Annotated in this window: 99 protein-coding genes, 1 tRNA gene and 1 riboswitch; of the genes, 54 read left to right on the top strand and 46 right to left on the bottom strand. The window is 54.9% G+C overall.

The features are described 5' to 3' along the window. Positions 1 to 147: 147 nt before the first annotated feature. The 3 genes from irrA to AUQ43_RS15855 all read left to right on the top strand — a co-directional run bounded on the left by irrA (position 148) and on the right by AUQ43_RS15855 (position 1621). Positions 148 to 588: an iron response transcriptional regulator IrrA gene (irrA, locus tag AUQ43_RS15845; protein ID WP_062957146.1), complete on the top strand. Its 441-nt coding sequence runs from the start codon at positions 148 to 150 to the stop codon at positions 586 to 588. 218 nt (positions 589 to 806) lie between these two features. Then, entirely contained in the window at positions 807 to 1241 is a 435-nt protein-coding gene (locus AUQ43_RS15850; protein ID WP_062957375.1) for a rubrerythrin family protein, read from the top strand. 95 nt (positions 1242 to 1336) lie between these two features. Then, positions 1337 to 1621 (top strand): YciI family protein, encoded by a 285-nt coding sequence (locus AUQ43_RS15855; RefSeq protein ID WP_062957147.1) that lies wholly within the window; start codon positions 1337 to 1339, stop codon positions 1619 to 1621. A 44-nt stretch (positions 1622 to 1665) separates the two neighbouring features. On the opposite strand, the gene eutC is transcribed toward AUQ43_RS15855, so the two are convergent. The 5 genes from eutC to AUQ43_RS15880 all read right to left on the bottom strand — a co-directional run bounded on the left by eutC (position 1666) and on the right by AUQ43_RS15880 (position 7009). Then, positions 1666 to 2439, bottom strand: a complete 774-nt coding sequence (gene eutC / locus AUQ43_RS15860) for an ethanolamine ammonia-lyase subunit EutC (RefSeq protein ID WP_062957148.1) — start codon at positions 2437 to 2439, stop codon at positions 1666 to 1668. Then, positions 2440 to 3831, bottom strand: coding sequence for an ethanolamine ammonia-lyase subunit EutB (locus AUQ43_RS15865; protein ID WP_062957149.1), 1392 nt, complete (start codon positions 3829 to 3831; stop codon positions 2440 to 2442). Positions 3832 to 3999: 168 nt separating this feature from the next. Beyond that, complete coding sequence (locus AUQ43_RS15870) at positions 4000 to 4824, bottom strand: ABC transporter ATP-binding protein (RefSeq protein ID WP_062957150.1); 825 nt, start codon at positions 4822 to 4824, stop codon at positions 4000 to 4002. After that, positions 4818 to 5879: an iron ABC transporter permease gene (locus tag AUQ43_RS15875; protein WP_062957151.1), complete on the bottom strand. Its 1062-nt coding sequence runs from the start codon at positions 5877 to 5879 to the stop codon at positions 4818 to 4820. Before AUQ43_RS15875 ends, AUQ43_RS15870 begins: the two co-directional genes overlap by 7 nt. After that, positions 5879 to 7009 carry an ABC transporter substrate-binding protein gene (locus tag AUQ43_RS15880; protein ID WP_062957152.1) on the bottom strand — a complete coding sequence of 377 codons (1131 nt, stop codon included), beginning with the start codon at positions 7007 to 7009 and terminating at the stop codon, positions 5879 to 5881. The genes AUQ43_RS15875 and AUQ43_RS15880 overlap by 1 nt, the downstream gene beginning before the upstream one ends. A 178-nt stretch (positions 7010 to 7187) precedes the next feature. On the opposite strand from AUQ43_RS15880, the gene AUQ43_RS15885 reads away from it, so the two are divergent. Then, positions 7188 to 7982 (top strand): class I SAM-dependent methyltransferase, encoded by a 795-nt coding sequence (locus tag AUQ43_RS15885; RefSeq protein ID WP_062957376.1) that lies wholly within the window; start codon positions 7188 to 7190, stop codon positions 7980 to 7982. A 3-nt stretch (positions 7983 to 7985) separates the two neighbouring features. Here the strand turns inward: AUQ43_RS15885 and AUQ43_RS15890 are convergent, their stop codons facing one another. From AUQ43_RS15890 to AUQ43_RS15900, 3 genes are all read right to left on the bottom strand, one after another. Beyond that, positions 7986 to 8444: an OsmC family protein gene (locus AUQ43_RS15890; protein WP_062957153.1), complete on the bottom strand. Its 459-nt coding sequence runs from the start codon at positions 8442 to 8444 to the stop codon at positions 7986 to 7988. Continuing rightward, positions 8441 to 9070, bottom strand: a complete 630-nt coding sequence (locus AUQ43_RS15895) for a GntR family transcriptional regulator (protein WP_232310700.1) — start codon at positions 9068 to 9070, stop codon at positions 8441 to 8443. Before AUQ43_RS15895 ends, AUQ43_RS15890 begins: the two co-directional genes overlap by 4 nt. A 119-nt stretch (positions 9071 to 9189) precedes the next feature. Then, on the bottom strand, positions 9190 to 11541 hold the full coding sequence (locus AUQ43_RS15900) for a carboxylesterase (protein WP_062957155.1): 2352 nt from the start codon (positions 11539 to 11541) through the stop codon (positions 9190 to 9192). Positions 11542 to 11852: 311 nt separating this feature from the next. Here AUQ43_RS15900 and AUQ43_RS15905 point away from each other — a divergent pair, with 311 nt between their 5' ends. After that, the gene (locus tag AUQ43_RS15905; RefSeq protein ID WP_232310701.1) at positions 11853 to 13145 is read left to right on the top strand and encodes an MFS transporter; all 1293 of its coding nucleotides are present in this window, start codon (positions 11853 to 11855) and stop codon (positions 13143 to 13145) included. Positions 13146 to 13204: 59 nt separating this feature from the next. Then, positions 13205 to 13774 carry a CHAP domain-containing protein gene (locus AUQ43_RS15910; RefSeq protein WP_062957157.1) on the top strand — a complete coding sequence of 190 codons (570 nt, stop codon included), beginning with the start codon at positions 13205 to 13207 and terminating at the stop codon, positions 13772 to 13774. A gap of 546 nt (positions 13775 to 14320) precedes the next feature. On the opposite strand, the gene AUQ43_RS15915 is transcribed toward AUQ43_RS15910, so the two are convergent. Continuing rightward, positions 14321 to 14950 carry a GntR family transcriptional regulator gene (locus AUQ43_RS15915; protein ID WP_062957158.1) on the bottom strand — a complete coding sequence of 210 codons (630 nt, stop codon included), beginning with the start codon at positions 14948 to 14950 and terminating at the stop codon, positions 14321 to 14323. Between the two features lie 127 nt (positions 14951 to 15077). Here AUQ43_RS15915 and AUQ43_RS15920 point away from each other — a divergent pair, with 127 nt between their 5' ends. Then, positions 15078 to 17564, top strand: a complete 2487-nt coding sequence (locus AUQ43_RS15920; protein ID WP_232310702.1) for a plasma-membrane proton-efflux P-type ATPase — start codon at positions 15078 to 15080, stop codon at positions 17562 to 17564. Between the two features lie 66 nt (positions 17565 to 17630). Here AUQ43_RS15920 and AUQ43_RS15925 read toward each other — a convergent pair whose 3' ends face one another. From AUQ43_RS15925 to AUQ43_RS15970, 10 genes are all read right to left on the bottom strand, one after another. After that, a complete protein-coding gene (locus AUQ43_RS15925; protein WP_062957159.1) occupies positions 17631 to 18380 on the bottom strand; it encodes a hypothetical protein in 750 nt (249 codons plus the stop codon). Between the two features lie 15 nt (positions 18381 to 18395). Further along, entirely contained in the window at positions 18396 to 19214 is an 819-nt protein-coding gene (locus AUQ43_RS15930) for a transglutaminase family protein (RefSeq protein WP_062957160.1), read from the bottom strand. Between the two features lies 1 nt (position 19215). Beyond that, positions 19216 to 20163, bottom strand: coding sequence for an alpha-E domain-containing protein (locus AUQ43_RS15935; RefSeq protein ID WP_062957161.1), 948 nt, complete (start codon positions 20161 to 20163; stop codon positions 19216 to 19218). Between the two features lie 16 nt (positions 20164 to 20179). Continuing rightward, on the bottom strand, positions 20180 to 21583 hold the full coding sequence (locus tag AUQ43_RS15940; RefSeq protein WP_062957162.1) for a circularly permuted type 2 ATP-grasp protein: 1404 nt from the start codon (positions 21581 to 21583) through the stop codon (positions 20180 to 20182). Positions 21584 to 21758: 175 nt separating this feature from the next. Continuing rightward, complete coding sequence (gene cobM / locus AUQ43_RS15945; RefSeq protein WP_062957163.1) at positions 21759 to 22520, bottom strand: precorrin-4 C(11)-methyltransferase; 762 nt, start codon at positions 22518 to 22520, stop codon at positions 21759 to 21761. Then, positions 22520 to 24469 carry a precorrin-3B C(17)-methyltransferase gene (cobJ, locus tag AUQ43_RS15950; RefSeq protein WP_309471150.1) on the bottom strand — a complete coding sequence of 650 codons (1950 nt, stop codon included), beginning with the start codon at positions 24467 to 24469 and terminating at the stop codon, positions 22520 to 22522. The genes cobM and cobJ overlap by 1 nt, the downstream gene beginning before the upstream one ends. After that, on the bottom strand, positions 24466 to 25203 hold the full coding sequence (cobI, locus tag AUQ43_RS15955; RefSeq protein WP_062957165.1) for a precorrin-2 C(20)-methyltransferase: 738 nt from the start codon (positions 25201 to 25203) through the stop codon (positions 24466 to 24468). Before cobI ends, cobJ begins: the two co-directional genes overlap by 4 nt. Then, positions 25200 to 26453 carry a bifunctional cobalt-precorrin-7 (C(5))-methyltransferase/cobalt-precorrin-6B (C(15))-methyltransferase gene (locus AUQ43_RS15960; RefSeq protein WP_062957166.1) on the bottom strand — a complete coding sequence of 418 codons (1254 nt, stop codon included), beginning with the start codon at positions 26451 to 26453 and terminating at the stop codon, positions 25200 to 25202. The genes cobI and AUQ43_RS15960 overlap by 4 nt, the downstream gene beginning before the upstream one ends. Beyond that, a complete protein-coding gene (locus tag AUQ43_RS15965; RefSeq protein ID WP_062957167.1) occupies positions 26450 to 27133 on the bottom strand; it encodes a precorrin-8X methylmutase in 684 nt (227 codons plus the stop codon). Before AUQ43_RS15965 ends, AUQ43_RS15960 begins: the two co-directional genes overlap by 4 nt. Before the next feature lie 33 nt (positions 27134 to 27166). Continuing rightward, positions 27167 to 28183 carry a sirohydrochlorin chelatase gene (locus AUQ43_RS15970; RefSeq protein ID WP_062957168.1) on the bottom strand — a complete coding sequence of 339 codons (1017 nt, stop codon included), beginning with the start codon at positions 28181 to 28183 and terminating at the stop codon, positions 27167 to 27169. 454 nt (positions 28184 to 28637) lie between these two features. On the opposite strand from AUQ43_RS15970, the gene cbiB reads away from it, so the two are divergent. The 3 genes from cbiB to AUQ43_RS15980 are packed head-to-tail and all read left to right on the top strand — an operon-like array spanning position 28638 to position 30285. Next, positions 28638 to 29654, top strand: coding sequence for an adenosylcobinamide-phosphate synthase CbiB (gene cbiB, locus AUQ43_RS15975; RefSeq protein ID WP_232310703.1), 1017 nt, complete (start codon positions 28638 to 28640; stop codon positions 29652 to 29654). Then, on the top strand, positions 29651 to 29809 hold the full coding sequence (locus AUQ43_RS20590; RefSeq protein ID WP_232310704.1) for a hypothetical protein: 159 nt from the start codon (positions 29651 to 29653) through the stop codon (positions 29807 to 29809). The genes cbiB and AUQ43_RS20590 overlap by 4 nt, the downstream gene beginning before the upstream one ends. Continuing rightward, complete coding sequence (locus AUQ43_RS15980) at positions 29773 to 30285, top strand: nucleotidyltransferase family protein (RefSeq protein ID WP_232310705.1); 513 nt, start codon at positions 29773 to 29775, stop codon at positions 30283 to 30285. The genes AUQ43_RS20590 and AUQ43_RS15980 overlap by 37 nt, the downstream gene beginning before the upstream one ends. On the opposite strand, the gene rfaE1 is transcribed toward AUQ43_RS15980, so the two are convergent. The 3 genes from rfaE1 to AUQ43_RS15995 are packed head-to-tail and all read right to left on the bottom strand — an operon-like array spanning position 30282 to position 33381. Continuing rightward, positions 30282 to 31754, bottom strand: coding sequence for a D-glycero-beta-D-manno-heptose-7-phosphate kinase (gene rfaE1 / locus AUQ43_RS15985; RefSeq protein WP_062957169.1), 1473 nt, complete (start codon positions 31752 to 31754; stop codon positions 30282 to 30284). The two genes, AUQ43_RS15980 and rfaE1, sit on opposite strands and share 4 nt — an antisense overlap. Positions 31755 to 31808: 54 nt before the next feature. After that, on the bottom strand, positions 31809 to 32393 hold the full coding sequence (locus AUQ43_RS15990) for a D-sedoheptulose 7-phosphate isomerase (protein WP_062957170.1): 585 nt from the start codon (positions 32391 to 32393) through the stop codon (positions 31809 to 31811). Positions 32394 to 32424: 31 nt separating this feature from the next. Next, on the bottom strand, positions 32425 to 33381 hold the full coding sequence (locus tag AUQ43_RS15995) for a UDP-glucuronic acid decarboxylase family protein (RefSeq protein ID WP_062957171.1): 957 nt from the start codon (positions 33379 to 33381) through the stop codon (positions 32425 to 32427). Between the two features lie 233 nt (positions 33382 to 33614). Between AUQ43_RS15995 and AUQ43_RS16000 the strand changes: the two genes are divergently transcribed. Further along, positions 33615 to 34844, top strand: coding sequence for a hypothetical protein (locus AUQ43_RS16000; protein WP_062957172.1), 1230 nt, complete (start codon positions 33615 to 33617; stop codon positions 34842 to 34844). A 47-nt stretch (positions 34845 to 34891) separates the two neighbouring features. Here the strand turns inward: AUQ43_RS16000 and cobT are convergent, their stop codons facing one another. Further along, complete coding sequence (gene cobT / locus AUQ43_RS16005) at positions 34892 to 35926, bottom strand: nicotinate-nucleotide--dimethylbenzimidazole phosphoribosyltransferase (RefSeq protein ID WP_062957173.1); 1035 nt, start codon at positions 35924 to 35926, stop codon at positions 34892 to 34894. Positions 35927 to 36134: 208 nt separating this feature from the next. Here cobT and cobS point away from each other — a divergent pair, with 208 nt between their 5' ends. Together cobS and AUQ43_RS16015 are read left to right on the top strand one after the other, a co-directional pair. Next, positions 36135 to 36947, top strand: coding sequence for an adenosylcobinamide-GDP ribazoletransferase (gene cobS, locus AUQ43_RS16010; RefSeq protein WP_232310706.1), 813 nt, complete (start codon positions 36135 to 36137; stop codon positions 36945 to 36947). A gap of 32 nt (positions 36948 to 36979) precedes the next feature. Beyond that, positions 36980 to 37582, top strand: coding sequence for a histidine phosphatase family protein (locus AUQ43_RS16015; RefSeq protein WP_084272124.1), 603 nt, complete (start codon positions 36980 to 36982; stop codon positions 37580 to 37582). A 10-nt stretch (positions 37583 to 37592) separates the two neighbouring features. Here AUQ43_RS16015 and AUQ43_RS16020 read toward each other — a convergent pair whose 3' ends face one another. Continuing rightward, positions 37593 to 38267 (bottom strand): hypothetical protein, encoded by a 675-nt coding sequence (locus AUQ43_RS16020; RefSeq protein WP_062957175.1) that lies wholly within the window; start codon positions 38265 to 38267, stop codon positions 37593 to 37595. Between the two features lie 254 nt (positions 38268 to 38521). Next, positions 38522 to 38712, top strand: a riboswitch (cobalamin riboswitch). A 57-nt stretch (positions 38713 to 38769) separates the two neighbouring features. Between AUQ43_RS16020 and cobU the strand changes: the two genes are divergently transcribed. The 9 genes from cobU (at position 38770) to AUQ43_RS16065 (ending at position 50041) form a co-directional block, all read left to right on the top strand. After that, positions 38770 to 39309, top strand: coding sequence for a bifunctional adenosylcobinamide kinase/adenosylcobinamide-phosphate guanylyltransferase (gene cobU / locus AUQ43_RS16025; protein ID WP_062957176.1), 540 nt, complete (start codon positions 38770 to 38772; stop codon positions 39307 to 39309). A gap of 34 nt (positions 39310 to 39343) precedes the next feature. Next, positions 39344 to 40384 (top strand): cobalamin biosynthesis protein CobW, encoded by a 1041-nt coding sequence (gene cobW, locus AUQ43_RS16030; protein WP_062957177.1) that lies wholly within the window; start codon positions 39344 to 39346, stop codon positions 40382 to 40384. A 100-nt stretch (positions 40385 to 40484) separates the two neighbouring features. Next, positions 40485 to 44249 carry a cobaltochelatase subunit CobN gene (cobN, locus tag AUQ43_RS16035; RefSeq protein ID WP_062957178.1) on the top strand — a complete coding sequence of 1255 codons (3765 nt, stop codon included), beginning with the start codon at positions 40485 to 40487 and terminating at the stop codon, positions 44247 to 44249. Positions 44250 to 44435: 186 nt separating this feature from the next. Beyond that, positions 44436 to 45137, top strand: coding sequence for a hypothetical protein (locus AUQ43_RS16040; protein ID WP_062957179.1), 702 nt, complete (start codon positions 44436 to 44438; stop codon positions 45135 to 45137). A gap of 142 nt (positions 45138 to 45279) precedes the next feature. Beyond that, positions 45280 to 46110 carry an endo alpha-1,4 polygalactosaminidase gene (locus AUQ43_RS16045; protein ID WP_232310707.1) on the top strand — a complete coding sequence of 277 codons (831 nt, stop codon included), beginning with the start codon at positions 45280 to 45282 and terminating at the stop codon, positions 46108 to 46110. Between the two features lie 52 nt (positions 46111 to 46162). Next, positions 46163 to 46789 (top strand): cob(I)yrinic acid a,c-diamide adenosyltransferase, encoded by a 627-nt coding sequence (cobO, locus tag AUQ43_RS16050; protein ID WP_062957381.1) that lies wholly within the window; start codon positions 46163 to 46165, stop codon positions 46787 to 46789. Positions 46790 to 46827: 38 nt separating this feature from the next. Next, on the top strand, positions 46828 to 48351 hold the full coding sequence (locus AUQ43_RS16055) for a cobyric acid synthase (protein ID WP_062957180.1): 1524 nt from the start codon (positions 46828 to 46830) through the stop codon (positions 48349 to 48351). A 206-nt stretch (positions 48352 to 48557) separates the two neighbouring features. Then, a complete protein-coding gene (locus tag AUQ43_RS16060) occupies positions 48558 to 49232 on the top strand; it encodes a glutathione S-transferase family protein (protein ID WP_062957181.1) in 675 nt (224 codons plus the stop codon). Beyond that, a complete protein-coding gene (locus AUQ43_RS16065) occupies positions 49229 to 50041 on the top strand; it encodes a trans-aconitate 2-methyltransferase (protein WP_062957182.1) in 813 nt (270 codons plus the stop codon). The genes AUQ43_RS16060 and AUQ43_RS16065 overlap by 4 nt, the downstream gene beginning before the upstream one ends. 47 nt (positions 50042 to 50088) lie before the next feature. Here the strand turns inward: AUQ43_RS16065 and AUQ43_RS16070 are convergent, their stop codons facing one another. Together AUQ43_RS16070 and AUQ43_RS16075 are read right to left on the bottom strand one after the other, a co-directional pair. Further along, positions 50089 to 51117, bottom strand: a complete 1029-nt coding sequence (locus tag AUQ43_RS16070; protein ID WP_062957382.1) for a substrate-binding domain-containing protein — start codon at positions 51115 to 51117, stop codon at positions 50089 to 50091. Positions 51118 to 51241: 124 nt separating this feature from the next. Further along, a complete protein-coding gene (locus AUQ43_RS16075; RefSeq protein WP_062957383.1) occupies positions 51242 to 52060 on the bottom strand; it encodes a tetratricopeptide repeat protein in 819 nt (272 codons plus the stop codon). A 268-nt stretch (positions 52061 to 52328) separates the two neighbouring features. On the opposite strand from AUQ43_RS16075, the gene AUQ43_RS16080 reads away from it, so the two are divergent. Together AUQ43_RS16080 and AUQ43_RS16085 are read left to right on the top strand one after the other, a co-directional pair. Next, on the top strand, positions 52329 to 53231 hold the full coding sequence (locus tag AUQ43_RS16080) for an SDR family oxidoreductase (RefSeq protein WP_062957183.1): 903 nt from the start codon (positions 52329 to 52331) through the stop codon (positions 53229 to 53231). A 209-nt stretch (positions 53232 to 53440) separates the two neighbouring features. Then, on the top strand, positions 53441 to 54448 hold the full coding sequence (locus tag AUQ43_RS16085) for a complex I NDUFA9 subunit family protein (RefSeq protein ID WP_062957184.1): 1008 nt from the start codon (positions 53441 to 53443) through the stop codon (positions 54446 to 54448). Between the two features lie 76 nt (positions 54449 to 54524). On the opposite strand, the gene AUQ43_RS16090 is transcribed toward AUQ43_RS16085, so the two are convergent. From AUQ43_RS16090 to AUQ43_RS16100, 3 genes are all read right to left on the bottom strand, one after another. Continuing rightward, positions 54525 to 56672, bottom strand: coding sequence for a methyl-accepting chemotaxis protein (locus AUQ43_RS16090; RefSeq protein WP_084272126.1), 2148 nt, complete (start codon positions 56670 to 56672; stop codon positions 54525 to 54527). Between the two features lie 330 nt (positions 56673 to 57002). Continuing rightward, positions 57003 to 57788, bottom strand: a complete 786-nt coding sequence (locus AUQ43_RS16095; protein WP_062957186.1) for a cobalt-precorrin-6A reductase — start codon at positions 57786 to 57788, stop codon at positions 57003 to 57005. Positions 57789 to 57880: 92 nt separating this feature from the next. Then, positions 57881 to 58999: a cobalt-precorrin-5B (C(1))-methyltransferase gene (locus tag AUQ43_RS16100; protein ID WP_062957187.1), complete on the bottom strand. Its 1119-nt coding sequence runs from the start codon at positions 58997 to 58999 to the stop codon at positions 57881 to 57883. Between the two features lie 222 nt (positions 59000 to 59221). On the opposite strand from AUQ43_RS16100, the gene cobA reads away from it, so the two are divergent. The 7 genes from cobA to AUQ43_RS16135 all read left to right on the top strand — a co-directional run bounded on the left by cobA (position 59222) and on the right by AUQ43_RS16135 (position 66915). Next, positions 59222 to 60085: a uroporphyrinogen-III C-methyltransferase gene (gene cobA / locus AUQ43_RS16105; RefSeq protein WP_062957188.1), complete on the top strand. Its 864-nt coding sequence runs from the start codon at positions 59222 to 59224 to the stop codon at positions 60083 to 60085. 104 nt (positions 60086 to 60189) lie between these two features. Further along, entirely contained in the window at positions 60190 to 60966 is a 777-nt protein-coding gene (locus AUQ43_RS16110) for a sulfite exporter TauE/SafE family protein (RefSeq protein WP_062957384.1), read from the top strand. Positions 60967 to 61146: 180 nt separating this feature from the next. Beyond that, complete coding sequence (locus AUQ43_RS16115) at positions 61147 to 61761, top strand: SCO family protein (protein ID WP_062957189.1); 615 nt, start codon at positions 61147 to 61149, stop codon at positions 61759 to 61761. Between the two features lie 104 nt (positions 61762 to 61865). Beyond that, positions 61866 to 63191, top strand: a complete 1326-nt coding sequence (locus AUQ43_RS16120; RefSeq protein WP_062957190.1) for a cobyrinate a,c-diamide synthase — start codon at positions 61866 to 61868, stop codon at positions 63189 to 63191. Positions 63192 to 63293: 102 nt separating this feature from the next. Then, positions 63294 to 63758 (top strand): YcgN family cysteine cluster protein, encoded by a 465-nt coding sequence (locus AUQ43_RS16125; RefSeq protein WP_062957191.1) that lies wholly within the window; start codon positions 63294 to 63296, stop codon positions 63756 to 63758. Between the two features lie 704 nt (positions 63759 to 64462). After that, positions 64463 to 65953 carry a PAS domain-containing methyl-accepting chemotaxis protein gene (locus AUQ43_RS16130; RefSeq protein ID WP_062957192.1) on the top strand — a complete coding sequence of 497 codons (1491 nt, stop codon included), beginning with the start codon at positions 64463 to 64465 and terminating at the stop codon, positions 65951 to 65953. Positions 65954 to 66162: 209 nt separating this feature from the next. Continuing rightward, on the top strand, positions 66163 to 66915 hold the full coding sequence (locus AUQ43_RS16135; protein ID WP_062957193.1) for an MBL fold metallo-hydrolase: 753 nt from the start codon (positions 66163 to 66165) through the stop codon (positions 66913 to 66915). A gap of 22 nt (positions 66916 to 66937) precedes the next feature. On the opposite strand, the gene AUQ43_RS16140 is transcribed toward AUQ43_RS16135, so the two are convergent. The 7 genes from AUQ43_RS16140 to AUQ43_RS16170 all read right to left on the bottom strand — a co-directional run bounded on the left by AUQ43_RS16140 (position 66938) and on the right by AUQ43_RS16170 (position 72520). Beyond that, on the bottom strand, positions 66938 to 67774 hold the full coding sequence (locus AUQ43_RS16140) for an alpha/beta fold hydrolase (protein WP_147250443.1): 837 nt from the start codon (positions 67772 to 67774) through the stop codon (positions 66938 to 66940). A gap of 80 nt (positions 67775 to 67854) precedes the next feature. Further along, entirely contained in the window at positions 67855 to 68121 is a 267-nt protein-coding gene (locus tag AUQ43_RS16145; protein ID WP_062957195.1) for a DUF1150 family protein, read from the bottom strand. A gap of 16 nt (positions 68122 to 68137) precedes the next feature. Continuing rightward, positions 68138 to 68635 (bottom strand): Hsp20 family protein, encoded by a 498-nt coding sequence (locus AUQ43_RS16150; protein ID WP_062957196.1) that lies wholly within the window; start codon positions 68633 to 68635, stop codon positions 68138 to 68140. A 192-nt stretch (positions 68636 to 68827) separates the two neighbouring features. Next, positions 68828 to 70498 carry an adenylate/guanylate cyclase domain-containing protein gene (locus AUQ43_RS16155; RefSeq protein ID WP_062957197.1) on the bottom strand — a complete coding sequence of 557 codons (1671 nt, stop codon included), beginning with the start codon at positions 70496 to 70498 and terminating at the stop codon, positions 68828 to 68830. A 238-nt stretch (positions 70499 to 70736) separates the two neighbouring features. Beyond that, complete coding sequence (locus AUQ43_RS16160) at positions 70737 to 71462, bottom strand: gamma-glutamyl-gamma-aminobutyrate hydrolase family protein (protein WP_062957198.1); 726 nt, start codon at positions 71460 to 71462, stop codon at positions 70737 to 70739. A gap of 198 nt (positions 71463 to 71660) precedes the next feature. Further along, positions 71661 to 72086 (bottom strand): DUF6691 family protein, encoded by a 426-nt coding sequence (locus AUQ43_RS16165; RefSeq protein ID WP_062957199.1) that lies wholly within the window; start codon positions 72084 to 72086, stop codon positions 71661 to 71663. Further along, positions 72086 to 72520, bottom strand: coding sequence for a YeeE/YedE family protein (locus AUQ43_RS16170; RefSeq protein ID WP_084272145.1), 435 nt, complete (start codon positions 72518 to 72520; stop codon positions 72086 to 72088). Before AUQ43_RS16170 ends, AUQ43_RS16165 begins: the two co-directional genes overlap by 1 nt. Before the next feature lie 324 nt (positions 72521 to 72844). Between AUQ43_RS16170 and AUQ43_RS16175 the strand changes: the two genes are divergently transcribed. Next, positions 72845 to 73819 carry a class I SAM-dependent methyltransferase gene (locus AUQ43_RS16175; protein ID WP_062957201.1) on the top strand — a complete coding sequence of 325 codons (975 nt, stop codon included), beginning with the start codon at positions 72845 to 72847 and terminating at the stop codon, positions 73817 to 73819. A 99-nt stretch (positions 73820 to 73918) separates the two neighbouring features. On the opposite strand, the gene AUQ43_RS16180 is transcribed toward AUQ43_RS16175, so the two are convergent. The 3 genes from AUQ43_RS16180 to AUQ43_RS16190 all read right to left on the bottom strand — a co-directional run bounded on the left by AUQ43_RS16180 (position 73919) and on the right by AUQ43_RS16190 (position 76716). Next, positions 73919 to 74833 (bottom strand): 50S ribosomal protein L11 methyltransferase, encoded by a 915-nt coding sequence (locus AUQ43_RS16180; RefSeq protein ID WP_062957385.1) that lies wholly within the window; start codon positions 74831 to 74833, stop codon positions 73919 to 73921. Between the two features lie 269 nt (positions 74834 to 75102). Then, positions 75103 to 75321 (bottom strand): hypothetical protein, encoded by a 219-nt coding sequence (locus tag AUQ43_RS20355; protein WP_114129812.1) that lies wholly within the window; start codon positions 75319 to 75321, stop codon positions 75103 to 75105. A gap of 606 nt (positions 75322 to 75927) precedes the next feature. Beyond that, complete coding sequence (locus AUQ43_RS16190) at positions 75928 to 76716, bottom strand: class II aldolase/adducin family protein (RefSeq protein ID WP_232310708.1); 789 nt, start codon at positions 76714 to 76716, stop codon at positions 75928 to 75930. Positions 76717 to 76879: 163 nt separating this feature from the next. On the opposite strand from AUQ43_RS16190, the gene AUQ43_RS16195 reads away from it, so the two are divergent. The 3 genes from AUQ43_RS16195 to AUQ43_RS16205 all read left to right on the top strand — a co-directional run bounded on the left by AUQ43_RS16195 (position 76880) and on the right by AUQ43_RS16205 (position 79830). Beyond that, entirely contained in the window at positions 76880 to 77836 is a 957-nt protein-coding gene (locus tag AUQ43_RS16195) for an NAD(P)-dependent oxidoreductase (protein WP_062957203.1), read from the top strand. Positions 77837 to 77962: 126 nt separating this feature from the next. Beyond that, entirely contained in the window at positions 77963 to 78652 is a 690-nt protein-coding gene (locus AUQ43_RS16200) for a TetR/AcrR family transcriptional regulator (protein WP_062957204.1), read from the top strand. Beyond that, on the top strand, positions 78649 to 79830 hold the full coding sequence (locus AUQ43_RS16205; RefSeq protein ID WP_062957205.1) for a pyridoxal phosphate-dependent aminotransferase: 1182 nt from the start codon (positions 78649 to 78651) through the stop codon (positions 79828 to 79830). The genes AUQ43_RS16200 and AUQ43_RS16205 overlap by 4 nt, the downstream gene beginning before the upstream one ends. On the opposite strand, the gene AUQ43_RS16210 is transcribed toward AUQ43_RS16205, so the two are convergent. Further along, positions 79823 to 80845 carry a GlxA family transcriptional regulator gene (locus tag AUQ43_RS16210; protein ID WP_198157174.1) on the bottom strand — a complete coding sequence of 341 codons (1023 nt, stop codon included), beginning with the start codon at positions 80843 to 80845 and terminating at the stop codon, positions 79823 to 79825. The two genes, AUQ43_RS16205 and AUQ43_RS16210, sit on opposite strands and share 8 nt — an antisense overlap. A 131-nt stretch (positions 80846 to 80976) precedes the next feature. Between AUQ43_RS16210 and AUQ43_RS16215 the strand changes: the two genes are divergently transcribed. Together AUQ43_RS16215 and AUQ43_RS16220 are read left to right on the top strand one after the other, a co-directional pair. Then, the gene (locus AUQ43_RS16215) at positions 80977 to 82059 is read left to right on the top strand and encodes a methyltransferase domain-containing protein (protein ID WP_062957206.1); all 1083 of its coding nucleotides are present in this window, start codon (positions 80977 to 80979) and stop codon (positions 82057 to 82059) included. A 155-nt stretch (positions 82060 to 82214) separates the two neighbouring features. Further along, positions 82215 to 83423 carry an NAD(P)/FAD-dependent oxidoreductase gene (locus AUQ43_RS16220; RefSeq protein ID WP_062957207.1) on the top strand — a complete coding sequence of 403 codons (1209 nt, stop codon included), beginning with the start codon at positions 82215 to 82217 and terminating at the stop codon, positions 83421 to 83423. A 67-nt stretch (positions 83424 to 83490) separates the two neighbouring features. Here the strand turns inward: AUQ43_RS16220 and AUQ43_RS16225 are convergent, their stop codons facing one another. Further along, complete coding sequence (locus tag AUQ43_RS16225) at positions 83491 to 83955, bottom strand: YtoQ family protein (RefSeq protein WP_062957208.1); 465 nt, start codon at positions 83953 to 83955, stop codon at positions 83491 to 83493. Between the two features lie 242 nt (positions 83956 to 84197). On the opposite strand from AUQ43_RS16225, the gene AUQ43_RS16230 reads away from it, so the two are divergent. Continuing rightward, positions 84198 to 84383, top strand: a complete 186-nt coding sequence (locus tag AUQ43_RS16230) for a hypothetical protein (RefSeq protein WP_147250442.1) — start codon at positions 84198 to 84200, stop codon at positions 84381 to 84383. 313 nt (positions 84384 to 84696) lie between these two features. Here AUQ43_RS16230 and AUQ43_RS16240 read toward each other — a convergent pair. Then, positions 84697 to 84772: transfer RNA gene (locus tag AUQ43_RS16240), tRNA-Ala, on the bottom strand. A gap of 97 nt (positions 84773 to 84869) precedes the next feature. Beyond that, a complete protein-coding gene (locus AUQ43_RS16245; protein ID WP_062957211.1) occupies positions 84870 to 85175 on the bottom strand; it encodes an FYDLN acid domain-containing protein in 306 nt (101 codons plus the stop codon). 361 nt (positions 85176 to 85536) lie between these two features. Here AUQ43_RS16245 and aroA point away from each other — a divergent pair, with 361 nt between their 5' ends. The 8 genes from aroA (at position 85537) to AUQ43_RS16290 (ending at position 94103) form a co-directional block, all read left to right on the top strand. Then, positions 85537 to 86880 (top strand): 3-phosphoshikimate 1-carboxyvinyltransferase, encoded by a 1344-nt coding sequence (aroA, locus tag AUQ43_RS16250; RefSeq protein WP_062957212.1) that lies wholly within the window; start codon positions 85537 to 85539, stop codon positions 86878 to 86880. 75 nt (positions 86881 to 86955) lie between these two features. Continuing rightward, on the top strand, positions 86956 to 87600 hold the full coding sequence (gene cmk, locus AUQ43_RS16255; RefSeq protein WP_062957213.1) for a (d)CMP kinase: 645 nt from the start codon (positions 86956 to 86958) through the stop codon (positions 87598 to 87600). 232 nt (positions 87601 to 87832) lie between these two features. Next, positions 87833 to 89536 carry a 30S ribosomal protein S1 gene (gene rpsA, locus AUQ43_RS16260; protein ID WP_062957214.1) on the top strand — a complete coding sequence of 568 codons (1704 nt, stop codon included), beginning with the start codon at positions 87833 to 87835 and terminating at the stop codon, positions 89534 to 89536. A 357-nt stretch (positions 89537 to 89893) separates the two neighbouring features. Beyond that, entirely contained in the window at positions 89894 to 90817 is a 924-nt protein-coding gene (sppA, locus tag AUQ43_RS16270) for a signal peptide peptidase SppA (RefSeq protein ID WP_062957216.1), read from the top strand. A 71-nt stretch (positions 90818 to 90888) separates the two neighbouring features. Next, positions 90889 to 91164, top strand: a complete 276-nt coding sequence (gene ihfB, locus AUQ43_RS16275) for an integration host factor subunit beta (protein WP_062957217.1) — start codon at positions 90889 to 90891, stop codon at positions 91162 to 91164. A 230-nt stretch (positions 91165 to 91394) separates the two neighbouring features. Further along, complete coding sequence (locus AUQ43_RS16280) at positions 91395 to 91703, top strand: lipopolysaccharide assembly LapA domain-containing protein (RefSeq protein WP_062957218.1); 309 nt, start codon at positions 91395 to 91397, stop codon at positions 91701 to 91703. 245 nt (positions 91704 to 91948) lie between these two features. Then, on the top strand, positions 91949 to 92671 hold the full coding sequence (pyrF, locus tag AUQ43_RS16285) for an orotidine-5'-phosphate decarboxylase (protein ID WP_062957388.1): 723 nt from the start codon (positions 91949 to 91951) through the stop codon (positions 92669 to 92671). Between the two features lie 223 nt (positions 92672 to 92894). Then, positions 92895 to 94103 carry an MFS transporter gene (locus tag AUQ43_RS16290; RefSeq protein ID WP_062957219.1) on the top strand — a complete coding sequence of 403 codons (1209 nt, stop codon included), beginning with the start codon at positions 92895 to 92897 and terminating at the stop codon, positions 94101 to 94103. Between the two features lie 87 nt (positions 94104 to 94190). Here the strand turns inward: AUQ43_RS16290 and AUQ43_RS16295 are convergent, their stop codons facing one another. After that, the gene (locus AUQ43_RS16295; RefSeq protein ID WP_062957220.1) at positions 94191 to 94994 is read right to left on the bottom strand and encodes a TSUP family transporter; all 804 of its coding nucleotides are present in this window, start codon (positions 94992 to 94994) and stop codon (positions 94191 to 94193) included. A gap of 174 nt (positions 94995 to 95168) precedes the next feature. On the opposite strand from AUQ43_RS16295, the gene mutM reads away from it, so the two are divergent. From mutM to gyrB, 7 genes are all read left to right on the top strand, one after another. Further along, positions 95169 to 96008, top strand: coding sequence for a bifunctional DNA-formamidopyrimidine glycosylase/DNA-(apurinic or apyrimidinic site) lyase (gene mutM, locus AUQ43_RS16300; protein ID WP_062957221.1), 840 nt, complete (start codon positions 95169 to 95171; stop codon positions 96006 to 96008). 265 nt (positions 96009 to 96273) lie between these two features. Beyond that, the gene (locus AUQ43_RS16305; protein WP_062957222.1) at positions 96274 to 97050 is read left to right on the top strand and encodes an enoyl-CoA hydratase; all 777 of its coding nucleotides are present in this window, start codon (positions 96274 to 96276) and stop codon (positions 97048 to 97050) included. Between the two features lie 185 nt (positions 97051 to 97235). Further along, positions 97236 to 97496 (top strand): 30S ribosomal protein S20, encoded by a 261-nt coding sequence (gene rpsT, locus AUQ43_RS16310; RefSeq protein WP_062957223.1) that lies wholly within the window; start codon positions 97236 to 97238, stop codon positions 97494 to 97496. 446 nt (positions 97497 to 97942) lie between these two features. Next, the gene (dnaA, locus tag AUQ43_RS16315) at positions 97943 to 99424 is read left to right on the top strand and encodes a chromosomal replication initiator protein DnaA (protein ID WP_062957389.1); all 1482 of its coding nucleotides are present in this window, start codon (positions 97943 to 97945) and stop codon (positions 99422 to 99424) included. Positions 99425 to 99755: 331 nt separating this feature from the next. Then, a complete protein-coding gene (dnaN, locus tag AUQ43_RS16320; RefSeq protein WP_062957224.1) occupies positions 99756 to 100874 on the top strand; it encodes a DNA polymerase III subunit beta in 1119 nt (372 codons plus the stop codon). Positions 100875 to 100937: 63 nt separating this feature from the next. Then, entirely contained in the window at positions 100938 to 102098 is a 1161-nt protein-coding gene (recF, locus tag AUQ43_RS16325) for a DNA replication/repair protein RecF (RefSeq protein ID WP_062957390.1), read from the top strand. Positions 102099 to 102117: 19 nt separating this feature from the next. After that, complete coding sequence (gene gyrB, locus AUQ43_RS16330) at positions 102118 to 104574, top strand: DNA topoisomerase (ATP-hydrolyzing) subunit B (protein ID WP_062957225.1); 2457 nt, start codon at positions 102118 to 102120, stop codon at positions 104572 to 104574. Between the two features lie 368 nt (positions 104575 to 104942). On the opposite strand, the gene AUQ43_RS20595 is transcribed toward gyrB, so the two are convergent. Beyond that, complete coding sequence (locus AUQ43_RS20595; protein ID WP_232310714.1) at positions 104943 to 105131, bottom strand: hypothetical protein; 189 nt, start codon at positions 105129 to 105131, stop codon at positions 104943 to 104945. Here AUQ43_RS20595 and AUQ43_RS16335 point away from each other — a divergent pair. Then, the gene (locus AUQ43_RS16335; protein ID WP_232310713.1) at positions 105084 to 109679 is read left to right on the top strand and encodes a CHASE domain-containing protein; all 4596 of its coding nucleotides are present in this window, start codon (positions 105084 to 105086) and stop codon (positions 109677 to 109679) included. The genes AUQ43_RS20595 and AUQ43_RS16335 overlap by 48 nt on opposite strands. A gap of 25 nt (positions 109680 to 109704) precedes the next feature. On the opposite strand, the gene AUQ43_RS16340 is transcribed toward AUQ43_RS16335, so the two are convergent. Further along, complete coding sequence (locus AUQ43_RS16340) at positions 109705 to 112308, bottom strand: hybrid sensor histidine kinase/response regulator (RefSeq protein WP_062957227.1); 2604 nt, start codon at positions 112306 to 112308, stop codon at positions 109705 to 109707. Positions 112309 to 112638: the final 330 nt, after the last annotated feature.

A 112638-nucleotide genomic window follows, 5' to 3' on the forward strand; every position in this document is an offset into this window, starting at 1 on the left:
TTTTTTGTTTGTATTTTGCAATATTACGTCCCGCGATTGTAGTTGATCAAAATCAAAGAATAACGCGTTCGGGTTCTCTAGGCTTGTTCCAAGCATTCATTAGGGCCATCACGATTCTGGCCTGGTCACGAACAAAGGGGCAAAGCTATGGGACATACCTCGCGTCCATACACCAATGCGCTTAATCGGCTCAAAGATGCCAGTCTGCGTCCAACACGTCAGCGTCTGGCATTGGCACGTCTGCTGTTTGATGACGGTCATCGTCACGTCACGGCAGAGCAACTGCATTCCGAAGCCATGAGCAACAACATCAAAGTGTCACTGGCGACTGTGTACAACACCCTGCACCAGTTCACCGATGCGCAGCTTCTCAATGAAATCGTGATTGATTCGGGTCGTTCCTACTTCGATACCAACACCGAACCGCATTACCATTTCTATTGCGAAGAAGACGGAATGCTGTCTGACATCCCGGCAGGTGACGTCAAGATCGCAAACATCCCGAACATGCCAAGCGGCACGGAACTGGCATCGGTTGACCTGGTCTTCCGACTGCGACGCAATCGGGCGGAACAGGACGCGGCGTAATCATTCTTGCCGTCGTTTTGCGCGAACTTGCGCAGGTGACAGGCATGTGAAATCTGGCTGCGCCAATGGGCTATTGCCCCTGCCCCGCTTGACGATGACAGATTTTACGACAAATAAATGGCGGCAGAACCACCCGGTTCTGCCGCCTTATTTTTTACGACATTTGCCCATACACAAATGGCTGTATGAGGTCGATCAATAACAAGGAAACGGCGCACATGCCGATCAAGGGAACACGTACCGAGGCAAACCTGCGCAAGGCCTTTGCCGCCGAGGCGCAAACCAACCGTCGCTATCTTTACTTTGCCCAGCAGGCCGATATCGAAGGGCAGTCCGAAGCCGCCGAATTGTTTCGCACCGCCGCCGAAGCAGAAACCGGGCATGCATTTGGCCATTTGGAGTTTCTGGAATCTGCAGGTGATCCGCTGACAGGTCGGGAACTGGGTACGACGCGGCGTAACCTTGAAGCGGCACTTTCCCACGAGCAGCAAGAAGCCGAAGCGGATTATCCGGAAATGGCGCGCATTGCCCGCGAAGAGGGCCTTGAAGATGTCGCTGCGTGGTTTGAAAGTCTTGCGCGGGTCGAGAGTGCGCATGCAGAGCGGATCGAATATCTTCTTACCCGGATGGGAAGCAAAACGGACGGTGCATAAAGCTGCCTGATCGCCAAAATGTGATTTGTGATCAGTGTCGAAACACCGGATTGTGCGCAATCCCAACCCTCAGACTCCAACAGGGAAAATCAGCAATGTTTGTTGTCTCGCTGAACTACAAGGTTCCGCTTGAACAGGTCGATGCGCATATCGAAGACCATATCGCGTGGCTGAAGCAGGCTTATGCCAAGGGCATGTTTTTGGCATCCGGTCGCAAGGTGCCGCGCGATGGCGGCGTGATTCTTGCCAAGGGTGATCGGGCCGCACTGGAAGATGAACTGACGCGCGATCCGTTTCATCAGCATGATCTGGCCGATTACCATATTACCGAGTTTGATCCGGTGATGGTGGCAGACGGTCTGGAGGCGCTTCAGGGCTGAGGGCAAACAAGGGCGCCGTCTTCGCGCCCCGCCGCCACGCGTGCCTAGCCTTCAATCAGATCCGGATTGGATGAATTGTCCTTGAGCGCAACACCCGACAGACCCATCTTGCGCGATTCGACCATCAAATAGGCGATCTTTTTCGCGGCCTTTTCCGGGGTCAGGCCGGCCGGGCGGATGTTTGAAACGCAGTTGCGATCCGCGTTCGAGCGCCCGCGCTTTGGCCCCCATGTCAGATAGCAGCCAAGCGAATCCGCGCTCGACAGGCCCGGACGTTCGCCGATCAGCATCACGGTCAGCTTCGCCCCCAATGCCGCACCGATTTCATCACCCAATCCGACGCGTGACTGGGTGGCGAGTGTGATCGGGGCGACAGACCAGCTTTGCCCCAAGTGATCAAGGATCAGCTTCAAGGTATTGGCAGCGTGGTCATGGCTCGCACGGGCCGATAGCCCATCAGCGAGAATGAACGCAACGTCATAATCCCCGGTGTGTTTGCCAAGCGCAGCAGCAGAATCTTCGTCCAACAACCGGCCAAGGTCGGGACGCTGTAGATAGGTCGGTCGATCCGGCGCGGCGGAATGGACATCAAGGATCGTGTGATCAAGCCCGTCAAGCTGGTCACGAACCGCGCTGGCATCAAAGGCCATATGTACAGAATCCCGCGCACGCGCATGCGCCATCTGAAATTCCAGCAGCCGTTCGGTCGGCAAGCCGTCGCCGACCCGGCCAAGGCCTATACGAGCATCGGTATGGGCACGAAGCGTATTCCACGGATCAAGGCCGCTTGGGATTTTCTTGTTGGTCAGATTGCTCATTTAAGCGGCCCCCGACCATGCCAAAAGGTTCTGGGCTGCCTGCCCGTCAAGTTGCGGGCGGGTGCGGCCGTTCTGATCAAGGATCTCCATCTTGCGCAACCAGGCGGCAAATTCCGGTGCCGGTTGCAGACCCAGCACAGAGCGTAGATACATCGCATCATGGAAACTCGTGCTTTGGTAATTGAGCATGATGTCATCCGCACCCGGAACACCGATGACAAAGTTACAGCCGGCAACACCCAGAAGGGTCAGCAGGTTGTCCATGTCATCCTGATCAGCTTCGGCATGGTTGGTATAGCAAACATCACAGCCCATCGGCACGCCAAGCAACTTACCACAAAAATGGTCTTCAAGCCCCGCACGGGTGATTTGCTTGCCATCAAACAGATATTCCGGCCCGATAAAGCCGACAACCGTATTGACCAGAAGTGGCGAATACTTGCGCGCAACCGTATAGGCGCGCGCCTCGACAGTTTGCTGATCAATGCCTTCGTGGGCGTCGGCTGAAAGGGCGGCTCCCTGACCGGTTTCGAAATACATCACATTGTTGCCGACTGTGCCGCGTTTAAGCCCCTTGGCGGCGTCTTCGGCCTCGGCCAGCATGGCCTGGGTGATGCCAAAGCTTTCATTGGCCTTTTGCGTGCCGGCAATAGACTGGAACACTAGATCAACCGGCGCATTGCGCGCCATCACGTCAATGGCCGTGGTGACGTGGGCCAAAACGCATGACTGGGTCGGGATATCGATCCGTTCACGAACCTCGTCGATGAGTTTAAGAAGCTCGATCATGGCTTCGGGGCTGTCAGTGGCCGGATTGATGCCAATCACCGCGTCCCCACTGCCATGCATCAGACCATCAAGGATCGAGGCCGCAACACCGGCAGGATCATCGGTTGGATGATTGGGTTGCAGGCGCACCGAAAGATGGCCGGGCAGGCCAACTGTATTACGAAAGGCCGTGACCACGTGGCATTTCTTGGCTACCGCAATCAGGTCCTGATTGCGCATCAGTTTTGATACCGCAGCGACCATTTCGGGCGTCAGGCCAGGGGCCAGATGCCTGAGCGCTTCGGGGGTGGCATCATCGGTCAGAAGCCAGTTGCGAAAATCGCCAACGGTCATCGAGGATACCGGCGCAAAGGCATCTGCATCATGGTCATCAATGATCATGCGCGTGACATCATCGTCTTCGTAGGGTACGAGTGCCTCGCTTAAAAACCGTTTGAGCGGTACATCGGCAAGCGCAAAGCGCGCCGCCACCCGCTCCTCATCCGAACTTGCCGCCAGTCCGGCCAGCACATCGCCGGAACGAAGCGGGCTTGCCTTTGCCAACAGGGTTTTTAGGTCGGGAAAGGTAAAGCGTTCAAAACTGAATGGCGCGCCGGTCTGCAAGTTCTGCCTCCTGAAGCATGAAAGACATCGCCAAGGGTTTCTGCCCCTGTTCACAAAGGAAAACAGCGCCAAACATGACGCTGTTGCGATGCATGATCATCATCTTCCCATGGAAGCAGAAAATGCCTCAAATGCAAAGTTTTTAATCACAAGGAAAACAGCGCCTTTCTATTGGGCAGCCATTGCAGACTTTGGCATGTCATTGTGGCCGACGGCGGTATTGTGCCGGCTGTTGGTTTCATCGCTTGGCCCGCGCAGTACGATATGCGGATGACCCATTGAATTGAGTTCGACATGGCCATCAACCTGATAGACATCACGCAGAAGGTCGCTGTCGATCACATCCGAACACGGGCCAAATGCCACCATGCGGCCATCACGAATCGCCATGGCCTGATCGCAATATTGCAGGGCATGGTTCAGATCATGAATGGCGATCAGGACGATGATGTTCTGACCCTTGGCGACGTCACGCATGAAGGACAGAACCTCCATCTGGCGATGCAGATCAAGGGCGGAGGTCGGCTCATCCATCAAAAGGACTTTCGGATCGCGTACCAGTGTCTGGGCAATGGCGACCAGTTGTCGCTGGCCGCCGCTAAGTTCGCCCAGGTTACGCCCGGCCAAATCGCCAATTCGCAAGGCGGCCAGAATGTCATCAATCCGGGCCAGTTCCTCGGTGCGGACGCGCAGGCTTGAACCCTGTTTGGCAGCAAGAATAACCGATTCATAGACCGACAGAACTGCGGTTGAACCGGTATCCTGTGGCATATAACAGATCGTGTTGCGATCTGGTCTATGCGACCCCAGATCCACAACACCGTCGCCCTGTGCAAGGCCGGCCACACGGCGAAACAGGCTTGATTTCCCTGCCGCGTTCGGCCCGATGACGGCGGTTACGGTGCCGGGCTGGATGGTCGGGGTGGTGACACCTGAAACCACCTGCACCTTGCCATAGCGGGTTCCGATATCTTCGAGACGCAGGGTTACCATGATTTCCTCCGACTTGCGAAAATCAGCGAGAAGAAGAAGGGCACACCAACAAGGGCTGTAATTACCCCGATCGGCAGGATTGCACCCGGGATCAGCAATTTCGAAAGCACCGAGGTCGCTGACAGAATCAACGCCCCGCACAGAACCGATGCCGGCAGAAAGAAGCGTTGATCTTCACCAACCAGCATGCGGGCAATATGCGGCCCGACGAGTCCGATAAAGCCAATCGTGCCGACGAAAGAAACGGGAATGGCGGCCAGAAGGCTGACGATCAGCATGGTGCGCAGGCGAAGCCCCTGTACATTCACACCAAAGCTTTCCGCCTTGGCATCGCCCAGACGAAGGGCGGTCAATGCCCATGCCTGACGGGTAAAGAGCGGAATGGCGATCACGACCGCAACGGCGGTCACGGCCACCTTGGTCCAGGTCGCCTTGACCAGCGATCCCATGGTCCAGAACACAACCGCGGCAAGGGCCTGTTCACTTGCCAGATACTGCAAAAGTGCCAGAAGCGCGTTGAAGGTAAAGACCAGTGCGATACCGAGCAAAACGATGGTTTCGACCGTTACACCGCGCAGGCGGCTGAAGAAATGAATGATCAATGCCGTGCCCATCGCCATGACGAACGCATTGAGCGGAATGATGAAATCAACAAAGGCCGGCAGCAGTGCCACACCGAGTACCAAGGCCAGTGCCGCACCAAACCCGGCGGCGGCCGAAATGCCCAGCGTAAACGGGCTGGCCAGCGGGTTGGCAAGGATGGTTTGCATCTGTGCGCCTGCGGTCGAAAGGGCCGCACCCACCGTGAGCGCCATCAGCGCGATCGGCATGCGGATATCCCAGATCACTACGCGCAACTGATCTGTGGCCGACCATGGATCAAGCAGGGTGGCGATCACGTCTGATAACGGATAGTTCGCCGGGCCCGTTGCCAGATCGATGGCAAACGAAAGAAACAATGCCCCGCCCATTGTGAGCAGGAGCAGAAAACGCTGCAGGGAGCGTGCCTTGTAATGCACGCTCCCGGCTTCGACGTTGAGTTGTTTGGTCGTCATCAGTTTGTGGCTGTATCGCTGCTTGAGATGAAGTAGCCCGGCTTGTAATCGAGCGGCAGGAAGCGATCATGAAGCTCTTTGAACGTTGCTTCCGGGTCGATATCGGCAAACAGGTCCGGGTGGAACCATTTTGCCATCTGTTCGATCACCACGAACTGATACGGACTGTTATAGAACTGGTGCCAGACCACATGAATGTTGCCATTCTTGGTGGCATCAATGCCGGTAAAGGCAGGGCGTTCCATCAGGCCATCAAGCTTGCGCTTGGCTTCGGTCATATCAGCACCAGGTCCAACCGGAACCCATCCCATGCCTGGTGCATAGGCTTCCCAGTCACCGCCTGTGCCGACGAACTGGTCCGGGTTGGATGCAATCACCTGTTCGGGGTTGATGGTGCCAAATGTGCCCGGAATAATCGGGGCTGCAATGTTCACGCCGCCTGCCATCTCGACCATTTTTCCGAAGTTTTCATTGCCAAACGACATGCAGCATTCCTCGGAATAGCCTGCTGCGCGTTCGATAAAGACATCCGGCTTTTCGGGGTTCGCTTCACGAAGACGTTTTTCAACTTCGTTGATGTGGTCAGAACGGAATTTGATGAATTCTGCTGCACGATCTTCCTTGCCGGTCAGCTGACCGAGGATTTTCATGCTTGTTTCGGTGTTTTTGATCGGGGCTTCGCGGAAGTCGATATAAACCAGCGGAATGCCGACGGCGGCGAGTTTTTCATCAAAACCGCCTTCTTCGGTGGCACCCTTGGCTTCAAGGTTCATGATGACAACGTCCGGATTCAGCGAGATCGCCTGTTCGATATTAAAGGTACCGTCCTTGATACCGCCAAAAGTCGGAATGTCGTCGATGCGCGGATATTTCGCGGCATACAGGCCGTACCCCTGCGGATCGGCTTTCTTGAGGTCGTCTCGCCAGCTGACGACACGTTCGAACGGGTCTTCGCTATCAAGCGTCGCCAGACCATAGATCAGGCGGCCTTCGCCCAGAATGACCTTCTGAACTGGTACTTCGACTGTTACTTCACGTCCGGTAACGTCGGTCACCGTGACCGATTTTGCTGCCTGTGCGGTGCCTGTGACCAGCATGGTCAGAGCAGCAAATACACCCAAAAATTTCATTCCCGTTCCCTCAGATTAGGATTGCCTGACGAGCGATTTATCAGTTATTGAGAATGAAAATCAATCCTTTTCGCAATGATAATGCAAATCATTTGTTATTAGTAATTGCGCAATTGTAGCTGTGAGACTTAACCAACCCGCAGAAATCCGGGTATTCCGCCAAGAAAGCATCAAGACCATGAATCAGGCCAGCAACTTCAACCTGCGCGAAGAGATCAAGGAATACTGGTCAATGCGGGCTGCAACCTTTGATGAACAGCCCGGTCACGAGATCTTTTCCGAGTCTGAGCGCAGTGCATGGCATGCCCTGTTCGAACGTCATTTCGGCAAGGGTAACGGGCGCAAGGCACTTGATCTGGCAAGTGGTACCGGGGTTATCAGCCATCTGATGCATGATCTCGGGTTTGAGGTGACCGGTATGGATTGGTCCGAAGCGATGCTTGAAAAGGCGCGCGCCAAATCAGGGCAGCGCGGATCGAACATCACCTTCCTGCTTGGGGATGCGGAAAATACGCTTGAAGCAGACAACAGCTATGACGTGATCGTCACACGTCATCTGGTCTGGACGCTGGTTGATCCGGCGGCGGCCTTCGCGGAATGGTTCCGGGTGCTCAAACCCGGTGGCAAGCTTCTTGTCGTCGACGGTGATTTTGTCTCCCCGACCTGGGCGACGAAATTCAACAAGGCTATGGCGGGCTTTCTTGAAACCCTTGGCCTTCGCAAACCGGTAGTTCCGGTTGCGCACATGCAGACCCATCATGACATTCTGGCACGCGTGCATTTTTCAAACGGCGCAAGGGCAGACGACGTCAGGGCCATGCTGGCTCAGACCGGATTTGACCAGATTGCAGTGGATGTCGATCTTAAACAAATTCACAGCGCGCAGAAAAAACACATCAGCTTTGCCAAGGGGCTGGAACGCGGTGCACAGCATCGCTATGCGATCTGCGCGCAAAAGCCTGCCTCAAACTGACAATCAGGCTGCTTCGACGACAACTTCTGTCTTGACCGAATTGGCAAGAAAACAGGCTTCGTGTGCACGGTGATGCAGATCGGCGACAAGTTCTGCATCCGGTGTGTTGCCGCCATAACGGATATCGGGGCGAAGGGTCACCATGGTGATCATGGTTTTGCCATCGACGTTTTTCATCTCGCCAATTGCGGCGTCAGAATAGTGATCGATCACCAGTCCGGCATCGGATGCGAAATGCAGGAAAAACAGCATGTGGCAGCTTGAAAGGGCCGCGACAAAGGCTTCTTCCGGGTCGACATTTTCCTCAACTGAATAGGGCAGTGGCACCACATGCGGTGACGAGGACGCCGGCACCTCGACCCCGCCATCAAAGCGCCAGACATGACCGCGCGAGTAGCGCCGGTCGGTAAAAACTTCAGTTTCCTTGCGGGTCCAGATGACTTCTGCGCCAAAGCTGCTCATACGGGGCTCTCGGATTTTGAGGTTTGATCAATTGGGATCAGCATTCCGGCGGTAACGCCGATATGGGTGGTCAGGACGTCACATGCGGTCTGGACGTCATTTTCTTCCAGCGCGGCCAAAATCTGTTGATGTTCGTGGTAAAAATCACTGCGTGACCGTGACCCTTTGGGTTGCAGGGCATAGGCGCGTTTGGCTTCGCCGCGCAAACCATCAATCATCGAAAGCAGGCGTTCATTCCCGCATGCGCCATACAGTGTTGCGTGAAATTCCTGATCAAGTTCGGCGAGGATTTCAGGGGCCTCTTCCTCAAACAGGTCTTCATTGATCCGCCGTGCCTTGCGCAAGGCAGCAGCCGTCAAACGCGGTGCTGAAAGCTGAAGGGCGGTGACTTCAAGCGAAATTCTGATCTGGCCGAGTTCATGGACGTCTTTGCTGCGCAGTCCGGTGACGGCAAGGCTTCTGTCTGGCCGTTTTTCAAGCAATCCCGTTTCGTGCAGCCGCTCAAGGGCATGTCGGATGGGCTGGCGGCTGACACCAAACCGGGCTGCCAGTTCTTCCTGCTTAAGCACCGTGTCAGGAAGCAGCGTACCGGCCTCGATCTCATCACGAAGGGCTTGGGTGATCATGTTTGTATCCATGGATCCAAACTATGGGCAGAGCGGTGGCTCGTCAAGACGTAATTTAAATATTGCTCTGTTCGGGCTGGGCATTGGCGCAGCTGATGACGTTGGCCTTACGGCCACGTTTATTCTGCCGGGATGGCTTCTGATTTCTGAACCGATTCCGCGCAGTGGCTTTGCACAAAGTCGATAATGCGATTGTGCGCCCCGTCGATATCTTCATTCACAATGCCATGCCGGTCGGATGCAAGCATCTGGACTTCCATTTCCGGTGCGTTTGTCGCCAAACGCCGGATCATGGTGGCACTGGCGGGATCGACGACCTTGTCGCCATCGCCCTGCAAAATCAGGGTTGGGCAGTCCAGCTCCGGCAGGCGTCTTTGCATTTCCGCCACGGTCTGGCGCAAATGATGTAGCCCGCCAATCGGGATGTTGCGGTAATTGATTTCGGGATGCTCGGATTCGTTTGGCCGGAAGCTAAGCAATTCCTGTGCGGACGGCATCCAGCCCATCAGCTTGTTCGCCCCATAAAGCAGCGGCACAAACATCAGGTTGCGGTTACGGAATTTAAGCGGCGTGCCCGCAAGCACAAGCGCGCGCAGTTTTTCAGGCTTGGTCGCGGCATGAATGGCCGAAAGTGCCCCGCCGGTCGAAAATCCGACTATGACCACCTGATCACAAAACGGGCTCAGGATCTCATAGCCGCGCCGGACTGATGCCAGCCAATCGGTCCATTTGCGCTTTTGTAATTCGTGGGGCGATGTGCCATGGCCTGCAAGACGGACCCCCATCACCGCATGGCCCATGGCGGAAAACTTTTCGCCCAGTTCGCGCAACTCCGCAGGCGATGCCAAAAAGCCATGTACCAGCAAAACACCACAGTTGAAATGCGTCTGCCCGTTGGGCAGCAGCAGGTAGGGGCGGCTGTCTGCGGTGGCGGTTTCCTGCGTGTTGATCGCGTCGTATTTCGGTTTCTGGAACTTGGTGTGGTTCCACTGCCAGGCCAGAATTTCATCGTCAAAGCGGCGATGGGCGATGTCGGTCGGACTAAGGTGATCTACCTCGATCCGGGCACGTTCAAGGGCCTGCCATGCGGCATGGATCGGTGCCATTTCGTTGGCATAGACCATGATCGGATTGTCCATGCGGATCTGGTCAAACGTGGCTTCGGCCTGCAATTTTGGCAGGAAGCAATATTTCTGATCACGGCGTTCAATCAGGCCAAGCTGAACCGCGCTGTCGACAAAGAAACGGATTTGCGGGCAGTTAAGCTCGAAAATGCCGGCATAGTCCGCCGGATTGCGCATGCCGCGGTGCAGATGCACATTTTCAGCCTGCTGAATGTTTTTAATCGCCAGATAAAGCGTGTGGTCAAAATGGCTGATATCAACTTCGGTGACGCCATCCTTTAACCACATCATGATCAGCCGCGACGCCAGATGGCTTACATTGATCGTCAGATTGGAATACATCACCGACATGCAGTGATCGCGCAGTGGTTTGATATTTCGCGTAATCGCAAACTGCGCAATGCGATCGGTGATCTTCTCGATCGTCTTTGCGGGTTTGAATAAATCGTCGATGCTTTGCGCCTGTTCGACCCGTTTGGCCAGCAGGCGGCGATCAAGCCAGTTGAATTGATCGCGCGGATTGACCGGGTCACCCAAACGGATGTCCATATCGGTCTTTTTGAACATCAAATTGCCTTCGATGATCATTTCTTCGGCCATTTTGGGGCTAAGCCCGCCGGTGAACATGTCAGCTGCGCGGGCTAAAAGGTTCTGATCCACGCGCAACGGATGGAAGGTAATATTGGCCGGAAACATCAGGGTCGGCTTGGCAAGGGTTGCCAACAGGTCATCCTCGCTGCGTTCAAGAATGGTGGCCCAGCGTCTGAGTTCGCCGGTTTTACCCTTGTCGATCAGGGCTGAAAGGCCGATCTTGAAGCCGTCAATACAAAGACCCAGAAGGGCCGCACCGGTATGATGTGCGCGTCTGGTATCGGCGGATCTGGAATAAATGCTGTAATCGGGACGTTTGGGGTGCGGGCGGTCGGCATCTGTCACCCGGCGATCCTTGACCATGCCGCCTTCGGGAAAGACCACGACCTTGCCGCCACGCAGGATTTCCTCGGCCAGAAACGGCAGAAGACGTTCATAATCATTGGGCACACCGCCCAAGGCGCGGAGATAGCGCGAAAAGCTGTTATCCTCGACGAAGAATTCGCCTGACGCGATTGATCGGCAATAGACTCCGGTTTCAAGTGCGATCAGAAATTGCGGGATAAAGGTTTCAAACCGGGCAAAGTGATTGAACATAAAAATGTCGCCCTGCGATATATGGTCGCGCGGCCCGTGCATTTTGATGTTGATGTCGATATTGGCGCGCAACGCTGTCATCGCGCGAATGGTCCACTCGCAAGTCTTTGGGCTGATGGCGAACTGTTCACGTTCGATATCGCGGAATGTCTGGACCATGTGTGGTAATATCCCGGCCTCGGGGCTATGGCCTCGAATAAGGCGTTGGTTTCTTGGACGATTTCATCTGTTACTTTTGACTTCGCACTTAAGATAGATATGTGTCGTTCTTCCCGGTTTTGGAAGGCGTGCCGAGTTCGATTTGCGAAGATTTGATGCCAGAACGGCCTGTCTTTCGTATAACTGGCTGATCTGCAGGGGCACATCCTGCCCCGCGGGTTCCTTTCGAACCGATCTGGTGATCATTGCCCCGCCACCCGTATGATGATCGCCACACCCGGTTTTTCTCGTCACCGATTATTGGAGGCCTTGTGCCTGTTCCCGACCCCGCCCCGGATATGGATGATTCAAAACCTGATCCGAAAAATGATGAAGCACAAAGATCGATTTTTTCTGATCGCAACTTCCTGCTGTTTCTCGTCGGGCAATGCATCACGACGCAAGGCCTGTGGATTCAGAAGATCGCCATGTCTTGGCTGGCGTGGTCGCTGACCGGTTCGGCCTTTTGGACCGGGATGATCGCGGCCCTTAACTTCGCCCCGGCCTTTTTCCTTGGTCCGATCTTTGGGGTGATGGCTGATCGGGTGGATTTGCGCCGTACGGCCATGTTGCTCAATCTTGGTCAGACGGGTGTTTCCTTTCTTTTGATGGGGCTGTCCTATGCCGACATGATGACCCTGCCCTGGATGGTGGTTTTGGCAGGGGCGATGGGGATTTTGGGCAGTGCAATGACACCCGTTCGCCTGTCACTTGTGCCGGTGATTGTGCCGCGTGCCTTCATGAACCGGGCGGTCGCCTATGCCGCGATGAACTTCAATATCTCGCGTTTGGTCGGGCCGGCCGTTGGCGGGGTGGTGATTGCGACATGGGGGACGGGCGCGGCCTTTATGATCAACGCGATCAGTTACCTGCCGATGGTGTTTGTCATTTCAGTTGTGACCATCCACATGGAACGCGCACCTGATGCCAAAAGCCGACGTATCTGGACCTCGCTTGTGGACGGGGCGCGATATGCGCTCAATCACCCGATGATCCGGTCCGTCCTTGCCCTTTCCTGCTTTGTCTCGCTTGTGGGCACGGGCATGGTCGAACTGATGCCGGTCTTTGCCGAAGCGGTCTATGACCGGGGTGTAACCGGGCTTGGCATGCTGGCATCAAGTGCGGGGGTTGGGGCGGTTACATCAACCTTTATTCTGTCGCGCATAGCCTCGGACGCTACTGCCTATCAACGGGTGACAATTATGGGTGCCTTTGCTGCTGCCATTGGCATGACCGGGCTTGGTTTTGCACCTTGGTATGAGCTTGCGGTGGTTCTGGTGGCCCTTACGGGCGGTGGTTTGACGCTGGTTGGTGTTGGGTCGCAGACGGCGCTGCAGCTGACTGTTGATAACCGTCTGCGCGGTCGGGTCATGAGTTTCTGGAGTGCCACCAGCTTTGGCGGCATGGCGCTTGGTGGAACGCTGCTGGGGGCGATTTCCGAAGCCGGTCACATTCAATATACCGCGCGCGGGTCAGGTGTTTTGATCCTGTGTGCGGCCTGTGTCGGACTTTGGCGGCTTTATCGGATTGGCGCGCTGCCGCGTCGTGCAAATGTGCGGCGGTAAAGGATTATTAAGGCCTGCCATCCTATGGTGATCCATCGTGAGATGATGGGGATTTCCAGATGCGTTTGGTTGGTGTTGTCGGACTGTGTTTGTTGCTTTCAGCCTGTTTTAGCACGGGCAATACCGCATCTCGCCCGACGGGCCCGATGCCAAGCGACACGGTTCAGTCTGTTGCCAGTGTCAGGATACCGTCCTCGCCGCTCAACAAGTTCGCGCCGACCGACAAGTTCCTGCAATGCGTCCCGTATGCACGCGAAGTTTCCGGCATTCAGATTTACGGTGATGCCTGGACCTGGTGGGGCCAGGCCGGTCAGAAAAACTTCCAGCGTGGCAATCGCCCGCAGGTCGGTGCCGTTCTTGCGCTGCGCAAGACATCGCGACTGAAACTGGGGCATGTGGCGGTGGTGTCTGCCATCCTTGATGATCGCAAGATCCTTGTGAACCATGCCAATTGGGGCAGTGATTCACGCACACGCGGCAAGGTACATTACCGCCAGCCTGTCGTTGATGTGTCGCCCAATAATGACTGGTCGGAAGTGCGCATGATGAACACGCTTGGCAGCTTTGGCAGTGTTTATCCGGCGCATGGTTTTATCTATCAGCCGCGTGAAACCGCCGAGGCGAACTAAGCTACAGGCACCTTCCCCAAAACCCAAAAAAGTGGCGAAGCCCCCACGGATAGAGAGCTTCGCCAATTAAACCCGTGCGGGCGGCACGGGTTCGGGGGTTGAACCTTACAAGCTGGGTCGAAGAGCCTTTTTGGCGATTGGGATGCAAGTGCGCGCTTTGATACTGTTCCCGGCATTTCCGTGCGGCGTAGACACCGCAGCGCATCGTCCTTTTTTCCCGTTCGAACCCGCTTGAATTCATTTTATCTATAAAACGATGATTTCTATCCTAATTACGCCGCGATCCGGCGCTGAAATCAACGCAAAAATGAACTGCAAAAGTGAGTTTTGAGGAAAACCGATGAGTTAAGTGTATAACTAATTGATTTGTAGCGATATTTTTTATCTATAAAATTCGACCTGAGCACAATCTGACCGCACGGATTGTGCAAGGGCGACGCCAGTACACTCTGTATCGGGTGTCGATCGTTTCATTTTTGACGGAAAGCGGGCGTAAAAGAAGCTGGTTGGTGGCACCTCACCGTGCTTGGTGCGTGCCTGTGTCCATTATCGTGCCGGGTTTTTGCCGATCCATTTTACATGTCGGGCAAGGGTGGCGGCGGCAACGTCAATCTGATTGCTGCGGAGTGCCGCCAGGATTGCCCGGTGGTCCTGATCTGTCGGGGCTTCCCATTCCATCCGGAAGCCCGAAAACAGAAACCGCGCACTGGCGGCATGCAGATCATCAATGGTCGCAAGCAGGCGCGGCATGCCACATGGCTCAAGGATTACACGGTGAAAGGCCTTGTTGGCTTGTTCCCACGCCTGAACGTCGGCGGCGTTTTCACCTTCGCGGTTGTGCGCCTCTGCAAGGTCGAGAATATCCGGCGTCAGATTGGGGGCCGCGTTGCGAAGGGCAAGAACCTCAAGCGACGCACGCATTTCAGCAACCTCGCGGACCTCGGCAATGTCAAAACTTGCAACCCGAACCCCGCGGCGCGGTTCACTAACCGCAAGACCTTGTGCCTCCAGCCTGCGAAAGGCTTCGCGCACTGGAACATGACTGGCGCCGAATTCCTCTGCGAAATGGTCCTGACGTAGTTTCATGCCGGGTTCGAATTCGCCGGAAATAATCCGTTCTGCCAGTGCGCGGGTAATGCGGCCCGCGACCGTGGTGTCTGTGCTGCTTTTTTTCATGTTTTATAGATAATTTGTGCGCAAACGTTTGTCGACCAGATTGATGTGCAGCAATGTTGTGCGCTGCAATATACTCTAGAAGTATTGCAGTTCTCCACATCGCCTGCAGGGGCAAAGAGGCACCGTCATGATGGAACAGACTGCCAAACGCGATTTCCCTAAAATTGACCCGTCATTGCTGCGGACAGATCCGAAAACCGGTCTTGCACAGGATGAGGTAAAACACCGTGTCGAGCAGTTCGGTGAAAACCGTCTGAAAGACGGCCAAACCAGTGCGCTTAAAAAGCTTTTGTCATTCTTCTGGGGGCCAATCCCGTGGATGATCGAAGTTGCCGCCATTCTGTCGGCAGTTGTGCAGCATTGGTCAGACTTTGCCATCATCATGGTGATGCTGGTTTTGAATGCCGGGGTCGGGTTTTGGCAGGAATTCAAGGCCGACAATGCCATAGCAGCCCTCAAGCAGCGCCTTGCCCCTGATGCACGCGTGTTGCGGGATGGTGCATGGTCGGACCTTTCGGCACAGGGCCTGGTGCCCGGTGACATCATTCGCATCAAGCTTGGCGATATCATTCCCGCAGACTGCAAGCTGCTGTCAGGCGACTACTTGCGGGTTGATCAGTCGGCCCTGACCGGTGAATCGCTTGCGGTTGATATGAATGTGGGGGATGAGGTCTATTCTGGTGCCATTGCACGACAGGGGCAGATGACTGCTATGGTCATCGCGACCGGTATGGCGACGTATATCGGCAAAACGGCCAGTCTGGTCAAAGGCGCTGGCAAGAAATCCCATTTTCAACGTGCAGTCTTGCGCATTGGCAATTTCCTGATCCTGATCACGCTGGGCTTGATTGCCTTGATCATGACGGTCGCCCTGCATCGTGGTGATCCATTGATGGAGACCTTGCTATTTGCCCTGATCCTGGCGGTGGCGGCAATTCCGGTAGCCTTGCCAGCGGTCCTTTCGGTGACGCTGGCGGTCGGTGCCGAAAAACTTGCACGGATGAAGGCGATTGTATCAAGGCTGGTCTCGATTGAGGAACTGGCCGGGATGGACATCCTGTGTTCTGACAAGACCGGAACCTTGACGCAAAACCATTTAACCGTGGGAACGCCGGTTCTGATCGATGCCGACGATGAAGAAACACTTATCCGTGCTGCAGCACTGGCCTCGGAAGTCGACAGTCACGACCCGATTGATCGCGCAGTTTTTGCCATCCTAGGTGACCCGGCAAAGCTTGATGGGTATGACGTTTCCGCGTTCCGCCAGTTTGACCCGGTACGCAAGCGGGCCGAGGCGGAAGTAACCCACGACAGCAAGTCGATCATGGTGGCAAAGGGGGCGCCGCAGGCGGTTCTGGCGCTTCTGTGTGAGGATGAGGCATCCGATATCGAAAGTGTCGCAGCCTATCGCCCGGTGATGAACGCGATCAAAATCATGGCCGAGCATGGATACCGCGCCCTTGGCGTGGCGCAAACTGATCATGATGGCAATTGGCGCTTTCTGGGATTGCTGCCGCTGTTTGATCCACCGCGCGAGGATGCGGCGTCAACGGTTGCCGAACTGCGCCGCAATGGGGTCGATATCCGCATGATTACCGGCGATCACGAGGCGATTGGCCGTGAAGTCGCCGGTGAACTGGGATTGGGTCAAAACATCCTGCCGGCTGATACGATATTTGATCGCAACAATCAGGCACGCGATCCGGTCCTGATGGAGCGCGCAGATGGTTTTGCCCGTGTCTTTCCCGAACATAAATATGCGATTGTTCGCCAATTCCAGGATCGCGGCCATATTGTCGGCATGACCGGGGATGGGGTGAATGATGCGCCGGCACTTAAACAGGCCGATATCGGTATTGCGGTTTCAAATGCGACCGATGCGGCACGGGCAGCGGCCGATCTTGTCCTGACCGCGCCGGGCATTTCGGTGATAACAAGTGCGATTGAGGAATCCAGACGCATCTTCGAGCGCATGGGCAGTTACGCGACCTTTCGGATTTCCGAAACGATCCGCGTTTTGCTGTTCATGACGATTTCGATCCTGGTGTTTGATTTCTATCCGGTGACGGCGGTGATGATTGTGCTGCTGGCGTTGCTCAATGATTTCCCCATCATGATGATCGCCTATGACAATGCCGATGTTGCCCAACATCCGGTGCGTTGGGATATGGGCAATACGCTCACCATGGCGTCGCTTTTGGGGGCCATCGGGGTGGTTTCGTCATTTGTGTTGCTTTGGGTGTCGGAAACCTGGTTGCACCTGCCACCCGAAGAAGTTCAGACGTTGATTTTTCTCAAGCTTCTGGTGGCGGGGCATCTGACGATCTATCTCACCCGGCACAAGGGTTTCTTCTGGCAGAAGCCCTATCCCAACATGAAGCTGTTTCTCGCAACCGAGATCACCCAGATCATCGGGACGCTGGCGGCTGTCTATGGTTGGTTTGTGCCACCAATTGGCTGGTATCACGCGCTGGTGGTGTGGGGGTATGCGTTGTGCTGGTTTGTTGTGGCGGGCGTTATCAAGGTCTGGGTCTATCGCCTTCTGACCCACCGGCATCAAAGCCACCACAGCCATCTGACACGGGTTGAAGGATCCCTTCATCACGGTCGATAAGACGGAATTCAACAAACGAAAAGCCGGACCACCGGTCCGGCTTTATCAAAGCTTACATTGTGCCACCTATTCCGCAGCGATATCGCGATGTTCGTCAGGCATGTCGGCAAAGGCATCACGAAGCGCGTTTGACCACGCATCCGAAAGAGCACGAAAGCCCATATCATCCGCCTCGATCCGGCGGATCTCGGAAAACTGGCAGGTATCGTCGGGCAATACGGCCAGATCAAGCGGCATGCCGACTGACAGGTTGGAACGCAGCGTTGAATCCATCGACAGCAACACTGCCTTCACACCATCCTGGATCGGTGTGTCGGGGGTGATCACGCGATCAAGTATCGGCTTGCCGTATTTGTGTTCGCCAATCTGAAGATAGGGTGTGTCTGATGTGGCTTCGATGAAGTTCCCGGCCGCATAAACCAGAAACAGGCGCTGATCCCCACCCTTGCGCTGGCCGCCAATCATGATGGATGCAGCACTGCTTTCATGATGCTGTTCAAGGGTGTCATGGTATTTCAGCTGCACCTTTTGCATGGCTTCGCCGAACAGTTCCGCAACACGGAACATGCTTGGCGCGCTTAGGATGCAGTTTCCGGGCTTGGTGTCGGGATCATCAATGGCCTCAAACAGGGTGCTCATGACTGCCTGGGTGATGGCCAGATTGCCTGCCGAAAGTGCGACAATCGCCCGTTCACCGGGAACTTCCCAGGTAAACATCTTGCGATAGCGCGAAATGTTATCAAGGCCCGCATTGGTCCGCGTGTCCGAAAGGAAAACCATCCCTTCGTTCAGCATCAACCCGACACAGTAGGTCATCTTTTTGTCGCCCGACTATTGTTGTGATTGCGAAATGACGACTGTTACATCCAAATTTTCATTCGCGCCACCAGTATGTACGCCCCGCACAGGTGTGGCAACCTGTCCATCAAGACCGGAACCGAGCCGGATATAATTATCGGTCGGACAGCACTTGTTGGCCGGATCAAACCCCACCCAACCGAATTCTGGCAAATGCAATTCTGCCCATGCATGGGATGCCTCGTGCGGTTTGCCTTCGTGGTCGGCAAACAGGTATCCCGATACATAGCGGGCCGGAATGCCAAGGTGGCGGGCCGCGGAGATCAGTACATGGGCATGATCCTGACAAACACCCTTGCCATCGGCAATCGCATCAGCCGCCGTGGTATGGACGTGGGTTGCGCCGGGCGCATATTCAATGGCCTCTCCCACAGCCGCAGCCAGGGCATGCGCCAATTCCAGCGCCGAACCATCCTTGGTTTTCTTGGCAATCTTGTCGGCAAGCTTGCGGATGGCGGCACTTGATTTGGTCATTGGGGTGGATCGCAGGAACACGGCGGGAAATGCGCGTTCTTTGTGTCCGCGCAGGACACCGGCGGTATCGGTGGTTTCGACCTCGCCCTTAACGACGATTTCAATCGCCTCTACCGGGCCGTTTGAAGTCAAAGTGCTGATGATATCACCATTGCCATCAGTGAATTCCGACCCGATTGTGCACCCCTCAGCCGTGATCGACCAGTTGATGATTTTCTGGCCTTCAAACTCTGCCGGGGTCAGCTTCAGGCTTTGCACCGCATGATAGGCCGGACTTTCATAGCGATAGTGGGTTCTGTGTTCGACGTTCAAGCGCATCTTACTGCCCCCCGAAATGATATGCGTCGGCAATGGCATGCGACAGGATACGGTTCCGACCCTGAAAATCGGTCAGGAACTCATGTAGCCCGGTCGAGAAAATCTCATCCATGTCGCTTTGCGTGAGCAGGGAATATATCTCGACGGCCTGCCGGTGGACGCTGTGGCGTTGGCCGTAATGACGCGCCAGACGTTCAAGGTGTTGCGTGATCTGTTCGGCGCAATGTGCCAGTGACCGTGGGCTAAACGGATTGAGAATCAGGAAATGCGCAATCCGGTGCGGTGAGTAATCATCACGATAGACCCAGTGAAAAGCGCGCAGCGACGATGCCGCACGCAAGACCGTTGTCCATTGATAGTTATCAACACCATCGCCGACCATGCTGGTTTCCGGCAGCAAGACGTAATATTTGACATCAAGCAAGCGCGCAGTGTTGTCCGAACGTTCGATAAAGGTGCCCAGACGAATAAAGTCATACCCGTCATTACGCAAAATCGTGGAATCGGTAGCACCGCGGAACAGTGCGCCCTGCTTTTTGACCCAGTCGATGAATTCCGGCAGCTCATTCTTGGCCAGATTGTGCATCGACGGGCGACGAAGTTCCATCAGTGCGTTGTTCAGCGCTTCCCACATTTCCGCAGTGATCGCGGTACGCATGGCGCGTGCGTTTGCCCGGGCATATTCAAAACAGTTGAGGATGGATGACGGGTTATCCCGGTTAAAAATCAGGAAATTGGCGACTTCTTCCTGACGCAAGGGTGCATCGGGGTCATATCCTGCCGCACAGCCTGATGCTGACAGAACGGATTCCCATTCTGATCGGTTACCGCTTGCGGCGGCGGGCATCAGGGCCATGCGATAGCCCATCTCCATCAGGCGGGCCATGTTTTCGGCCCGTTCGACATATCTCGACAGCCAGAAAAGGTTGTCTGCGGTACGACTAAGCATTACTCAACCCTTTCCTTTAATCACTCATGATCCATGTGTCCTTGACCCCGCCGCCTTGCGACGAGTTCACGACAAGTGAGCCTTCACGCATCGCGACACGGGTCAATCCACCCGGCGTCAGGCGCACATTGTCGCCAACAAGGCAGAAAGGCCGGAAATCAACGTGGCGCGGGGCAATGCCGCTTTCAACAAAGGTCGGGCAGGCCGACAGAGACAATGTTGGCTGCGCGATGAAATCGCCAGGATCGGCTTCGATCCGTTTGGCGTAGGCGGCCTGTTCTTCCTTGGTTGATGCTGGCCCGACCAGCATGCCATAGCCCCCTGAGCCGTGGACTTCCTTGACCACCAGTTCGCCCAGATGTTCGAGAACGTATTTCAGGTCATCAGGCTTGCCGCATTTCCATGTCGGCACGTTATTGAGGATCGGCTCTTGCCCCAGATAGAAGCGGATCATATCGGGTACATAGGTGTAAACCGCCTTGTCATCGGCGACACCGGCCCCCGGTGCAGAACAGATCGCAACCCCACCCGAACGATAGACATTCATCAAACCGGGAATACCCAGCACCGAATCGCTTTTGAAGCAAAGTGGGTCGATATAGGCATCATCAATGCGGCGATAAATCACGTCAACCCGGGCCGGACCGCGCGTGGTGCGCATATAGACCCGGTCTTCATGAACAAACAGGTCCTGACCTTCGACCAGCTCAACACCCATCTGGTCGGCAAGGAAGGAATGTTCGTAATACGCACTGTTCATCGCACCCGGGGTAAGAACCACAATGTTCGGTTCACGGTCACATTTGCGCGGCGCGATGCTTTTAAGCGTTTTCAGCAGCATGTCCGGATAGCTTTCGACCGGCTCGATCCGAAGGTTTTTGAACAGGTCCGGGAACATGCGCATCATGATTTCGCGATTTTCAAGCATGTAGGACACACCTGATGGCGTACGACAGTTATCCTCCAGAACATAAAATTCTTCGGGGCCCGTACGCACAATATCAACACCGACAATGTGGCTATAGACATTGCGCGGCGGATCAATACCGATCACGGCCGGTTCGAACGCCTCGTTGCGAAACACAAGATCCGCCGGGACAATGCCCGCCTTGATGATTTCGGCATTGTGGTAGACGTCATAGAGAAACGCGTTCAGGGCACGGGCACGCTGTTTGACACCGCGATCAAGCTTGCGCCATTCCTGAGATGTGAAAATGCGGGGAATCAGATCAAAGGGAATAAGCCGTTCGGGATCTCCACCCTCGCCATAAACGGCAAACGTAATTCCAATCTTGCGAAACAGGGTTTCGGCTTCAAGGCGCTTTTGTTCGAGAACCTCGGGACCGTTTGCTTCCATCCAGTCAACCAAAGCGCGATAAGGTTCGCGGATTTGGTCGCCCATTCTCATCTCGTTGAACATGCATACTCCCGTTTATTACCCTTTGATTAAAGGGTGCCGGGCGGGCAAGGGTCAAGGATGTTGACGGTTGAAATGACAGATTTTTCAGCAAACTACTGATCTGATGAAAAAATAAACTTGATGATTAGAGCGTTTGTGCAAAAAACGGGCGGACTTTACATCCGCCCGATCCCGATCATGCTTTTGCCGGGCGCAACACATGGGTGTGATCTGCGGCGTAAAGCCTAGAGTCGGTGAAATCCTTGCGACCGAACACCTCGCCGACCATGATCAGCGCCGTACGCGTGATACCGCTGCCCTTGACCTTGGCACGGATGTCACCAAGCGTGCCGAATATGTATTTCTGGTCCGGCCAGGTTGCGCGATAGGCAATCACAACCGGGCAATCTTCGCCATAATACGGCGTCAGATCGCGCACGACATTGGCGAGGTTATTGATCGACAAATGGACCGCCAGCGTTGCGCGCGATTTGCCAAGTTCCTTAAGGCTCTCGCCGTCCGGCATGCTTGATGAACGCATGGCTGTCCGGGTCAGAATCACCGTCTGGGACACATCTGGCAGTGTCAGTTCTGCCCCGATCTCAGCAGCGGTCGCGGCATAGGCCGAAACGCCCGGTGTGATGTCATAGGGAACGCCTAGATCGTCCAGACGGCGGATCTGTTCGGCAATTGCGCCATAGATTGACGGATCACCGGAATGAACGCGTGCAACATCCTGTCCCTTGGCGTGGGCGGCCTCGATCTCGGCCATGATTTCATCAAGGTTCATCGGGGCTGTATCAACGACATGCGCGCCTTCCGGGGCGGCAGTCACGATTTCCTCGGGTACGAGGGATCCGGCATAAAGACAGACCGGGCATTTTTCGATCAGGCGCAAGCCGCGCACGGTGATCAGGTCCGGGGCACCGGGACCGGCGCCAATAAAATGAACAGTCATTATTCTGCCCCGCCTTTCTTGGAAGTGTCGTTTTTGGAAGTGTCAGTGCTGCTGTGAACCGGTGCCTTGGCGGCATCCGGGCCCTTTTTGGCGTAGCCGCGCGGGGTATAGACCCATTCGTTCTCACCACGTGTGATGTGGCGGCTGTTGCTTGATCCGACCAATACGGTGGTCAGCATATCCACCATATCGACTTCTAGTTTCGAAAGTGGAACGACTGTGATTTCCTCATCCGGGCGGCCAAGCTGACGACCCAGAACCACCGGGGTGTCGTCATTGCGATGTTCAAGCAGGATATCGCGGGCCTTGGCCAGAAGATCGCGGCGCCGCTTGGAGACCGGGTTATAGAAGGCAATCACGAAATCGCCCTCGGCCGCTGATTTCAGGCGGCGCAGGATATCCTCGCGCGGGGTCAGAAGGTCAGACAGCGAAATCGCACAGAAATCATGGCCCAGTGGCGCGCCGATGCGCGCGGCTGCTGCCTGAAGGGCGGAAATACCCGGTGACACCTGCACCGCGACCCTGTTCCAATCCGTGCGATCTTCGCGATCCAGCAACTCAAACACCAGGGTTGCCAGCGCATAGATACCCGCATCCCCCGATCCGATCAGGGCGACGTCCTTGCCAGTCGCTGCCAGTTCCAGCGCATGACGCGCACGGGCTTCTTCGGCGCCCAGATCGGAATGGTGGCAGTGTTTGCCATCGATAAGCGGCCCCAGAAGATCAAGATACATCTGATAGCCGACAATATCGGTGGCCCGACCGATCAGGGCGGTGGCTTCCGGGCTGCGCCAGCCGATCTGGCCTGGCCCGATTCCCACAATCGAAAGTCTGCCCTGAGCAGTTCCGATGTTTTCCGGGATGATGTCATCCTGTGACAGGGCAACGGCACAGGTGGATTTTTTGGTCTTGTGTTTTGGCACAATCAGCTTGCCGGTGGCTCCAACCGTTGCCAGCGCTGCGCCTTCGGCAACGCCATGGCAGCCGGTTTCGGCAAAGACGACGTCAGACGGGCTGACAAGGCGGTCTGCCTCAGCCTCAAGGGTGGTGGCGTCAAAGAACCTTGCAGGCACACCAAGACGGTTTGCCAGTTCGTGTACGGCGGCTTCATCGGCCTTGAGATCAATCGAACTGACACAGGCAATGGCCTTGGGACTCAGGCATTGTCCGGCCAGTGTTTCCATCACAAGATCATAAAGATCGTCCACCGGACAGCCGCGTTCACAGCCGACACCCAATGCCAGAACCGGCGGGTGATAGGTGATTGCAGTTTCCGGTCCGGCATCGCTGGTATCGGATTCATCGGTTGCGCGCGCGGTGGCGGTAATCACGACACTGCCGTCATCAGATTGGGCAATCGCACTGTTGGTCAGCCACGCAGCTGATCCGGCCTCGATCTCAAGGCGGGCAGACGCACCGGCCAGCAGTGCAGCGGTTGCTGGTTTAACGGTGTCGGGTGTGCCCAGTTTCCAGCCTGCCGGTGGTTCATCAAGGGCCAATCCCAGCATCGCATCGCCCGGTGTGGTGATGGCGGCAAAGCCACCCAGCCGATCTGCCAGATCGCGCGCCAGCCGGTTACCCCCGTGATGCCCGCCCAGAAGCGGGATAAAGGTGTCGCCGGATTCATCGACGGCAATCACGGCTGCGTCCTGCCACTTTCCGCTGAGAAGCGGGGCAAGCGCACGGATCAGAATGCCCGATGCGCACACACCAATGATGACATGTCCGGTCGAAAAAGTTTGTTGCAGATGTGCAATGGTATCGTCAAAGGCCAAATCAACGTCGCGGGTGGAAACACGTGTACGCAGGCCATGGACGGTCGCACCCTGCAGGCTGGATGCGATCTTGCGGGCAGTCGGAAGCGCGCGCTGTGTCAGGCAGACCACCGCAATCGGGGCAATCGGATCGGTCGGCAATACGGGATTGTTATTGTTGTGTTGGGCGGTCATCGCCATGCGTCTCCGCGACGGTGGATCAGGATCATGGAAAAGTACGGGGCCTTTGCATCACTTGGCAAATCGCCAAGCGGGACCATTTTCTGGGTTTCAAGTGTCGCACGCTCGATATAGCGCGCCCGATCAGTCAGGCCCAGCTCATCAATCACGTCACGGACCTTCGCGAAATGACGGCCCAGTTTTATGATTGCCGCCGCATCGGTTTTGGCCAGTTGTTCGCGCAGGCGGTCGGCATCAAGCGGGCCGGGAATGACTTGCAGCACATCGTTCTTGGCAGCCAGCGGCGCGCCAAGCTGGGCTGCACAGGCCATCATCGAACTGACGCCCGGCACGGTTTTGACCGGGTATCCGGCCTCGGCCAGTCGGCCAAACAGATACATGAAGCTGCCATAAAAGAACGGGTCACCCTCGCACAGCACAGCAACGGTTTTGCCATCTGCCAGATGCTTGCCGATCTCAAGTGCAGCGGCGTCATAGACCGGATCGGCGGGTTTGCCCATTTCAATGCGAATGGCGATTTCAATGCGGCCTTCCGGGATGTGCGGATCTACGATCTGTCGTGCAAGGCTGACGCCATCTTCCAGGGCTGGATAGGCGATGACATCGGCCTTTTGCAGAACGTTATAGGCCTTGAGCGTGATCAGGTCCGGCTCGCCCGGTCCGATGCCAAGCCCATAGGCCGTTCCGGCCACCGTAAGGGGCGTTGCGGGACGTTCCGCACTGCTCATGCTTTTACTCCAAGGTAATGGGTGACCGGGGCCAGATTGCTCCAACCCTTGAAGCCGCCGCGCGGCACCAGCCGGGAAACCGACAGGCGCGTCAGGCTGCCACCGTTTTTATTGTAAAACCGTAATAATTTTTCTTCGCCTTCGAGTGTCACGGTGTTGGCGACCAGCCGACCATGACGCGGTAGCAAATCCCAACAGGTATCAAGCAGACCATCAATGGTGATCCCGCCACCGATGAAAATGGCGTCGGGTTTTGGCAGGCGATCGGCAAAGGCCAATGCCTCTTCAATCGATTTCTGCTCGACTGCCAGGGTTGGTACGCCAAGGCGAATGGCGTTTTTTTGTATCAGGGCGCAGCGTTCAGCGTCGCGTTCAATCGCAACCGCCAGACCGCCCATGCGTTTCCATTCAATTGATATGGATCCACATCCAGCCCCCAGATCCCAAAGCACGCCACCCTTGAACGGGGCGAGCGAAGAAAGCGTTTGCGCGCGGATCTCGGATTTCGTGATCATGCCGTCATGGACAAAGGCATCATCAGGAAGACCGGGGCCCTTGGGCAGTGGTTTGGCGTTTGGTCCGGCTTCCAGATCAATCATGATCAGGTTGAGCGGATCAATCGGTTTGATATCGGGCATGGATGTTGCCCGTGCCTGCCATGTTTGTGCGGTTTGGGTGGTAATGCGTTCTTCCGGGCCACCAAGCCGTTCGCATACCGACATACGGCTTTGATCAAAACCGGCCTCACACAGCATGACAGCAACCAGAGCCGGGGTTGATCCATCAGCACTCAGCGCGATCAGCTTGCCATGCGGGCGCAAATGGGCGCGCAGGCTTTCCGGATCGCGGCCATGCAGGGTAATGACGTCACAATCCGCAAGTGGCCAGCCAAGGCGCGAGGCCGCCAGTGAAATACTCGAAGGTGCCGGGATTGCATGAACCGGTTCGGTCCCGAAATAGTTGATCAGTGTATTGCCAACACCGAAATACATCGGATCCCCACTGGCCAGAACCACCGGGTTCTGGTCAAGGCAATCCTCAATCAGGGGCAGGTTGGCCTCAAACGGGGTGATCCACTTGTTCCGGGTCGCGGTGTTGGTGCCGGGCAGCATGGCGATATGGCGCGTGCCGCCAAAGATGATACTGGCTTTTTCAAGGATCTGGCGGGCAAGCGGCGATAGTCCATCATACCCGTCCTCGCCAATACCAATAACCGTTATCCGGCCCTTGATCGGGGATTGTTCATTCATGACAACCCGCCTTTCTTGCGCTCAAGCGTACCGTCGGGTGTGGAGTCATCGTCACGTGCCATGCGCGCCAATGCATTGACTGTGGCCGCGGTCACCGCACTGCCGCCAAACCGGCCACGCAGCGTGACAAAAGGAATGCCGTTTGCGTGTGCAATCAGGGCTTCCTTGCTTTCGGCCGCACCAACAAACCCGACGGGCATACCAATGATCACGGCAGGCTTGGCCATGCGGCCGTCATGGATGGCTTCAAGCAAATGGAAAAGTGCGGTCGGGGCATTGCCAATGGCGATTATTGCGCCTTCGATATGATCACTCCAGCCTTCGACAGCAGCGGCAGACCGCGTGGTTGCCAGCTTGGCCGCAAGACCATGTGTGTCGCCGTCATTCAAGGTGCACAACACCTCGTTTTCGGTGGGCAAAAGTCGGGAAATGATGCCATGGCGGACCATTTCCGCATCACACAAGATGGGCTTTCCGGCCCGGAGTGCTGCGGTTGCGGTGCCGGCAACATCCCCGCCAAAGGCAATCTGGTCAGCCATTTCAACCATGCCACAGGCATGAATAATGCGTATGGCGATCGGGCGTTCATCCTCTGAAAAGCGCGCAAGCTCTGCCTCCGCCTCGATGGTCGCAAAGCTTTTGGCATAGATTTCCTGCGGGTCACGCAGATAGTCAAACATTGCCGCGCCTTTCAGGGGACAGGGATCGACCGGTCAGGAACCGGTCGGTTTCTTCGCATCGTCGTGATCAAGGGCGTGGCTGTGCCCGTGATCATGGCCATGACCGTGATTGTGATGCCCATGGCTGTGGCCATGATGGTGGTGGTGCCCATGATCATGGCTATGCCCGTCGGTGCCGATGCCCATTACATGGTGATGGTGGCCGACCTGCGGGGTGCCGACATCGCCTTCATAGCCAATGATTTGCTCGCGATACTTGCAAAGCTGGCAGTTCATGTTGTTGTCGCCGGTATCAATTTCGGCCAGACGTTCGGCAAAGCTTTCAAGCACCATCGGATGATCCTTGAGGTAACCTGCCTTGATGAATTCAACATCGCCAAATTCAGCCGCAACTTCATCGGTGTGGGAATAGATGCGGTCAATCAGAATGCCGGCAAACAGGAAATACGGGAACACGACAACGCGCTTGTAGCCAAGCTTCATGGCTTCGCGCAGGCCCGCGTTGACGCGCGGGTGGGCAACACCGGAATAGCTGATTTCGGTGCGGCCAAAACCCATGCCTTCCTGCAGCATGCGCGCGACCTTGTAAACGTTGGAGTTGGCGTCCGGATCGTTGGTCCCGCGCCCCACGACCATCAACAGGGTGTCTTCACGTGAAACGCTGTCATCAACCCCGACAAGAGCTTCTTCGATCCGTTGCTTCGCTGCCATCAGAAGTTTGGGATCAATGGCAAGATCACGGCCAAACAGAACCTCGATATCCGGGTTTTCATGGGCGAAATTGTTCACTTCGCTCGGCAGGTCGTTTTTGACGTGACCGGCGGCAAACAGCATGCCTGGCAGGGCATAAATCTTCTTGTGGCCCATGGCTTTGAGCTTTTCAAAGCCATCACGCAGGATCGGGTGGGCAAATTCGAGAAAGCCGCTTTCGACATCGTATTCGGCCAGGTGGGTTTGTTTCATCGCTTCAACCATCGCGTTGAACTGTGAAACCGCGCGCTCGTCGCGCGAACCGTGACCGCAAATCATTACTGCGCCTTTGGGGGACATAAAAGGCTGCTCCTTTGTCTCTCTCAGATGGTGTAATTCGCAAGGCATTTTTGCCATGCGGTACCCGATGCCACCCCCGTTTTCACCGATTGGCCTGCGGAATGCAAGCGGCAGCTACGCCAAGATGATGTGCAAGGGGTCTGGGTGATGAAAATACTACTTATTGTGGGCCGGTAATGGCCGGGTATCGAAGATGTTGTGGGGCGGTGATCAGACTTTCTTTTTTGTTGCCGGTTTTGTCGTCAGGTCCAGTAGGTGTCGGGACCGTGGTTTGCCTTACGCAGTTCAGGACAGGCAGGATTAATCATGAAATTGTATGATAAAATAAAATTTTGTATGAAATATTTCTAGCAAACCGAAAACCTGATGGCAAATTCTCTGCTGTGACCGGCACTTAACCCAACTCGCCGTCATTCTGATTGACGCCCTGGCGATCACCGCGCACATTGCGGCAATGGAACCGACATTTACCGATTTTCTGATCCCGGAACCTGCGTTTTTCGGGCCGCTTTTTACCATGCTGGTGCTGGCGCTGGTGTTGGACGCGGTGTTTGGTGACTTCCCATGGCTGTTTTCGCGGATCGGACACCCCGTCGTCTGGGTCGGCAATCTGATCGCGTGGTTCGAAAGACGCCTGAACCGCCCAGATCGCAGCAATGCCGATCGGTTACTTCGTGGGACTGTTACCAGTCTGGCTGTCATTGCCGTTGCGGCCGCAGCTGGTGGCCTGGTTCAGTTTGTTTCCTCAATTGGCGACGTTTTCAGGGCACCAGAAGTTTTTTTGGTCGCGGTTTTGATTGCACAAAAGGGCCTTTATCAACACGTAAAGGCTGTATCGGCTGCGCTCAAGAAAGATGGCATTGCTGGCGGCCGCAAAGCGGTTTCAATGATTGTCGGACGCAATCCCGATACGCTTGATGAGGCCGGGGTCAGCCGGGCAGCGATTGAAAGCTGTGCTGAAAACTTTTCTGACGGGGTGGTCGCCCCGCTGTTCTGGTATGTGGTTGGCGGGCCGATTGGTATTTGCGCCTACAAGGCGATCAACACGCTTGATTCGATGATTGGTCATCGCAACCAGCGCTATCTTTATTTCGGGCGCTTCGCCGCGCGCCTTGATGATGTCGCGAACTTTATCCCCGCACGACTTGCCGGGGGCGTAATTTGTCTTGCCGCATTCATCGGGGGTAAAACCAGTGGCAAGGCTGCCTGGAAGACCATGCTGTCGGATGCCAAAAAACACAAATCCCCCAATGCCGGGTGGCAGGAAGCCGCCTTTGCCGGGGCACTTGAAATCGCCCTTGCCGGACCGCGCCAATATGGCAGCGAAGTGGTTGATGATCCCTATATCGGCAGTGGTCGCGGCGATCTTGCCGCAAGCGATATCGACCGTGCATTGCGGCTTTTCACCACATCGTGTCTGATCAACGGTGCCTGGCCAGTTATTCTTAAAGTGATCTGGGTCGGATTATGAGTGCCGGTCAACGCGCCAATGAAATTCCGTTGGGCTGTGAGTTCCTTGAAGGCATCCTGCAAAACCGGACCAACCAAATCATTCTTGATCGGTTTTCAGTTTTCGGGATTGAAGACTGGTGGCTGACCGCCGGATGTATTGCCCAAACCATCTGAAACTCAAGGCCAATCGCGTCCCGGAATCTGATATTGCCGACTATGATCTTTTTTATTTTGATCCCGATACGACATGGTCTTCAGAAGATCGTGTGATCGTACAAGGGGCTGAATTGTTTTCCGATGTCGCGGCCGCGGTTGAAATCCGCAATCAGGCGCGTGTGCCGATCTGGTATCCGGAAAAATTCGGTGTGCCGTATGGTGCGGTAAGTGCTGCCAGTGACGGGATTGATCGCTTTGCCTATCAGACAAGTGCGATTGGCGTGCGCAAGGATGCGGACAAAGACGGTATTGATGCCTATCGCATATATGCACCATTTGGTCTGTCGGCCGTGATGGAAGGTCGGGTTATCCCAAACACGGCTCTACCGGTAAAAACGGTCTATGAGGCCAAGGTTGCCCGGTGGCAAACAATCTGGCCGGATCTGATGATCTCGCCCTGGCCGGAAAAGAACGGTTTGGGGCACGATGATTAATCGTTGCCCTTGTTCATCCGGGCGATGGTCGATGTGGTGGAAAAGCCGTCTTCAAGATTGGCCAGAACCACTTTGCCGCCATAGGCCTGAACGATTTCGGCCCCAACAACCTTATCAATGGTGTAATCCGCGCCCTTGACCAGAATGTCTGGCTTGATCGCCGAGATCAGTTCAATCGGCGTGTCCTCACCAAAGATCACCACCCCACTGACGGTTTCAAGCGATCCGAGCACGGCCGCACGTGCGGCTTCGGATTGAACCGGTCGTGCGTCACCCTTGAGGCGTTTGACCGACGCGTCGGAATTCAGCCCGACGATCAAACGGTCGCAACTTGCGCTTGCCTGTTTGAGCAGGCTGAGATGCCCCGGATGCAGCAGATCAAAGCAGCCATTGGTAAAGCCGACTGTGTATCCCTTGCGCCGCCAGCGTTCTGCACGATCAACCATGCGATCAAGCGGCATCAGTTTCGCTTCCCCGATCATCAGGTCATGATGATGCAGGGTGGAAATGAGCTCGTCAGGGTAAACAACTGCGGTCCCGATCTTGCCAACCACGATCCCTGCGGCAACATTGGCAATGCGTGCGGCATCGGCAAGGCTTGATCCTGCTGCCACAGCTGATGCAAGGCAGGCCACCACCGTGTCGCCAGCGCCGGAAACGTCAAAGACTTCGCGCGCTTCGGTTGGCAGATGCAAAGCCTCGCCATCTTTGGTGACAAGGGTCATGCCATCCTGGCTGCGGGTAAGCAGAACGTTTTCTATGCCGCATTCAGTGATAATCTTGGTCGCGGCGGCGACAGCATCTTCGTCGCTATTTACGGCAATACCGGTTGCGGCTTCGGCTTCTGCGCGGTTCGGTGTGACCACCGTTGCCCCGCGATAGATACTGTAATCACTACCTTTGGGGTCGACAATGATCGGCTTGCCCGCGCTACGCGCTGCTTCGATTGCAGCGGCCACGACATCGGCATGCAAGACACCCTTGCCGTAGTCAGACAGGATGATCGCCGCGACATCCGGTGCCAGTTGCCCTGCCAAAGCGGACAGGTTGCTGATGGTGGCTGGCGCGATGTCGCCGGTCGTTTCATTATCAGATCGCAACAATTGCTGCCCGCCCGCGATATAGCGGGTTTTGATCGTTGTCGGACGGTTGCGCTCGGTCTGGATATAGGGCTCAACGCCTTTGTCATGTGCGACATATTCCATGACTTCCCGACCGGGCAGATCATCCCCAACAAGCGACAGGAACTGAACGGATGCGCCAAGGGCCGTGGCATTGCGTGTGACGTTGCCCGCCCCGCCCAGCATTGCACTTTCGCGCTCAACCCGGATGACCGGAATGGGGGCTTCGGGCGAGATGCGCGTGACTGATCCATAAACAAACCGGTCAAGCATGACATCACCAATGCACAGGACCTTGGCGTCGGTCAGTTGTTCAACCTGTTGGGCCAGATGGCTAAGATCGGTCATGGTCGCAATTCTTTATTCTGTCAGAGTATTGAGGCGACTTTGGCAGTCTGCCAGTTATTTTTTCGTCAGGCCAAGCGTGTGTTCAAGGGCGCCGACCAACATCTGGCCAATCTGGATATGCATTTCCTGAATGCGCGCGGTGGTGTTGCTGGGAACGATCATCAGCGGGTCGCACAGACCAACCATGTCGCCACCTGTCTTGCCAGTCCAGCCGGTTGCAATCAGACCCATTTCCCTGGCCTTTGCCAGACCAAGATTGACGTTCTTGCTGTTACCGGATGTTGAAATGCCAATTGCAACGTCATCGGGGTTCCCAAGCGCCTCGATCTGACGTGAAAACAGGTGATCAAACCCGAAATCATTGCCGATCGCGGTCAGGGCAGAGCTATCGGTGGTCAGTGCGATTGCCGGAAGCGCGCGACGGTCATTGATATAGCGGACCGTGAATTCGGTGGCGATATGCTGCGCGTCGGCAGCCGACCCACCATTGCCAAAGAACAGCAGTTTATTGCCGTCATTAAGCGCATCGGTGCAAATCTCGACCAGTTCGATAAAGGCATCGCGCGTGGCTTCGCGAGTCTTGTTGACCAGATCAAGATGCTCGTCAAACTCACTGTCGAAAAAGGCTTTAATATCCATGGGTAATTCAGGTCCTGCTCGCTAAGTCGTCTCAGCCGTGTGTTGCAATCAGATCACGGAAATATTCAATAGTTGATCCGAGGCCAGCTTCAAGTTTCACGGTCGGTTCCCAGCCATCAAGACTTTTGCGCGCAAAGGTAATGTCGGGTTTGCGCTGCAGCGGGTCATCCGCCGGAAGGTCCTTGAAGATCAGCTTGGACTTGGCACCGGTCATTTCGATCACACGTTCGGCCAGTTCGCGAATAGTGATTTCATGCGGATTGCCAAGGTTTATCGGGCCAGTAATGGTCTTGTCGGTCGCCATCAGGCGCACAAAGCCCTCAATCAGATCCGTGTAGAAGCAGAACGAGCGGGTTTGCTCGCCATTGCCATAAATCGTGATGTCCTCGCCATGCAGCGCCTGAATGATAAAATTCGATACAACCCTGCCATCCTGCGGATGCATGCGCGGGCCATAGGTATTGAAGATCCGGGCGACCTTGATGTCCAGGCCATGCTGGCGATGGTAATCAAAGAACAGCGTCTCCGCGCAACGCTTGCCTTCATCATAGCAGGCGCGCGGGCCAATCGGGTTGACGTTGCCACGGTAATCTTCGGTCTGTGGATGGACTTCCGGATCGCCATAAACTTCGCTGGTTGAAGCCTGGAAAATCTTTGCGCCAACACGTTTGGCAAGGCCAAGCATATTGATCGCACCATGCACGCTGGTTTTCGTGGTCTGGACCGGATCATGTTGATAATGGATCGGTGATGCCGGGCAGGCGAGATTGTAGATCTCGTCTACCTCAAGATAGAGCGGAAAGGTAACGTCGTGGCGCATCAACTCGAAATGCGGCTTGTCGAGGAGATGAACGATGTTGTCCTTGGTGCCGGTAAAGAAATTGTCGACGCATAAAACATCGTTGCCTTCTTCAAGCAGGCGTTCACATAAATGAGAACCAAGGAAACCTGCGCCACCGGTTACCAAAACGCGCTTGCGTCGCCACATATCGTCTTTAACCTTATCGCTCTGATATCAAAACGGGCTGAAACTAGCAGCTTGGTTGGTGGAAAGCTACGACTTATCTATTGGTCGACATGTCTGAAATTGCCCGATATTCGCGTTTGGTTTCAATATCCATGAATGCTAAATACATAACCTGTTAATGGACCGGCGTTATCGTGGTTCGGGCAGATTAGCGGCTGTTACTCCGTCAAAACAATCTTCTGGTTATTGCATTTATGTCTGATAGCTCAATTCCATCGCCCGAAGCCTTCCTCGTTGACTATGTGCGACGCCTTGAGCGGCGCAAGGAAGGCGTTGGTGCGATTCATGTGCATTTTTCCAAATTGTTGCCGTTTAACCGCCGCGACCATCACATCAGGACTGCGATTACTGCCTTTGAAGAAATTGTACCGGAAGTAACCGGTCGCATTTTTACGCTGTCAAACCAGGACCTGATTTTCATCTTTGATGCTGCTGAGATGGACGAGGTGAATGCGGTCATTTTCCGCCTGAAGTTCCTGTTCAATGACGATCCGCTGATCAGCGATGGCAAGGATGAAAGCGGCGCGCCAGCAACCTTCACCGACTATTACGATGTCGGCCAGCAATATAAGGAATTCCTGCATCTGACGCAGATGCTGGTGCGCGCGAATGCCAATCGCCCGAAGGTGGTAAGCAAGGCGGCTGAGCGTCACAATGACCATCCGGAACTTAGCGATGACCGTGCGCCACTGACGCCAAAGATCCTTGGCCGGATTGATGAATCCCTGCGCCGGGCCGATTTGTCCAACCTGATGCGCCGTCAGGCGATCTGTGCCGTGGTTGGTGATGCCCATCCGACACCGGTTTTCCATGAATTGTTCATTTCAATCAAGGATCTGCAGGAAACCCTGCTGCCCGATGTCAATGTGTTGTCAAACCGTTGGCTGTTTCAGCATCTGACAGAAATTCTTGATCGACGCATGCTGTCGCTTTTAACGCGCTCCAATGATGCATCGGTGACCGGCTCTGTCAGTATCAATCTGAACGTATCAACATTGCTGTCCCCGGACTTCCTGACATTTGACAGTAACGTCAAGGCAGGTCAGCGCGGAACAATCGTTCTGGAACTTCAGAAGATCGATATTTTTGCTGATTTGGGTGCATTCTTCTTTGCACGGGATTTCTGTCGGGATCGCGGTTACCGCATCTGCATTGATGGCATCAGTTATCTGTCGCTGCCCTATATCAATCGTAACAAGCTTGGCGTTGATATGATTAAGATGCTGTGGGATCCGGAAATGGAAAACATGGATGAAGAGCATCGCGAAGCCATGCGTGCGGCCGTGGCCGAGTCAGGTGACACCCGGGTCATTCTGTGTCGTTGCGATGATGAACGTGCCATCAAGTTTGGTCATTCGATCAATATCACCATGTTCCAGGGCCGCCATGTGGAGCATCTGATGAACGAACGAACAAAAAAATAGCGCCGGAAACGCGACGCTATTTGGTTCTTGTGATGACAACAGCTGGCTCAGGCGCCGTCCTTGCCATCAATTCCCGCCTTTTCAAATGTCGCCATACCGGTGTGACATTCAGCAGCCGCCCGCAAAAGCGGAATAGCAAGTGCTGCCCCCGATCCTTCGCCAAGGCGCATGCCGAAATCAATCAGCGCCTGCTTGCCCAGTTTATCAATCAGACGGGTGTGGCCCGGCTCTGCCGATACATGCCCGATCAGGCAATGATCAAGTGCATCGGCACGCATAGCTGCCAAAACCGCGCCTGCGGCACATGAAACATAACCATCCAGCAAAACCGGAACCCGCGAAAAGCGTGCCGCAATGATCGCACCGGCCATGGCCGCAATTTCACGTCCCCCGACACAGCGCAGAACATCCAAACCGTCATGCATCTGGTTCTTGTGCAGAATGATTGCGTCACCCACAACACGCGTTTTGCGGTCAAGGGTTGTGTCATCAATCCCGGTACCGCGACCAGTCCAGTCGCCTGCATTCCCGCCATAAAGCGCGTGGGCGATGGCGGCGGCCGACGTAGTGTTGCCAATGCCCATTTCGCCGGGCACAAAAAGATCCAGTCCCTTTTCGATGGCGCTCATGCCAAAGGCCATCGCTTCGGCACAGCCCTCGTCATCCATCGCAGGTTCATTGGCAAAATCGTTTGTCGGCACTTCAAGTGCGACTTCCATAACGCGAAGTTCTGCATCGACAGACTTGCAGATCTGGTTGATTGCGGCCCCGCCGTTAATAAAGTTCTCGACCATCTGCTGGTTAACACTGGCCGGGAAGGCCGAAACGCCCTGTGCAACAACACCATGACTGCCGGCAAAGACCGTAACACGGGGGCGTGACATGCGCGGGCGCGATGTTCCCTGCCACCCGGCGAGCCACATGCTGAAATCTTCAAGTCGGCCAAGCGATCCCGCAGGTTTGGTCAATGTTGGTTCGCGTTCGGCGACGGCGGCCTGTGCATCCTGATCGACATCGGGAAGTTCGGCCAGCAGGGCGCGAATTTCCTCAAGGTTTTGTGGCGGGTGTTTCGGGTTGAACATGTGGGTCTCCGGCTGGCGGCAAAGGTGCCTGGGGTCCTGACGGTAGTGTGTTCCGCTTGGCTTCCGGGATGGGAATGATTAGGCTCGGAAACCAGTTGTCTAAGACGGCTCAGAAAGTCAGCCCAAACTAGGCCCGGGCGTGGCAGATTGCCAGTTTGAAAATCGGAAATTTATGATATCCAAAGATCATAACCAAAACGAAACAAATATGCAAAGCGCAGATTTATCGAAAAATGAGGACGCGGACGCCGCCGTTGACGCACCAGTAAAGACATCTGTGATTTCTGATTTCTGGCGTGCCTTGGCCTTGCTAAGCCGTGTGCCGGTGCATGGAATTGACGATTTCCGCGCCGAGCTGATTGCAAGATCCGTCTGGTCCTGGCCACTGGTTGGTTTGTTGCTGGCTGGATTTGCCATGCTGCCAGCGATGCTGGTTTATCAATTGACGGAAAATATCCTGATATTCGCGATCATTGCCCTGGCAGGCATGGTGCTTCTGACTGGCTGCATGCACGAAGACGGCATGGCTGACTGCGCGGACGGATTTGGTGGTGGGTTTGAACGTGCGCGCAAACTGGAAATCATGCGTGACAGTCAAATCGGTACCTATGGTGTCGTCGCCCTGGTCTTGTGTTTCGGGCTGCGACTTGTCCTGATGTCTGTGGCCGGTGACGGCGGGCAGGCTGCGATCCTGTTTCTGGTTATGGCGATATCATCGCGTGCAGCCATGCCGATCGTGATGCATATCCTGCCCCCGGCGCGTAACGACGGTTTGGGCAAAGGTGCGGGAACACCAAGTCTGATGATGGTCGGGCTCGCGGTACTCCTCGCAGCGATCCTGGCGTTCGTTTTGACGGGTTTGACCACAACCGTTGTGGTTCTGGCTGGTGCGTTTTTGGCTGTTGGTCTTGTGGCGATGGTGGCGAAATGGCAAATCGGTGGCCAGACGGGTGATGTTTTGGGCGCAACCCAGTTGCTAAGCGAACTTTTTGTCGGAATTGCCTTTGTCGCGGTCATCTGACGATCTGGGCAAGAAAAGGGGATACGAACCCAATGAAAACAACAAGATGGTGGTTGGTGCGTCATGCCCCGGTCCAAAACCCCAAACGTCTGGTCTATGGCCAAAGTGACATGCCAGCGGATCTTTCCGATGAAAAGGCGATCAACACTCTTGCCCGGCAATTGCCAGTATCTGCGACATGGGTGACCAGCCACCTGTCGCGTACACAGGATACGGCGCGTAGCCTGCAACGTTTCATGGAAGCAGACCATGCGTTGCAGGCAGAAAGCGGATTTGCCGAGCAGCACTTTGGTGACTGGGAGCTGCAGAACTGGAACGATTTGCCCAAGGGTGAAACAACGCGTTTCTGGACCGATTTTGCCCGACAGCACCCCCCTAAGGGTGAAAGTTTCGCCGATGTTGTCGGGCGTGTTGGTCCGGTCTTTTCCCGGTTAAATGATGCATTTGCCGGTCGCGATATCGTGGCTGTCATTCATGGCGGGACGGTGCGCGCCATATTGGCCAATGCCTTGGGCTTGTCGCTTGAAACGGCATTGGCGTTTCATGTCGATACGTTGGGTTTGACCAAACTTGAATTCATCGACGAGGTCGACGAACCCGGCTGGCGTGTGACCGCGGTCAATCAGCGATTTTAAGGTTTCGTCCCTAGGCGGATGCGAGTTCGATGTCCGATGCCATGTCATCAAGCGCGTGTTCAGCCAGATAGCGGTCTACCATATCCGGCTCAAGGTCATGGTTTTCGCAAATATCGAATACATCGCGCAGATAGGCCTGATAATACGGGACCGGTCGGCTGCGTGATTTGGCCCGCAATTTGGCGACATTCGGGAAATCTGCCGCAAAGGATGCGCTTTCGATTGCCTGAATGATGGTGTCGTCAATGATGGCAGCTGGCATACCGCAATAGGTTTTGCCACAGGCAGACAACATCTTGCTGGCAGTCGGAACGGATATGCCCGGCTGCGCAAGCAATTCGTTCAACTCATCGTTCCCGAAGTCGGAAATCGACATCAGCGTTACAAGCGTCGGCATATCGCGAACAAGCAGCGATAATGCGTTCACGCGAATGCCGCGTTCATGGGACCAGATGATGGAGGCGATCACCCCCTTCGAGGCATCCTGAGCAAAAATTTCCCGAACGTCGCGCCGTGCCAGCGTGATTTCGCCCTCAATCGCATATTCTTCCAGGAAGTCCTGAAAAGATCTGTCCGGACTGTTCAGGCGACCAAGCAATCCCAGCCACATGTCCTTGCGAGAGGAAGTGGTCCAGGTTGGCGCAGTCGACTGTCGGATTTTCAATAGGTGAGACCGTATAGCCATTTGTGCTCACAAACTTCCAGATTACCCCAAGAGTTTTGGCGCAGATTTTTCTGCTGCCAGCCGGGTGCTTGTTCTTTTGTTCCCGGTTTTGCGCGAGATTGCGGATTTTTCCGTCTGTAGTTTCAGCGCGACGTCTTGATGTTGTCTGAAATGGTAGGGGCCCTCAAGCAGACAATTCTTACAAATACTGACCTTCCGGTTAGGTCGTGTGTATCAGACAGCTTGAAGGGCCGAGATTGACCTTTGGCATTTATGGCAAACCTGCTAGGTTCGGCGCACCGTTCGGTGATGGGAAATCGGTGCAAGGCCGATGCTGCCCCCGCAACTGTATCGGGTTGGGCGATCCGGGTCGGCGCGTGGCGCCAGACCAGCCACCGGGCAACCGGGAAGGCGGACCGCTTTCATGCCCGCAGCCAGGAAACCTGCCGAAGGTGTCACTATTCTTTAGAAGGTGGCGACGCAATCGGGCCTCGGTGGGAGGCCATGGCGAGGAACAAACGGGATGACCCAGATTTTACCCCCTGACGGCCCCTCTGGCGGGACGCATCTGATCCTTGGTGGGGCGCGATCCGGCAAAAGCCGGTTTGCCGAAAACATTATCAATCACGCAGGTGGTGGCACATATATCGCAACCGGGCGGGCCTGGGATGATGAAATGGCCAACCGCATCGATCTTCACAAACAATCGCGCGGCGATCTCTGGCAGACAGTGGAAGAACCGCTTGAGCTCTGCGCTGCCTTACAGACCTGTAATGTCACAGGTGGCAAACCGGTTCTGGTCGATTGCCTGACCTTGTGGCTGACCAATCTCATGCTTGAAGACCGCGATATTGACGCCGAGACTGAGGCCCTTTGCGATCTGGTGCCGAAACTTGTTGTGCCGGTGCTTCTGGTCTCAAACGAGGTCGGCTTTGGCATTGTGCCGGAAAATGCGATGGCACGCGCCTTTCGGGATCATGCCGGGCGCCTGCATCAACGCATCGCCGAACTGGCTGACAAGGTGACCCTTGTGGTGGCCGGCATACCGATGCAGGTGAAATAGCAACATAAAGAATTGAATTTTAAGGACTTTACAAATGGCACAATTGGGCAAAATCCCCGCAACCGTCATTACCGGTTTTCTGGGGGCAGGCAAAACAACGATGATCCGCAACATGCTGGAAAATGCCGATGGCAAACGCATTGCGCTGATTATCAATGAGTTTGGCGATCTGGGCGTGGATCGCGGCATCATCAATGGATGCGGTATCGAAGGCTGCGAAGAAGATGATGTGGTTGAACTGGCCAATGGCTGCATCTGCTGCACGGTGGCAGATGACTTTCTGCCAACCATCCAGAACCTGATTGATCGTGAAACACCACCTGACCATATCGTTATCGAAACATCTGGCCTTGCCCTGCCAAAACCCTTGGTAAAGGCGTTTAACTGGCCCGAAGTCCGGTCGCGTGTGACAGTTGACGGCGTGGTGGCTGTGCTTGATGGCGCGGCCCTGCGCGATGGTCTTTTTGCCCATGATCATCACGCGGTACAGGCCCAGCGCGAAGCTGATGACAATCTGGATCATGAAAGCCCGCTTGAGGAACTGTTCGAAGAACAACTTCACTGTGCGGATATGGTGGTTCTGAACAAGACGGACCTTCTGACCGATGCCGAACGCAGCAAGGTCGAAGCAGATATCCGTGCAGAATTGAAAAAGCCGTCGGTCAAGATTATCGCAACCGACCATTCACGGGTGGAAAATGCCATCCTGCTGGGTCTGGGTGCTGCTGCCGAGGATGACCTTGATAGCAGACCGAGCCATCATGACGATGGTCACGAACACGACCATGACGATTTCGACAGTTTCGTTGTCTCGCTTGATGCGATCAGCGATCCGGCGACGCTTGAGAAGCGCCTGATTGATGTTGTGCGCCAATTTGATGTTTTGCGGATCAAGGGATTCCTGGATGTGCCGGGCAAACCGATGCGCCATGTGGTTCAGGGGGTTGGCGAACGTTTCCAGCGCTATTTCGACCGTCCGTGGGCGGATGGCGAAACCCGCCGTTCCGAACTGGTCGTGATTGGTCTGCATGGTCTGGACCGTGCAGCGATTGAAGCCGCCATCAAGGCCGCCTGAATCCATTCTACCGGATGAAACTTGGCTGAGACCGGATGGATTTTTACATCCGGTCCTGGTCGCCTTTTCGACGTAACGACGCAAGAATACGGATCCCCAAATGCATCTATTGGCAGCCCAGCCCGGAATGGTCACGGATGGCAGCGAGGCCGTCGACCTTGGACAGCAACCCGGCGATGTGGTGATTCTGTCTGCGGCCGAGTCTGAGCTGGCCTGCCTTGCCGGGGCACAAGGGCGTCTGGTGGATGCATTCGGCGATCAAACTCCGTCCTTGCGTCTGGCAAGCTTGCTGCAGCTTGGCCATAACATGTCAGTTGATCTCTATATCGACGATGTGCTTTCCGATGCCAAATTCATCATCGTTCGCATTCTGGGCGGGCGCGGTTATTGGGATTACGGTATCGAACAACTGGTTGTCCTTGCGCGTGCCAAAGACATTCCCCTGATCCTGTTGCCCGGTGATGATCAACCCGATGCTGAACTTTTATCGCTTTCGACCGTCAAGGGGCGGGAATATCAGAATATCTGGCGTTACCTGATCGAGGGCGGACCGCAAAACTCCGAGAATTTACTTCGTCTTATATACGAAAACTTAAATTCAAGCGTGAACTGGAACTGGTCACCTGCCGCGCCACTGGTCAAGGCCGGGGGCTATTGGCCCGGCAAGGCGCAGGCAAGCCTTGATGAAATCCGCGTTAACTGGGTTGAAAATCAACCGGTTACGCCGATTATCTTCTATCGTTCACTGGTACAGGCCGCCAATCTGGATGTTATTGACGCGCTGGTTGAGGAACTTTGTGCCAATGGTCTGAATCCATTGCCAATTTTTGTCGCCAGTCTCAAGGATCCGGTGGCAGCGGCATTGGTCGAGGACTGGCTGGCAGAAACCAGTGCGGATTTGATCCTGAATACCACCGGGTTTGCGATATCTGTTCCGGGGTCAGAACGAAAAAATGGTCCGTTTGACGCGGTGGATGCCCCGGTCTTTCAGGTGGTGCTGTCGGGTGGTGGCGAAGAAGCCTGGCGCGAAGGTGTGAATGGTCTGGCCGCGCGTGATATTGCGATGAATGTCGCCCTGCCCGAAGTCGATGGCCGTATCCTTTCACGTGCTGTGTCGTTCAAGGGATCGGCTGGCAAGGATGACCTGACCCAGATTGATCTGGTGAAATACATCCCGGTCCGTGATCGCGTGGCCTTTACCGCCGAACTTGCCGCCAACTGGGTACGCTTGCGCAAATCGGATACAGCTTCGCGCAAGGTGGCGATGGTTATGGCGAACTATCCAAACAAGGATGCCCGCCTTGGCAACGGGGTCGGGCTTGATACCCCGGCCGGCATGATCGAAACACTTCGTGCGATGCAGGGCGAAGGATACAGGGTCAATGATCTGCCGGAAGATGGCGACGCCCTGATTGCTGCGATCAAGGCCGGGCCGACCAACGATTTCAAATCCCTTGCTGATCGCGAAATTCGCGTGACCTTGTCTCGTACGGACTACCAAAAGGCGCTTGATGCCCTGCCACCGGCCATCCGGGATCAGGTAATTGAGGCCTGGGGCGACCCGACGAATGATCCGTTCTATCTGGCGGGTCAGGATGCCTTTGCGCTTTCCATCCTGCCGCTTGGCAATGTGGTGATCGGGTTGCAGCCCGCGCGTGGCTATAACATTGATCCGCTTGAAAGCTATCACTCGCCCGATCTGGTGCCGCCGCACAACTATTTCGCCTTTTATATCTGGCTGCGTCATGTGTTTGGCGTCGATGCGATCATTCATTTTGGCAAGCATGGCAATATGGAATGGCTGCCGGGCAAGTCGCTGGCGCTGTCCGAGGATTGCTTCCCGGAGGCCGTTTTTGGTCCGACACCGCATTTCTATCCGTTTATCGTCAATGATCCGGGCGAAGGCACACAGGCCAAACGCCGCGCCCAGGCGGTGATCCTTGATCATTTGACCCCGCCTTTGACCCGGGCGGAAAGCTATGGGCCGCTCAAGGATCTCGAAGCGCTGGTCGATGAATACTATGATGCCGCCGCGGTTGATCCCCGCCGTCTTGTGATCCTCAAACGCGATATCCTTGAACTGGCGATTCGCATAGGCCTTGACCGTGATTGCGGCATCGAGGCGGGCGAGGACGAAGAAAGCGCGCTGGCCAAGCTTGATAACTATCTGTGCGAGCTCAAGGAACTGCAGATCCGTGACGGACTGCATATCTATGGCAAGGCCCCGGATGGCGATCTTTTGACCGATCTTCTGGTCGCACTTGCACGGCTACCGCGTGGTGCGGACACCGGCCCCAAGGCGTCCCTGCATCGCGCGATTGCCAGGGATATCCTTGATGATCCCGCGTTTGATCCGCTTGATTGTGCCTTTGCCGAATTCTGGCCGGGCGCCAAGCCCGAAATTCTCGCGCACTATGACGGCGAAGATATCGGACCATGGCGCACCACCGGCGATACTGTGGAACGGATCGAGCTTTTGGCACGTGATCTGGTCAAGGGAACGGTGAAGGCCGACCCGGCGTGGTCAGCCGTCTGTGACGTTATTTCTGATATCGAAACGACTATTCGGCCGTCGGTTGTTGGTTGCGGTCCGGCCGAGATCGAAGGCCTTTTGCGTGGCCTTGCAGGCAAGTTCGTTGAACCCGGGCCATCTGGCGCGCCGACCCGTGGCCGACCGGATGTGTTGCCGACCGGGCGCAATTTCTATTCGGTTGATACCCGTACCGTGCCAACCCCGGCGGCCTGGCAGTTGGGATGGAAATCAGCGGAGTTGCTGCTGGAACGCCATGTGCAGGATCACGGCGAATGGCCAGCGGCGCTGGGGCTTTCGGTCTGGGGTACGAGCAATATGCGTACTGGTGGCGATGATATCGCGCAGGCGCTTGCCCTGATGGGGGTACGCCCGACCTGGGATAGTGCATCGCGCCGGGTGACCGGCTTTGAAATCATGCCGGCATCGGTGTTGGGGCGTCCGCGTGTTGACGTCACCTTGCGGATTTCTGGTTTCTTCCGCGATGCCTTTCCCGGCCTGATAGATCTGTTTGACAGTGCGGTAAGGGCGGTGGCCGACAAAGCTGATGAACCCGATGACGCCAATCCGATTGCTGTGCGCGTGCGGGCCGAAACCGAAAAACTCCGTGTGAATGGAATGGATCAGGATCAGGCCGCCCGACAAGCTGGCTTCCGGGTGTTTGGTTCCAAACCCGGCGCCTATGGGGCCGGGTTGCAGGCGATGATTGATGAAAAACTCTGGGAAGACGAAGACGATCTTGCCGATGCCTACCTTGCCTGGGGCAGCTATGCCTATGGCAACGGGGCCGAAGGCACGGCGGCACGCGATCTGTTTGAAACCCGCCTCAGTAAGGTCGATGCGATTGTCCACAATCAGGATAACCGCGAACATGATCTGCTGGATTCCGATGACTATTATCAGTTCGAAGGCGGAATGACATCGGCTGTGCTTAGTTTATCAGGCAAGCAGCCAACGGTTTATCACAGCGACCATTCCCGTCCCGAAAGCCCGAAGATCCGGACACTCGAAGAAGAAATTGCACGTGTTGTTCGGGCGCGTGTGGTGAACCCCAAATGGATCAAGGGGGTAATGCGCCACGGCTACAAGGGCGCGTTCGAGATGGCGGCAACAGTCGATTACATGTTTGCATTTGCTGCCACAGCACGTTGCGTCGCTGATCATCACTTTGATCTGGTCTATGACGCTTATCTTGGCGATGCAGAGATACGCGATTTCATCGCCGATCATAATCCCGACGCGCTTCAAGATATCAAAGACCGCCTGCGTGAGGCAATTGAGCGCGGGCTGTGGCAGCCGCGCCGCAACAGTGTTTCCGCCGATCTGGTGCCATAATCTGTCAACTGATGCTTGTCATTGGAATCACGGGAATTTTACCGTGGGAACAAACCGGGCAGTTGAAACGTTACGTTTTCGCACCATATCTCAATTAACCAACTGTTAATAAGTTGTGAGGGACGGGGCACCCCTATCGGATCGCCTGCACGGGAAGCAGGATGATTGAACAGATCGGAGGCCGCGATGGATATCAAGACCAACGTTCGTTTGCCTGATTATCTGCAAACTCCAATACCCGCCCATGGGCGGCATGCAGATATCGTCAACTTCCTGCTTTCTGACTTTGACATGCCTGAATGGTTGCGTGCGGACTTGCACGGCGATGGACGCTATCGCCCGGCGCGCGGTGCCATTCGCGCAGTGCTGGACGTGCGCGAACACTTTAACGGTGTTCACCGGCCGGTGACGTTTGACGAGTTTCATGCCGGCATGACAGAGCTTGTCCACCATCTTCCCGGTCCCGATCAGACCAAATTTGAAATCAATGCCAAGGTGAAGATTTACTGGCGCTACCTGCAAGGGGTCGAACGCCAGGTTTGGCGCACGGCCATTGCTGTTGCCCATCTGCGTATGGATCACTTCCCGGTGGTGCGTGAATTCAAAACCCTCATTGAACAGGTCGCGATCAGCCGCGACTGGCTAGAAAAACGCCTGGAGGTGGTTGAAAAAAGCTTCCAAAGCCCGGCGGCTGCGCGCAACGATGCCGTTCGCAAGGCTCTGCATCGTTTGCGCCGCATGTCACCCGGTGACCGTCTGCAACTGTTTAACAAGGCCCGGATGCGCCGCCCGGAATTGCGCAATATCGATATGCGTGAACCCGATAAATGGGCTGATCTGGTGACTGGCGATCTTGGATTGACCACCGGCGACGGTGCCAGCTTGTAACGCTGATTGGCTTTGGTTTGCAGTCACAAGATAAAGGAACAGCGCGATCCTTGGGGTCGCGCTTTTCTTTTGCGGGATTGTCTTAAGGCAGGCATGGGGGCAAACTTGATGCCCAATATCTCAGGGCAGGCAGGCGCATCGCGTGAAGAACTTGATTCCAATATTCTTTTGGCTCCCATGGCTCCCGGCTTTGGCCTTCGTCGGCCTGCTTTGGTACGGAACACCCGCAACAGCCGCGGATGGCAATGATTGGGCGCCTGTCCCGACCGGACCGTTCCACTGGCAACTGCAAGGGGTGCTTGACGTCGATCCCTCCATCCGGGTCGTGGGTGGGGATCTTTTCGATATATCAGCTGATCAGGTCGCCGCTTGGCGGACTGCCGGGCTTTATCCGATTTGCTATGTCAATGTCGGCGCGGTAGAGGATTGGCGCGATGATGCGCAGGACTTTCCACGCGATGCGATTGGTGCGCCCTATTGGGGGTGGGACGGTGAAAACTGGCTTGATATCAGCCGGTTTGAACGCTTTGTCGATGTTATCAGGGCGCGTCTTGATCTGTGCCGCGACAAGGGGTTTCTGGCGATTGAGCCTGACAACATAGACGCCTATGAAGCCGATCAAAGCAGCAAGCCGACAGGCTTTGACATTTCGCGCTCCGATCAGCTGCGCTATGTGAACTGGCTCATCAAGGAGGCCCATATGCGGGGCCTTGCCATCGGGCAGAAAAATGCTGCTGACCTTGTACCCGATCTGGTCGGTCGGATGGATTTTGCCTTGCTGGAATCGGCCCATCGCCTTGGCTTTATGGGGGAATTTGACCCTTATGTTGAGCAAGGAAAGCCTGTTTTTGCCGTCGAATATCTTGATGAAGGCGCTGATGCGATGACCTTTTGCCCGGTGGCGGACGCGCACGGATTTCAGGGCGTCATTGCGCGCATCGACCTTGATCAGACACCGCAAAACTGCCCTTGAGCCCAAGCTGCTTTCGCTGCATTCTGTGGCGGCATTTCAAAGGGAAGAAACAATGACCGACAAAAGCCAGCCAGACGTCGATATTAATGCGCGCCATGATGAAAAAATGAAGAAAATCAAGGCCGCGCGCGACAAGATGATGGCCCAGAAGATCGACAAAAAGGGCCTGATCATTGTCCATACCGGCAAGGGCAAGGGCAAGTCATCCTCTGCCTTTGGCATGGCGATGCGCTGTGTCGGCCATGACATGAAAGTCGGCGTTGTCCAGTTCATCAAGGGCGGCTGGGAAACTGGCGAGGCTAAGCTTCTGAAAAAGTTCCCCGATCTTTGTGAGTTTCATGCCATGGGGGCGGGCTTTACCTGGGAAACCCAGAACCGCGCACAGGATGTCGCACTGGCGCGCGAAGCATGGGGCAAGGCGTTGGAAATGCTGCGTGATCCAAGCTATTCGATGGTGATCCTCGACGAGATCAACATCGTTCTGCGCTATGATTTCCTGCCGCTTGATGATGTGCTTGAAGCACTCGCCAACAAATTGCCAGATCAACACATTGTCCTGACCGGGCGGAATGCCCCCGATACCCTGATCGAGGCGGCCGATCTGGTCACGGAAATGACCATGGTCAAACACCCGTTCCGTGAACAGGGCATCAAGGCACAGATCGGCGTTGAATTCTGATCCGGCTTGATCATCTGAAAGAAAGTTTTGAAACCGGAATGAGTGCGCAATCCGTTCCCGCCCTGATGTTGCAAGGTACCGGTTCCGATGTCGGGAAATCCTTGCTGGTGGCCGGATTGTGCAGGGCCTATGCGCGTCGGGGCCTTCGGGTGCGCCCGTTCAAACCGCAAAACATGTCCAATAACGCTGCTGTCACCGATGACGGTGGCGAGATCGGCCGTGCGCAGGCTCTTCAGGCACGTGCGGCGGGTGTTGCGACATCCATCCATATGAACCCTGTCCTGCTGAAGCCGCAAAGTGATATCGGCGCGCAGGTGGTCGTGCAGGGCAAGGTCATGACCAGTGCCAAGGCGCGCGATTATTATCGTCTCAAACGCGATCTTTTGCCCAAGGTGGTGGAAAGCTTCGAGGTCATGGCAAGTGACGCCGACCTTGTCCTGATCGAAGGTGCAGGGTCCCCGGCCGAGGTAAACTTGCGCGCATCTGACATTGCCAATATGGGCTTTGCCGAGGCCATTGGTGTGCCTGTCATTCTGGTCGGTGATATTGATCGTGGCGGGGTGATTGCCTCTATTGTCGGCACGCATGCATTGCTGTCCGATGAGGATCGCCGATGGCTTAAGGGCTATGTGATCAACAAGTTTCGTGGCGATGTGTCGCTGTTTGAACCGGCCACCGGCATCATTGCCGAAAGATGCGGCCTAAAAAGTTACGGTATCGCAACGTACTGGCCCAATGCCCATAAACTTCCTGCCGAAGATGGCGTAGCGCTGGAAAAAGCCGGGAAATATCACCGCAAGGCCGGGGATGCGACGAACGCAATTCTGCGCATCGCGGTGCCGCATCTGCCCCGTATTGCCAATTTTGATGATCTTGATCCGCTCGCGGCCGAGGATGATGTGGAATTGCTGGTGATAAAGCCGGGGCAAGTGATCCCGGGGGATTGTGATCTGGTGTTGTTGCCGGGCTCAAAATCGACCATGGCCGACCTTCGGTTCCTGAAAGACCAGGGCTGGGATATCGATATTCAGGCCTATTACCGCCGTGGCGGTCATGTGGTCGGCATTTGCGGCGGCTATCAGATGCTGGGCCGTATGGTTCATGACCCAAACGGGGTGGAAGGCGCACTGGGCAGTGAGGCCGGGCTGGGTCTTCTGGATGTTGAAACCGTCATGGCCGGTGACAAGACGCTTCGCAAAACAACCGGTCTGACGGTTGGTGATAACGCTGCTTTTGCCTCTGGAATTGCTGTTGATGGCTACGAAATCCATATGGGCCGAACCGATGGTCCGGATCGGGAACGCAGTTGGCTTGATCTGAATGGCACGTCTGATGGGGCGATTAGTGCGGATGGCCATGTTTTGGGGTGCTATTTGCACGGGCTGTTTGGCAGCGATCCTTTCCGCGATGCCTTTTTGGCAACCCTTCGTTCCGAAGAAGCGCGCCAAAGTACCCGTTTCGACGCCGGTATTGATGCCGCCCTTGATGAATTGGCCGATCATCTTGAAGCCTGCCTTGATCTTGATGGCATGCTGGAACTGGCCAAAAGCCGCGCGCCATGACCCGGGTGGCGGTTTTCTGTGTTATCGCCGCGAAAATCGCATCTCAGAGCCGTTCTAGGACTTTACTTCAACCGCGTTGCATGGTTTGAGATATCTTGCAGTTCCGGGTTGGAAACGAACCGGATTGCTTGCGGTTTTTAGAATGTTTGCGGCCGCGTGACGGGTCTTTGCAAAACGTTCATTCTTGGTCGGGTATCTTCACGCTTATGCGTCAGTTATATCATTTTTGGCTTTCACCCTTTTCGCGCAAAGTGCGCCTGGTTCTGGCCGAGAAAAAGCTGGATTTTGAACTCACAGCTGAACCGGTCTGGGAACGGCGTGATGACTTTTTGCTGCTTAATCCCGCCGGTGAAGTGCCTGTCCTCATCGAAGAAGACGGATCGGTTTTGTGTGATTCCGTCGTCATTTGCGAGTATCTCGACGAGGTCTATGAGGACGAGCCAAAACTGTTCGGATCCAACCCCAAGGAAAGAGCGGAAATCCGCCGCCTTGTCGCGTGGTTTGATGGCAAGTTCAATCGCGAGGCCACCGAACATCTGCTGGGCGAGAAGCTTCTGAAACGTTTCTTCTCGACCGGCACACCCGATACCAAGGTCCTGCGTGCCGGGCGGACCAACGCGGCCTATCACATGGACTATATCGGATGGCTGTTTGAACGCCGTAACTGGCTGGCAGGGGATCATCTGACCATGGCCGATCTGGCGGCCGCCGCACAGGTTTCCGTGATCGACTATATGGGCGATATCAACTGGTCAAAACATCCGCGTGCCAAGGACTGGTACATGCGGATCAAAAGCCGCCCTGCCATGCGCGATATTCTGGCAGACCGGCAGGCAAGTTTCCCGGCATCCAGCCATTATGCGGAACTGGATTTTGAATGAAGAATTCATCCATATCTGATGAATTCTATCCCGAAGGCGGGTTAAATACCGCCAGTTACGATCTTCGCGCTGATCTTGATCGCAAGATTTTTGAAGACCCTATTCCCTTCTATACCCGTCTGGCACCAAGCTTGGTGCACGAAAATGGCGTGCTTGAACTCGGTTGTGGCACCGGGCGAATCAGTGCCGCGATTGCCAGACTTGATGTCGCGGTCGAAGGCCTTGATCTGTCACCTGCGATGCTGGGTCAGGCACGCGCCAATTACCCCGATCTGACATGGCATCTTGGCAATATGTGCGACTTCGATCTGGGGCGGCAATTTGATCTGGTCATTATCCCGTTTCGCGGGCTTCAGGAAGTCACCGATGCCGATGATCAGCGACGTGCCCTTGAACGGGCCTTTGCCCATCTCAAACCCGGCGGGGCGATTGCCCTTGATCTGATGGATCCGGATTTGCGTTATTGCCTGCCCGAAGGTGATCCGGAGCCGGTCGAGCTTCCGATCTTTCCGATGCCAGATGGTGTTGGGCAGCCGGGCAGCCGTCTTCGCATCACGGCGCTGGAACGCACCAACGATCCCCTGACCCAGAAGTTCAGCGAACATTGGCGGTTTGAAGAAATCAACGATCAGGGCGATGTGATTAAACGCGAGGATTGCTGGCATCACCTGCGCTGGGTTCATCGCAGCGAAATGCGTTTGATGTTGGAACTATCCGGTTTTGTTTCGATAACGGAATTTTCTGACTTTCAGGGAAATCCCCCGAAATATGCCAGCAATCAGGTCTGGATGGCAAAACGGCCGGACTGATGCCCGGCCGTTTATACGCGATGTATTTGCGCTGATCTGTTTGCTGATCAGTTACCGGCGAACTTCGCGGCACTGGTCATGGTCTCTGCGCGCTCGTCAGCGGTCAGCGGTACCAGACCGTTATCGGCCAGAAGACCGTCTTCACCAATCACAGCGTCCGATACATAGGTCGAGATGAAGTCACCCAGGCTTTGTACCAGTTGCTGGTGGTCGTCCTTGACGTAAAGATAAAGCGCACGCGATGCCGGATAACTGCCATCAAGGATGGTTTCATAATCCGGTTCAATCCCGTTGATCGGAACACCCTGAAGACGTTCACGGTTACGCTCCAGATTGTTAAAGCCCATTACACCATATGAGGTCGGGTCTTTTTCAAGCTTGCTGATGACAAGCCGGTCATTCTCGCCCGCCTCGATATAGGCGCCGTCGTCGCGCAGCGTACGGCACAGAAGCCGGAAGCTGTCCGGATCGGATGCCTCAAGACTTGCGATATCGGAAAACGTCGCACACCCCTGATCAAGCAACAGCTGCCCCATCAAATCGCGTGTGCCCGAAGTTGGCGGCGGACCATACACGCGGATTTTCAGGTCCGGCAGGCTCGGGTCGATATCCGACCATTTTTCGTGCGGGTTGGGCACACTGGCACCCTTGACCGGAACCGTTCGGGCAAGGGCGAGGTAAAGCTGGCGGGCGGTAAGCGACATGTCTGGTGCGTCGCGCGATCCCAGCAAGACAATGCCGTCATAGCCGATCTTGATTTCGCTGATGTCGCGAACCGAATTCGCCGCACAAATGGCGGTTTCCGATCCTGTGATCGGGCGTGACGCATCGACAATATCGGGGAACTGTGCACCAATACCGCCACAAAACAGCTTGAATCCGCCACCCGAACCGGTGCTTTCAACCACCGGGGCCGGTGCGCCGGTGGTCTTGGCGAAATGTTCGGCGACCTTCGTGGTCAGCGGAAAGATCGTTGATGATCCAACGATCCTGATCTGATCACGGGCTTCTGCAGCAGGTGATGCCAGAAGCGCAATTGATGCAGCAAAGGTAGCCAAGGCAAGCGTGCGACGCATTTCGTCCCCCAAAAACTTTCCGGTCATGGCCCGGCGTGTGGTTCTACCGGTCATATACAAGGAAATCTGTCACAGCGAACCAGTTTTCTGAAAGTCAGACGGCTCTGGTCTTGATCCGATTTCGCTAGTTCGATCCGGTGCGAACATCCATCTTCTCTATATTCGCTTTTGCCGCATCGGCAACAGGGGTTCCGTTTGAAAGTTCTATGACATTTAGCCAGTCGCGACGGGCCAGATCATCCTCGCCCGCGATCCGATACAGCTTTCCGCGCTCGAAAAGTGCCTGCACATTTTGCGGATCCTGACCCAGAACGTTCTCGATATCGGTCATTGCCAATTCGTAACTTTCAAGCAACCGCCATGCAGAGGCCCGATAAATCAGGGCTTCGGCATATCCCGGTTGAAGATCAAGCGCCTTGTTCAGATCATCAATCGCTTCCCAGTACTGCCCGGCAAGGCCAAGTGCCATGGCGCGGTCAACCCAAAGCTGCGGGTTATTTGGCACCAGTTCAAGCGCGCGGCTTTGATCGCGCCAGGCATATTCAAGGTTATCAGCCATCATCCAGGCCTGACCTGCCTGGGCCAGCATTCCCGCGACGACACCCGGTCCGGCCGAGCTGTCCTTTGCCAGCGCATCAAGGCGGGTCGCGGCTTCTTCATATTTTCCAAGCGATATCAGCGCCACAGCGACACAATGGCGCGCTGGTTCTCCGCCACCCAGATCGCGCCACGCAATCGCGCTTTCAAAGCCGTCTTCGGGTTTGAGCTGTGCGAGTTTGATACAATCGCGATATTGCTGGCTTTCTTCCTGTGTCATGCCGCCGTTGCTTTCGGTTTGGGCGCGGGCGTCGGTTATACCTGTGCCCCAGAAACCCACAAACCCCGCCAGACACAGCAAGCCTGTGGCGCGCGCTATGATCGAGGTGCCGGAAAGTCGTGACATGAAAAGCTCCGTCTTTGGCAAAAATTGCTGGCAGACACCATAGAAGATCATTTGGGCGATCCACCATGCCTGAATGCGCATATCTGAAAATTCACAGTTTTGAATTCTCACATCATGAAAACGGCAAGATAATGATTGTTGTTCCCGAAATCGAACCTTCGCGGGAACAAATCATACTGCCAAAAGGTTTTGCCAAAAGGCTTTGTTTGTATGTGGCAAGGTCGTTACTGTGCCTTCACACTAGTTTGCCGTCATAAAAGGTGCCTTGATGACCAATAAGTTGTTCTGTTTCGGACTGGGATTTTCCGCCCGCCTTGTCGCCCGCGCGCTTCAGGCAAAAGGTTGGAAAATAGCCGGAACCACGCGGAGCACTGATAAGGCCCAACAGCTGAAGTCCGAAGGTATTGAGCCTTTCATCTTCGCCGATGATCAACCGATAGCCGATATTGCAAGCGCCCTTGATGGCGTGACGCATGTTCTGTCTTCTGCCCCGCCCGGCGGGCAGGGGGACCCGGTCATTCATCATCATGGTGGTGATCTGGCCAGCCTGCCGGCAGGCACTTGGATCGGCTACTTGTCGACCACCGGGGTGTATGGCGATTGGGGTGGCGCCGAAGTCACTGAAGAAGATGATCTTTTGCCAAGTGGCAAGCGCGGGCGCAGGCGGGTGGCCGCAGAAAAGGCGTGGTTTGATCTGGGCCGCCGTCATGACCTGTGTGTGCAAAGTTTCCGTTTGGCGGGTATATACGGCCCCGGCCGCAATGCGCTTGAAACGGTCCGGTCGGGCCGGGCACGCCGGATCGTCAAACCCGGCCAGGTTTTTTCACGTATTCACGTCGAAGACATCGCCCAGACTGTTCTGGCGTCGATCAAACAGCCTAATTGTGGTGCGGCCTATAATGTCTGTGATGATGATGCGGCCCCGCCGCAGGATGTCATTGCCCATGCTTGCGGGTTGCTTGGTGTTGATCCGCCGCCCGAACAGGATTTCGCAACTGCCAAGCTTAGCCCGATGGCCGCAAGCTTTTATGAAGACAACAAACGCGTTTCAAATGCGCGGATCAAACAGGAACTCGGCGTAAAGCTGCGTTATCCGGATTATCGGGCCGGTTTGATGGCGCTTTATGATGAAATTCTGGACGAAGCAGGGACAAAAGACGCAATTGATTAACAACAGCGCATTGTTGACGACACTTACGGGTCGTATATAACCCAAAAGCCTGCGGAAAATCATATCGTCGCTTGTTTGGGCACCATATGATTGTCCACAGGAGCAGTTTCGGACCGGATCGCCAGGCGGTTCGGACCCCAAAGCCACCGAGCACCGGCACATGATGTGGGTCCATCCACATTTTCCCGACCGGCAAGGAGAGAGCAATTATGGATCGTCGTATTGTAACCGTCTTTGGCGGCACCGGATTTGTCGGACGTCATATCGTCAAGCGTCTGCTTGAGCGTGATTTTATCGTCCGTGTCCCGACCAGAAGCTTTGAGCGCGTCAAAAAGCTCAAACCGATGGGCTATCTGGGACAGGTCGTTCCGGTCCATTGCGATGTGCGCGATGAAGACAGCATCAAGGACGCAATCGAGGGTTCCGAAGCGGTGATCAACCTGCTTGGCATTCTTTATGAGCGTGGCAGCAAGAATTTCCTCAATATCCACGTCAAGGCAGCAAAACGTATTGCCGAAGAAGCCAAGGCGACCGGCGTAAAAACGCTTTTGCATATGTCGGCCCTTGGTGTGGATAAAAACACCTCTGCCAACTATGCGACATCGAAGCTTGCCGGTGAAAAGGCCGTGCGCGAAGTTTTCCCGGATGCGGTGATCTTCCGTCCTTCGGTCATCTTTGGCCCGAATGACAACTTCCTGAACAAATTTGCCACCATGGCTCGTTTCTCACCGGTTCTGCCGGTTGTCGGTGCGCCGGGCCTGCCGAAAGTTGATCTGGGCGAAGGCAAGGTCGATCTGCACGGCGAAGGTGGCCCGAAATTCCAGCCGGTTTATGTTGGCGATGTTGCCGATGCCTTTGTCACAGCCCTTACCGAAGGCAAATCTGCTGGCAAGACCTATGAGCTTGGCGGACCTGAAACCCTTTCCTTCATGGCGCTTTTGCAGGACATGCTGCGGATCACCCGTCAGCGTGCCATTCTGATGCCGGTTCCGTTCTGGCTGGCCTCAATCAAGGCATTCTTCCTGCAGTTCCTGCCGGTTCCGCCGTTGACGCCCGATCAGGTGCGTCTGCTTAAAACCGATAACGTGGTGTCTGACGGAGCAGAAGGCTTTGCCGAGCTTGGCATTACGCCAAACAGCCTTGAGGCGATTGCACCGTCTTATCTCAAGCGCTTCTGCCCACCGCGCAAATCCGGCGAGTTCCGCCGTTTCGTCTAGGGCCACAAAGCCAAAGATACGAAAAACCCCGCCGATATGTCGGCGGGGTTTTTTATTGAGATAACCTTGGTGAAATCTATTCGCTGCGCACCCGGGTGACGAAGTTGTTGGCTTCTGTCTGAAGGCTGTGCGCCTTGGCCAGAAGGTCTTCGGCGACCGAGCGGGCGGAACCCGACATTTCGCGGAATTCTTCGGCGGCACGTGAAACACTGGCCATGTTGTCCGATACATGGCGGACGCCATTGGCGGCTTCTTCCGATCCATTGGCGATTTCACCGGTGGCGGCACCCTGTTGGCTCATCGCAGCTGCAATCGAGCTTGAAATACTGTCGATTTCGCCGATTGTCCGGGCAATGGTCGAAATCATTTCCACGGCCTGACTGCTGACGTCGCGCATTTCGCTGATCTGCTGGCTGATATCCTCGGTCGCGCGCTGGGTCTGGGACGCCAGGTTTTTGACCTCGTTGGCGACCACGGCAAAGCCCTTGCCAGCATCCCCGGCACGGGCACTTTCGATGGTGGCATTGAGCGCCAGCAGGTTGGTCTGATCGGCAATGGTTGTGATCAGTTCGATCACCTCACCAATACGGTCTGCGGTATCTGACATCTTGCGGACGGTTTCATCAGATTTCCGGGCTTCGGCCACGGCCGTTTGCGAAATCTCCTCCGCCTTGGCAACTTGTCGTTCGATCTCACGGATCGAGGCAGACAGTTCCTCGGTCGCAGATGAAACCGAACTGACGTTGCTTGATGCATTTTGTGATGCCTCGTTGACCTCTGCCGCACGGGTGACGTTATCACCCGCATTGCGTTCCATGTTATCGGCCGTATCGCGCATTTCGTTGACCGCGGTCAGAAGCTCCGTCACCAGCGTGTTGACCGAACTTTCAAATCCGTCGGCCATTTCATGCAGGGCCGCGCGGCGTTGTTCTTCGGCGCGTTCTTCGGCTTCCTTGTTTTGGGCGCGCAGGCGTTCGGCCTCCCGGGCGTTTTCGCGGAACGTCTCGACCGAACGCGCCATATCAGCAATTTCGTCTGATCCGCTGTCTTTTACCTCTGCATCAAGGTCGCCCTTTGTCAGGCGGGTCATCGCACCATTCAGGCCAATCAGGCGACGCAACAGGTTGCGACTGACATAAAGCCAAAGGATCAGCGTCGGAATGACGATGGCGGCAATTGCCACGACGATCATGATGATTTCAGCGGTTGCGATGGTTTCTGCCACGCCACTGTTGGCATCGTTGATCTTGGCACGCATTTCGCCCAAAAGGCGCTCGGCCGTGAGGGCGATCTGTTCGGTGATCGCCGCATTGTCATCAAGAATGGTATTAAGTTGCTCTTCCGTGGCAAATTCCGCCTGACGCAGGGCAAACAGGTTATTTGGTTTGGACGGGTCAAGCGCAGCCTGAAGCTCTGCCAGGGTTGCCTGCGCGGTTTCCTTTGCCTCCGGGTCGGGCATCAGGTCGATGCCTTTTTGCAACTGGGTCAGGATCGGATTGATCGCGAACTTGACCTTATCAAGTGCATCAGTGTCACGTGCGGCAACGACCTGTTCGGCAAGACCCGGGATCTGAAACGCAATGGCGCGCAGATCGCTCATATTCTGGGCATCAAGCGCATCCACATCGAGAAGCTTATCAAGCGTATTAAACGCTTCGTTGGTCTGATCTTCGCGCCCGACCATAGAATAAAGAGCGGACGCGCTGTTGGTGAGCGCCATATTGGCGTCGGTATTCAGCGCGCGCGCAGATGCCTCGATCGCATTGGCCGCAGTGACAATCTCATTAACCAGTGCGTTGGTCGCGACGTCGTTGGCAAACAGCGACATCTGCGTTTCCTTCAGCGCCCGGATATTGCCGACCAGCGTTTCTGTCTGATTGGAAAACTCGCTCAGGATTGCGCCATCAACGCCAAGCTCGGCAAGAGCCGCGATGTCGTTGTTAAGCTCTGTTTCAATCTGATCCAGTTCGGCGCTGACAGCTTCGATTTCTTCGGCGTTCTGGGCAACGGCAACGTTGCGCGCGATGTTGCTGACCTGGTTGCTACGCGCATAAAGCTCTTGTCCGGTGACAAGGGCCGGTATCGCCTCGTTTGAAACGACCGATTGTTGTGTCTGTGTAATTCTAAAGGCAAAAACAGCCAGTGCGGCCGCAATAACAGCGAGCAACGCGATGGGCACAATCGCCATCATCAAGCGTCCTCGCAAACCAAACCTGCCAGTCATTTATAAAGTTCCCCCAACGGCACAAATATTGTCCGGCGGCTTTTTGCCCTTGCTTCGGACGTATTCCCAATGTCGGATAACGCATCGCGCAATGGTAATTGCCGCGGAAACGCGTTATCCGCCCCGCACTGGAGACTATTCAGAAGCCGCCAAGCACTGGCAAGATTAATCGTCTTGGATGGAACAGTTTCGTGAATTGTTTGAGAATTACCGCTCTTGTCGGCAGGGGGTAGCTATCTGGGGGAGTTTGTTTTCCGGAATAATTCTACCCATGGGCATTTTGTCCTCGCCGGGGAGAATCGCCGATAGTCCGTGCGTGTGATCCGGGTGTCAGATTTGATCAAGAATCTCGTGAACGCGCTTGATTATCGCGCTGCGTGATGGCGCCTGAATGACCGGTTCACCGCCGGGACGTTCGATCATGATCACGGGAATACCCAGATTGCGGGCGGCCTCAATCTTGGCAAAGGTCGCATCGCCACCACTGTTTTTGCTGACGATCACATCGATCTCGTAGCGTTCAAGAAGCTCGGTCTCGCCTTCAACGCTGAACGGGCCGCGTGCAAACAGCCATTCGCCATATTCCAGATCAAACGGATCGCGCGGTGCATCGACGGTCCGAACAAGCAGCCAGGTTTTTTCCAGCCCCTCAAAGGCATGCAGGTTCTTCGCCCCGCTTGCAATCAGCGCACGCGTACCGACGTCGGGCAGGATTCTGGCGGCTTCCTCAATCGATTTCACCGAAATCCAGTTGTCCTTTTCGGTCTTTTCCCAAGCCGGGCGGTGGAACTGAATACAGGGCATGGCAACCGCATGGCAGGCTTGGGCGATATTGTGCGATATCTCGGTGGCATAGGGATGGGTGGCATCAATCACCAGATCAATCTGTTCGTTTTTGACATAGGAAATGATGCCTTCCGGTCCGCCAAAACCGCCAATCCGGACCGGGACCCCATCGGGCAGGCTGGGTGCGCTGGTGCGTCCGGCAAGCGAAAGCTGCAGGCGAATATCGCGACCAAATTCATGCATCAGGTCTTCGGCAATGCGATTCGCGTCTCCGGTCCCGCCAAATATAAGGATGTGTTTCGGACGGCTGGCAGGACGCAAGAGGGACATGGGCAAGAAACCTTTTTGTTGCTTTGTGGGTCCGTGCGGACCTGTTTTTGAGTACAAGCGATAGTCTAACGGCCAGATGGCTTTGATGCCACTTACGACCCGGTTGGCCTGAACTGTTCAAAATCGCCCATACCATGGCGGGCAATGATGGTACCGCTGCGATCAGTGATAACGATTTCCACCGCACAGGCACCATCAAGCGTTGCGCGTGCGGATTCACAGGCCTGACGGGCAATGGTGTCTGCGATCTTAACGTTTGCCGCCTGACAAAGTTCCAGAACCTGTTTGGCGGTATTGGCATTGCGACATTGATCCTGAAGGGTTTCATCCCCGCCACATGCGGCAATCGTGTCGGCCAGTCTGTCGAAATCGACCTGTGATCGGCTTGAATGCAGATCCAGATGGCCCTGGGCAAGCTTGACCAGTTTGGCAAAGCCACCCGCGATGCTGACAAAGGGCACAGGATTCTTGCGCAGATATTTCAGCATCCCGCCCACAAAGTCGCCCATATCAAGAATGGCGTCTTCGGGCAGGCCGTAAAATGCCCGAATGGCAGCCTCGGACGTCTTGCCGGTTGCCCCGGCAACATGGTTACGCGCGGTGGCGCGCGCCACATCAATGCCGCGATGGATGGAATGGATCCACGCCGCACAGCTGAACGGGATGACAATCCCTGTGGTGCCCAGAACCGATAATCCGCCGACAATCCCCAGACGCCCATTCCAGGTTTTCCTGGCAATTTCAGCACCGCCGGGAATGGATATTTCGATTTCGACATCAGGCTGTGCGTCAAACTGATCACAAAGCTCGGTAATCTGTCCGATCATCATCTCGCGGGGTTTGGGATTGATTGCCGCTTGCCCCGGGGGCAATGGCAGGCCCGGTTTTGTGATGGTGCCGACCCCTTCGCCGGCATTGAATGTAATGCCGCTTCCCGGCTTTGCGATGCGCACGGTCGATATGATTTCCGCCCCGTGGGTAACATCCGGGTCATCACCGGCATCCTTGATCACGCTCGCCTGCGCCCAGCCATCGCCCTTTTTCGCCTTGATCAGCTTAAAGGACGGCGTTTCCCCGCGCGGCAGGGTGATGGTAACCGGATCAGGAAACGCGCCGGACAGCAATGCCTGCCACGCAGCACGGGTTGCAGCGGTGGCACAGGCCCCCGTTGTCCATCCCTTGCGCAGCGGTCCATCCGGTTTTCTGGTCATCAGATGATTTTCCTGTCAGTCCTGCCAGTGATTCTGTGATTGACGATGCGGCGGAGATCCGCACTGGAAACTCAATTAAACATATATATTTATGTTATTTGAAAAGTTATACGAAAAATTCTCGCAAATATGTTGTGCGTAGCACTCGATTGCTGTTTAACATATCCTTTCAATGTGGTCCTGCACAGATGACTGCATTTCATTGATTAGAAGTAGCGCGTGATGACGACTCTTGGTGTTGATTTTCCGGTTTTCGAACCGGGTTGGGTGTGGCTTGTTGGTGCGGGTCCGGGGGATCCCGGTCTTTTGACACTGCACGCTGTCAACGCCATGCAGCAGGCCGATGTCGTTGTTTATGATGCGCTGGTCGATGACCGCATTCTCAATCTTTTGCGCAGCGACGCCGAACGTATCTATGCGGGCAAGCGTGGCGGGCGTCCGTCTTCCAAGCAAACCGATATTTCCCTGCAACTGGTCGAACTGGCCAAACAGGGGTTGCGCGTTCTGCGTCTTAAGGGCGGGGACCCGTTCGTCTTTGGCCGCGGCGGCGAAGAGGGCATGACCCTTGTCGATCACAATGTTCCCTTCCGTGTCGTGCCGGGCATTACGGCGGGCATTGCTGGTGCGGCGTATGCTGGTATCCCGACCACCCATCGCGATTGCAATTCATCGGTGACCTTTGTTACCGGCCACGGATCAAGTGGCGAGGTGCCCGATAACATTAACTGGGGTGCCTTGGCCAAGGGTGCGCCTGTGCTTGTCATGTATATGGCAATGAAGCATCTGCGTCGGATTTCATCGGAACTGATAGCAAATGGCCGCGCACCGGATGAACCGCTTGCGGTGATCAGTCAGGCGACCACACCGGGCCAGGGGATCCTGATCACCACGCTTGGAAAGGCGGCTGATGATGTCGAACGCCAAGGCGTTGAACCGCCTGCGGTTTGCATTCTTGGCAAGGTTGTCGGACTGCGTGACCGGTTGAACTGGCTTTCACCACAGGATGACGTGCGTGCGGTGCGCCACGTGCCGTTCGAACAGGTGCTTGATCTTATCACCACACCGGCCGACCCGTTGAAAGACTAGGTTCTTCAAACGATCCATATATGGCCGCAACAGATTGATATATATCGTTGCTGGTAAGCTGCGTGATTGTACAATCGCGCGCAATTGTTTTGGCCGGATGGATCATGGACGAACAGCAGGTATTGATACGCATCCTTGAAAGCGGTTGGGCGCAATGCGTCGACATCGTGCGCGCTGATGGCGGGGTGCTTTTCACCGCGTTGGTGGCCGGGATGGTCGGCAGTGCGACTCACTGTGTCGGCATGTGCGGCCCGTTCGTGATCAGTCAGGTCACGAGCCGGATGGAACAGCTTCCGGTCGAAAAAATGAGCGAGTTCCGCCGCCTGACCGGGGCGGCCTTGCTTCCCTATCAATTCGGTCGTTTGTCGACCTATTGTCTGCTCGGGGTGCTGGCCGGTTACTTTACCGACAGCATCAGTGCCCTGACACGCATCTGGTGGCTTGGGCCGGTTTTGCTTCTGGCGGCCGGTTTGTTTTTCCTTCTTTTCGGCATTCTGGGGCTGATGCCCCATCTTGGTGGTTTGTTGCCATCGACTGGTGAATCACGCTGGTGGAACAAGCTGGTGGGGAATCATGCGCGCGGACTGTTTGCCGCACCATATGGCTGGCGGGGATATTTGCTGGGCGTGATGCTGGGCTTTATCCCCTGCGGTCTGGTTTATGGCGCGCTTGTCATGGCGGCGGCCACCGGGGCGGCGCTGAATGGCGGGGTGGTGATGCTGGTCTTTGGTCTTGGCACAGTGCCGATGCTGTTTGTCACAGGCTTTGTTGGGCAATATGCCGCTCAGCGATTTCGCACCCTGATGGTGCCGGTTGGCCGGGGGCTTATGATCATTAATGGTCTGGTCCTGTTTGCATTGGCCGCAAGCATGTTTGTTTAAGTGACCTGAATGATCCGGTTGCCTGCCCAAGGCCGGTGTTTTCAGGGAATTGTGACCAAGTGTGAGCTTTCCCACAGGGGCCGCGCTTGCAAGAATGTATGGGATATTTATAGTGCCCGATCAGACTGTGACGCACAAAGATCGGTTGTCCGTAACCGACAAAGACATGAGGGTAGACGCGTGAGCAAAAAGACGCTTCTGGCAATTCTGGCGATTGCCCTGGTTCTTGGGATCGGGTTGACCTATCGCCTGATGATGATGGGTACGGAAACCAAATCGTCTGGTTCGGCATCCATCGGTGGTCCGTTCGAGCTGGTCAATCAGGATGGCGAGACCGTCACCCAGGATGACTTTGCTGGCAAATACATGCTGACCTATTTTGGCTATACCTTCTGCCCCGATGTCTGCCCGACCGAATTGCAGGTCATGGGCACAGCACTTGATATGATGCCCCAAGACATTGCAGATGAAATCACGCCGGTCTTCTTTACCGTTGATCCGGAACGCGACACGGTTGAAGCCATTGCCGAATACGTCCCGTATTTCCATGAACGTATGGTGGGCCTGACCGGGACGGTGGAACAGACAACGGCGGCGGCAAAGGCCTTTCGCGTCTATTACGCCAAAACGATCCCGGAAGGTGAACCCGAAGACACCGACAGCTATCTGATGGACCATTCATCCTTTGTCTATCTGATGGACCGTGACGGGCAGTTTGTGCGCCACTTCAATTACGGCACCAGCCCCGAAGACATGGCAAAGGGTGTGACCGAGGCCGTCAAAAAGAACGGCTGATTATGTGATTGAGTTTGGCTGCCAAGCCGTGCAATGCCATGATCATGGTCGATGAATTCGGCTCGGTAAATCATTCACACCAAATCAATAGGTCCTGACCCTAAATGCCTGACACCATACCGGGGATCGTAATCGCGGCCCCCGCATCGAACAGTGGCAAGACGGTAATTACGCTGGCTCTTTTGCGTGCCTTAACGCGCATGGGCCACGCCATTGCAGCGGCCAAAACCGGGCCGGATTATATTGATCCGGCTTTTCAGGCCGCGGCGTGTGGCGACACCTGTGTCAATCTAGACCCATGGGCAATGACGCCAGGCCAGATCAAAGGTCTTGCCGGCGATCATGTTAAAGACAAAGCATTCCTGATGTGTGAAGGGGTGATGGGCCTGTTTGACGGTGCAGCCAACGGGGACGGATCAACTGCCGATCTTGCGGCCCTTGCCAACTGGCCGGTTGTTCTGGTTGTCGATGTAAAGGGTCAGTCGGCCTCAGCTGCCGCAGTGATTTCCGGCTTTGCCAAGTTTCGCGATGACATCAATGTGGCGGGTGTCATCCTTAATCGAGTCGGTAGCGCACGTCATAAACAAATGATCGTTGATGCCTGCGCCAGGCATTTGCCTGACCTGCCAATTCTGGGGGCGGTGCGACGCAGCGAAGATTTGATTCTGCCTGAACGTCATCTTGGGCTGGTGCAGGCGGCGGAGCATCCCGAGCTGGATGCCTTTCTTGATCGCGCAGCTGATATCATTGCGGATGATGTCGATCTGGATGCGTTGATCGGTTTGGTCGATCAAAAAGATGACCAGTCTGAAAAATACGCAAAGCAAGTTCCGATGATTGCTCCGTTGGGGCAACATATCGCGGTGGCACGCGACGCGGCCTTTGCCTTTAGCTACCCGCATATTCTGGATGGCTGGCGTGCGGCCGGGGCTGAGATTTCCTTTTTCTCGCCACTCGCAAACGAAACGCCGAACCCGGACTGCGATGCGATCTATCTGCCTGGCGGTTATCCCGAACTACATGGCGAAACACTTGCCAATGCTGCTGCCTTCAAGGCCGGAATGCGGGATGCGGCGAAAAGTGGTGTTCTGATCTATGGGGAATGCGGGGGTTATATGGCGCTTGGCAAAGGCCTTGTTGATGCCACCGGGACGCGTCATGAAATGCTTGGTTTGTTACCGCTTGAAACCAGTTTTGCCACCCGCAGGCTTCATCTTGGCTATCGCGAGGCACAGTTGGGCATGCCAACCCCATTTGGCCCGGCGGGCATGAAGTTGCGCGGCCATGAATTTCATTACGCAACCACAGTGTCCGAGGACGGCATGCCGTTCTGCCGCATGAAAACCGCCAATGGTCTGGATCTTGGTCCGGCCGGACTGGCAGAAGGACGTGTCTTTGGTTCCTTCTTTCATATGATCGCACAGAGTTGATCAAATCACCGTAAGACTTGAATTCAACGGTTGCCAGCCCGTGTGCTAGGGTCCTTGCTCTAGATATGATATGTCTGATATAGCCCGCGAATGAGAGAGATCATGGATAGCAAAGACCGCGCCCTATTGCCGCCGGAGCCGTTTTGGGAAACCAAGACGCTTGCCGACATGACCCAGGATGAATGGGAATCTCTCTGTGATGGCTGTGGCAAGTGTTGCCTGCACAAGCTTCAGGATGAAGAAGATGATTTCGTCTATTACACGTCGGTTGCTTGTCGTCTGCTTGATTGCCATACATGCCGCTGCAAGGACTATCCCAATCGCACCCAACATGTCCCTGATTGCGTGCAGCTTTCCAAGGAAAATGTTGAAACCCTGTCCTGGATGCCGTCGACTTGCGCCTATCGCCTGATGGCAGAGGGTAAACCACTGCCCGATTGGCACCCGCTTAAGACAGGTGTGCCAGACTCGGCCATTATGGCTGGCATGTCAGTGCGTGGCATGGCCATCCCCGAGGACGAAGCCCATCCCGACCTGACCCGGTATATCGTGAAGTGGCCGGCCTGAAAGCGTTTTGCAAATCGTAGATTGGGCAATTCAGGTGATAAGCGGCTGATCAGCCGCGAATGATTTCGCTCAGAAATCATTCCTTGATCGGTATCCTTTCAGAAACAGAATCTCCGAACTGGCGGTTGCAAAAAACCCGTTAAGCTCTGGAGCTGTGATATGACCCGTTATGGTGTTATCTTGCTATCCGAATGGACAGTTCGTCAAAATTATGCAAAAATAGGTTTGTCTGCGATTGATAGCTGTGCGTAGCGACTAAAAATGGATAACGAACGCAGAAAATCCATAAATAATTGAAAAACAATAATAATAACCACAGTAATCATTTTGGAAGTCTCGGAAAACAGTATCCTGGATTGTTTTTTTCCAAGCAGAAGTTCAATTTATCTTGCACTACTCGAAAGTATATGATCATTTGATCAATTATAGAGTGATTGATCATTTTTGTTGATTTCATGTGCTTTTCTTTTTGCTGTGACCCAATGTGGCAGGCATCAAGTGCTCCGCGTCAGGGACCCGTCAGGACGTTCAGAATTCGCCCGTTGTGGCTCCTGTGACGACAGGCAGTGATCTTTCCAGGTGCTCGGGACGTAGAACGAGGCCTCGAACACAAAACATCAATCCTAACCGTGTGATTGAAAATCAACCCCGCAACGCTGTTAAGGGGACAGGCGGGATTAATCCGTCAATGAAAGGGTATAAAAGTGGGTATTGGAATCTTTGGCGGCGACAAGGAAGCGCGGAATGAACAGCAAGTCACTGCTGCGCTGGGTCGCTCTATGGCGCGCATCGAATTTGATGCCGACGGAAATATTCTGCGAGCCAACGAGAACTTCGAAGCGGCGATGGGCTGTAAGTCAGATGACATTGCGGGCAAACATCACTCGATATTCGTGCCTGAAGAAATCGTCAATTCCGGGGAATATAAAAACTTCTGGAAGAAGCTGGCCGCGGGCGAGTTTCTGAGCGGCGCCTTTCCGCGCAAGCGCCAGGACGGTTCGCTGATCTGGCTTGAGGCGACCTATAACCCGATCTTTGATTCAAAAGGTAGGGTTTCCAAGGTTGTGAAATTTGCCTCGGATATCACCGAACGTCGGAACGAACGGGCGCTGTTGCAAAGCGTATTTGATGCCATCAATACGTCGCAGGCGGTGATCGAGTTCAATCTGGATGGTACGATCATAACCGCCAACGAGAACTTCCTGTCGGTACTGGGTTATAGCCTGGATGAAATCAAGGGCAAGCATCACAGCATGTTCGTGCCCAAAGACCAGCGTGAAACATCAGAATACAAGACGTTCTGGCAGAAGCTTAATCAGGGCACATTCCAGGCTGGTCAGTTCCAGCGTGTCGGCAAAAATGGCAAGGACGTCTGGATCGAGGCCACCTACAATCCGGTTCTTGATGCTGTCGGGAATCCGATCAAGGTGATCAAGTTTGCCACAGACATTTCCGAGAAGACCAAGCTTCTGATTGATCTGAAGAAGATGATTGATGGCAACTTCGCCGAGATCAATGATAACATCGCAGACCTCAAATCAAGCGCGGTACAAAGTGTGGATGCCTCGACCAACGCCATGGAACTGACGCGTAATGTTGCCGCCAGTGCCGAACAAATGGCAGCCTCGATTGCGGAAATTTCGCAAAGCATGGCGCAGTCGCAGGGTGAAACCGAACGCGCTTATGAGCAGACCAACACGGCCAATGAAATGACCCAGCGCATGACCGGTGTGGTCGATCAAATGGGCAATATCGTTGAAGTCATCCGTGACATTGCCGGGCAGATCAACTTGCTGGCGCTGAATGCGACGATTGAAAGTGCGCGTGCAGGTGAAGCGGGCAAGGGCTTTGCCGTGGTCGCCAACGAGGTCAAGAACCTTGCCAATCAGGCCGCCCGTGCAACCGAAGACATCACGCAGGAAATTACCGGTATTCAGGATATTTCTGCGGAAGTCGCCGGAGCACTTGAAACCATTCGCGGTTCGGTCGAAACAGTTCGAAACGATGTGACCAGTATTTCTTCGGCGGTGACAGAGCAAACAGCCGTAACTGAAAACGTCAGTGCGAGTGTGCGTGAGATGGCACATTCGGTCGAGGGAATGTCGAGTAATCTTGAAGCGATTCGTGAAACGACTTCAACGGTTGAAGCATCGGTGCAGCGTACCCGCGAGGCTGCCGAAGTGCTTGCACGCTGATCACAAGCGACTCGAACCAAAATATGCATTTTATGGGCAGGGCCATTTGGCTCTGCCCATTTTTGTTGATTATGACAGTTCGAAGATGATCATTGCGGCTTGCCCGGAACCACTTGCGTTGTGGATGACAACATCACAAGAATGTCGGCTTATGGTTGGTCAAGCTGATATAGTTCGCATGTGCTGGGGAAATACGGGGCAATAAGGCAATGAACAGCGATCATCTGCGCATTGATGTTCTGGGTGTCGGCGAGGCATTCGACCCGAACTTTGAAAATTCGTCGGTTGTGGTGTCTGCGGGCGATTTTCGCTTGTTGATCGATTGCGGTGCCACGGTTGCCGGGCAACTGATGGGGAAATTCCCCGATCCGGATGCGATTGATGCGATCTATTTTACGCATATGCATCCTGATCATGTTTTTGGTCTGGTACCGATCATGTTGAACTGGCGTGATGACGGGCGATCCAAACCATTGCGTATTCTGTGCAGCCCGCAATTGCGCACTCATCTTGAAAAACTGATGGAGCTCGGCTTTACCGGGCTTGGGTCAGCCTGGCCGTTTACCATCATCTGGCATTCAATTGCCGACACCGACATGATCGGGCCGTTTGAATGTCGCTTTGCCCGGTCAGACCACAGCGTTCAGAACCATTCGATTTTGCTGCGCTATGCCGACAAGGGATTTGCCTATTCCGGGGATGGCAATGTAACGGCCGATACCGCCGCCCTGTTTACGGGTGCAGATCTCGTGTTTCAGGAAACCTATCTGATCAAGCATGATCCGCAACATGCAGCCCATTGTGATCTGGAAACGGTTTTGAAACTGGCATCGGACATGCCCGGCGCGCGATTCTGGCTTTATCACATCAAACGCAATGTCCGCGCGGAAATGGCCCAGTTGCTGCGTGGAAACGAGCAGGTCCGCATCGCCGCACCCGGCGAAGTCATCGAAATCCGCTAGGCCATATCGGAGAGCACCTTATTTATTCGGGCATGCTTTCTTTCAGGCAATAAAGCACCTCATAGGGTGCTGTCAGTTGTGGCAGGTGGCCGTATGAATCGATGATGTGTAACGTGCTGTTGGCAAGTTTAGCATTCAGGTAATGACCAACTTCCAGCGGTACGGCGGGATCCCGGGCGGGTTGAATGATTGTGGTTGGGATAGTAATTTTTGGCAGGATATCGCGGAAGTCAGACTGAAAAATGAACCGTGCTATCTTAAGTGCGGTTTGGGTTGGCATGGCCAGAAGGCCGGACGCAAATTCACGAACGAACAGGGGAAATTCGTCGCCGACAATCACCGGGGCGAACCCGTTTGCCCAATCTTCGTAACCTGCTTCCATTGCGCCAAAAAGACCATCGAGATCATCTTGGGAGAAACCGCCGTGATAGTCACCTTCATTGAGATAGCGCGGTGAAGGCGCAATCATGGAAATATGATCAAATATCTCGGGGCGTTTGGAGGCCGCGATCAAGGCAACCATACCGCTCACGGAATGTGTCAGTATTTTTGTAGATGAAATGCCTTGTTCATCAAGGATCGCTATCAGATCGTCGGCAAAAGCGGTAATGGATGTATGTCTTCCGTCTTCGAATGTTGCCCTGCTGTTCGGGCCTGCCCCTGCGAGGTCATACACCCCGATATCGTAATGTTTGAGAAGGTCTGGCAACAACAGTCGCCAACTACGATGATCGGTCCCGAACCCGTGCGACAGCACCATCAAAGGGGCATCCGCGTGCCCGCGAGCATTGCGAATCAGGCGCCAGTTATGCAGCTCTGACAGTGTTTTCGATGCTTTCTCGTTCGACGTGTCGGTCAACTTGGTCAAACCTCCGAATGAACTGAAAAAAGTACCCGGCGGGGCGGGTACTTCAAAAGCATCTTAACGTTGTAGACGACCTAGTGAACCGCGCGCGGTTCCATATCATGCTGGCGGATGGCAGCATCCGCGACGGCATGGTTTTCGAATGACGCGATGTGGGTCCCGTCGGCGGTAAACACGCCATAAACCATTTCATCACTGTCTTCTTCGGTATTGGGGACCTGACGCACATAGGCAAAGTCATGAATACCCAACAGCGCGAAATCACCATTTGACAAAAGGCCGGTGTCTTGGCCGATGCGCTGGTCGCTTTTGCTATCGTGGTTGGCTGTTCGATTTGTCATTTAAACCACTCCTTGGTTAGGCTTTGCCGTTTTTGGTATCGGCATTGCTGTCCTCTTCCTCGACTGTCATGTCGATGGTTTTGGAAGGCACAGCTTTTTTCTTGTTCGAGCCAATCGCGATTTCACGCACGACCGGTTCCGGCATGGGTCGGTTAAGGTCAACATGCAACAGACCGTTATCCAGATGCGCCCCAACAACTTCGATGCCTTCTGCAAGAACGAAGGACCGCTGGAACTGGCGTGACGCAATGCCACGATGGATATAGACCCGTTCACTGTCATCATCGGTGTGTTTGCCCCGGATGATCAGCTGGTTGTCCTCGGTGGTTACCGACAGGTCGTCTTCGGCAAATCCGGCAACTGCGACGGTAATGCGCAGTTTGTTCTCACCGATCTGCTCGATGTTATAGGGTGGATAGCCCTCGGCTTTGGTTTTTGATACCTGATCAAGAACGCGTTCGATCTGGTCAAAGCCCAAAAGCAATGGGCTGTTAAACATTGATATTCGCGACATTGCAGCACCTCCTCCGTCAGAGCGAGTGTGGTTATGTTCGGATCCCGCGCAATTTGCGTTTTGGGCACCCGTTTGTTCGACCCGAAGCATTCGGCATCGAACGTTTCATCTAGGGTTCAGACCCTGACTAAATAAATGTGGTTTTCCCATCAATAGTCAAGCCTTGCCTGCATTGCGCAGACCGGATGTGACCTATTTGCCTGCCTGTGTGAGATCGGGCATGGCTTCAAGCGCATAATAGGCCACCGACTGGTCCTTGCCGCGAAGCGCAACTTCATGTTTCACCGCATTTTCCGGCAAGGGAATCGGCCCGTGATCAAACAGCGTTTTGGAAATAACCAATGGCACCCCGTGCCCCTTGGTCTCGGCTTCCAGACGCGCGGTGGTGTTGATTGTGTCGCCGATTGCACTGATATTCTCGCGGCCGGGCGGGCCCATTTCCCCGACGATGGCCTTGCCCATATGGATGCCAATCCCGATGCGCAAAGGATGGGGAAGTTCGGATTTCAGATGCAGGTTCAATCCTTCAATCCGGCGCAGCATCTCAGCCGCCCCTTCAAAGGCCTGCAAGATGGTGCGTTCTGTATCTTCGCTTTCATGTCCGTAAAGCGCCATCAGGCCATCACCGGTAAACTGCGCATAATAGCCACCCGTGCCCCGCAGTGCCTCGGTCATCTCGGCAAAGAACTGATTAAGGATGAAAAGCACGTCATAAGGCATCTTGCTTTCACCGAGCTTGGTCGAATCGCGCAAGTCGATAAAGATGCAAACAACCTGTCTTTCACTGCCCGAAAGCCCGCCGGGACGCCGTCCATCGCGCGCGGTGGCGTTGGGCGGCAAAAGCGGTGCAACCGCCAGGTCGTTCTGTGGTCGGATCTGACAGGCAAGGCGCATGCCCTTGGGGGCCTGAATGCTTTTGAGTGCTGCTGCCTCGATCTGGCCGGGTTCCGCCAGTTGATCCGTGCCCGATCCGCAATGAATACGACATGTGGTGCAGCGCCCATGTCCACCGCAAACCGATGCCATCGGGACACCCGCGTCGCGCAGTGCTTCCAGTGCTGTGGCACCGGGGGGGACGCGGACGAACCGGCCATTGGGCAGGCTTAGCATCGGCCCACGCCTGACGCGATCAATGGTCTGGCGGATCTGACGGACCCCAAAGGGTGCAAGGGCAAGCGCGATGCTTATGATCGAGAACGGCAGAATGGCATTTTCATAAAAGTTGATGGCTGCCTGGTTAACATTGGCGGCATCAAGCACGCCAAATACATATTTGCGTCCGCCTTCCTCCGCACGGCGGATTACCTCGGCCGCGGCTGCCCCATAACCGGCAAGTGCCAGTGTCGGGATCAGGATTGAAAGCGTGCCAAGCGTGTTGCGCCATTTCGGATAGAACGGTTTGACCCGAAGCCAGAAATGAATACCGATACAGCCATGTGCCCAGACGACAATCACCGTGATCGCCTGCAAGATGCCCTGAAACGGAATGAAGACCGCCAGATCAAGCAGAACGCGCTCGAACGGTGATGCGACGTCAAAGCCCAGATCAATGATCCGGGTGGCGATGATGTGACGAAACAGCAGGAATGGAATGCACAGGCCTAAGATCATCTGGGCCCACTCAGATTTGCGCAGGCGCAAAGTACGGCGGCTGGTCAACCGCGCCGTTGCCAGCAAAAAATGCGTGACAAGAGCGGCCAGCAAAAGGATCTCAAGCGGCGGGAACTGCCAGATCTCGGTGGTGTATTCCCCGACAGTCTCCATCAGTTCCGGTGAAACGATGCCTGCGGCATGGTTCAACAGATGGGTCAGCACATAGGCAAACATGGTCAGGCCGGAATACAGCCGCAAATTCTGAATCATCGCTTCATGTGCCCGTTTTTCACTTGCTCATCTCTCACGCGGTCCAACCTCACGCAGTCCAAACAGGCGTCGACATTCTGTGGTCGATCATGTCCTTTTGGCGCCGTCCTGTTGTGGCAGGATCATGCAATACTTTTGGTTGATAAAGTGTTTTGCCTCTTCAGGCACGAAAAAAGCCATCAGGACATCTGATGGCTTTCGTTGATTTGGCGTGGTTCGTAACCGGTATGATCTTGGCCTAGGCTGCAGATCGAATGCGCTTCTGGGTCATGAACTTGACCATAGAGCGCGCAAAATCCGTGCTTGTGATCGGGGTTTCAAGCGATTTCATTGCCGCCTCATGCACGTCGTCAGGGATCAGGTCATAACGTGCTTGCAAAAGGGCTGTTTCATAAGGCTTCATGAATTCCGGGTGGGGCTGGATCGAGGCGGCGTTATCGCCATATTGCAAACCGGCAAAGGGACAGAAATCCGAGCTTGCCCAAACAGTCGCATCCTTCGGGGGCTCTACCACCTGATCCTGATGGAAGGCATTGATACGGATGGTGGCCGGGCTATCAGAAAGCCAGTCGCTGTTGCTGGCGTCCACTGCATATTCATGTGCACCAACGCCCCAGCCTTTGTCAGATTTAACGACCTTGCCGCCAAGTGCCGTTGCCAAGATCTGATGACCAAAACAGATGCCAAAGACCGGCTGACCAGCGCCAACCGCCTCACGCAGGAACTCCTGCAGGCGGATCATCCATGGTGCGTTTTCATAGACCCCATGTTTGGAGCCCATGATTACCCAGCCATCCGCATCGCTGATTGAGGCAGGGAAAACATTCTCCAGCACAGTCCAGGTCTCGAACTCCAAGCTAGGGTCAACGTCGCCAAGCAGCTTTTCGAGCATGCCGGGGTAGGAAGCAAAATCGTCGCGAAGTTCTTCCGGGGCGAATCCGGTCTCAAGAATGCCGATCTTCATGCAAAAACCTCTGTGGTCGTCAATGTGGCGCTGTTGCTGAGTTATGGGATTCTAACGCCAAAGACAAGCCCGGTGCTGCGAGATTTTATGCAAAATATGACGGGAAATGCGAAACCGCCCGGCGGGATGCACGGGCGGTTGCACAACCTGCGACCATTTGGCCGGGGGGCAGGTTGGCCGCAGGTGATTTTTTCAGGCTTATTTGTTCAGGCCAAGAACACGGGCACTGCCCATGCCAACAATCATCGCGACCACAAAAATGATTGTGTCCGTATGTCCGAATGCCAGTGCACTCAATGCCGGGCCCGGGCAGTAACCCACCAGACCCCAGCCGATGCCAAACAAAACGCCACCGCCAATCAGCTTTGTGGTAATGGCGCGATTGGTCGGCAGGTTCATCTCGCCGCCACAAACGGCCTCAGTCCGGTTTTTCGCAAACTGGAAGATCGGAATGGCAACCGCCAGACCACCGCCCATCACAAAGGCAAGGCTCGGGTCCCATCCACCATCGGCAATCGCCCAAATATCAAGGAAACCCAGCACCTTCTGCGGGTCGATCATGCCCGAAATATAAAGGCCAAAGCCAAAAATGGTGCCACAAATCAGGGAAACAATCGTACGCATCACATGCCCCCCATCAGATGTCGGGTCACCAGAACCGTGACAAATCCAGCGATCATGAAGGACAGGGTTGCGACCAGCGATCGCAGCGAAAAGCGCGAAAGCCCGCAAATACCGTGACCACTGGTGCAGCCGCTGCCGATCGTGGTGCCCAGTCCAACAAGAAGACCGGCAACAACAATCACCGGCAGCGAACTGGTCACCACACTCTGGGCTTCAATCTCGGTCGCGTTCATCAAAATGAACGGACCGGCAATCAGGCCAATTACAAAGGCAAGACGTTCAAAAACAGCTGCACCTGCTTTGGTCGGTGTTAACAGACCGCCAAGGATGCCACTGATTCCGGCAATCCGACCATTAAGCAAAAGATAAAGGCCGGACGCCAATCCAATAAGTCCACCGCCAATCAGGGCGGAAATCGGCGTGAAGTTTTCCATCGTTTCATCCATCGAAATCAGAATTTATATTAATGTATGATAATCAATTGATTTTATCAACGGTCATGAGAATAATTTTCTCAGCGACCCAGGGAAGCGTAGCCATACAGCCATGATTTAGAACGACTAAAAGGCGAAATCTCCATCCGTTGGATGACCTCAAACCGATTATGGTGGGGTGCAAAAGCACGACCCAAATTAAGCATCTGATTTTATTGTATTTTATCTATCTTGCCAAAGTTCCAAAATAGGAAGATACAGCACTATCTTTGGCAGTGGTTTCGGCTTGGTGGCCGACACCCTCTTTCGGACTTCTGAACATAGATGAGCAAGGATCGTATGTCGGCCAGTCGGCGGCTTGATGTCGCGCTGGCGCTGGTATCGCAGGGCGACTACATCGCTGCGATTGATGTTGCGCGTGCTGCATTGGCAGCCGACAGCGAATGGGACGAAGCCCATTTCAGCTTGGGCGACATGTATGAACGTGCGGGTGAACACGAAAACGCCATAGAGGCCTTTCGCCAGTATCTGATGCTTGATCCTGCGGATCGCATGGGTGCGGAAGTGCGCCTGACATTGCTGGGTGCCACTGCCCTGCGTGATCGATTGCCGCCGGATTACGTCCGCGCGTTGTTCGATGATTATGCGCCGCGCTTTGAAATCAGCCTGCGTGACCGTCTGGCCTATCGCGGACCGGAATTGTTGTTTGAGGCCATCCGTGCTCACTTGCCCAATATGCCGCGCCCGCTCGAAGCGCTTGATCTTGGCTGTGGTACCGGCCTCGTGGCGGAGGTCCTTGCAGGGTATGTCGATGCGATTGACGGCATTGATCTGTCGCCACGCATGATCAACCGTGCGCGCGCCAAGGGGCTTTATCGCACCTTGATCGCTGGTGACATCACCGACATTCCGTCGGAAATTGGCGGGGATTACAGTCTGGTGATTGCTGCAGATGTTCTGAATTACCTTGGGGACCTTGCCCCGGCGCTCAGAGCTGCACATGCGCGGATGAAACCCGGTGGGTTGATTGTCTTCAGTCTCGAAGAAGGGGATGTCTTCCCGTTTGATCTTGGTCCCGGCCAGCGGTTCCGCCATCACGGGCGCGCCATCGGTGAATGGTTGACCGAATGCGGGTTTGATCTGGTCTCGGATGCGATGGGGGTCTTGCGACAGGAAAAGGGAAACCCGGTCGAAGGCCGCATTCTTGTCGCACGTGCCAGTGATGTCTTGGTGCATATGGCCGGTGATCTGATCATGCCGGTGGATCCTGATCAGGCAGCGGGCCAGACTCTGCATTAACCGGACTCTGCATTAAATTGCCGTTTAGACTGTCCATACACAAAACACCCCGTCACCACTAGTGACGGGGTGTTGTTGTATCTGATCCGGATGATGGCCCTAGACAGGCACGCCGCGAATAACCGCCACTTCGTGATAAAGCGGGACATTCGGGTCCTTGTTGATCAATTCCTGTGCCTTGGTGGCCGAAAGCGGTTGTTTGCCTTCCGGGTCGCCATAGAATTTGCAGACCAGTTGCTTTTCAAGTCCGGTCCCGCTCAGCGCCTTTTCAAGCATGACAAAGAACGAAATATCCGTCCCTGCATGTTGCAGCACGATTTTTGACGCGATCTTTTCTGGCTTGTAGCCATTGGCTTCAAAGCATTCGCAAATAATCTCGGTCCCGATGCGACAACCGAAATTCATCACCAGTTCGGCCTTGGGCGCATGTTCGCGAATACGACGCATCAATGCCTCGTTCAGGCCAAGGCCCACCGAGTTGTAGGGATAGTCGTCAAACAGGCTCCAGGGATAATAATGCGCAATATGGTCTTCGGCCTCGTCGCCAGCCCCTTCGGCCAGTTCAATCGATTGCGCCTCGCGAAAGGCGGTCAGGCGTTCGTCACTGGGTTCGCCCACCTGCGGAATACAGGCAATCACCACATCGGTTTTGCCGACTTTTTCGCGCGCTTCGTCCGTATCGACAAGGCTGACACTGCCGTGGACCGGTTCGAAATGTCTGGCATGTTCCGGGGAAAGGCTTTTGATATTGCGTTCTGCCAGAACGACAAGGCGGGGATCAAGGTCACTGCCATAAACGCGTTTGACGCCGCAATTTCGCAAGATAAAGGCAACGTTGATGCCTGTGCCGACCCCGACCTCGTAAACGGTTTTGCCTTTAAGGTCGGCACGCGAAAGGCCTTCCTGAAAGGTTTGTGTCCATGGATCTTCGGGATCAAAGGCGAAGTCGGGTGTTTCGGGATCGCTTTCGTATCGACTGGGTGTCTCACTGCTCTCTTCGGCGGTCTCTAACATAATACTTCCTGTTTTTTGCGCATCATCTGGTCGCAGGACGCAGTCGGTCATGTCAAAACCACCAAGACATTTGGCGACAAGGCAGCCAGATGCTTTGGTGTGACCGGCCCCTGTGACGGCAGCCGTGATCGACACCCCTGTGCCGATGCGCAGTTCTTTATTTTATGACCGTCGCGCCCACTTCAAAGCGACGGGATGCCATTTTGGCATCATGGACGGGAAGATTGCCGGCGACGGTTGCCGGTCTGGGCAAGGCGACTGTGCGCCTGTCAGTTTACCGCGGCAAACTGCTTTGCATCACTTGCCAGCTGAACCTCTTCGGCCAGCGGACCAAGCGAGTCTGCCAGTCGTTCACAATTGCAATCTGATCCAACCAGAACATTAAGCGGCGATGCGCCGTCTTCACGGCCAACCAGTGCCTGCATGATCCGCAGAAGGGTCGGGGCCGGGGACAGACCGTTACAATCAATTGTGTTCGATACTTGCATGTTGTCTTCTCCTTGTCTGGCGAGCAGGAGCTTCGGCATACCGCCGGGAACGGTATAAATGCCGCAGCATGACGTGTTTCCAATGCCCGCATTCGATGTGGGCAAACGAACAGAAACACTTTCGACCATCGCGCGATCCCAGCATCAAACCACTCTTGGTGGTGTCCATGGCGTGACAGATGGCCTGATCCAAAGGCCTGCTCTGTCGGCTGGGCGGTCTTGAGGCTGATTTTGGCAATCAACCCGTTCTGGCCTTGAATGTCATATCGCATTGCGACTGTCGCGCGGCAGCACAAGTCATTATTTTCAATGCGGTAGGTTGCAAAATCACATCGCGTGATGGTTGCTGAACCTTGACCAGAACACACCGGAAAATTCTCCGGATCAACCTTGTTGAATTCAATCGTAGCAGTCGGCGGGTGGGTGTCAAGGACGTATTTGGTTATATTTTGCGCAATTGGTCTAAGAGATTAAATTTTGATCACAAAGATCCCCCGTTCCCGCCCAAAGATTTGGACAGGTTGGACGATGGTTCCAAAAATATGAAAATCAGCAAGCACTTACCGCACATGCGAAGGGCGAAATGCATTGCCGTGGTGTGATGTCCTAGTCGCGGAAACCGGGGTCCAGCCGGTCGGCAAGGCGCATTTGCGCGTCCCATTCCAGAGCAACGTCCCCGTCGTCATAGGCCATCTGGCTGAATTGTTCGGAAACGCGTTTGATGATGGTGTCATCAATGGCCCGAAGCGGACGTCCCATCGCCAAAGTGGATTCCTGAATCTCGCACGCGCGATTGAGATAAAACATGTTGGAAAACATTTGTCCGGCGGTTGCGCCAACCGTCAACAGGCCATGATTGCGCAAGATCAGGGCGATGTTTGTACCGAGTGCTTCAACGATTCTCTCGCGCTCCTCAAGATCAAGCGCGATGCCCTCGTAGTCGTGGTACCCGATCTGCCCGTAATACTGCAGCGCGATCTGGTTAAGTGGCATCAATCCTTCTTCAAGGCACGAAACTGCAAATCCCGACCGTGTATGGGTATGCATCACCCAGGCGGCATCATGACGCCCGATATGTACTGCACTGTGAATGGTAAAGCCTGCCGGGTTTACCCGGTACGGGCTGTCGGCGACCTTGTTTCCGTCGACATCGATCTTGACCAGCGAAGAAGCGGTAATTTCCTCCCACATCAGCCCATAGGGATTGATCAGAAAATGCCCCGGCTCGCCGGGAACGCGGGCCGAAATGTGAGTATAGATCGTGTCCGTCATCTTGTAATGCGCCGCAAGCCGGTAACAGGCGGCAAGTTCGATGCGGCACTGCTTTTCAGCCTCGCTGATTTCGGTGTCGCTCATGACGCTGGTGGGGGCGTCCTTCTGTGTTGCGATATGCATCCCGGACTCCATTGATCTGATCAAACGGCTTTACTCTTTGATATACACTTGTTTAACTGAGGATGGAACCAAAGCGCAAATTTTCTTGTGTTCGTACCCGTAAATCGGGTGCGACAATCAGGGGAAATGGCGCTGAAAATGACTGTTCAGGGGGCTTTGACTGATGGCGGCGGCAGAACCGATTTATGGTGTTCTTCTTAGCGATTCGATGGATCTCAAAAGCTATTATTCGCTTGATTTCGGGGATGCGGCCCCGGATGTCCGCCTGCTCAAGCCCGAAGAAGTCACCAACCCGGATCTGATCCGGTTCGCGGTTTGCTGGCTGCCGGGTCCGGCGGCTTTTTCGCCCTATCTCAACATTGAAATGGCGATGTCGGTTGGCGCCGGTGTCGATGATTTGCTTAAACATCCCGGCTTGGGCAAGGATGTCGCGATTTGTCGGGTGCGCGACCCCAATCAGGCACATTTGATGGCGGGTTATGCCGTGCATGAAGTGGTTCATGTCGAACGCGGCTTTGCCCAGATGCAGCAAAATCAGGCCAGGGCGGAATGGGCCCCGCCCGCGATCCGCCCGCCACGCGATCTTAAGGTTGCCGTGCTTGGCCATGGATCCATGGGGGCATGTGTTGTTCAGGCCCTGGCGGCTTCTGGCTTTAGCGTTTCGGTGGCGTGTCGGCGGGACCCGAGTGATCCGGTCGAAGGCGTGCAATATTTCACCGGTAACGACTCGGTTCTGCAATCAGTGGCCGGACAGGACGTTGTCATCAATGTCTTGCCGCTCACAACCGAGACAGAGGATGTTCTCAATACCGAACTGTTTTCAAAAATGGCCAGGGGTGGCTGGCTGATCCAGATCGGACGCGGCGAACATCTGGTCGAGGATGATCTGGTCGCGGCCCTTGATAGTGGTCAGCTTGCCGGGGCGACTCTTGATGTGTTTCGCACTGAACCGTTGCCATCTGACCATCCCTTCTGGACGGATCCGCGCCTGCGCATCACGCCACATATCGCCAGTGATACGACGCCGCATATCGTCGCCGAGCAGGCCCTGCAATCCGCGCGTGAATTGCATGCTGGCAAACCGCTTAGCCTCGCTGTCAGCCGCGGTCAGGGCTACTGACCGGTCTGTTGGGCATGGTCGCACCCAATTGCGGTCTTGAAACCAAATTGAAATTATTCAATTGTATAACAGTGTGCCGTCGCCTTCCTGTCGGCCTGCGATTCGTCATCCTTTCGGGAACCGGGAATGAGCCGAAAAACATTTCAACGCCTGTCGCTTGATGTGCGCCGCCGCAGTTTGATGGAAGCGACATTGACATGTGTCGCGCGCCACGGGCTGCATGGGGCATCGGTGCGCCGAATCACCGAGGAAGCCGGGGTGACGGTCGGGCTGGTGCGCCATTATTTCGGCAGCAAGGATGACATGATCCGCAATGCCTATGCCTATCTGGTCGGGCAACTGACGGCACAGGCCAGTGAAAGCGCACGTGCCACCGAAGGCACACCAGAAGCCAAACTGGCAAGCTTCCTGCGCGCAAATATGACCAAGCCGAACATGGACGAAGAAACGGTTTCGCTATGGGCGACCTTCATTGGCCGGGTGCGCCATGATCCGGGCTTCGCCGAAATACATCGCGATGGCTACCGCGAGTTTCTCAATGTGCTTGAAATCCTGATCGAACCGGTCCTGATCCAGCACGGTTGTCCCTATAGCGTTACGATTTGTCGCAACCATGCGATTGCCCTCAATGGCCTGATTGATGGCCTTTGGATGGAAGGGGCGCTTAATTCCGGCTTGTATGCGCAGGATATCCTGCCCGATCTGATCACGGGTGCTGCCGAACGCTTGCTTGATTTACCGGCCGGGGCGCTGTCTGCGCCCGATATCGCACTGCAATCCACCCAACATCCCACACAACAAAGTAAACCGTCATGAGATACGCGAAGATTACCGATCGTCTTGCCGAACTGGGTGGGGCAAAGTGGGCCGTCCACAACACCGCCCGTGATCGCGAGGCCGAAGGTGCCAAGATCATCGAACTGACAATTGGTGAACCTGACATTCCTGTCGATCCGGCCCTGATCGACGCGTGCGAGACCTCCATGCGGCGTGGCCGCACCCATTATTCCAATGGTCGGGGCGAGGTCGGGTTGCTTGATGCGCTGGTGGAAAAATACAAACCCGTCTGGCCGGATGTTACGCCTGAAAACATCCTGTGTTTCCCCGGCACGCAGACCGCCCTTTATACCGTCATGACGGCTCTTGTGGATGCCGGGCAAGGCGTGCTGGTTGGTGATCCCTATTACGCGACCTATGCCGGGGTAATCCGTGCATCGGGCGCAGAACTGCAATCGGTTCCGCTGTCGATCGAGCATGGCTTTATCATGCAACCCGATGACCTGCGCGCGGCCATCACCAGGGACAGCCGTGTGTTGCTGCTTAACACGCCACACAATCCGTCCGGCGCGCTGCTGGATCGCGCAACACTGGTCGAACTTGGCAAGATCGCCATCGAACATGATCTGTGGATTGTCTGTGACGAGGTCTATGAGGATCTGGTGTTTGAAGGCACCTTTGCCTCCCCGCTTGAAATCGAAGAGCTGCGTGATCGCACCATCGTCACATCCTCGATCTCGAAAACCTTTGCTGCCACCGGCTTTCGCAGTGGCTGGGCCGTTGGCCCCGAAGAACTCTGTACCAAAGTCCTGCCAATTTCCGAAACCATCCTGTTTGGCAATCAGCCCTTCATCGCCGATGCGACCGAGGTGGCACTTCGCGGCAATTTCGATACGGCCGCGCGTATGTGCAAAAGCTATGCTGCGCGCGTGGACATGATCGAAACCGAACTTGCCGGCTGCGATGTGCTTAAACCGGGCAAGGTATCAGGCGGCATGTTTGCCATGATTGATGTCGGTGCCACCGGCATGAATGGCGAAGAGTTCGCCTGGGGGCTTTTGGATGATCAAAACGTTGCCGTCATGCCCGGTGCTTCTTTTGGCGAAAATGCCAAAAACCTGATCCGCGTGGCGCTGACCGTCCCCGACGAAGAACTTCGCGAAGCCATCAAGCGCATCCGGGCCTTTGCCGTTTCTGCCGCGGCGAAAGTCACTTAGCCGCCGAAACATTAAGTGCCTGCCATTTGCGCCGATAAACCGATGCAGACATCCCGACATGTTTGCGGAAGGCAGACCGGAAGCTTGATGGTTCGGAATACCCGACATCGTTTGCAATGTCGTCGATGGCCATTTGGGTGGTTTCAAGCAGTTGTTTGGCCTCTTCAATGCGCAAGCATTGAATATACTCGGCCGGCGACTGGCCCGTTGCCCGACGGAAACGGCGCAAAAAGCCGCGTGCGGACATCCCGCTGCGTTCCACCGCCTCTGTGACGGGCGATGCATTCATATAGTTCTCGGAAAGCCATACTTGTGCATTGGTTATGATTTTGTCTTCGTGCTGGCGCGCATTGGCCAAAGAGGCAAAATTAAGTTGGCCATCATTATGTGTGTTCAGCAGCCATACTTTGGCGACCCGTCTTGCGGCTTCAGGGTCTACAAGTCGTGCAATCAAATACAGGATCAGATCGGCCCATGAAGATGCCCCGCCCGCTGTGATGAGGTTGTGACCCTCACCGGCTGGGCACAGTATGCGTTCCTTGCAAATTCGAATGTCTGGAAACTGGGATGATATGATATCGGCAACTCCCCAGTGTGTCGTGGCTTCCTTGCCATCGAGAACACCGCTTGCAGCCAACAAAAATGTCCCTGAACATATCGATGTGACTGTTGCACCCGTGGCGTGAATTTTTGCAATCCAGTCTGCCAGCCCTGCCAAATCCTTTGGAAGTGGTTGAGAAAAGTCTGCATGGATATCGGGAACGATCACGAGATCGGGCAACGGTTCCGCATCAATACGGTCGTCAGGTGTGACCTTGCGGCCATTGACGTCAAGGTATGGTGCACCGTCCAGCGTGCGCAGGCTCGCCTGAAAGTATGGTTTGGGAGACGGAGTGACACCATGCAGGAGCTCCCAGTCCCGTCCAACAGAAGCCAGCACATCAAGAATCGAGAAAGCAACTGCAGTTCCAACATGCGGGCTTCCGATAATAACTGTTTTTATCGGTATCTGCATAACATTTCCCATAAATGTGTCTGATAATCACCGGTTTGGTCTTTTTGCGTTCTACAACCCTTTGGTTGGGCCGTCTATACCCACTTCGTAAGCGGCGCACAAACGACGCCGTATTGATGTTGGAGAGCGAAATGACTGTTCAGGAAAAAATTACGACATTCGATGAAGCCAAGGCGGAAGCCTTCGCCACCCGTTTTGTTGATGCCCTATCAGATGCAGCGATGGTGTTGATGACCTCGGTGGGGCATCGACTGGGGCTTTTTGATACGTTGGCAGATAACCCCGGCGTAACCTCTTACGAACTGGCAGATCTGGCCAATTGCCGCGAACGTTATGTTCGTGAATGGCTTGGTGTCATGGTGACAGCCAAGGTTGTTGATTATGATCCGGTGGCTCGGACCTATACGCTGCCCGGTGAACACGCAGCCTTCTTAACCCGTGCTGCATCCCCGAATAACCTTGCCGTGACCAGCCAGTTCATTGGTGTCACTGCGTCGGTAGAGGACGAAATTCTGATCCGGTTTGGATCCGGCGAGGGGCTTCACTACGGTCATTTTAATCGTTTCCACGAAGTCATGGCCGAAGACAGCGCGCAATTGGTTGTCGCCAATCTCGAAACGGGTATCTTGCCGATTGTTCCGGGCTTGCATGAAAAACTGACGGCCGGGATCAAGGTGGCGGATGTTGCGTGTGGCGCGGGACGGGCAATGCTGAAGCTTGCCGAAATCTTCCCCAACAGCACCTTTACTGGTTTCGATCTGTGTGAGGATGCCTTTGCGCCAACAAGGATTGAAGCCCGTGACAAGGGACTCAATAACCTTTTCTTTGTCGCCAAAGACCTGTCGGATCAGGACTCCATTGGTTCCTTTGATCTGATTACCGCCTTTGATGCTGTGCATGATCAAAAAGACCCACAAGGTTTCCTGAAAATGATCCGGGCCTCATTGGCAAAAGACGGTGTATTTCTGATGCAGGATATCGGTGGTTCACGGGATCTGGAAAAGAACATCGAAAACCCGTTTGCGCCCCTGCTCTTCACGCTTTCCAGCATGCATTGCACACCGATTTCCATCGGTCAGGGTGGTCCCGGTCTTGGTGCAATGTGGGGTGTTGAAACCGCGCAGGAATACCTGACAACTGCCGGGTTCTCATCGCTTGAAACCCATCGCCTCAGCCATGATCCGATCAACGCATACTTTGTTGGCCGGGTCTGAGGATAAGCCGTGAAATGTTGGCTGTTGGCAGCATTTCCGCGCTTTGAGTGGTGTCTGCGGTGCGCTCCCTCATTTATTTCCCCTCCCCTGAGGGGGCACCCGCAGCGCCACAACTTTCAGACACTTGATGACCCCGAATTCCAAGGACAAAAATGATGGAAGCCGTGAAACAGGATGATGTCCTGATTATTGGGGCGGGCCTTTCAGGGCTTGCTTGTGCCAGGGCACTTGCCCGGCGTGGCATTTCTGCCCGTATCCTCGAAGCTCACACCCGTGTGGCCGAACCCTGGCGCAAACGCCACCCGGCTTTGCGCCTGAACATTCATCGGCATTTCGCATGTCTGCCCGGTCGCAAGCCGCCGACAGGCGATGGTGTCTTTCTCAAACGTGACAGCGTCATTTCCTATCTGGAGGATTACGCCAGCGATATCGATGTGCCGATTGATTTCAGCACAGAGGTCCTGTCGATCAAGCGATGCGTGTTTGGCTGGCATGTCGAAACCCGACATACCGTCTATCAGGCAAAGAACGTCGTCTTCGCCACCGGGCGGGATCGCATTCCGCATATCCCCGACTGGCAGGGCAAGGACACCTTCAAGGGAACATTGCTGCATGCCCGCGATATTGGCGATGTGGCGCAGTTCGATGGCAAACGTGTTCTTGTCGCAGGGGCCGGAAATTCGGGCTCGGATGTTTTAAACCACCTTGCACGACACAACCCGGCCGAGGTCCTTGTCTCGGTTCGCTACGGACCTGCTGTGGTGCCGTCCCATGTTTTCGGGTTTCCGCTGCATCGTCTGGCGCGCGGTTTCGCCATGATGCCAACCGCACTTGTTGATCAGGCGTTTCGGTTGACCCAGCGGCTTTTCCTTGGCGACTTGGCGAAATTGGGATTGCCGTCCCATCCTGATGGGGGCGGAACACGCCTGATGCGCGATGGTATTGCCTTCGCGATTGATGACGGATTTGTTGATGCCTTGAAAAAAGGTCGGTTTCGCGCGGTGGCAAATGTCAGGGCGTTTAACGGGCATGATGTGATTTTGGCCGATGGCAAACGCGTGCGGCCGGATGTGGTCATTGCTGCCACCGGTTACCGTACCGGATTGCAAAAGCTGTTAAGTCACCTGGGCGCAGTTTCATCAGACGGGCAACCGTTTCATCCATCCGGTGAGGCCGACTGTCACAATCCCGGTCTTTGGTTCACTGGCTATCGTTCCGGTTACACCGGGTATTTTGACGCAGCGCGTAAAAGTGGCGACAAGATCGCACGCGCCATACATGACAACCTGTCGGCAAGTCATCGGGTGTCGGTCAACCAAACCGCCAGGCAGTCAGGCCCGATGGCCCGGCAAACTGGCATATGAGGCACCCCGACGCCAGGAAAACAGACCCCGCAACCAGTGGCAGCGGGGTCTGGTTTTATGTTCGGTTCTATGATTTGGGCATATCACCGCGGATGATATAGGCCAGTGCCGCAACCACCTGTTCAGGTTCGCGCGCCACACCATTGGCCGCACCATCGACTTCCTTCAACGCGTGATCATGCTCGGCGGGATGAAGCGTGATGTACGGAATGCCAAGGGCGGCGGCATAGCCGGCATCAAAGGCCGCGTTCCACTGCTTGTATTTCTCGCCAAAGCGAATGACGGCAAGGTCGGACTGTGACAGCAGCGTCTTGGTGCGCATGGCGTTAAGCTGCGCGCCCTTGCGGTCATGCCAGAACTTGTTTTCTTCCGCGCCAAAAACGGCAACGCCGCAATCATCGGAATCTTCATGCACGGTTACAGGGGCAACCAGATCAACCGGAAGGCCGGCTTCCGCAACACCCGTCTCAATGCGCTCGCGCCAGTCGCTGTGAATTTCGCCCGACAAATAGACGGTCCAGACTTTGCTCATGGTCTTCTCCTTGCGCGCTAATCGAAATGCTTTTTTCTAGCCTACTGACTGATCGATTTTGCGATTAAGTGCAACATCGGTTTGGAAAGAGCCTGCCAACGCATGAAGAAGTAGAAAAACAATTAAACTTTAAATAGAATTTGTTGCGATCATGTATTTGTTTTTCGTTCAATCTTGAGGCGGGAGGGTTTGAGGATATGGCAATATACAGACTTTGGCGGCAGCCATTCACTGAGATATTGATGGAAGTTGATGCTGGATCCGACATTGATGCTCTTAAACATTTTGCCCGGAAGCTCGACGAACCTCTAACACTGGATGATTCGGAGAGTATGTCTCCATACGTGATGGATTTTATGGAGCCAAACAAATCATCCAAGGAAAGAAATCAAAAAATCTCCCTCTTTTTGGAAGTGAGTAGTTCATGATTTCCCACCCTGACTTGAAGAAAGCATACATCAAACTAGAGTCTTCGGACGGCCCCGTAAAACACGTTCTGGTATTAGAAACCACTCTCGAACTCGACAATCAAAGTCCAGCATTTGATTCGGGGCGTTTGGACGACTTGATACATTTTGCTTCCGAGGAATTCCGAAAGAGGCAAAATGTTTTGGAGCGTGTCGATCTTATCCCAGCGTAAAAACCATATTGCAGACAATGCGCATCCTCTTCAGAACGATTTTAAATAGATGCAACACCACGAAACGACAAAACCCGTCGCCAAAGGCAACGGGTTTTGAATGGTGGAGCCGATCAGGATCGAACTGACGACCTCTACAATGCCATTGTAGCGCTCTCCCAACTGAGCTACGGCCCCACTTTGTCCGCGACGCAGTCTGATGAAACAGGCTCTGCGGCGCGGCGCATATTTAGAAGGTTCGCCAAATATTGGCAAGACCCTTTTTCAAAATTTCTTAGCGATCGTCGTCGTCTGATTCGACGTGCTCGTATACTTCGTTCAGATCGTCGTCGTCTTCGCCAAGATCAGATGCATCTTCGAGGATATCCTCGTCGATATCGCCATCGACATCATCATCAAGGTCGTTGACGTCATCGACGTCTTCGTCTTCTTCCGGTGCCGGTTTGGCAACAGCGGATTTCTTGACCTTGGTCACCCCGTCGGGCGTCTTGCATTTCGGGCAGACGACCGGGGTCCGGTTCAGGTCGTAATACTTGGTACCACAGGCGAGGCAGTGACGTTTCTTACCGCGTGCTGACATTACGGCAAATCCTCTTAATTACCGTTATCAATTAAGAAAAAGACTTTGTGTCGCAAAAGCGCAGCAAGGCTGCGCACAGCGTCTTGTCTGAAAGGCCCAATTGCCATCTTGTCGGCCCCTTGTCAAAAGGAAATTGCGCGATTTTCCCTTTGGTAGTGAGATGGGATAAATCTGCCGCACATTGGTGCAAATTCCCATCCCGAATTTCGGGTTCGATACTGGTGCGTGCCAACCGCTTGTGCTAGAGCATTGGTCCCCTGATTAAAAGGCCCGCGCGCGCCTGAAAACATGGCCGCAGCGCAGCGCTTTTTCAATCAGCCTTTTTGTTGATGATAAAACAGTGACTGGCAGGTACGAGCCCATGAGTTCTTCGCAAACCAAACGCCCGCTTTCCTCGGCCAAGGCCGGGCCGCTTTCGGGTGATATCCGGGTTCCGGGTGACAAATCTATTTCTCATCGTTCCCTGATGTTTGGTGGTCTGGCGATCGGTACGACCAAGGTTACCGGTTTGCTTGAAGGCGAAGATGTTCTGGCAACTGCGGATGCCATGCGCAAACTTGGCGCCAAAGTGATCCGCGACGAGGATGGCACCTGGCATGTCACCGGTGTTGGCGTCGGTGCGCTGCGTGAACCTGATAGCGTGATTGACATGGGCAATGCGGGCACCGGTATTCGCCTGATGGCGGGCATTGTTGCCACCCATCCGATCACAACGTTTTTCACAGGCGACGCATCGCTCTGCAAACGCCCGATGGGGCGTGTTGCCGATCCGCTGTCCGAATTTGGCGCGCAATTCATCACCCGTGATCGCGGCCGTCCGCCAATGGCGGTGATTGGCACGGATGAGGCCAAGCCAGTGACCTATACCCTGCCGATGGCATCCGCCCAGGTGAAATCGGCTGTGATGCTGGCCGGTCTGAACACAACAGGCACAACCACCGTGATCGAACCCAAACCGTCGCGTGATCATACCGAACGCATGCTGCGTCACTTTGGCGTTGATGTGGATGTGAAGGTCAATGACGATGGTGGCCGCACGGTCAGCCTGACCGGCCCGGTCGAAATGAAGGCGGCTGATATTGTGGTTCCGACCGATCCGAGCTCGGCCGCATTTCCGATGGTGGCCGCACTGATCAATCCGGACTCCCACGTCACCATTCGTGATGTCTGCCTCAATCCGCTGCGCACTGGCCTGATCACCACCCTGATTGAAATGGGCGGTGACATCACGATCACCAACGAGCGCGAAGAAGCTGGTGAAACCATCGGCGATCTGGTGGTGACCGGCAAGAACAGGCTCAAGGGCATTGTCGTTCCGGCTGAACGTGCACCATCCATGATCGATGAGTATCCGGTTCTGGCCGTGGCCGCAGCCTATGCCGACGGTGAAACGCGCATGTGCGATCTTGAAGAATTGCGCGTGAAGGAATCAGATCGTCTGGCCGCTGTTGCCGCGGGTCTTGAAGCCAATGGCGTGATCCATCGCATCGAAGGCGATGATCTAATCGTGACCGGCGGTGTTGTGCCGGGCGGTGGCATGGTGGAAACCCATCTTGATCACCGCATTGCCATGTCGTTCCTCGTTCTGGGTCTTGGCGCAGAAAAGCCGGTTGCGGTTGATGATGCCAACCCGATTGCGACAAGCTTCCCCAACTTCGAAGGTTTGATGGCGGATATGGGCGCGAAATTTGCCCTGCATTCCTGATCAGGCCGACCAATATATAAGTCACGATCAGCACTTACATATAAGCAGCAGTATAATCACAGGGAGTGACCCCATATGATCATCGCCATTGATGGGCCTGCCGCGTCCGGCAAGGGGACCTTGGCACGTCGAGTCGCAGACGCAATGGACTATGCCTATCTTGATACCGGCCTGCTTTATCGTGCGACCGGCGCAAAAGTTCTGGCTGAAAATGGCGACCCGGCTGATGAAGCCGTGGCGGTTTCTGCAGCCGAAAATCTGACGGCGGCCGATCTCGAGGACGAGGCCTTGCGCAGCGAGGAAGTCGGCACCGCTGCCTCAAAAGTTGCAGCGATTCCAAGGGTTCGCGCCGTATTGCTTGATTTTCAGCGCACCCTTGCCCGCACCCCGCCGGGGGGGAAGCGCGGCGCTGTATTGGATGGCCGTGACATCGGAACCGTGGTTTGTCCGGACGCGCCGATCAAGTTTTACCTGACGGCAAGTGTGGAAGAACGTGCAAACCGTCGGTTCAAACAGTTGCAGGAAAAAAATCCCGCTGCTATATACGAGCGCGTTCTTAAAGAGCTTGAAGAACGGGATGCCCGAGACAGTGCTCGCGATGTCGCACCGCTCAAGATGGCAAATGACGCAATCCATATTGATACGGACCGTCTGAATGCCAACGCAGTGTTCGATGCCGTCATGGCACATATCCATACCCATATGGGTGCGGATGACTGATCAAAAGGCGTTTTAACCGTCAGGCGTTGAACAATTCCGAGGTACCGGTCCTTTGGCCTGTTCCTAAGGTGAACGACTTGTGCGTTCACCTTTTCGTGTATGGAAGGTTCGCCTTTGCATGCGTTCGGGTTTGAACAGTGAATGACAAATCGCCGCAATTTTGCGGCAAAGACCACCGGACACAACCGGTTGGCCAGAATACAGTGACGATACTCGAAAGGAAGTCTGGTTTATGACCACCGCTGAAGAAGCACAATTCTCAACTGGCGAAGATTTTGCCGCCCTGTTGGCTGAAACCCTTGGTTCGGAAGACGAAGGTTTTGTCGGCCGCGTAATGACCGGTTCGGTCGTTAAGAAAACCGACGATGATGCCATCGTCGATGTCGGCCTGAAATCCGAAGGCCGCGTTCCGCTTAAAGAATTTGGTACCGGCGAAGTAAACATTGGCGATACCGTCGATGTTTATGTCGACCGCTATGAAAACAAGGATGGCCTGATCGTCCTGTCGCGCGAAAAAGCGCGCCGCGAAGAAGCTTGGGTTGAGCTGGAAAAACAGTTCTCCGATGGCAAACGCGTCGACGGCACCATCTTTGGTCGTGTTAAAGGCGGCTTCACCGTTGACCTGTCGGGCGCAGTTGCGTTCCTGCCGGGCTCCCAGGTGGACATCCGTCCGGTTCGTGACGTTACCCCGCTGATGAACAACCCGCAGCCGTTCCAGATCCTGAAAATGGATCGTTCGCGCGGCAACATCGTTGTTTCGCGTCGTGCCGTTCTCGAAGAGACCCGTGCAGAACAGCGTGCTGAACTGATCCAGAACCTTCAGGAAGGTCAGGTTCTTGACGGCGTTGTCAAAAACATCACCGATTACGGCGCGTTCGTCGATCTCGGCGGCGTTGATGGCCTGCTGCACGTTACCGACATCGCTTGGAAACGTATCAACCATCCGTCCGAAGCCCTTCAGATCGGCCAGACTGTTAAAGTCCAGGTTATCCGCTTCAACAGCGAAACCCAGCGTATCTCGCTTGGCATGAAGCAGCTTGAAGCTGATCCGTGGGAAGGCGTCGAAGCCAAGTACCCGGTCGGTTCGAAGTTCGAAGGTCGTGTCACCAACATCACCGATTACGGCGCATTCGTCGAACTCGAAGCTGGTGTCGAAGGCCTGGTCCACGTTTCCGAAATGTCCTGGACCAAGAAAAACATCCACCCGGGCAAAATCGTTTCGACCTCGCAGGAAGTCGAAGTCATGGTGCTCGACGTCGATGCCCAGAAACGTCGTATCTCGCTTGGTCTCAAGCAGTGCACCTCGAACCCGTGGGATGCCTTCCTGGCAGCTCATCCGGTCGAGTCCGAGATCGAAGGCGAAGTCAAGAACATCACCGAATTCGGTCTGTTCATCGGCCTCATGGGCGGTATCGACGGTATGGCTCACCTTTCGGACCTGTCCTGGGACCGTGCTGGTGAAGAAGTCATCAAGGAATACAAAAAAGGCGACATCGTCAAAGCCAAGGTTCTTGACGTTGACGTCGAAAAAGAACGCATCTCGCTTGGCATCAAACAGCTTGCTGGCGATCCGTTCAAAGAAGCCGTTACCGGCATCAAGCGTGGCGAAGCTGTAACCTGTGAAGTTACCGAAGTGAACGACGGTGGCATCGAGGTTTCTGTTGGCGACACCGAACTCAAAGGCTTCATCCGTAAAGCTGAGCTGGCGCGCGAGCGTTCTGAACAGCGTCCGGAACGCTTTGCAGTTGGTGAAAAAGTCGACGCACGCGTCACCGCAATCGATTCCAAAACCCGCAAGGTTTCCCTCTCTGTCAAAGCACTTGAAGTTGCTGACGAGAAGAAAGCAATGGCGGATTACGGTTCGGCAGACAGCGGCGCATCGCTCGGCGACATCCTCGGCGAAGCTCTGCGCAAGAAGCAGGAAGGCGGCGAATAAGCCACCCTCTGACGAAATACGCTCTGCAGTTTTGCAGAACGAAAAGACGGGTCGCGCATTGCGCGGCCCGTTTTCTTTTGTGCTGATGGTGCCGAACACAGTCACCGATGTGCATGATACCGGTGAATGGCGCATTGGTCGGATGGGCTGGATGTTGTGTCAGATTATATATCGCAGGCTTTATGGGGCGGATTTTTTGCCCGACTCTGCCGATATCGGCGAATTTCGCGAAAATTTTGATTTTAAACGCTTTTTGTTCTTGCCTTCTGGCGTGATAAAAACCATTTGAAAAGGTGGTTTTCGGGGTTATCACCCCGGTTAAGTATTTGATTGAACAATTAGAACCGGAACACTCTGATGGCATTGGATGCCGATATCCTGCTGGATCGACGTCGACTGAAGAAATCCGTCTTTCGCTGGCGCGTGGTGGCGGTGATTGCCGTGCTTGCGGTGATCGTGGTCGGCTTGTCGGGCACCGGTGTGAAGGACAGTGTACTGGGCGGCCTTGGGCCCCGGATTGTCGAAGTCACCGTTGAAGGCGTGATCACCGAAGATCCCTATCTTCTTGATGCGCTGCGCGCGATCGAGGAAGACAGCGACGTTGTCGGTGTGATTGTCCATATCAACAGCCCGGGCGGCACCATGGTTGGTGGTGAAACGCTGTTTGAGGCGTTGCGTCGCATTGGCGAAACCCGCCCGCTTGTCGCTGAAATGGGTACGGTTGCCGCATCCGGCGGTTATATGGCCGCGATTGCCGCAGATCATATCATTGCGCGCCGTGGCACGATTACCGGCTCGATCGGGGTGATTTTCCAGTCGATGAATTTCAATGGAACGCTTGAAAAGCTTGGTGTCGAACCGCTGACGGTGAAAAGCGGTCCGCTTAAAGCGGCACCCAATCCGTTCGAACCCGTTGATGATGTTGCAAAATCGGCCATGCAGGGCCTGATTTCGGACATGTTTGACGTGTTTGTTGAAATGGTCGCGACCCGCCGCGACATGTCGGTGGATACCGTTACGACTCTTGCCGATGGCCGTGTCTATACCGGTCAGCAGGCAGTCGCGAACGGATTGATTGACGAAATTGGAGGCCGTCGTGAAGCCTTGCGCTGGCTTGAGGAAGAAGCCGGTGTCACGACGGATGCACAGGTAGTGCCACTTGAGATCGAGTACCCGGAAGACGATTTGATGAGTGCTGTTCTTGAGGGAAACCTTGGAAAAGTGCTGTCATCTGAGGGGCTTAAACTTGACGGTTTGCTGGCGGTCTGGCAACCTGAATGAGAGCTTTTCTGAGACATAATCTAATCCGTGGTTGAGTGAGACTGTCAGCTTCAACAGGATGGGGCCTGGAAATGACAAAATCTGAATTGATCGCCCGCCTTGCCGAGATGAATCCGCATCTCTATCAGCGCGACGTTGAACGGATTGTTGCCACGATCTTTGACGAGATCACTGATGCGCTTGCGCGTGGCGACCGGGTCGAGCTTCGCGGCTTTGGCGCATTTTCCGTCAAACAGCGCGATGCCCGTATCGGGCGTAATCCGCGTACCGGGGATGCCGTCCCTGTCGGTGAGAAAAAGGTTCCCTATTTCAAAACCGGCAAACAGCTTCGCGAACGTTTGAACTGATTCCTGCCTGATCTTGTCTGACCGGCGATTGGGCGCGTATCGCACCTGCGTCACCCGCAACCTGCCCGATCTGGTCGGCGCGCAACACACAAAAACTGTGTGACCGTCGCCATGGCTTTTGTCCGGTTCTTGCCCCATACTGATCTGACTGATCATCAAACGTGACCTATTGCCGGGTCCTGAGCCATCCTTTGCGGGGATGGCCTGGGGGCGGCACAAGGAGCTAAGTAATGCGCTTCCTTTACTGGATTATTTCCATTCCGCTTGCCGTGTTGATTGCGGTTTTTGCTGTTTCCAACCGGGCGTTGGTAACGATTTCTCTCTGGCCGTTGCCGTTTGAAGTTGATCTGCCGCTGTTCCTGCCGATCATGGTCGCGCTTTTGATCGGGCTTGGCATCGGCTTTGCCTTTGAATGGTTGCTCCAGGGTAAGCACCGCCGTGCCGCACGGCGTATGGATAGCGAACTCAAGCGCATCAAAACCGATGACACCACGCACACCACACCCAATAGCGATCAAAAGGCCATCGGCCACAGCTGATCACGTCAAAGGGCTCCGTTTCGGGGCCCTTTTGCTGTCTTGCCCAAACAAACAACAAGCTGCGGGCGTCTGGCGCATGGCGCCCTTGCAGGGCAAGGGGCTGATTTGACATTGGCCTTTGCACACAAATCGGCTAAGCCATGTCCGGTCCGCCCGCAACGGCAAATCTATCAGCCATCCTGACAGATCTGGGCCGACCTAATCTCGCCCACTGCCCGCCCAATGCCCGCTTGATGGAGGACCGCATGACCCAGACCCTTGCTGCCAAAGACCGCATTTTCTGCGCGATTGATACCACTGATCTTGATCATGCGATCAATCTGGCGTCCAGCCTGTCTGGCGTAATTGGCGGGGCAAAGCTGGGCAAGGAATTCTTCGCCGCCCACGGGCCACAAGGGGTTCGGGCTGTTGCCAAGGCAGGCATGCCGATCTTTCTTGATGTCAAATATCACGACATCCCCAATACAGTGGCCGGTGCCATCCGTGCGGTTACGCCACTGGGGCTTCGGATCGTGAATGTCCATGCCGCCGGTGGTCTGGAAATGATGAAACGTGCCGGTGATGCGGCGCGCGAAGCCGCCGACAAGGCGGGGGTTGAGGTGCCATGGGTGATTGCTGTCACCATCCTGACCAGCATGGATCAGGGTGATCTTGATGATGTCGGCCTCAAGGGTCCGATTGAAGAACGCGTGGTCAAACTGGCCGAACTGACCCAAAAGGCCGGTCTGGACGGGGTTGTATGTTCTGCACAGGAAATCACCCCGGTGCGCAAGGCCCTTGGCCCGGACTTCAAACTGATCACACCGGGCATTCGCCCGGCTTGGGCAACCAGTGATGACCAGAAACGCATTGTGACGCCGGCGGATGCGGTTGCCATGGGCAGTGACGTACTGGTGATTGGCCGTCCGATCACCAAGGCCGATGATCCGGTTGCGGCGGCGCAAAAGATCGTCGCTGAACTTTCCTGATCCAGATACCAGCCCCTTAATGCGCGCAGCTTGTCCGGTTTCCGATCAGGGGATGACAAGCTGCCATGCAAATTTCGCGATGGATTTGCGCACTGTGTTATCCCAGAATTGAATCGTTTCAAAAATTGATACATGATGCGTATCTCGCAGTTGCACAAAACGTTGGCCGTGCCACCCGCGCCACCCGCGCCACCCGCGCCGTCGTTGATCTGGATAGTCTGACATGACCGATATCACCACCCGCCCCGGATTTTTCGGGAACCTGCCGATTCTTGCGCTCGCCCTTGCGTCATTCGGGATTGGCACGACCGAGTTTGTCATCATGGGGCTTTTGCCCGATGTGGCGCTTGATCTTGGTGTAAGCATCCCCGATGCCGGGTTGCTGGTGACGGGCTATGCCCTTGGTGTGACTTTTGGCGCGCCGTTTCTGGCGATCGCCACGGCACGCATGGATCGCCGTCGTGCTTTGCTGCTGCTGATTTCCATCTTTATTTTCGGCAATTTCCTGTGTGCGATTGCGCCCGACTACTGGCTTTTGATGATGGCGCGCGTGGTTACGGCATTTTGCCATGGTGCGTTCTTCGGGTTGGGGGCTGTTGTGGCGTCAAACCTTGTCGCCCCGCATAAACGCGTGCAGGCCATTGCCCTGATGTTTTCCGGTCTGACACTGGCCAATGTGCTGGGCGTGCCGTTCGGCACCGCCCTTGGACAGGAACTTGGTTGGCGCTCGACCTTCTGGGCGGTGGTCGCCATTGGCATCTTTGCCGCCAGCGCGCTTTATTTCGCCCTGCCGCGCAAGATCGCCGCATCCACGGGTAGCCTGTGGCTCGAAGCAAAGTCGCTTGGCAAAAAACAGGTTTTGCTGGCCATGCTGATTTCGGTTTTGGCCTCTGCCAGCATGTTTAGTGTCTTTACCTATATCACCCCGATGCTTCAGGAAATTACCGGCATCACCCCGCGTCAGGTGACCTATGTGCTGTTGCTGTTCGGGGTTGGTCTGACCTTGGGCAATTACATCGGCGGGCGTCTGGGTGACTGGCGTTTGATGCCGGCCGTCATCATTGCCTTTGTCTTGCTGATTGCGATCCTTGCGACCTTTACCGAAACGCTGACTTCGGTGATTCCGGCAGTTGCAACCGTGATGTTGTGGGGGGTGGTTGCCTTTGCCCTGGTCTCCCCGCTTCAGATGCGCGTGGTGAACGAGGCATCCGATGCGCCCAACCTCGCCTCCACCCTTAATCAGGGGGCCTTTAACCTTGGCAATGCGGCGGGTGCGTGGTTTGGCGGCATTGCCATTATCCAGGGTGTTTCCTATCAGCACATCCCGTGGCTTGGGGCCGCGATTGCGGTGCTGGCTTTGCTGTTCACGGTCTGGAGCCACCTGCTGGATCGCCGGGACGAAATCCTTGTCGAAAACGGTGCCAGTGCCTGACAAGTTGCCTGACACGTTGCCTGATCCAATACAAAACCCGTCATCCAAATGGCTGACGGGTTTTCTTTATGTCCGGTGTTGTTTTCTTTAACCGACCCAGTGGCGGATCTGATCCCAGCTGTGGCTGATGGTTGATCCGTACTGATCGATGATCAGCTTGATTGAAATCGCGATAGAGGTGACGACCAAAAGCGGCCGTACCAGACGCGCCCCCACCTTCATCACCATATGCGATCCGATCTGCGCACCGATCAATGCGCCAACCGCCATCACGCCACCAACAATCCACACGACCTCGCCCCCGGCAATAAACATCACAAGCGACGCAAAGTTCGAGGTGAAGTTGAGGATCTTGGTATGGGCGGTTGCCTTGGTCATGTTAAAGCCAAGCAGGGCGACAAAGGCGATGGAAAAGAACGATCCGGTGCCCGGTCCAAAGAAACCGTCATAAAACCCGATGGCAAAACCGGCGGTAAAGGCGAATGTTGTCTTGCCGATGATCTGATGGGCATCAATGTCCCCCACGCGGGGTGAAAACAGGAAATACAGCGCAATCAGGATCAAAAGTGCGGGCAGGATGGTCATCAGAATGCCCGGATCAAGCATCTGGACCAGAACTGTACCCAAAGCCGACCCGGCAAAGGTCAGGACAATCGCCAGAACCATGTCGCGCGGATGAACATGACCCTTGCGAATGAAGTTAAGGGACGCGCTGAAGCTGCCAAAACTGCCCTGAAGCTTGTTGGTTGCCAGCGCCTGCGCCGGGGTGACGCCCGCCCACAGCAGGGCCGGAATGGTGATCAGCCCGCCACCCCCGGCAATTGCATCGACAAAGCCGGCAAGGGCAGCAACGGCAAACAGGATTGCAAGAAGTTCAAAACCAAATTCCATCGGCGAGCTTTCTAAATGGGGTGCGACCACACGTTGGGGGCGATGCAGTCTGTCAAAACAGCGCACATCATATGGCTTTGCATCCTTACGTCCAGTCGGATCGATTTCAGTCGTTGAATTGCGCGCAAGCCGTAGTCTAAAAGTCACACACCGTTCTTTTTATGAGTTCCAGATATGCCCGAATTGCCAGAGGTCGAAACAGTCACCCGTGGTCTGATACCCGTTATGGAAGGACAGGTTGTCGATCATGTCGTGCAGCGGCGCGCAAACCTGCGTTTTGCCTTCCCGGAGGGTTTTGTTGATCGCATGGCCGGGCGCAAGATCAATCAACTGACCCGGCGCGCGAAATATATCCTCGGCTATCTTGATGACGGGCAGGTGTTGCTGGTCCATCTTGGCATGTCCGGGCGCATGACCATCCATAATGACCCGAATGTCGGCGTGCCTGACCCGGGCAAACATGATCATGTTGATTTTGTTATGGCGGACGGGGCGGTGGTGCGGTTTAACGATCCAAGGCGCTTTGGGGTCATTACCCTGATCCATGGTGATGAGGTCTCCACCCACAAGATGCTGGCCGGCATCGGGCCGGAACCACTTGGAAATGCCTTTAACGCCGCCGTTCTGGGGGCTGGCATCGCCAAACGGGCAAGCCCGATCAAGACGGTTCTGCTGGATCAGAAACTGGTGGCTGGTCTGGGCAATATATATGTCTGCGAGGCGCTGTTTCGGGCTGGCATCGCACCGGACCGTCTGGCAAAGAATCTCAAACCTGGCGAGATTGACCGTCTTTATCGTGAAATCCGCCTTGTGCTGGAAGATGCGATTGCCGCTGGCGGATCAAGCCTTAAGGACTATCGCCAAAGCGATGGCGAGCTTGGCTATTTCCAGCATAATTTCCGCGTCTATGGCCGCGAAGGCGAAACCTGCATTGCGGATGGCTGTGACGCCACCGTTGAACGCATCGTCCAGGCCGGGCGATCAACCTTCTTCTGCCCCAGCTGCCAAAAATAGCAGCGCCACATAACCTTCGTTAGGGCGTCACACGATCTGTCCCGGGCTTTTGCCAGACTGACGTAGCGGCATCTTGGCAGGTCGCTGATGCATACGGGCGCCATCATTTGAAAACGCGGTGCAATTCATGACACGTCTGGTTGCGGCGTGCGGCCAAAATCGGTAAAACAGTATCAAAATATGGTTTCAGCCGAATCGGCCCGACAACGCCACGGAATCCTGTACCGGGATCAGCGGGCCGAACAGCGATAAAAGGATCACTTGCATGTCTTATGAAAACATCATCGCCGAGAAAAAGGGCAATGTCGGCCTGATCACGCTTAACCGCCCCAAGGCGCTCAATGCGCTGTGTGATGCGCTGATCAAGGATATCGGTGCGGCACTCGATGATTTCGAATCCGATGAAGATATCCGTGCGATTGTCATTACCGGGTCGGAACGGGCCTTTGCTGCCGGGGCCGACATCAAGGAAATGGCCGATTACGACTATATGGATGTCTATAAAAACGACTTCATCACCAAGGGCTGGACCCGGGTGGCGTCGTGCCGCAAGCCGACCATTGCCGCGGTCGCCGGATTCGCATTGGGTGGTGGCTGTGAAATGGCCATGATGTGCGACATCATGATTGCGGCTGACACCGCCAAGTTCGGTCAGCCGGAAATCACCATCGGTACCATCCCCGGTGCAGGCGGGACACAACGCCTGACCCGCGCGGTTGGCAAGGCCAAGGCCATGGAAATGTGCCTGACCGGGCGCATGATGGATGCCGAGGAAGCCGAACGCGCCGGTCTGGTTGCGCGAATCGTCCCGGCCGACTCGCTTATGGACGAAGCCATGCAGCTGGCCGAAAAGATCGCCTCCTTCTCCGGTCCGGTGTCGATGAAGGTCAAGGAATCGGTCAACAAGGCCTTTGAGATGACCCTGACCGAAGGCCTGATGTTCGAGCGTCGCGAATTCCATTCGACCTTCGCACTCGAAGACCGGGCCGAGGGCATGAAAGCCTTTGGCGAGAAGCGCAAAGCCGATTTCAAGCACCGTTGATTGTTTAATCACCGGGCAACTTGACCCCTGATTCCGCGTGCACATATCTGCCTTGCGGGGCAAAAGAGTCCGAAGCCGCAGAAATTGAGGCGTTATGGCGGTATCGGGGGTTGACGAGGGTTTCGGACGGAGCTATAAGCCGCGCTCCGAATTACGTAACATTTGTTTGAAGAGACAGGTTCGCAATGGCTCACCATAAATCGGCCAAGAAGCGCATTCGCCGCAACGCCGCACGTGCAGAAGTAAATGGTGCACGTATCGGTCGCATTCGTACCTTCGTTAAGAAGGTCGAGGCTGCGCTGAACGTTGGCGACAAAGATGCTGCTCAGGCTGCGATGAAAATCGCTGAGCCGGAACTGGCACGTGGCGCACAGCTTGGCGTTCTGCACAAGAACACCGCTGCTCGCAAGGTTTCGCGTCTGGCTGCACGCATCAAGGCGCTTTAATTTATCCCTTACGGGATGGCGAGTCGAAGGCCGCACCTCTGGTGCGGCCTTTTCGCTGCCCGGATTTCGCAGAATCACCTTTTGTTCCTTGATTGCGCGTGTGCAAGAAACCGCAGAAAATAAGGACCGTTGCGGTGGCGAAATCCTTTTAACGTTCTGTTAAAGATCGCCTTGCCTGATGTGGGTCACATCAGTACAGTGTTTGGACTTTGCAGGTCGCGCAAAGCGACTGGCAACGAAGAACCAAAAAACAAAAGGCGCGAGTACACTTCCCTGATGATGTGGAAGGCCAGCGTGTTGATCAAAGCGATGATCAACGCGAGACGGTACTGTTTTGTCTTTTGCGGTCTTTGTCGTGGTGAAATAGGGAAATTCGGGGAAAGGTTCTTACAGTGCAGCACGCCGTGAGGGACACACAATCGGCACTGGGTCAATCCAAAGGGGGGATTGCGGGTGACGAGCACGCAGCACTTGATGATCATGCAGTTGCAACCTGGCAAGTCGTACGCGAAAAGCTGCGCGCCGAGTTTGGCGCCACAGCCTATCGTTACTGGCTTGAACCGGTTGGTCTGATCGCGGTCGAAGCCGGTGTTGCGCGCCTTGGTGCGCCGACCCGCGCCATGCGTGATTGGGTTACACAGCATTATCTCGACCGCATCCAGAAATTCTGGCATTCCGAAGATCCCGATGTACATTTCGTTGAAATCAACATCGTGTCTGCAGCTGCCGCACAGGCCGGTTCAGCCGCATCAACCTCCAAAAATTCCTCTGCGGCTGCTGCGCCCGCATCCGGGTCACGCGCCAAATCTGCACGTAACAACGAGTCCCGCGAAAACGTTGTTGCCTCGCCGTGTCAGCCCGCAAGATCGGGCCGTACCGCAATTGCCAGCATGTCCGATGATGGGATTTCGGCAGCACTGGACCCGCGCTACACATTCGACAATTTCGTTTTGGGCAAGCCCAACGAGTTCGCCTATGCCGCCGCGCGTCGTTTGGCAGAAGCCGAATCGGTCCCGTTCAATCCGCTTTTCCTGTATGGCGGGGTTGGTCTTGGTAAAACCCACCTGATGCATGCGATTGCCTGGCATATCCGCCGCACGCAACCACACCGCACGGTGATTTATCTCTCGGCCGAGAAATTCATGTACCGCTTCATCCGGGCGCTGCGCGACAAGAACACGGTTGATTTCAAGGACCAGTTCCGTTCGGTCGATGTGCTGATGGTTGATGATGTCCAGTTCATCTCGGGCAAGGATTCAACCCAGGAAGAATTCTTCCACACCTTCAATGCGCTGGTTGACCAGGGGCGTCAGATCATTGTTTCGGCTGACAAGTCACCGTCTGACCTTGAAGATATCGAGGAACGCCTGCGTTCGCGTCTGGGGTCCGGCCTTGTCGCCGATATCCACGCAACGACCTATGAGCTGCGTCTGGGCATCCTGGAGGCCAAGGCCGAACGTCAGGGCGTCGAGCTGCCCCAGCGGGTTATGGAATTCCTTGCTCACAAGATCACGGCCAATGTGCGTGAGCTTGAAGGGGCCCTGAACCGTGTGATTGCGCATGCCCAGCTTGTGGGGCGTGAAATCGGGCTGGAGATGGTTCAGGACATTCTGCATGACGTTCTGCGTGCGTCCGAGCGCCGCGTTTCGATTGAGGAAATCCAGAAACGCGTGGCAGAGCATTTCAACATCAAGGTTTCGGACATGCATTCTGCCCGTCGTGCGCGTGCTGTGGCCCGTCCGCGTCAGGTGGCAATGTATCTGTCCAAACAGCTTACCACGCACTCGCTGCCGGAAATCGGCCGCAAGTTCGGTGGGCGCGACCACACCACGGTCATGCATGCTGTACGCAAGATCGAAGAACTGCACGGAACGGACCCGTCCCTGTGCGAAGATATCGATCTTTTGCGCCGTATGCTTGAAAGCTGACTGGTTGTCTGACTGATAGCCAAGTGACTGGGAATTTTGATGAAATCCGCCGCAACTCACGGCGGATTTTGCTTTTGAATCTGGCTGGATTTTTCCCCGAATTTGATCAGTAAAACTGCGAGTCGCGCGGTTTGCCCCGCTTTGCGCGTTCAAGGCATATTTTTGTCCGCCGACTCCTTTTATTTGCTTGGGTTTAAGCCGTAAAAATCCTTCGATTTCCCGGTATGCATGTTATAATGCGCCTTCCGCACCCGAAAGGGTGTGGGTCAGGTAGGAAAACTGATTAAAAATCAATTTGTTAAACAAATACTGACAGACGGATAGGACGGGCATGAAGCTGACCATCGAACGCGCGGCGCTGTTGAAATCGCTGACCCATGTTCAAAGCGTTGTTGAACGACGTAACACCATTCCGATTCTGTCCAATATTTTGCTGCGGGCAGAGAATGATCGTCTCTCGCTCACCGCGACCGACATGGACCTTGAAGTCATCGAAACCACGACGGCTGAGGTCTCTGAACCGGGCGCGACCACAACCCCTGCCCATACCCTTTATGAAATCGTTCGCAAGCTGCCAGAAGGCTCTCAGGTGCAAATCGCGCTTGAGCCGGGCGCAGGTCGCCTGACCCTGTCTGCCGGTCGTTCGAAATTTAACCTTGCGGTTCTGCCGGTCGATGATTTCCCGGTCATGTCTGGTGGCGACCTTCCGGTCAGCTTCGGTCTGGCAGCGGCCGAACTGCGTGGTCTGATCGACCGTGCCGAATTTGCCATCTCGACCGAGGAAACCCGTTACTACCTCAACGGTATCTATTTCCACGCCACCGACGCCGAGGGCACCAAGATCCTGCGCGCGGTCGCAACCGACGGTCACCGTCTGGCGCGCGTCGAAGCGCCGCTGCCTGAAGGTGCTGAAAACATGCCGGGCGTTATCGTCCCGCGCAAAACCATTGGCGAGTTGCGCAAGCTGATTGATGAAACCGGCGAGGCGGTCGATATCGCAATGTCAGACACCAAAATCCGCTTTGGCTTTGGCGAGGCGGTTCTGACCTCAAAACTGATTGATGGCACCTTCCCGGACTACGAACGTGTCATTCCGTCGGGCAACGACAAGACGCTGGATATCGAATGCAAATCCTTTGCGGATGCTGTTGATCGCGTATCGGCCATCTCGATTGAAAAGTCGCGCGCGGTAAAGGTCGTTCTGTCGGGCAATACCCTGACCCTGTCGGCCTCAAGCCCGGAACACGGCACTGCGTCCGAGGAACTCGAAATCAATTACGATGCCGAGGATATCGAGATCGGTTTCAACTCGCGCTATCTGCTGGACATTGCCAAGCAGGTTAAGGGCGATACGCTTAACCTTCTGATGTCGGACGGTTCAAGCCCGACCATTCTGCGTGACACCGACGACCTTTCGGCATTGTACGTTCTGATGCCGATGCGTGTTTGACGGTAAGCACGATACGCTGTGGCTGCTCTTGCCAATAACCTCATGCCAAAAGACGGGGTGTCGATGACAAGCCGTCTTGCCGTATCCCGTATCCAGCTCAGCGAGTTTCGCTGTTACGAGGGCCTGCGTCTGTCGCTCGACAGCTCGCCGGTCGTGCTGACCGGGCCAAACGGGGCTGGCAAGACCAACCTGCTTGAAGCCGTATCGCTTCTCGCACCCGGCGGTGGATTGCGCCGTGCCAAACTTGGTGAAATGGCCCGCAGCGTTCCGCCCACCCAAAACGGGGCCCCGCGTGCTTGGGCGGTTTCGGCCGATATGGAAACGCCCGACGGGGTGTTTCAACTTGGCACCGGCCTTGATCCGGCGGCTCTGGAACAGGGGCGTGAACGTCGTGCGGTGCGGATTGACGGGCAGACCCAGCGCGGGCAGGCGGCCTTGGGCCGGGTATGTGCCGCGGTCTGGCTGACACCCCAGATGGATCGACTGTTTCTTGATGGTCCGTCCGCACGCAGGCGCTTTCTGGATCGGCTGGTTTATGGCCTTGATCCCGATCACAGCAGCCGCGTTGCCGCCTATGAGCACAGCCTGCGTTCCCGCGCCAAGCTGCTTAAGGAAGGCAAGGGCGATGACAAATGGCTGGCCTCGATAGAGGATTCAATGGTCCGCCATGGCATTGCGGTTGCCGTGGCACGTGGCGAATTGCTTGAACGGCTGCGCCGTGCCGGGACCATGGCCATCGGGCCGTTTCCGGCTGCGCGCCTGGCGTTGACCGGCGATCTGGAAGATTGGCTGGAAAGCCTGCCCGCGGTCGAGGTCGAAGATAAAATGCGGGCCGCATTGCGCAACGGACGTGGACGTGATGCGACCTATGGCGGGGCTGTTGTTGGCCCGCAACGCAGTGATTTGCTGGTCTGGCATGATGCAAAGGGCCAGTCGGCAGATCAATGTTCCACCGGGGAACAAAAGGCGTTGTTGCTGGCGATCATTATGGCCAATACCCGCCTGCAGACAAAGGCGCGCGGGGCTGGCCCGCTGCTGTTACTGGACGAAGTGGTTGCGCATCTCGATGCAGAACGCCGCAACCATTTATTTGATGAAATCGTGGCGCTTGGCGTCCAGGCCTGGATGACAGGCACGGACCGGGCGCTGTTTGAAGGTTTGGACGGTCGTGCGCAATTCTTCCGCGTGGAAGATGCCACACTGACCCTTGAAACCACTCCGTGAATGCCGAGGTTGTGACCCTATGACCAACGAAACAGAAACGCCGAACACTGGTGAAACGTCGCCGGAGTATGGTGCAGAATCGATCAAGGTTCTCAAAGGCCTTGAGGCGGTGCGCAAACGCCCGGGCATGTATATCGGCGATACCGATGACGGAACCGGTTTGCACCATATGATCTACGAAGTCGTCGATAACGCAATCGATGAAGCACTGGCCGGTCACTGTGACACCGTCTGGGTGCAGCTCAATGGCGATGGTTCTGCCACCATCCGTGATAACGGGCGTGGCATTCCGACCGACATGCACAAGGAAGAAGGCGTTTCCGCCGCCGAGGTCATCATGACCCAGCTTCATGCCGGCGGTAAGTTCGACCAGAACTCCTACAAGGTTTCCGGCGGTCTGCACGGTGTGGGTGTGTCGGTGGTGAACGCGCTTTCCACCCTGCTGAAATTGCGCATCTGGCGTAACGGCAAGGAACACTACATGGAGTTTTCCGGTGGTGATGCCATCAAGCCGCTTGAGGTCGTCGGCGACGCCCCGCTGACCGAGGACGGCACGCCTCTTTCGGGCACCGAAGTCACCTTCTACCCGGATGCCGAAATCTTCACCATGACCGATTTCGACCTGCCGACGCTCGAACATCGCCTGCGTGAACTGGCCTTCCTGAACTCGGGCGTGATCCTGACTCTGCGTGATGAACGCAGCGGCGATCCGGTCGAAACCAAGCTGCATTACGAGGGCGGCATTCGTGCCTTTGTCGAATATCTCGACCGCAACAAGGTCCGCCAGATCGAAGAACCGATTAGCATTGAAGGCGAAAAAGACGGCATCACCGTTGAAGTCGCCCTTCAGTGGAATGACAGCTATCACGAAACCACGCTCTGCTTTACCAACAACATCCCGCAGCGCGATGGCGGCACGCATATGGCCGGCTTCCGTGCTGCCCTGACCCGTCAGATCAACTCCTATGCGCAGGAAAGCGGTATCGCCAAAAAGGAAAAGGTTGCCCTTTCCGGTGACGATGCCCGTGAAGGCCTGTCTTGCGTGATTTCGGTCAAGGTTCCCGATCCGAAATTCTCATCCCAGACCAAGGACAAGCTGGTCTCGTCCGAAGTGCGTCCGGTGGTGGAAAACATCCTCAATGACAGGCTCGCCCAGTGGCTTGAAGAACATCCCCAGGATGCGCGCAAGATCGTCACCAAGGTGGTCGAAGCCGCGTCCGCACGTGAAGCAGCCCGTAAGGCACGTGAACTGACCCGCCGTAAGGGTGCGCTGGATATCTCGTCGCTTCCGGGCAAATTGGCAGACTGTCAGGAACGCGATGCGTCCAAAGCCGAACTCTTCATCGTGGAGGGTGATTCCGCAGGTGGATCGGCCAAACAGGGCCGTGAACGTGGTTTTCAGGCCATCCTGCCGCTGCGCGGCAAGATCCTGAACGTTGAACGCGCGCGCTTTGACAAGATGCTTTCAAGTCAGGAAATCGGCACGCTGATTACCGCCATGGGCACCGGGATTGGCCGTGATGACTTTGACATCGAAAAAGCCCGTTACCACAAAATCATCATCATGACTGACGCCGACGTCGATGGTGCGCATATCCGAACCCTGCTTCTGACCTTCTTCTATCGCCAGATGCCCGAACTGGTCGAACGCGGCTATCTTTATATCGCCCAGCCGCCGCTCTATCGCGCCAAGCGCGGTAATTCGGTCCAGTATCTCAAGGACGACCGCGAGATGGAGCAATACCTGACCGCACAGGGCACCGAGGACGCCGTTCTTACCCTTGCCGATGGTCAGCAGCTGGCAGGCCCGGACCTGGTCCGTGTCGTCGAGCTGGCGCGCAAGGCCAAAGGCTTCCTTGAGCCGCTGTCGATCAAGCTGCCGATCTCCGTGCTTGAACAGGCCACCCTTGCCGGTGCGCTGAACCCGGCATTGCTTGATGATGATGGCAAACGCCTTGAAGCGGCCGAAACGCTGGCCAAACATCTCGACAGCCTCGAAGAAGACTATGACCGTGGCTGGCACGGCGAAGCCCCGATGGACGAAATCGTCCTCTGGCGTATGCTGCGTGGTGTTGAACAGCGTCATATCATTGATGGCAATATCCTGCGTTCGGCCGAAGCCCGCGCGATTGCAGGCATTCTTGGTGATCTGCGTGAACTGTTTGAAAAAGGCGCGCAATTTGTTGCCAAGGACAAGACCTGGAAAATCAATGGCCCGGTCGATCTGGTCAATGCAGTGATGGAATTCGGCCGTCGCGGCATTTCCGTCCAGCGCTATAAGGGTCTGGGGGAAATGAACCCGGATCAGCTTTGGGAAACCACGCTGGATCCGAACGTCCGCTCCCTCCTGCAGGTCAAAGTCAACCACGCAGACGAGGCCGAGGAAGTCTTCTCCACCCTCATGGGCGACATCGTCGAACCCCGCCGCGACTTCATCCAGTCAAACGCACTTAAGGTTGCAAACCTCGACGTTTGATCCTGAGCGTTGTGTGAATTGACTCATAAAACTGGAAACGCGACACATAAATCTAGAATATGTGACGCATAACTTTGGAAAGGCCTGCTGATGCGGGCCTTTCTTGTTTTTGGAGCTCCGTGTTTCAGGTTTTGAAAGCACCATGGTTATTCGCGTTCGAATTCACCTAGCACCTTGTTCTCATTGATGATCGTCCAAACATAGTATCTTACAACTTTTTGTAGATACACTCTGTGGGCTGTTTACACATGAAAGAACCACTGCGGCAAGGCGTTGCCAAGGCTGTGACGGCGGAACGTGATAAGGGCAGCTCGACGGGCTCCATCATTGCCATACCTGCCCTGGCTTTATTGCTTGGGCTGCTCATCTCATTTGCGCTTGGTTGGTCCTGGAACACCCGAAACGATGAGGCCATCAATGCCGAGTTGTCGCGACTGACGGATCAGGCCGAAGAACTGGTCAAAACCCGCTTTGGTGTCTATGAGTACGGTTTGCGTGGTTTGCGTGGTGTGGTCATCACCGCTGGCCCCGAAAACCTGACCCGTGCTGAAATACAACGCTATATCGCGTCACGCGAAAACAGGCGGGAGTTCCCTGGTGCGCGTGGTTTTGGCTATATCAAGTTTGTTGAGGCCGAAGATACTCAGCAATTCCTTGAGCGTGCCCGCGCTGATGATTTTCCCGGTTTTCGTATTCGCGAACTATCCCCAAATTCCGGTGACCGGTTTGTTATTCAGTATATCTATCCCCTTGCCGGGAACGAAGGCGCCACGGGTCTTGATATCGCATCCGAGGCAAACCGACGGGCTGCCGCGCTAGAAGCAGCACGCACCGGGGATGCAAGACTGACCCAGCCGATTACGCTTGTTCAGGCCGATGGTAATGTCAGACGCGGCTTCCTGGTGCTGCTGCCTGTCTACCATCCGGGTATGCCGATCGGCACTCCGGATCAAAGGGAACAGGCGATCGCCGGTTGGTCTTACGCACCACTCGTCGTTGACGAGGTCCTGTATGACTTCGAACCCAACCTTGGCAATGTCAGCCTGACACTGACCGATTTGTCGGAGTCAGAACCATTCTTTGTGTCGGACACGTCCGGGCAGAAACCATCAAAAAGTCTGACTCAATCGCGCCAGATCAAGGTCAATGGGCGAGACTGGCTGATGCAGACAGCCGTTTTACCTGGTCTATCTCAAAGCATTGGTCTGCTGAGCCCGTGGCTGATTTCCGCGCTTGCCGCAGCTCTGTCATTTGCTGTTTCAGGCATTATCTGGTGGCAGATGCTCTCCCGGAGGAAGAACTTCCATCAAGCCTATGACAAAGACCTAAGTCTTATCGCCTTTCTGAGGCAGCCAATCGCGATTTCGTCGACAACCCTTCTGTTGGGCTTGTCTTTGTTGGTGTGTTTGGCGACCGCTGTCTATATCTGGCGCAAGAATATATCGGCATTTTCTGATGAGCTTATTGACCGCACATCAGAGGCAATCGGCGCGCACCAGGATAATTACTCGGATTACAAAGCAGCCGTGAGCTTCTTTGCGACAAGCGTTCAGTCAATGGCATCTTTTCAGAGTTATCTTGATGATGAAAAGGTCGCGCCAGCCGTTTGGAAAGATCAAATCGCGGATTCTTTTGTCGCCTTCATGCTGTCTTCAGAGGCGGTTACCCAAGCACGCATTGTTGGTGTCGACAATAATGGACGCGAGCTGGTCCGGGTTCAGTACGAAGACGGCCATCTCGTTAAATTGGATCAGTCACGGCTTCAGGAAAAAGCTCAAGAACCCTACATGCGGGCCGCCAATTCTTTGCGTCCAGGTGAAATTTGGATTTCCGATATCAATCTGAACAGAGAATTTGGCGAAATTGTAGAGCCTTTCGAGCCGACGGTTCGTTTTGTCTCGCCGATTTTTGACAACAGTCAGCAACTGTTTGGTATCGCCATTCTGAATGTCGATGCCGCGGGAGTGCTTGCCGAGAGTCTTGCAACTGAGGCGCACGATTTTCTGGCGATTGCACTTGATCAGAATGCCAACATTATCGCCTATCCTGACGCTAGCCGAAATTTCGCCTTTGAAACGGGTGATGCCCCCGCATGGGACAAATTATCTCGTCAAATTGCACTTCCTTGGGGTGCAGACAGTCGACTACAGATGTTTGACAGCGAATTTGGCGAAATTCTGACCGCAAGTAGGACGACCCAGGGCACTGCCAACGCGGCAAGTGGCCAGATCACCTACATCTTTGGGAAGCCGATGCGCAGCATCTATACCGCGTTCCTCCGACCAATAGGTGTTGTCGCGCTCGCCTTCTTTATCACCATCTTTGTTGTCCTGATGACTTTGTATACCTCATGGCGCAAGGGACGGCAGGAGCAGTTACTAGACGAGCAAATTGTTGCCGCAGACCGCATAAAAGAGCAGGAGGAACTATTTCGCGGCATTCTTGCAGCAGCGCCCGAGGCGATGCTGGTCATTGATGATCAAGGCATCATCACTCTTGCCAACGATCAGGCCGGATCAACATTTGTGTATGATACCGATGAACTGTTGGGCCGTTCCGTCAGCATATTTGTCAGACCTCAAGACGTCGCCGCCCATGAAGCGGGAATGAAGCAGTATATGACAAACCCTGGTTTAGTGGCGATGGGTCGTGACAGGGAAATCATCGCACAAAGGAAGGATGGCTCAACCTTCCCGATTGAAATAAACCTCGCCCCGGCGCAGCTTTCGGGCAAAACAATTGTCATTGTGTCCCTACGTGACTTGACCGAGGCCCGCAATGCCGAGGCGGTGTTGCTTGCCGCAAAAGAAGCCGCCCTGAAGGCAAGTGAAGCCAAGGGCGCCTTCATGGCCAATATCAGTCATGAAATCAGAACACCGCTCAATGCGATTATCGGTCTGACCAGCCTGTTGTTTGATGATGACTTGCCCGATCGCCATCGGGATTATCTGAACAAGATCAATCTTGCAGGCCGTTCTTTGCTGGGTATCGTTAATGACGTTCTTGATCTTGCAAAGATCGAAGCCGACGAGATGACCCTTGAAAAGGTTGTCTTCGCCCCAAAAGAAAAACTGACCGAGATTGAAACAGTTCTTAAGAATCAGGCTGAAAACGCCGGCATAAAACTGATAAGCGAATTTGGACCGGGCGTGCCGGACTTGGTGATTGGCGATGGTAACCGCCTTGGTCAAATTTTGACCAATCTTGTGGGCAATGCCATCAAATTCACGGAAAAAGGTTCTGTCACGCTCAAAGCCGAACGGATCGAAACACAAAGTCCCGATACAGCAGAGAATGTTACTTTGCATTTCTCGGTAACCGATACCGGCATAGGCATCCCCGAAGATGTGCAGGCAAAACTGTTTCAGCCATTTTCGCAAGCCGACAGCAGCACCTCGCGTAAGTTTGGCGGAACAGGACTTGGTCTGTCGATTGTACGAAAAATGGCCGATTTGATGGGCGGCACGTACAGCCTTGTGAGCGAACCTGGAAAAGGCAGCACCTTTGCCGTGACCATTCCGTTTGAACTGGTCAAAGCAGATGGCAGTGACGAACAAGATACCGGGTCTGATCCCCTGTTTGTCTTTATTGTCGAAGACAATCATGCTGAATGCTTGCGTTTGAAAGAACTGGCGACGTCTTTGGGGTGGCGCGCAGTTGCACTTTCCACCGGCCAAGAGCTGGTTGATGAGTATATGCAACGCCACAGAAACAACAGGCGACTGCCAGATGCCATCATCATTGATTGGCAATTGCCCGACTTCGATGGGTTGCGTGCTATTCAAATGCTGGCAGATGAAGTCGGTGAGGACACCTTGCCTGCAGCCCTGATGATTTCGGCCTTTGACAAAGATAAAATTGCCGAAATAGACGCAAGCAGGCTGGTCGATGAAATCGTCACTAAACCGATTGACGGCTCCACCCTGTTTAACACCGTCAACGAGATCGTTTCGGCGAAAACCGGTCGCCTGAATAGAGTGCTGGAGCTGACACGCACGGCCTCTCTGAACGCGAACTGGCTGGCTGATATCAAGGTTCTTGTTGTTGATGACAGCGCCCTTAACCGGGAAGTCGCAGATCAAATACTAAAGAGAAATGGCGCGAACTCAATAGCGGTCGAAAGCGCAGAGAAATGCATTGAACTGCTCGAAAACACACCACAGATGTTTGACGCCGTGCTGATGGATATTCAGATGCCCGGCATGGACGGGTACGAAGCGACCCAGTTTATTCGCAACAACCTGAAACTGGAAAATCTGCCGATCATTGCCCTGACAGCTGGTGCTCTTGTAGAGGAAAAGAAGGCAGCGCTGAATGCCGGGATGAATGACTTCCTGACCAAACCGATCGAACCGCAGAGCCTCATCACAAGAATAAGAGCATGTGTTGAACAAAATCGCGGCCAATCAATTCCGGTAACCCCGCATGTGTCGGCCGCAAAACCTCAGACGGCCGTGTCGGAAGTCGCCGATAGCAGCACTACTGACAGCCCCCCTGCATCAGCAGATCTGGCGTCAAATGACGACGAGGAGGCATTACCCCTCTGGGACAAGCAAAGGGGACTGACGTTGGTTCACGGCAACGAGGCCCTGTTGATCAGGATTGCCGGCTTGTTCCCGCCCCAGGCACGCGAGATCATCGATAAGCTGCGCACGGCTTTGTCCGATGAAGATGCTAAAACCTGTGCGATGTTGCTGCATACGTTGCAAGGTGCCGCATCGCAAGTTGCCGCCCTCAAGGCTGCTGCACACGGCAAAAAACTTGAAAACATCACACTTGAAGAAGGCGTCTCCACCTTGAAAACGGAGTTCGATGAGTTTGCCAAAACTGTCGAAGATACGGCAATCCTTATGGAAGCTTGGCTGACCAATGGCGTATCAGAAACCGCGCCAGCCAACGGCCAGAACGAGGACCTGATAAACTTGTTGAATTTGCTTGAAGCTGGAAGTGCTGATGCAATGGAAAAATTCAAACAAGTGACATCAGAGCTGGTGGAATTGACCTCTCACGATCAAGTCGCAATCATGGAGAACCATCTGCGCAATCTTGACTTCGACATTGTTGCCGAGATGATCAAACCCATTGCGAAAAGTAACTCAGAATAACAAACCAGACGCAAAAATCCGGTGGTTAAACACTTACGTTATCGCCGGTGCGTCTCAACTCGGTCGCGAGATATGAAATCAGCAATTTGCCAATATGCGAAACATGGTCAAGGTGCGCGACAAACCGCGTAATCGATTGCTTGAGTGCGTCTTGATCCGACTGTTTTGCCTCAACCATCGCGAAGTCATTGGCCAGTGACTTCGCGTACTCACTGCCCTTGGGATCACCGACCAGAGACAGCATACCACCCAGTGTTTGGAGCTCTCTTACGATATCCTCTTGCACATTTTCTGGAGTATGTTTGGCCAATTGACCGCGGACACGTCCGATATCAAGAATAAGGGTTTCAAGCGCACGGTTATACGAAGCGATGCTGCCATCAAAATTGCCAATCGAAGCTTTAAGGTCGATCCCGAATTCACCTGCAAGTGACGTCGTGCGTTCTGATAAGTTGATGTGTTCCTTATCGGACGTCTTGGCTGCTTTTTCGCGCAGGTTGTTGACAATGGTTGCTGCAATTTCTTTTGCCAGAAACGGCTTTTGCACTACGTCTTGCGCCCCTGACTTAAAGCAATCGCTACGCACGGTTTCCGATGTATTTGCTGTCATAATGACAATTGGCAAAGAAAGATAACCAAGTGACCTGATCTGCTTGACCGCAGACAAGCCATCAAGATCAGGCATATGTATATCCATCAGAACAAGGTCAAGCGCACTGGCTGCGTTCTGGATTGTCGAAATTGCCCCATATCCGCCACCGGCCGTAATGACCTTTGCCCCGTACAAAGACAGGAACTCCTTGGCGACCTCAAGGTTCATGGCATTGTCATCAACCACCAGAACTTTCCGTCCCGCTAACATGTCGACCTCCGGCTGTTTCTCGATGCTCGCGAGCACAAGTTTGTCAGGCTCATATTTGTGGGCCATTGCATCCGCAACCGCGTCCAGCAACATGGTTACACTGACCGGCTTGGTAAGAAATCCGTTGATGACTTTTGATCGGTCCAGGGAGCTTTTTGACATAAAATCGTGACTGTGTGCCGTGATCATCACGATAATTGGAAGCCTCCCGCCATCAATTTCCTCACGGATTTTTTGTGACGTATCCCAGCCGTCAATGTCTGGCATACGCCAATCGACCAGTACGATGTCATAGGCCGCATCCAGGGCGGATTTAAAATTCATCATATGCAACGCAGCCTCTCCCGACGCTGCGACGTCTGCATGCCAGCCTATTTCGTGGGCAAGTTCCTGAAGCACCTCGCGGGATGCCGGATTATCATCAATGATCAGAGCTCGAAGGTTTTTCAGATGATTCGGGACAACAAAGGCCGCTCCCATATCGTCGGTGACGATCCCCTTTAAAGTCAGTTTAAAGCCAAGATTATCTGCGAAAAAGCGGCCAGCCTGAAGTTCGCCTTTGACGGCACCCGCAAGGCGCCTTGCGATTTCAAGATCAAGACTGATCTTGTCGGGATCGTGAATGGAACCGGTTTTGTTCCGGGGCAACGTCGCTGAGTTCTGCAGGACCTCAATGCTCAGTTCAGTCGCACTGTTATTGCTCTCAACAATTCTTGGCCTGACAATAACTGATCCGTCCAGGTCGGTCTGGACGATATGCGCCACAAGATGGCCAATGAGCTTCTCAAGCACCTCCCGCGGGAACCTTACATTTCGGAAGACAGAGCGATCCGTATCGTACAGCACCTCGAAAGTATCGGAATCGGTGCGACGGTTCAGAGTATCGGAAAGGCCACGTAAAAGCTCGTCAATGCTGTAAACGTTGCCAGCCTGGCCGGAATACTCGTCGATTTCGAAGAAATCGATGAGGGTATCAACACTCTCAAGAATCAACTTGGTAGAGCCATCAAGGGCATCAAGATATTTTGTTTGTTGCTTGGGATCAGGGCCACCTCTCAGAAGCTCGATCATGCCGAGCAACCCTTGCAGTTCGGTTCTCAAGCCATGATTGAGTTCCTTTAGCAAGGTGCGGTCATCGTCACGCAACCGCAAGGCCTCTATCATTTCAATTCTTCGGTTCTCGCCAAATTTGGCTTCGGAAAGGGGTTCGGCGATCTCAATAAACAGGGCCCGATCCTCAGGCCCGGGATACCCTACCCAAGTCAGATGAAACACGCCGTGACTTTTCACCTTGCCCCGCAGGCAAAGTTCTCCGGCAAGATAGCCAGACTTGCCAATTGCCAGTTGGGACGTTTCGATGTCCCAGACATCGTCGCTTGAGGAGTGATTGTTAAAGGTAATATGTGCTTCTTTAAGGCGGTTTCTTGAGACACCCCAAAGGCTCTCAAGAATATGATTGCTCTCAAGAATCTGTCGGTTCTGGTTGATGATCAGACAAGGCGACAAAGAGATTTCAAGGTAATCCCTGAGGTTCTCCAGACCTGCGTCACCTTCCGTCTCTTCGTTATCTGTTGATCGACGGTCATCCCAAACAAGCTCGTTGGGCAAAAAGTAGCCGGAAAAGAACGCAGCAATGCTCGACATCAAAGCCGCAATGACAATGGCGGGATGAAGTTCATAGTCACCCCCAAGGGTCGCAAGTGAAACGACAACCAGAGCGCAAGATACACAGAAAACTGCCAGCGGCCAGAACCGACGACTTTTCAATACTTTCTCCACCGACGGAAATATCTACCGAACTGATATTGGGACGAATTGTTGTCGTTCAAGTTGCGCAGTATCTTTGATTTATTTTGCACAACACCTTGCGTCATCAGATCAAACAAAAAACCGGAGACAAGTGAACATCTTGTCTCCGGCTTTGTTCTTGACGTGTCGTGACCTTGTCGGTCGTCACTTCCTGATCACAGCATCCCTTCGGACTTCGCCCAATCAAGCGCCCGGTCAAGCGCGCGGCCCAGACGGGCGTGGATTTCGCGGACATCGTCCTCGGTCACGATCAGCGGCGGGCAGAGTGCAACCGTGTCATAGACATTG

Origin of the sequence: Thalassospira sp. MCCC 1A01148 (assembly GCF_001613795.1) — a bacterium.
Classification (GTDB): domain Bacteria; phylum Pseudomonadota; class Alphaproteobacteria; order Rhodospirillales; family Thalassospiraceae; genus Thalassospira.

Coding starts and splice junctions, on each gene's coding strand:
- irrA (WP_062957146.1), top strand. CDS start 148: ATGGGACATACCTCGCGTCCATACACCAATGCGCTTAATCGGCTCAAA.
- AUQ43_RS15850 (WP_062957375.1), top strand. CDS start 807: ATGCCGATCAAGGGAACACGTACCGAGGCAAACCTGCGCAAGGCCTTT.
- AUQ43_RS15855 (WP_062957147.1), top strand. CDS start 1,337: ATGTTTGTTGTCTCGCTGAACTACAAGGTTCCGCTTGAACAGGTCGAT.
- eutC (WP_062957148.1), bottom strand. CDS start 2,439: ATGAGCAATCTGACCAACAAGAAAATCCCAAGCGGCCTTGATCCGTGG.
- AUQ43_RS15870 (WP_062957150.1), bottom strand. CDS start 4,824: ATGGTAACCCTGCGTCTCGAAGATATCGGAACCCGCTATGGCAAGGTG.
- AUQ43_RS15875 (WP_062957151.1), bottom strand. CDS start 5,879: ATGACGACCAAACAACTCAACGTCGAAGCCGGGAGCGTGCATTACAAG.
- AUQ43_RS15880 (WP_062957152.1), bottom strand. CDS start 7,009: ATGAAATTTTTGGGTGTATTTGCTGCTCTGACCATGCTGGTCACAGGC.
- AUQ43_RS15885 (WP_062957376.1), top strand. CDS start 7,188: ATGAATCAGGCCAGCAACTTCAACCTGCGCGAAGAGATCAAGGAATAC.
- AUQ43_RS15890 (WP_062957153.1), bottom strand. CDS start 8,444: ATGAGCAGCTTTGGCGCAGAAGTCATCTGGACCCGCAAGGAAACTGAA.
- AUQ43_RS15895 (WP_232310700.1), bottom strand. CDS start 9,070: ATGATCACCCAAGCCCTTCGTGATGAGATCGAGGCCGGTACGCTGCTT.
- AUQ43_RS15900 (WP_062957155.1), bottom strand. CDS start 11,541: ATGGTCCAGACATTCCGCGATATCGAACGTGAACAGTTCGCCATCAGC.
- AUQ43_RS15910 (WP_062957157.1), top strand. CDS start 13,205: ATGCGTTTGGTTGGTGTTGTCGGACTGTGTTTGTTGCTTTCAGCCTGT.
- AUQ43_RS15915 (WP_062957158.1), bottom strand. CDS start 14,950: ATGAAAAAAAGCAGCACAGACACCACGGTCGCGGGCCGCATTACCCGC.
- AUQ43_RS15920 (WP_232310702.1), top strand. CDS start 15,078: ATGATGGAACAGACTGCCAAACGCGATTTCCCTAAAATTGACCCGTCA.
- AUQ43_RS15925 (WP_062957159.1), bottom strand. CDS start 18,380: ATGACCTACTGTGTCGGGTTGATGCTGAACGAAGGGATGGTTTTCCTT.
- AUQ43_RS15930 (WP_062957160.1), bottom strand. CDS start 19,214: ATGCGCTTGAACGTCGAACACAGAACCCACTATCGCTATGAAAGTCCG.
- AUQ43_RS15935 (WP_062957161.1), bottom strand. CDS start 20,163: ATGCTTAGTCGTACCGCAGACAACCTTTTCTGGCTGTCGAGATATGTC.
- AUQ43_RS15940 (WP_062957162.1), bottom strand. CDS start 21,583: ATGTTCAACGAGATGAGAATGGGCGACCAAATCCGCGAACCTTATCGC.
- cobM (WP_062957163.1), bottom strand. CDS start 22,520: ATGACTGTTCATTTTATTGGCGCCGGTCCCGGTGCCCCGGACCTGATC.
- cobJ (WP_309471150.1), bottom strand. CDS start 24,469: ATGACCGCCCAACACAACAATAACAATCCCGTATTGCCGACCGATCCG.
- cobI (WP_062957165.1), bottom strand. CDS start 25,203: ATGAGCAGTGCGGAACGTCCCGCAACGCCCCTTACGGTGGCCGGAACG.
- AUQ43_RS15960 (WP_062957166.1), bottom strand. CDS start 26,453: ATGAATGAACAATCCCCGATCAAGGGCCGGATAACGGTTATTGGTATT.
- AUQ43_RS15965 (WP_062957167.1), bottom strand. CDS start 27,133: ATGTTTGACTATCTGCGTGACCCGCAGGAAATCTATGCCAAAAGCTTT.
- AUQ43_RS15970 (WP_062957168.1), bottom strand. CDS start 28,183: ATGTCCCCCAAAGGCGCAGTAATGATTTGCGGTCACGGTTCGCGCGAC.
- cbiB (WP_232310703.1), top strand. CDS start 28,638: ATGGAACCGACATTTACCGATTTTCTGATCCCGGAACCTGCGTTTTTC.
- AUQ43_RS20590 (WP_232310704.1), top strand. CDS start 29,651: ATGAGTGCCGGTCAACGCGCCAATGAAATTCCGTTGGGCTGTGAGTTC.
- rfaE1 (WP_062957169.1), bottom strand. CDS start 31,754: ATGACCGATCTTAGCCATCTGGCCCAACAGGTTGAACAACTGACCGAC.
- AUQ43_RS15990 (WP_062957170.1), bottom strand. CDS start 32,393: ATGGATATTAAAGCCTTTTTCGACAGTGAGTTTGACGAGCATCTTGAT.
- AUQ43_RS15995 (WP_062957171.1), bottom strand. CDS start 33,381: ATGTGGCGACGCAAGCGCGTTTTGGTAACCGGTGGCGCAGGTTTCCTT.
- AUQ43_RS16000 (WP_062957172.1), top strand. CDS start 33,615: ATGTCTGATAGCTCAATTCCATCGCCCGAAGCCTTCCTCGTTGACTAT.
- cobT (WP_062957173.1), bottom strand. CDS start 35,926: ATGTTCAACCCGAAACACCCGCCACAAAACCTTGAGGAAATTCGCGCC.
- cobS (WP_232310706.1), top strand. CDS start 36,135: ATGCAAAGCGCAGATTTATCGAAAAATGAGGACGCGGACGCCGCCGTT.
- AUQ43_RS16015 (WP_084272124.1), top strand. CDS start 36,980: ATGAAAACAACAAGATGGTGGTTGGTGCGTCATGCCCCGGTCCAAAAC.
- AUQ43_RS16020 (WP_062957175.1), bottom strand. CDS start 38,267: ATGGCTATACGGTCTCACCTATTGAAAATCCGACAGTCGACTGCGCCA.
- cobU (WP_062957176.1), top strand. CDS start 38,770: ATGACCCAGATTTTACCCCCTGACGGCCCCTCTGGCGGGACGCATCTG.
- cobW (WP_062957177.1), top strand. CDS start 39,344: ATGGCACAATTGGGCAAAATCCCCGCAACCGTCATTACCGGTTTTCTG.
- cobN (WP_062957178.1), top strand. CDS start 40,485: ATGCATCTATTGGCAGCCCAGCCCGGAATGGTCACGGATGGCAGCGAG.
- AUQ43_RS16040 (WP_062957179.1), top strand. CDS start 44,436: ATGGATATCAAGACCAACGTTCGTTTGCCTGATTATCTGCAAACTCCA.
- cobO (WP_062957381.1), top strand. CDS start 46,163: ATGACCGACAAAAGCCAGCCAGACGTCGATATTAATGCGCGCCATGAT.
- AUQ43_RS16055 (WP_062957180.1), top strand. CDS start 46,828: ATGAGTGCGCAATCCGTTCCCGCCCTGATGTTGCAAGGTACCGGTTCC.
- AUQ43_RS16060 (WP_062957181.1), top strand. CDS start 48,558: ATGCGTCAGTTATATCATTTTTGGCTTTCACCCTTTTCGCGCAAAGTG.
- AUQ43_RS16065 (WP_062957182.1), top strand. CDS start 49,229: ATGAAGAATTCATCCATATCTGATGAATTCTATCCCGAAGGCGGGTTA.
- AUQ43_RS16070 (WP_062957382.1), bottom strand. CDS start 51,117: ATGCGTCGCACGCTTGCCTTGGCTACCTTTGCTGCATCAATTGCGCTT.
- AUQ43_RS16075 (WP_062957383.1), bottom strand. CDS start 52,060: ATGTCACGACTTTCCGGCACCTCGATCATAGCGCGCGCCACAGGCTTG.
- AUQ43_RS16080 (WP_062957183.1), top strand. CDS start 52,329: ATGACCAATAAGTTGTTCTGTTTCGGACTGGGATTTTCCGCCCGCCTT.
- AUQ43_RS16085 (WP_062957184.1), top strand. CDS start 53,441: ATGGATCGTCGTATTGTAACCGTCTTTGGCGGCACCGGATTTGTCGGA.
- AUQ43_RS16090 (WP_084272126.1), bottom strand. CDS start 56,672: ATGACTGGCAGGTTTGGTTTGCGAGGACGCTTGATGATGGCGATTGTG.
- AUQ43_RS16095 (WP_062957186.1), bottom strand. CDS start 57,788: ATGTCCCTCTTGCGTCCTGCCAGCCGTCCGAAACACATCCTTATATTT.
- AUQ43_RS16100 (WP_062957187.1), bottom strand. CDS start 58,999: ATGACCAGAAAACCGGATGGACCGCTGCGCAAGGGATGGACAACGGGG.
- cobA (WP_062957188.1), top strand. CDS start 59,222: ATGACGACTCTTGGTGTTGATTTTCCGGTTTTCGAACCGGGTTGGGTG.
- AUQ43_RS16110 (WP_062957384.1), top strand. CDS start 60,190: ATGGACGAACAGCAGGTATTGATACGCATCCTTGAAAGCGGTTGGGCG.
- AUQ43_RS16120 (WP_062957190.1), top strand. CDS start 61,866: ATGCCTGACACCATACCGGGGATCGTAATCGCGGCCCCCGCATCGAAC.
- AUQ43_RS16125 (WP_062957191.1), top strand. CDS start 63,294: ATGGATAGCAAAGACCGCGCCCTATTGCCGCCGGAGCCGTTTTGGGAA.
- AUQ43_RS16135 (WP_062957193.1), top strand. CDS start 66,163: ATGAACAGCGATCATCTGCGCATTGATGTTCTGGGTGTCGGCGAGGCA.
- AUQ43_RS16145 (WP_062957195.1), bottom strand. CDS start 68,121: ATGACAAATCGAACAGCCAACCACGATAGCAAAAGCGACCAGCGCATC.
- AUQ43_RS16150 (WP_062957196.1), bottom strand. CDS start 68,635: ATGTCGCGAATATCAATGTTTAACAGCCCATTGCTTTTGGGCTTTGAC.
- AUQ43_RS16155 (WP_062957197.1), bottom strand. CDS start 70,498: ATGATTCAGAATTTGCGGCTGTATTCCGGCCTGACCATGTTTGCCTAT.
- AUQ43_RS16160 (WP_062957198.1), bottom strand. CDS start 71,462: ATGAAGATCGGCATTCTTGAGACCGGATTCGCCCCGGAAGAACTTCGC.
- AUQ43_RS16165 (WP_062957199.1), bottom strand. CDS start 72,086: ATGCGTACGATTGTTTCCCTGATTTGTGGCACCATTTTTGGCTTTGGC.
- AUQ43_RS16170 (WP_084272145.1), bottom strand. CDS start 72,520: ATGGAAAACTTCACGCCGATTTCCGCCCTGATTGGCGGTGGACTTATT.
- AUQ43_RS16175 (WP_062957201.1), top strand. CDS start 72,845: ATGAGCAAGGATCGTATGTCGGCCAGTCGGCGGCTTGATGTCGCGCTG.
- AUQ43_RS16180 (WP_062957385.1), bottom strand. CDS start 74,833: ATGTTAGAGACCGCCGAAGAGAGCAGTGAGACACCCAGTCGATACGAA.
- AUQ43_RS20355 (WP_114129812.1), bottom strand. CDS start 75,321: ATGCAAGTATCGAACACAATTGATTGTAACGGTCTGTCCCCGGCCCCG.
- AUQ43_RS16190 (WP_232310708.1), bottom strand. CDS start 76,716: ATGCATATCGCAACACAGAAGGACGCCCCCACCAGCGTCATGAGCGAC.
- AUQ43_RS16195 (WP_062957203.1), top strand. CDS start 76,880: ATGGCGGCGGCAGAACCGATTTATGGTGTTCTTCTTAGCGATTCGATG.
- AUQ43_RS16200 (WP_062957204.1), top strand. CDS start 77,963: ATGAGCCGAAAAACATTTCAACGCCTGTCGCTTGATGTGCGCCGCCGC.
- AUQ43_RS16205 (WP_062957205.1), top strand. CDS start 78,649: ATGAGATACGCGAAGATTACCGATCGTCTTGCCGAACTGGGTGGGGCA.
- AUQ43_RS16210 (WP_198157174.1), bottom strand. CDS start 80,845: ATGCAGATACCGATAAAAACAGTTATTATCGGAAGCCCGCATGTTGGA.
- AUQ43_RS16215 (WP_062957206.1), top strand. CDS start 80,977: ATGACTGTTCAGGAAAAAATTACGACATTCGATGAAGCCAAGGCGGAA.
- AUQ43_RS16220 (WP_062957207.1), top strand. CDS start 82,215: ATGGAAGCCGTGAAACAGGATGATGTCCTGATTATTGGGGCGGGCCTT.
- AUQ43_RS16225 (WP_062957208.1), bottom strand. CDS start 83,955: ATGAGCAAAGTCTGGACCGTCTATTTGTCGGGCGAAATTCACAGCGAC.
- AUQ43_RS16230 (WP_147250442.1), top strand. CDS start 84,198: ATGGAAGTTGATGCTGGATCCGACATTGATGCTCTTAAACATTTTGCC.
- AUQ43_RS16245 (WP_062957211.1), bottom strand. CDS start 85,175: ATGTCAGCACGCGGTAAGAAACGTCACTGCCTCGCCTGTGGTACCAAG.
- aroA (WP_062957212.1), top strand. CDS start 85,537: ATGAGTTCTTCGCAAACCAAACGCCCGCTTTCCTCGGCCAAGGCCGGG.
- cmk (WP_062957213.1), top strand. CDS start 86,956: ATGATCATCGCCATTGATGGGCCTGCCGCGTCCGGCAAGGGGACCTTG.
- rpsA (WP_062957214.1), top strand. CDS start 87,833: ATGACCACCGCTGAAGAAGCACAATTCTCAACTGGCGAAGATTTTGCC.
- sppA (WP_062957216.1), top strand. CDS start 89,894: ATGGCATTGGATGCCGATATCCTGCTGGATCGACGTCGACTGAAGAAA.
- ihfB (WP_062957217.1), top strand. CDS start 90,889: ATGACAAAATCTGAATTGATCGCCCGCCTTGCCGAGATGAATCCGCAT.
- AUQ43_RS16280 (WP_062957218.1), top strand. CDS start 91,395: ATGCGCTTCCTTTACTGGATTATTTCCATTCCGCTTGCCGTGTTGATT.
- pyrF (WP_062957388.1), top strand. CDS start 91,949: ATGACCCAGACCCTTGCTGCCAAAGACCGCATTTTCTGCGCGATTGAT.
- AUQ43_RS16290 (WP_062957219.1), top strand. CDS start 92,895: ATGACCGATATCACCACCCGCCCCGGATTTTTCGGGAACCTGCCGATT.
- AUQ43_RS16295 (WP_062957220.1), bottom strand. CDS start 94,994: ATGGAATTTGGTTTTGAACTTCTTGCAATCCTGTTTGCCGTTGCTGCC.
- mutM (WP_062957221.1), top strand. CDS start 95,169: ATGCCCGAATTGCCAGAGGTCGAAACAGTCACCCGTGGTCTGATACCC.
- AUQ43_RS16305 (WP_062957222.1), top strand. CDS start 96,274: ATGTCTTATGAAAACATCATCGCCGAGAAAAAGGGCAATGTCGGCCTG.
- rpsT (WP_062957223.1), top strand. CDS start 97,236: ATGGCTCACCATAAATCGGCCAAGAAGCGCATTCGCCGCAACGCCGCA.
- dnaN (WP_062957224.1), top strand. CDS start 99,756: ATGAAGCTGACCATCGAACGCGCGGCGCTGTTGAAATCGCTGACCCAT.
- recF (WP_062957390.1), top strand. CDS start 100,938: ATGACAAGCCGTCTTGCCGTATCCCGTATCCAGCTCAGCGAGTTTCGC.
- gyrB (WP_062957225.1), top strand. CDS start 102,118: ATGACCAACGAAACAGAAACGCCGAACACTGGTGAAACGTCGCCGGAG.